114 protein-coding genes, 8 pseudogenes and 1 other annotated feature (1 of these 123 running past the window's edge) are annotated in these 115,343 nt (G+C 39.4%); of the genes and pseudogenes, 16 read left to right on the top strand and 106 right to left on the bottom strand.

Annotated elements, in window-relative coordinates:
- From AWH02_RS01835 to AWH02_RS01795, 9 genes are all read right to left on the bottom strand, one after another.
- Window positions 1-66, bottom strand: partial view of a GNAT family N-acetyltransferase gene (locus AWH02_RS01835; RefSeq protein WP_060553631.1) — the start only. Its footprint begins 798 nt before the window's first position; the window shows 66 of its 864 coding nt (coding positions 1-66); the start codon lies at window positions 64-66; its stop codon lies beyond the left edge, outside the window.
- A gap of 94 nt (window positions 67-160) precedes the next feature.
- Window positions 161-1,117 (bottom strand): ABC transporter permease, encoded by a 957-nt coding sequence (locus AWH02_RS01830; RefSeq protein WP_060553632.1) that lies wholly within the window; start codon window positions 1,115-1,117, stop codon window positions 161-163.
- Window position 1,118: 1 nt separating this feature from the next.
- Window positions 1,119-2,177, bottom strand: a complete 1,059-nt coding sequence (locus AWH02_RS01825; RefSeq protein WP_008808718.1) for an ABC transporter permease — start codon at window positions 2,175-2,177, stop codon at window positions 1,119-1,121.
- A complete protein-coding gene (locus AWH02_RS01820) occupies window positions 2,170-3,705 on the bottom strand; it encodes an ABC transporter ATP-binding protein (protein WP_048775857.1) in 1,536 nt (511 codons plus the stop codon). Before AWH02_RS01820 ends, AWH02_RS01825 begins: the two co-directional genes overlap by 8 nt.
- 139 nt (window positions 3,706-3,844) lie before the next feature.
- Entirely contained in the window at window positions 3,845-4,903 is a 1,059-nt protein-coding gene (locus tag AWH02_RS01815) for a BMP family lipoprotein (protein ID WP_060553633.1), read from the bottom strand.
- Window positions 4,904-4,973: 70 nt separating this feature from the next.
- Window positions 4,974-5,363: a cytidine deaminase gene (locus tag AWH02_RS01810; RefSeq protein ID WP_060553634.1), complete on the bottom strand. Its 390-nt coding sequence runs from the start codon at window positions 5,361-5,363 to the stop codon at window positions 4,974-4,976.
- Window positions 5,350-6,012, bottom strand: coding sequence for a deoxyribose-phosphate aldolase (gene deoC, locus AWH02_RS01805; protein WP_060553635.1), 663 nt, complete (start codon window positions 6,010-6,012; stop codon window positions 5,350-5,352). Before deoC ends, AWH02_RS01810 begins: the two co-directional genes overlap by 14 nt.
- 17 nt (window positions 6,013-6,029) lie before the next feature.
- Window positions 6,030-7,307, bottom strand: a complete 1,278-nt coding sequence (locus tag AWH02_RS01800; protein ID WP_060553636.1) for a pyrimidine-nucleoside phosphorylase — start codon at window positions 7,305-7,307, stop codon at window positions 6,030-6,032.
- Window positions 7,304-7,897, bottom strand: a complete 594-nt coding sequence (locus AWH02_RS01795; RefSeq protein WP_060553637.1) for a class I SAM-dependent methyltransferase — start codon at window positions 7,895-7,897, stop codon at window positions 7,304-7,306. The genes AWH02_RS01800 and AWH02_RS01795 overlap by 4 nt, the downstream gene beginning before the upstream one ends.
- Before the next feature lie 105 nt (window positions 7,898-8,002).
- Here AWH02_RS01795 and coaA point away from each other — a divergent pair, with 105 nt between their 5' ends.
- The 3 genes from coaA (at window position 8,003) to AWH02_RS01780 (ending at window position 10,950) form a co-directional block, all read left to right on the top strand.
- The gene (gene coaA, locus AWH02_RS01790) at window positions 8,003-8,923 is read left to right on the top strand and encodes a type I pantothenate kinase (RefSeq protein WP_048779535.1); all 921 of its coding nucleotides are present in this window, start codon (window positions 8,003-8,005) and stop codon (window positions 8,921-8,923) included.
- Between the two features lie 96 nt (window positions 8,924-9,019).
- On the top strand, window positions 9,020-9,268 hold the full coding sequence (gene rpsT / locus AWH02_RS01785; protein ID WP_008808726.1) for a 30S ribosomal protein S20: 249 nt from the start codon (window positions 9,020-9,022) through the stop codon (window positions 9,266-9,268).
- Between the two features lie 230 nt (window positions 9,269-9,498).
- The gene (locus AWH02_RS01780; protein WP_060553638.1) at window positions 9,499-10,950 is read left to right on the top strand and encodes an alpha-amylase; all 1,452 of its coding nucleotides are present in this window, start codon (window positions 9,499-9,501) and stop codon (window positions 10,948-10,950) included.
- Between the two features lie 23 nt (window positions 10,951-10,973).
- Here AWH02_RS01780 and AWH02_RS01775 read toward each other — a convergent pair whose 3' ends face one another.
- The 4 genes from AWH02_RS01775 to AWH02_RS01760 all read right to left on the bottom strand — a co-directional run bounded on the left by AWH02_RS01775 (window position 10,974) and on the right by AWH02_RS01760 (window position 14,534).
- The gene (locus AWH02_RS01775; RefSeq protein ID WP_060553639.1) at window positions 10,974-11,900 is read right to left on the bottom strand and encodes a ketopantoate reductase family protein; all 927 of its coding nucleotides are present in this window, start codon (window positions 11,898-11,900) and stop codon (window positions 10,974-10,976) included.
- Window position 11,901: 1 nt separating this feature from the next.
- Complete coding sequence (locus AWH02_RS01770) at window positions 11,902-13,302, bottom strand: sensor histidine kinase (protein WP_060553640.1); 1,401 nt, start codon at window positions 13,300-13,302, stop codon at window positions 11,902-11,904.
- Window positions 13,292-13,966 (bottom strand): response regulator transcription factor, encoded by a 675-nt coding sequence (locus AWH02_RS01765; RefSeq protein ID WP_008808730.1) that lies wholly within the window; start codon window positions 13,964-13,966, stop codon window positions 13,292-13,294. The genes AWH02_RS01770 and AWH02_RS01765 overlap by 11 nt, the downstream gene beginning before the upstream one ends.
- A gap of 130 nt (window positions 13,967-14,096) precedes the next feature.
- On the bottom strand, window positions 14,097-14,534 hold the full coding sequence (locus tag AWH02_RS01760; protein ID WP_060553641.1) for a hypothetical protein: 438 nt from the start codon (window positions 14,532-14,534) through the stop codon (window positions 14,097-14,099).
- Window positions 14,535-14,753: 219 nt separating this feature from the next.
- Here AWH02_RS01760 and AWH02_RS01755 point away from each other — a divergent pair, with 219 nt between their 5' ends.
- Window positions 14,754-15,296: a biotin transporter BioY gene (locus AWH02_RS01755; RefSeq protein WP_060553642.1), complete on the top strand. Its 543-nt coding sequence runs from the start codon at window positions 14,754-14,756 to the stop codon at window positions 15,294-15,296.
- A 56-nt stretch (window positions 15,297-15,352) separates the two neighbouring features.
- Here AWH02_RS01755 and AWH02_RS01750 read toward each other — a convergent pair whose 3' ends face one another.
- The 22 genes and pseudogenes from AWH02_RS01750 to AWH02_RS01645 form a co-directional block, all read right to left on the bottom strand.
- Window positions 15,353-17,896: a M1 family metallopeptidase gene (locus AWH02_RS01750; protein ID WP_060553643.1), complete on the bottom strand. Its 2,544-nt coding sequence runs from the start codon at window positions 17,894-17,896 to the stop codon at window positions 15,353-15,355.
- A gap of 130 nt (window positions 17,897-18,026) precedes the next feature.
- Window positions 18,027-18,353 carry a hypothetical protein gene (locus AWH02_RS01745; RefSeq protein ID WP_060553644.1) on the bottom strand — a complete coding sequence of 109 codons (327 nt, stop codon included), beginning with the start codon at window positions 18,351-18,353 and terminating at the stop codon, window positions 18,027-18,029.
- 8 nt (window positions 18,354-18,361) lie between these two features.
- Window positions 18,362-18,658, bottom strand: coding sequence for a hypothetical protein (locus tag AWH02_RS01740; RefSeq protein WP_060553645.1), 297 nt, complete (start codon window positions 18,656-18,658; stop codon window positions 18,362-18,364).
- A gap of 10 nt (window positions 18,659-18,668) precedes the next feature.
- A pseudogene (locus tag AWH02_RS01735) lies at window positions 18,669-19,993 on the bottom strand (hypothetical protein).
- The gene (locus AWH02_RS01730) at window positions 19,984-20,547 is read right to left on the bottom strand and encodes a hypothetical protein (protein WP_223350146.1); all 564 of its coding nucleotides are present in this window, start codon (window positions 20,545-20,547) and stop codon (window positions 19,984-19,986) included. The pseudogene AWH02_RS01735 and the gene AWH02_RS01730 overlap by 10 nt, the downstream one beginning before the upstream one ends.
- Window positions 20,548-20,725: 178 nt before the next feature.
- Window positions 20,726-22,133 (bottom strand): annotated as a pseudogene (locus tag AWH02_RS01725) (hypothetical protein).
- Window position 22,134: 1 nt separating this feature from the next.
- Window positions 22,135-22,728, bottom strand: a complete 594-nt coding sequence (locus AWH02_RS01720; RefSeq protein ID WP_060553779.1) for a hypothetical protein — start codon at window positions 22,726-22,728, stop codon at window positions 22,135-22,137.
- Between the two features lie 36 nt (window positions 22,729-22,764).
- The gene (locus tag AWH02_RS01715) at window positions 22,765-23,385 is read right to left on the bottom strand and encodes a hypothetical protein (RefSeq protein ID WP_060553647.1); all 621 of its coding nucleotides are present in this window, start codon (window positions 23,383-23,385) and stop codon (window positions 22,765-22,767) included.
- Window positions 23,386-23,538: 153 nt separating this feature from the next.
- A complete protein-coding gene (gene phoU / locus AWH02_RS01710) occupies window positions 23,539-24,192 on the bottom strand; it encodes a phosphate signaling complex protein PhoU (protein ID WP_060553648.1) in 654 nt (217 codons plus the stop codon).
- Between the two features lie 21 nt (window positions 24,193-24,213).
- Complete coding sequence (gene pstB / locus AWH02_RS01705) at window positions 24,214-24,972, bottom strand: phosphate ABC transporter ATP-binding protein PstB (RefSeq protein ID WP_012000471.1); 759 nt, start codon at window positions 24,970-24,972, stop codon at window positions 24,214-24,216.
- Window positions 24,973-25,022: 50 nt separating this feature from the next.
- Window positions 25,023-25,826, bottom strand: coding sequence for a phosphate ABC transporter ATP-binding protein PstB (gene pstB, locus AWH02_RS01700; protein ID WP_060553649.1), 804 nt, complete (start codon window positions 25,824-25,826; stop codon window positions 25,023-25,025).
- Window positions 25,827-25,836: 10 nt separating this feature from the next.
- Entirely contained in the window at window positions 25,837-26,721 is an 885-nt protein-coding gene (pstA, locus tag AWH02_RS01695; RefSeq protein WP_008808748.1) for a phosphate ABC transporter permease PstA, read from the bottom strand.
- Window positions 26,711-27,628 (bottom strand): phosphate ABC transporter permease subunit PstC, encoded by a 918-nt coding sequence (gene pstC, locus AWH02_RS01690; RefSeq protein WP_045502786.1) that lies wholly within the window; start codon window positions 27,626-27,628, stop codon window positions 26,711-26,713. Before pstC ends, pstA begins: the two co-directional genes overlap by 11 nt.
- Window positions 27,625-28,506, bottom strand: a complete 882-nt coding sequence (locus tag AWH02_RS01685) for a phosphate ABC transporter substrate-binding protein PstS family protein (RefSeq protein WP_012000468.1) — start codon at window positions 28,504-28,506, stop codon at window positions 27,625-27,627. Before AWH02_RS01685 ends, pstC begins: the two co-directional genes overlap by 4 nt.
- Before the next feature lie 96 nt (window positions 28,507-28,602).
- Window positions 28,603-29,907, bottom strand: coding sequence for an RsmF rRNA methyltransferase first C-terminal domain-containing protein (locus tag AWH02_RS01680; RefSeq protein WP_060553650.1), 1,305 nt, complete (start codon window positions 29,905-29,907; stop codon window positions 28,603-28,605).
- Entirely contained in the window at window positions 29,908-30,681 is a 774-nt protein-coding gene (locus tag AWH02_RS01675; protein ID WP_060553651.1) for an inositol monophosphatase family protein, read from the bottom strand. It abuts the gene before it with no gap.
- Complete coding sequence (locus tag AWH02_RS01670; RefSeq protein WP_045773960.1) at window positions 30,671-30,949, bottom strand: UPF0223 family protein; 279 nt, start codon at window positions 30,947-30,949, stop codon at window positions 30,671-30,673. Before AWH02_RS01670 ends, AWH02_RS01675 begins: the two co-directional genes overlap by 11 nt.
- A gap of 3 nt (window positions 30,950-30,952) precedes the next feature.
- Window positions 30,953-31,354, bottom strand: a complete 402-nt coding sequence (locus AWH02_RS01665) for a Spx/MgsR family RNA polymerase-binding regulatory protein (protein ID WP_012000464.1) — start codon at window positions 31,352-31,354, stop codon at window positions 30,953-30,955.
- An 89-nt stretch (window positions 31,355-31,443) separates the two neighbouring features.
- A complete protein-coding gene (locus AWH02_RS01660) occupies window positions 31,444-32,361 on the bottom strand; it encodes a bifunctional riboflavin kinase/FAD synthetase (RefSeq protein ID WP_060553652.1) in 918 nt (305 codons plus the stop codon).
- 22 nt (window positions 32,362-32,383) lie between these two features.
- The gene (truB, locus tag AWH02_RS01655) at window positions 32,384-33,262 is read right to left on the bottom strand and encodes a tRNA pseudouridine(55) synthase TruB (RefSeq protein ID WP_060553653.1); all 879 of its coding nucleotides are present in this window, start codon (window positions 33,260-33,262) and stop codon (window positions 32,384-32,386) included.
- Window positions 33,263-33,265: 3 nt separating this feature from the next.
- Entirely contained in the window at window positions 33,266-34,072 is an 807-nt protein-coding gene (locus AWH02_RS01650; RefSeq protein ID WP_060553654.1) for an alpha/beta fold hydrolase, read from the bottom strand.
- An 11-nt stretch (window positions 34,073-34,083) separates the two neighbouring features.
- Window positions 34,084-35,358: a DUF2130 domain-containing protein gene (locus tag AWH02_RS01645; protein WP_060553655.1), complete on the bottom strand. Its 1,275-nt coding sequence runs from the start codon at window positions 35,356-35,358 to the stop codon at window positions 34,084-34,086.
- A gap of 160 nt (window positions 35,359-35,518) precedes the next feature.
- Between AWH02_RS01645 and AWH02_RS01640 the strand changes: the two genes are divergently transcribed.
- Together AWH02_RS01640 and AWH02_RS01635 are read left to right on the top strand one after the other, a co-directional pair.
- Complete coding sequence (locus tag AWH02_RS01640) at window positions 35,519-36,046, top strand: hypothetical protein (RefSeq protein WP_045634891.1); 528 nt, start codon at window positions 35,519-35,521, stop codon at window positions 36,044-36,046.
- A 38-nt stretch (window positions 36,047-36,084) separates the two neighbouring features.
- Entirely contained in the window at window positions 36,085-36,597 is a 513-nt protein-coding gene (locus AWH02_RS01635; protein WP_045634892.1) for a transcription repressor NadR, read from the top strand.
- Between the two features lie 41 nt (window positions 36,598-36,638).
- Here the strand turns inward: AWH02_RS01635 and AWH02_RS01630 are convergent, their stop codons facing one another.
- The 8 genes and pseudogenes from AWH02_RS01630 to AWH02_RS01595 all read right to left on the bottom strand — a co-directional run bounded on the left by AWH02_RS01630 (window position 36,639) and on the right by AWH02_RS01595 (window position 43,754).
- The gene (locus AWH02_RS01630) at window positions 36,639-37,106 is read right to left on the bottom strand and encodes an 8-oxo-dGTP diphosphatase (RefSeq protein ID WP_060553656.1); all 468 of its coding nucleotides are present in this window, start codon (window positions 37,104-37,106) and stop codon (window positions 36,639-36,641) included.
- Window positions 37,107-37,129: 23 nt separating this feature from the next.
- Complete coding sequence (locus AWH02_RS01625) at window positions 37,130-37,573, bottom strand: hypothetical protein (protein WP_060553657.1); 444 nt, start codon at window positions 37,571-37,573, stop codon at window positions 37,130-37,132.
- Window positions 37,536-38,093, bottom strand: a pseudogene (locus AWH02_RS01620) (hypothetical protein). Before AWH02_RS01620 ends, AWH02_RS01625 begins: the two are co-directional and overlap by 38 nt.
- The gene (locus AWH02_RS01615) at window positions 38,083-38,628 is read right to left on the bottom strand and encodes a DUF1697 domain-containing protein (protein ID WP_060553658.1); all 546 of its coding nucleotides are present in this window, start codon (window positions 38,626-38,628) and stop codon (window positions 38,083-38,085) included. The pseudogene AWH02_RS01620 and the gene AWH02_RS01615 overlap by 11 nt, the downstream one beginning before the upstream one ends.
- A gap of 122 nt (window positions 38,629-38,750) precedes the next feature.
- Window positions 38,751-39,527 carry a hypothetical protein gene (locus AWH02_RS01610; RefSeq protein WP_060553659.1) on the bottom strand — a complete coding sequence of 259 codons (777 nt, stop codon included), beginning with the start codon at window positions 39,525-39,527 and terminating at the stop codon, window positions 38,751-38,753.
- Between the two features lie 108 nt (window positions 39,528-39,635).
- Complete coding sequence (uvrB, locus tag AWH02_RS01605; protein WP_002904675.1) at window positions 39,636-41,624, bottom strand: excinuclease ABC subunit UvrB; 1,989 nt, start codon at window positions 41,622-41,624, stop codon at window positions 39,636-39,638.
- Between the two features lie 161 nt (window positions 41,625-41,785).
- A complete protein-coding gene (locus AWH02_RS01600; protein ID WP_060553780.1) occupies window positions 41,786-42,742 on the bottom strand; it encodes a CPBP family intramembrane glutamic endopeptidase in 957 nt (318 codons plus the stop codon).
- Between the two features lie 79 nt (window positions 42,743-42,821).
- On the bottom strand, window positions 42,822-43,754 hold the full coding sequence (locus AWH02_RS01595; protein ID WP_060553660.1) for a CPBP family intramembrane glutamic endopeptidase: 933 nt from the start codon (window positions 43,752-43,754) through the stop codon (window positions 42,822-42,824).
- A gap of 194 nt (window positions 43,755-43,948) precedes the next feature.
- On the opposite strand from AWH02_RS01595, the gene AWH02_RS01590 reads away from it, so the two are divergent.
- Window positions 43,949-46,117: an ABC transporter substrate-binding protein/permease gene (locus AWH02_RS01590; RefSeq protein ID WP_060553661.1), complete on the top strand. Its 2,169-nt coding sequence runs from the start codon at window positions 43,949-43,951 to the stop codon at window positions 46,115-46,117.
- Complete coding sequence (locus tag AWH02_RS01585; RefSeq protein ID WP_045502740.1) at window positions 46,117-46,857, top strand: amino acid ABC transporter ATP-binding protein; 741 nt, start codon at window positions 46,117-46,119, stop codon at window positions 46,855-46,857. Before AWH02_RS01590 ends, AWH02_RS01585 begins: the two co-directional genes overlap by 1 nt.
- A 69-nt stretch (window positions 46,858-46,926) precedes the next feature.
- Here the strand turns inward: AWH02_RS01585 and gloA are convergent, their stop codons facing one another.
- The 6 genes from gloA to AWH02_RS01555 all read right to left on the bottom strand — a co-directional run bounded on the left by gloA (window position 46,927) and on the right by AWH02_RS01555 (window position 50,025).
- Window positions 46,927-47,307 (bottom strand): lactoylglutathione lyase, encoded by a 381-nt coding sequence (gene gloA, locus AWH02_RS01580; RefSeq protein WP_000157141.1) that lies wholly within the window; start codon window positions 47,305-47,307, stop codon window positions 46,927-46,929.
- Between the two features lie 133 nt (window positions 47,308-47,440).
- Window positions 47,441-47,800, bottom strand: a complete 360-nt coding sequence (gene rplT / locus AWH02_RS01575) for a 50S ribosomal protein L20 (protein WP_000124830.1) — start codon at window positions 47,798-47,800, stop codon at window positions 47,441-47,443.
- A gap of 50 nt (window positions 47,801-47,850) precedes the next feature.
- Window positions 47,851-48,051 (bottom strand): 50S ribosomal protein L35, encoded by a 201-nt coding sequence (gene rpmI / locus AWH02_RS01570; protein WP_001125942.1) that lies wholly within the window; start codon window positions 48,049-48,051, stop codon window positions 47,851-47,853.
- 34 nt (window positions 48,052-48,085) lie between these two features.
- On the bottom strand, window positions 48,086-48,616 hold the full coding sequence (gene infC / locus AWH02_RS01565; RefSeq protein WP_060553662.1) for a translation initiation factor IF-3: 531 nt from the start codon (window positions 48,614-48,616) through the stop codon (window positions 48,086-48,088).
- Between the two features lie 116 nt (window positions 48,617-48,732).
- Window positions 48,733-48,862, bottom strand: a sequence feature (ribosomal protein L20 leader region).
- 26 nt (window positions 48,863-48,888) lie between these two features.
- Window positions 48,889-49,566 (bottom strand): (d)CMP kinase, encoded by a 678-nt coding sequence (cmk, locus tag AWH02_RS01560; RefSeq protein ID WP_060553663.1) that lies wholly within the window; start codon window positions 49,564-49,566, stop codon window positions 48,889-48,891.
- A gap of 9 nt (window positions 49,567-49,575) precedes the next feature.
- Complete coding sequence (locus AWH02_RS01555; RefSeq protein WP_012000446.1) at window positions 49,576-50,025, bottom strand: SAG1386/EF1546 family surface-associated protein; 450 nt, start codon at window positions 50,023-50,025, stop codon at window positions 49,576-49,578.
- A 45-nt stretch (window positions 50,026-50,070) separates the two neighbouring features.
- Here AWH02_RS01555 and AWH02_RS01550 point away from each other — a divergent pair, with 45 nt between their 5' ends.
- Window positions 50,071-50,268: a ferredoxin gene (locus tag AWH02_RS01550; protein WP_282187967.1), complete on the top strand. Its 198-nt coding sequence runs from the start codon at window positions 50,071-50,073 to the stop codon at window positions 50,266-50,268.
- Here AWH02_RS01550 and AWH02_RS01545 read toward each other — a convergent pair.
- From AWH02_RS01545 to miaA, 38 genes and pseudogenes are all read right to left on the bottom strand, one after another.
- Window positions 50,265-50,753 carry an EbsA family protein gene (locus tag AWH02_RS01545; RefSeq protein ID WP_060553665.1) on the bottom strand — a complete coding sequence of 163 codons (489 nt, stop codon included), beginning with the start codon at window positions 50,751-50,753 and terminating at the stop codon, window positions 50,265-50,267. The genes AWH02_RS01550 and AWH02_RS01545 overlap by 4 nt on opposite strands.
- A gap of 149 nt (window positions 50,754-50,902) precedes the next feature.
- Complete coding sequence (locus AWH02_RS01540) at window positions 50,903-53,371, bottom strand: LTA synthase family protein (protein WP_060553666.1); 2,469 nt, start codon at window positions 53,369-53,371, stop codon at window positions 50,903-50,905.
- Window positions 53,368-55,116: a rhamnan synthesis F family protein gene (locus AWH02_RS01535; protein WP_060553667.1), complete on the bottom strand. Its 1,749-nt coding sequence runs from the start codon at window positions 55,114-55,116 to the stop codon at window positions 53,368-53,370. The genes AWH02_RS01540 and AWH02_RS01535 overlap by 4 nt, the downstream gene beginning before the upstream one ends.
- 1 nt (window position 55,117) lies before the next feature.
- Window positions 55,118-56,467: a glycosyltransferase family 2 protein gene (locus AWH02_RS01530; protein ID WP_060553668.1), complete on the bottom strand. Its 1,350-nt coding sequence runs from the start codon at window positions 56,465-56,467 to the stop codon at window positions 55,118-55,120.
- Window positions 56,468-56,479: 12 nt separating this feature from the next.
- Complete coding sequence (locus AWH02_RS01525) at window positions 56,480-57,703, bottom strand: ABC transporter ATP-binding protein (RefSeq protein ID WP_060553669.1); 1,224 nt, start codon at window positions 57,701-57,703, stop codon at window positions 56,480-56,482.
- Window positions 57,703-58,509 (bottom strand): ABC transporter permease, encoded by an 807-nt coding sequence (locus AWH02_RS01520; protein WP_045502712.1) that lies wholly within the window; start codon window positions 58,507-58,509, stop codon window positions 57,703-57,705. The genes AWH02_RS01525 and AWH02_RS01520 overlap by 1 nt, the downstream gene beginning before the upstream one ends.
- On the bottom strand, window positions 58,509-59,450 hold the full coding sequence (locus AWH02_RS01515) for a glycosyltransferase family 2 protein (protein WP_045773942.1): 942 nt from the start codon (window positions 59,448-59,450) through the stop codon (window positions 58,509-58,511). The genes AWH02_RS01520 and AWH02_RS01515 overlap by 1 nt, the downstream gene beginning before the upstream one ends.
- A complete protein-coding gene (gene cps2T / locus AWH02_RS01510) occupies window positions 59,447-60,595 on the bottom strand; it encodes a beta 1-4 rhamnosyltransferase Cps2T (RefSeq protein ID WP_048779462.1) in 1,149 nt (382 codons plus the stop codon). Before cps2T ends, AWH02_RS01515 begins: the two co-directional genes overlap by 4 nt.
- Window positions 60,596-60,788: 193 nt before the next feature.
- The gene (gene rfbD / locus AWH02_RS01505) at window positions 60,789-61,640 is read right to left on the bottom strand and encodes a dTDP-4-dehydrorhamnose reductase (protein WP_060553670.1); all 852 of its coding nucleotides are present in this window, start codon (window positions 61,638-61,640) and stop codon (window positions 60,789-60,791) included.
- Window positions 61,641-61,708: 68 nt separating this feature from the next.
- A complete protein-coding gene (locus AWH02_RS01500; protein ID WP_060553671.1) occupies window positions 61,709-62,635 on the bottom strand; it encodes a glycosyltransferase family 2 protein in 927 nt (308 codons plus the stop codon).
- A 77-nt stretch (window positions 62,636-62,712) separates the two neighbouring features.
- Window positions 62,713-64,440, bottom strand: a complete 1,728-nt coding sequence (locus AWH02_RS01495) for a glycosyltransferase family protein (RefSeq protein ID WP_060553672.1) — start codon at window positions 64,438-64,440, stop codon at window positions 62,713-62,715.
- Window positions 64,441-64,606: 166 nt separating this feature from the next.
- Window positions 64,607-66,082: a DUF2142 domain-containing protein gene (locus AWH02_RS01490; protein ID WP_060553673.1), complete on the bottom strand. Its 1,476-nt coding sequence runs from the start codon at window positions 66,080-66,082 to the stop codon at window positions 64,607-64,609.
- A gap of 9 nt (window positions 66,083-66,091) precedes the next feature.
- Entirely contained in the window at window positions 66,092-66,874 is a 783-nt protein-coding gene (locus AWH02_RS01485) for a glycosyltransferase family 2 protein (RefSeq protein ID WP_060553674.1), read from the bottom strand.
- A complete protein-coding gene (locus AWH02_RS01480; protein ID WP_060553675.1) occupies window positions 66,874-68,142 on the bottom strand; it encodes a lipopolysaccharide biosynthesis protein in 1,269 nt (422 codons plus the stop codon). The genes AWH02_RS01485 and AWH02_RS01480 overlap by 1 nt, the downstream gene beginning before the upstream one ends.
- The gene (locus AWH02_RS01475; protein WP_045634910.1) at window positions 68,132-68,467 is read right to left on the bottom strand and encodes a DUF2304 domain-containing protein; all 336 of its coding nucleotides are present in this window, start codon (window positions 68,465-68,467) and stop codon (window positions 68,132-68,134) included. Before AWH02_RS01475 ends, AWH02_RS01480 begins: the two co-directional genes overlap by 11 nt.
- A 1-nt stretch (window position 68,468) precedes the next feature.
- The gene (locus tag AWH02_RS01470; RefSeq protein ID WP_012000430.1) at window positions 68,469-69,179 is read right to left on the bottom strand and encodes a glycosyltransferase family 2 protein; all 711 of its coding nucleotides are present in this window, start codon (window positions 69,177-69,179) and stop codon (window positions 68,469-68,471) included.
- 283 nt (window positions 69,180-69,462) lie between these two features.
- Window positions 69,463-70,482, bottom strand: a complete 1,020-nt coding sequence (gene galE, locus AWH02_RS01465; RefSeq protein WP_060553676.1) for a UDP-glucose 4-epimerase GalE — start codon at window positions 70,480-70,482, stop codon at window positions 69,463-69,465.
- Window positions 70,483-70,522: 40 nt separating this feature from the next.
- A complete protein-coding gene (gene rfbB / locus AWH02_RS01460; protein WP_012000428.1) occupies window positions 70,523-71,569 on the bottom strand; it encodes a dTDP-glucose 4,6-dehydratase in 1,047 nt (348 codons plus the stop codon).
- 169 nt (window positions 71,570-71,738) lie between these two features.
- Complete coding sequence (locus AWH02_RS01455) at window positions 71,739-72,332, bottom strand: dTDP-4-dehydrorhamnose 3,5-epimerase family protein (RefSeq protein WP_060553677.1); 594 nt, start codon at window positions 72,330-72,332, stop codon at window positions 71,739-71,741.
- Window positions 72,333-72,336: 4 nt separating this feature from the next.
- A complete protein-coding gene (gene rfbA / locus AWH02_RS01450; protein WP_060553678.1) occupies window positions 72,337-73,206 on the bottom strand; it encodes a glucose-1-phosphate thymidylyltransferase RfbA in 870 nt (289 codons plus the stop codon).
- Between the two features lie 129 nt (window positions 73,207-73,335).
- Complete coding sequence (locus AWH02_RS01445; protein WP_060553679.1) at window positions 73,336-74,130, bottom strand: ZIP family metal transporter; 795 nt, start codon at window positions 74,128-74,130, stop codon at window positions 73,336-73,338.
- A gap of 52 nt (window positions 74,131-74,182) precedes the next feature.
- Window positions 74,183-74,714 (bottom strand): annotated as a pseudogene (locus AWH02_RS01440) (NUDIX domain-containing protein).
- 1 nt (window position 74,715) lies between these two features.
- Window positions 74,716-75,810: an NAD(P)/FAD-dependent oxidoreductase gene (locus AWH02_RS01435; protein ID WP_060553680.1), complete on the bottom strand. Its 1,095-nt coding sequence runs from the start codon at window positions 75,808-75,810 to the stop codon at window positions 74,716-74,718.
- Window positions 75,811-75,821: 11 nt separating this feature from the next.
- Window positions 75,822-76,619 (bottom strand): Nif3-like dinuclear metal center hexameric protein, encoded by a 798-nt coding sequence (locus AWH02_RS01430; RefSeq protein ID WP_060553681.1) that lies wholly within the window; start codon window positions 76,617-76,619, stop codon window positions 75,822-75,824.
- Entirely contained in the window at window positions 76,606-77,295 is a 690-nt protein-coding gene (locus tag AWH02_RS01425; RefSeq protein WP_060553682.1) for a tRNA (adenine(22)-N(1))-methyltransferase, read from the bottom strand. Before AWH02_RS01425 ends, AWH02_RS01430 begins: the two co-directional genes overlap by 14 nt.
- A 136-nt stretch (window positions 77,296-77,431) precedes the next feature.
- A complete protein-coding gene (gene yghU / locus AWH02_RS01420) occupies window positions 77,432-78,220 on the bottom strand; it encodes a glutathione-dependent disulfide-bond oxidoreductase (RefSeq protein ID WP_060553683.1) in 789 nt (262 codons plus the stop codon).
- Window positions 78,221-78,287: 67 nt separating this feature from the next.
- Window positions 78,288-78,968 carry a DnaD domain-containing protein gene (locus tag AWH02_RS01415; protein ID WP_060553684.1) on the bottom strand — a complete coding sequence of 227 codons (681 nt, stop codon included), beginning with the start codon at window positions 78,966-78,968 and terminating at the stop codon, window positions 78,288-78,290.
- Between the two features lie 8 nt (window positions 78,969-78,976).
- On the bottom strand, window positions 78,977-79,918 hold the full coding sequence (metA, locus tag AWH02_RS01410) for a homoserine O-acetyltransferase MetA (protein ID WP_060553685.1): 942 nt from the start codon (window positions 79,916-79,918) through the stop codon (window positions 78,977-78,979).
- A 99-nt stretch (window positions 79,919-80,017) separates the two neighbouring features.
- Window positions 80,018-80,530 (bottom strand): adenine phosphoribosyltransferase, encoded by a 513-nt coding sequence (locus tag AWH02_RS01405; RefSeq protein WP_008808805.1) that lies wholly within the window; start codon window positions 80,528-80,530, stop codon window positions 80,018-80,020.
- An 84-nt stretch (window positions 80,531-80,614) separates the two neighbouring features.
- A complete protein-coding gene (gene recJ / locus AWH02_RS01400; protein WP_060553686.1) occupies window positions 80,615-82,834 on the bottom strand; it encodes a single-stranded-DNA-specific exonuclease RecJ in 2,220 nt (739 codons plus the stop codon).
- A gap of 105 nt (window positions 82,835-82,939) precedes the next feature.
- Window positions 82,940-83,530, bottom strand: a complete 591-nt coding sequence (locus AWH02_RS01395) for an HD domain-containing protein (RefSeq protein WP_060553687.1) — start codon at window positions 83,528-83,530, stop codon at window positions 82,940-82,942.
- Window positions 83,531-83,567: 37 nt separating this feature from the next.
- On the bottom strand, window positions 83,568-84,614 hold the full coding sequence (locus AWH02_RS01390) for an acyltransferase family protein (protein ID WP_060553688.1): 1,047 nt from the start codon (window positions 84,612-84,614) through the stop codon (window positions 83,568-83,570).
- Window positions 84,615-84,669: 55 nt separating this feature from the next.
- Window positions 84,670-85,374: a class I SAM-dependent methyltransferase gene (locus AWH02_RS01385; protein WP_060553689.1), complete on the bottom strand. Its 705-nt coding sequence runs from the start codon at window positions 85,372-85,374 to the stop codon at window positions 84,670-84,672.
- A 39-nt stretch (window positions 85,375-85,413) separates the two neighbouring features.
- On the bottom strand, window positions 85,414-86,169 hold the full coding sequence (locus tag AWH02_RS01380; RefSeq protein ID WP_060553690.1) for an SDR family NAD(P)-dependent oxidoreductase: 756 nt from the start codon (window positions 86,167-86,169) through the stop codon (window positions 85,414-85,416).
- Window positions 86,170-86,273: 104 nt separating this feature from the next.
- On the bottom strand, window positions 86,274-87,203 hold the full coding sequence (rnz, locus tag AWH02_RS01375; RefSeq protein ID WP_060553691.1) for a ribonuclease Z: 930 nt from the start codon (window positions 87,201-87,203) through the stop codon (window positions 86,274-86,276).
- A 10-nt stretch (window positions 87,204-87,213) separates the two neighbouring features.
- On the bottom strand, window positions 87,214-87,837 hold the full coding sequence (locus tag AWH02_RS01370; RefSeq protein ID WP_060553692.1) for a hypothetical protein: 624 nt from the start codon (window positions 87,835-87,837) through the stop codon (window positions 87,214-87,216).
- Window positions 87,830-89,068, bottom strand: a complete 1,239-nt coding sequence (gene hflX / locus AWH02_RS01365) for a GTPase HflX (protein ID WP_060553693.1) — start codon at window positions 89,066-89,068, stop codon at window positions 87,830-87,832. The genes AWH02_RS01370 and hflX overlap by 8 nt, the downstream gene beginning before the upstream one ends.
- A gap of 31 nt (window positions 89,069-89,099) precedes the next feature.
- The gene (miaA, locus tag AWH02_RS01360) at window positions 89,100-89,984 is read right to left on the bottom strand and encodes a tRNA (adenosine(37)-N6)-dimethylallyltransferase MiaA (RefSeq protein ID WP_060553694.1); all 885 of its coding nucleotides are present in this window, start codon (window positions 89,982-89,984) and stop codon (window positions 89,100-89,102) included.
- 81 nt (window positions 89,985-90,065) lie between these two features.
- Between miaA and AWH02_RS10595 the strand changes: the two genes are divergently transcribed.
- Window positions 90,066-90,236: a DUF3042 family protein gene (locus tag AWH02_RS10595; RefSeq protein ID WP_008808815.1), complete on the top strand. Its 171-nt coding sequence runs from the start codon at window positions 90,066-90,068 to the stop codon at window positions 90,234-90,236.
- 96 nt (window positions 90,237-90,332) lie between these two features.
- Here the strand turns inward: AWH02_RS10595 and AWH02_RS01355 are convergent.
- The 5 genes and pseudogenes from AWH02_RS01355 to AWH02_RS01335 all read right to left on the bottom strand — a co-directional run bounded on the left by AWH02_RS01355 (window position 90,333) and on the right by AWH02_RS01335 (window position 95,338).
- Window positions 90,333-91,580, bottom strand: a pseudogene (locus tag AWH02_RS01355) (MFS transporter).
- Between the two features lie 228 nt (window positions 91,581-91,808).
- The gene (locus AWH02_RS01350; RefSeq protein WP_060553695.1) at window positions 91,809-92,174 is read right to left on the bottom strand and encodes a nuclear transport factor 2 family protein; all 366 of its coding nucleotides are present in this window, start codon (window positions 92,172-92,174) and stop codon (window positions 91,809-91,811) included.
- Window positions 92,175-92,257: 83 nt separating this feature from the next.
- Window positions 92,258-93,184 (bottom strand): helix-turn-helix transcriptional regulator, encoded by a 927-nt coding sequence (locus AWH02_RS01345; RefSeq protein ID WP_060553696.1) that lies wholly within the window; start codon window positions 93,182-93,184, stop codon window positions 92,258-92,260.
- A gap of 59 nt (window positions 93,185-93,243) precedes the next feature.
- Window positions 93,244-94,434 (bottom strand): methionine adenosyltransferase, encoded by a 1,191-nt coding sequence (gene metK, locus AWH02_RS01340; protein WP_060553697.1) that lies wholly within the window; start codon window positions 94,432-94,434, stop codon window positions 93,244-93,246.
- 415 nt (window positions 94,435-94,849) lie between these two features.
- Entirely contained in the window at window positions 94,850-95,338 is a 489-nt protein-coding gene (locus AWH02_RS01335) for a hypothetical protein (protein WP_045634938.1), read from the bottom strand.
- A 336-nt stretch (window positions 95,339-95,674) separates the two neighbouring features.
- Between AWH02_RS01335 and AWH02_RS01330 the strand changes: the two genes are divergently transcribed.
- From AWH02_RS01330 to AWH02_RS01315, 4 genes are read left to right on the top strand one after another with little or no spacing between them, the layout of a single operon-like run.
- A complete protein-coding gene (locus AWH02_RS01330; protein WP_045773914.1) occupies window positions 95,675-96,355 on the top strand; it encodes an amino acid ABC transporter permease in 681 nt (226 codons plus the stop codon).
- Window positions 96,315-96,992: an amino acid ABC transporter permease gene (locus AWH02_RS01325; RefSeq protein WP_045773913.1), complete on the top strand. Its 678-nt coding sequence runs from the start codon at window positions 96,315-96,317 to the stop codon at window positions 96,990-96,992. Before AWH02_RS01330 ends, AWH02_RS01325 begins: the two co-directional genes overlap by 41 nt.
- A 1-nt stretch (window position 96,993) precedes the next feature.
- On the top strand, window positions 96,994-97,752 hold the full coding sequence (locus AWH02_RS01320) for an amino acid ABC transporter ATP-binding protein (RefSeq protein WP_045773912.1): 759 nt from the start codon (window positions 96,994-96,996) through the stop codon (window positions 97,750-97,752).
- 11 nt (window positions 97,753-97,763) lie between these two features.
- Window positions 97,764-98,618, top strand: a complete 855-nt coding sequence (locus tag AWH02_RS01315) for a cysteine ABC transporter substrate-binding protein (protein WP_008808824.1) — start codon at window positions 97,764-97,766, stop codon at window positions 98,616-98,618.
- Between the two features lie 75 nt (window positions 98,619-98,693).
- Here the strand turns inward: AWH02_RS01315 and AWH02_RS01310 are convergent, their stop codons facing one another.
- Window positions 98,694-99,161 (bottom strand): deoxycytidylate deaminase, encoded by a 468-nt coding sequence (locus AWH02_RS01310; RefSeq protein WP_060553698.1) that lies wholly within the window; start codon window positions 99,159-99,161, stop codon window positions 98,694-98,696.
- 18 nt (window positions 99,162-99,179) lie between these two features.
- Entirely contained in the window at window positions 99,180-99,746 is a 567-nt protein-coding gene (locus tag AWH02_RS01305; RefSeq protein WP_045773911.1) for a TetR/AcrR family transcriptional regulator, read from the bottom strand.
- 125 nt (window positions 99,747-99,871) lie between these two features.
- On the opposite strand from AWH02_RS01305, the gene AWH02_RS01300 reads away from it, so the two are divergent.
- On the top strand, window positions 99,872-100,717 hold the full coding sequence (locus AWH02_RS01300; RefSeq protein ID WP_060553699.1) for a DegV family protein: 846 nt from the start codon (window positions 99,872-99,874) through the stop codon (window positions 100,715-100,717).
- A 70-nt stretch (window positions 100,718-100,787) separates the two neighbouring features.
- On the opposite strand, the gene asp5 is transcribed toward AWH02_RS01300, so the two are convergent.
- The 12 genes and pseudogenes from asp5 to AWH02_RS11285 all read right to left on the bottom strand — a co-directional run bounded on the left by asp5 (window position 100,788) and on the right by AWH02_RS11285 (window position 114,903).
- Window positions 100,788-101,009: an accessory Sec system protein Asp5 gene (gene asp5 / locus AWH02_RS01295; protein WP_060553700.1), complete on the bottom strand. Its 222-nt coding sequence runs from the start codon at window positions 101,007-101,009 to the stop codon at window positions 100,788-100,790.
- Window position 101,010: 1 nt separating this feature from the next.
- Window positions 101,011-101,193, bottom strand: coding sequence for an accessory Sec system protein Asp4 (gene asp4 / locus AWH02_RS01290; RefSeq protein ID WP_060553701.1), 183 nt, complete (start codon window positions 101,191-101,193; stop codon window positions 101,011-101,013).
- A complete protein-coding gene (gene gtfB, locus AWH02_RS01285) occupies window positions 101,186-102,538 on the bottom strand; it encodes an accessory Sec system glycosylation chaperone GtfB (RefSeq protein WP_060553702.1) in 1,353 nt (450 codons plus the stop codon). The genes asp4 and gtfB overlap by 8 nt, the downstream gene beginning before the upstream one ends.
- Window positions 102,522-104,042 carry an accessory Sec system glycosyltransferase GtfA gene (gtfA, locus tag AWH02_RS01280; RefSeq protein WP_048774708.1) on the bottom strand — a complete coding sequence of 507 codons (1,521 nt, stop codon included), beginning with the start codon at window positions 104,040-104,042 and terminating at the stop codon, window positions 102,522-102,524. Before gtfA ends, gtfB begins: the two co-directional genes overlap by 17 nt.
- 12 nt (window positions 104,043-104,054) lie before the next feature.
- Complete coding sequence (gene secA2, locus AWH02_RS01275; RefSeq protein WP_060553703.1) at window positions 104,055-106,436, bottom strand: accessory Sec system translocase SecA2; 2,382 nt, start codon at window positions 106,434-106,436, stop codon at window positions 104,055-104,057.
- Window positions 106,429-106,908: an accessory Sec system protein Asp3 gene (gene asp3, locus AWH02_RS01270; protein ID WP_045634946.1), complete on the bottom strand. Its 480-nt coding sequence runs from the start codon at window positions 106,906-106,908 to the stop codon at window positions 106,429-106,431. Before asp3 ends, secA2 begins: the two co-directional genes overlap by 8 nt.
- Entirely contained in the window at window positions 106,905-108,434 is a 1,530-nt protein-coding gene (gene asp2 / locus AWH02_RS01265; RefSeq protein ID WP_060553704.1) for an accessory Sec system protein Asp2, read from the bottom strand. The genes asp3 and asp2 overlap by 4 nt, the downstream gene beginning before the upstream one ends.
- A pseudogene (asp1, locus tag AWH02_RS01260) lies at window positions 108,424-110,004 on the bottom strand (accessory Sec system protein Asp1). Before asp1 ends, asp2 begins: the two are co-directional and overlap by 11 nt.
- 8 nt (window positions 110,005-110,012) lie before the next feature.
- Window positions 110,013-111,236 carry an accessory Sec system protein translocase subunit SecY2 gene (secY2, locus tag AWH02_RS01255; protein ID WP_048779359.1) on the bottom strand — a complete coding sequence of 408 codons (1,224 nt, stop codon included), beginning with the start codon at window positions 111,234-111,236 and terminating at the stop codon, window positions 110,013-110,015.
- Between the two features lie 31 nt (window positions 111,237-111,267).
- A complete protein-coding gene (locus AWH02_RS01250) occupies window positions 111,268-112,272 on the bottom strand; it encodes a sugar transferase (RefSeq protein ID WP_048779355.1) in 1,005 nt (334 codons plus the stop codon).
- Window positions 112,273-112,288: 16 nt separating this feature from the next.
- Window positions 112,289-114,295 (bottom strand): annotated as a pseudogene (locus AWH02_RS01245) (SP_1767 family glycosyltransferase); the annotation flags it as partial.
- 380 nt (window positions 114,296-114,675) lie between these two features.
- A complete protein-coding gene (locus tag AWH02_RS11285) occupies window positions 114,676-114,903 on the bottom strand; it encodes an LPXTG cell wall anchor domain-containing protein (protein WP_282954019.1) in 228 nt (75 codons plus the stop codon).
- A 127-nt stretch (window positions 114,904-115,030) separates the two neighbouring features.
- On the opposite strand from AWH02_RS11285, the pseudogene AWH02_RS11280 reads away from it, so the two are divergent.
- Window positions 115,031-115,343 (top strand): annotated as a pseudogene (locus AWH02_RS11280) (cell wall protein); the annotation flags it as partial.

The raw sequence follows: 115,343 nt of genomic DNA, 5'->3' as shown, positions 1-115,343 counted from the left end.
TTTTACAATAGCCAAAGCAGCATTCTTTTCTTTATCAGACAATTGAACTCTTACTTGTATATTCATCTTACACTCCTAAATTGTTATGGACATTATACCACATAATACAATTTTCCTCTCCATAAAACAAAAAAGAAACAGGAAAAATTCCTGTTTCACTTTATTTAGATTTGATATAGTTAATACCATCCGCCTTAGGTGCAACAGCTTTTCCGAAGAAGAGTGCTAGGACAAGAATTGTCAAAACGTAAGGAGCAATCTGCAAGTAAACCGCTGGAACATGAGATAGAAATGGTAATTGACTTCCGATAACTGCTAAACTTTGAGATAATCCAAAGAAAAGACTTGAAAGCATTGCTCCAATTGGATCCCATTTACCAAAGATCATAGCTGCTAGAGCAATGAAACCTGGTCCAATGATTGTTGTTGCAGCAAAGTTAACTGAGATTGATTGTGCGTAGATCGCTCCACCGACACCACCGAGGAATCCAGAAATTATTACTCCCCAATAGCGCATCAGATAAACATTAATTCCCAGTGTATCTGCAGCTTGTGGATGTTCACCAACAGAGCGAAGACGAAGACCAAATTTCGTCTTAAACATGATGAACCAAGCGACAAAGGCAAAACCTACAGCCAAGTAACCCATCAGACTAGTGTGCTTGAAGAAGATATCTCCAATAACAGGGATATCAGACAGGATTGGGAAATTAAATTTACCAAAAGAAACTCGAATGTTATCAGTTTGACCTTTTCCGTAAAGAGCTTTTACTAAGAAAATTGCCAAGGCAGGGGCCATCAAGTTCAAAACTGTACCACTGACAACATGGTCTGCACGGAAGTTGATAGTAGCAACTGCATGGATAAGCGAGAAAATAAGACCGACTACTCCACCGACCAAAAGGGCCAACCAAGGTGTTAAACTACCGAAAGTACTTTCAAACGTAAGGTTGAAAACAACACCTGAGAAAGCACCCATTACCATGATACCTTCAAGTCCCACGTTAACAACACCTGAATGTTCAGAGAAGGCACCACCAATACTAGTGAAAACCAAAGGAGCTGCATAAATAAGCATTGACGACACTAACAAATTTAGCATTGAGACAAAATTCATCTTATTTACCTCCCTTTTCTTGTTTGCGTGGTTTGATAAAACGTTCAATAATGTAATGAACACTTACAAAGAAGATGATAGATGCTGTTACGATGCTGACCAATTCAGAAGGAATGGTTGCAACATTCATACCTGGAGCTCCAACTTGAAGTACTGCAAATAGGAAGGCTGCAAAAGGAATTCCCACTGGAGAATTACTTGCAAGAAGACTAACTGCCATACCATTGAAGCCAACGCTTAATGAGCTACCTTGAACATAAACGTTTTGGAATGTACCAAGTCCTTCTACTACACCTCCGACACCAGCAAGGGCACCAGAAATGATCATTGAAAGGATGATTGTACGTTTTGCTGACATACCGGCATACTCACTTGCATGTGGATTGATACCAACTGAACGAATTTCAAAACCAAGTGTAGTTTTCTTAAGAAGGAACCATACAAGAACAACTGCAATAATTGCAAAGAAGATTCCGATGTTCATCCGCGAATTATTGGTCAAGGCACGCAACCATTCTGTTTGATAGGTGGCATTAGGACCTACAGTGATACTAGAATCCACACTCTGCATGACAGATTTCGGGAAACTATGGATAAAGGCATTACCAACATATAGAACGATATAGTTCATCATGATCGTTACAATGACCTCTGATGTTCCAAGGTAAGCACGTAAAATACCAGGAATCGCACCAATAATACCACCTGCTACAATACCAAGGAATACAGTCATGATGAGCATAAGTGGGCGCGGTAAATTTGGAAATGATAGGGCAAACCAACCGGCAGTAATCCAGCCGGCCAAAGCTTGACCAGGCAAACCAACGTTGAAGAAGCCAGCTCTACTAGCCACTGCAAAACCAAGGGCGATCAAGATCAGTGGTCCCATTGCACGAGAGATTTCTCCCAAACTTCTTAGAGTACCAAAGGCTGTTTTGAAAAGTTCTTCATACCCCCAAATAGCATCGTAGCCAAAAATCCACATGATAATCGCACCGAGTAAAATCCCGAGAACGACAGAAATCAAAGGAACGGCAATCTGCTGTGTTTTCTTAGACATTAGAATCTCCCTTCTTTAGTTCTCCTCCGGCCATCAAAATACCAAGTTCTTGTTTATTGGTTTCAGCTGGCGTAACGATACCCTGAATTTTACCGTCATGAATAACAGCAATTCTATCAGATAAATTGAGAATTTCATCCAATTCAAAGCTGACAACAAGAACAGCTTTTCCTTTATCACGCTCACCAATCAAACGTTTATGGATGTATTCAATCGCACCAACGTCTAAGCCACGTGTAGGCTGACTAACAATTAGAAGGTCTGGATCACGGTCTACTTCACGAGCAATAATTGCCTTTTGCTGGTTTCCTCCAGATAGAGCTGATGCAGGAACATAATCATTTGCCGCACGAACATCGAACTCTTCCATCAGTTTACGAGCATAATTATGAATATTAGTATAATTCAAAATACCATTCTTGCTCAGTGGTTCTTTATAGTAAGTTTGTAAAGCGATATTTTCAGAAATAGTCAAATCAAGGACCAAACCATCACGGTGGCGGTCTTCAGGAACGTGACTGACCTTCATTTCCGTAATCTTACGAGGAGGCAAGCCAACTACGTCCTTACCTTTGATATTAATAGTTCCTGACTTAACTTTACGCAAACCAGTAATCGCTTGAATTAATTCACTTTGTCCATTTCCGTCAATTCCAGCAATACCAACAATTTCACCTGCACGAACATCAAGTGATAAATTCTTGACAGCTGGAATACCACGGTTTTCATTAACAACTAAATCTTTGATTGAAAGAATTACTTCTTTTGGTTGAGGAGGATTTTTTTCTGTTGTAAATGAAACAGAACGTCCTACCATCATTTCAGCTAGATCTTGGTTTGTAGCACCAGCAATCTCAACCGTTTCAATACTTTTACCACGACGAATAACTGTAACACGATCAGAAACTGCACGAATTTCATCCAACTTGTGCGTAATCAAAATAATCGATTTCCCCTCTTTGACAAGGTTCTTCATAATGATCATCAATTCGTCGATTTCAGCTGGTGTTAATACAGCTGTTGGTTCGTCAAAAATAAGGATGTCAGCACCACGATAAAGAGTTTTTAAGATTTCAACCCGTTGTTGAGCGCCGACTGAAATGTCTTCGATTTTTGCAGAAGGATCTACGGCAAGTCCATATTTTTCAGATAATTCTTTTATCTCTTGGATTGCTTTTTTGATGTCTAGAACACCATTCTTAGTAATTTCACTTCCTAAAATAATATTCTCGGCAACAGTAAATGCTTCGACCAGCATAAAGTGTTGGTGCACCATTCCAATACCTAAAGAGGCTGCTTTCGACGGTGAGTCTAGTTTAACAACTTGCCCATTTACTGCAATTTCACCACTAGTAGGCTCAAGCAATCCAGCCAACATATTCATCAAAGTAGATTTACCTGCTCCGTTTTCTCCTAAAAGAGCATGAATTTCACCACGACGAAGATGAAGGTTAATTTTGTCATTTGCAACAAATTGTCCAAAGATTTTGGTAATCTCCCGCATTTCGATGACATTTTCATGTGTCATTGTGATCCCATCCTTTCAAAACTTTTATTTCAATAGAACCTACTAAGAGTTAGTAAGCTCTATTGAGACAAAACCTTTTGTCTCAATCTCAAAGAAGCGATCTCTCTAAGATCGCTTCCTGAGAGTCAATGTTTGAATTTTATTCTGCAGGAACTTTGATGCTTCCGTCAAGAATTTTAGCTTTAGCATCTTCTACTGCTTTTTTAGCATCATCTGACAAAGCTTTAGTTGTCAAATCAACACCACCATCTTTCAAACCATAAACTGTTGTTTTACCACCAGGGAATTGGTTTTTAGATGCTTTGGTTGCGATGTCTTTAACTGTTCCACCAACTTTTTTCAAGGTAGAAGCAAGAACGAAGTTAGATTCTTTACCATCTTTAGATTTAAATTTTCCTTCGGCTTCTTGGTCACGGTCCACACCAATAACCCAAACTTTTTCGCTTTCGTTTCTTGTTTCATTGATTGACTTCGCTTCGTTGAAGACACCAGCACCTGTACCACCAGCTACTTGATAAATGATATCAGCACCTGCTGTATATTGTGCAGCGGCGATTGTTTTACCTTTAGCAGCATCACCAAATGATTCTGCATATTGAACATCAATCTTGATAGATGGGTCTACTGATTTAACACCAGCTTCGAAACCTTTTTCAAAACGAGTCAATACGGCACCTTTAATACCACCTACAAATCCAACAACTTTTGTTTTAGTTGTTTTCGCTGCAGCTACACCTGCAAGATAAGCTGCTTCGTTATCTGCAAACAAAGCAGAAGCGACATTGTCTTGACCTTTGATTTCATCATCAATGATGACATAGTTGATGTCTGAGTGGTCTTTGGCAGCAGCTTCTACAGCGTTACGAAGAGCAAATCCAATACCAAAAATTGCTTTATAACCACTTGATGCAGCTTGCTCAAGGTTATTAGCATACTCTGATTCGTTTGTTGATTGGAAGTAAGTGAAACCATGATCTTTTGAAAGACCGTTTTCTTTACCCCATTCTTGCAAACCTTCCAATGCTGATTGGTTGAATGACTTGTCATCAACACCACCAGTATCGGTTACGATAGCAGCTTTCAGATCTGTTTTAGCATCTGAATTGCTATTTGAGCGAGACGCACGGTTACCACATGCAGCAAGTCCTACTGCTGCGACAGCTACTAGACCAAGGCCTAGCCATTTTTTCTTGTTCATTTCTGAACCTCCTAAATAAGATATGCAACAATGTTGCAAAATTGTGTGGTCAGATGACCCAGACTACCAACTATTTTAAGTCGGTAAAAGAATATGGAAGTAATTCCCCGACCGTCATCACGACCGTCGATTTATCTTTAGCGACTAATGTCACTTTTAGATCTTTATTAAAAAATTCTGCCATCACTTGACGGCATGCTCCACATGGAGAAATTGGCTCTTCTGTCTGCCCATAGACAATCAGCTCTTCAAACTCAAGTGCTCCTTCAGAAACTGCTTTAAATATTGCTGTTCGTTCACCACAGTTTGTCAAACCAAAACTAGCATTCTCAACATTAACTCCAGTGAAGACACGGCCATCTTTAGCAACTAGTACAGCACCAATTGGAAAGTGAGAATATGGAACATACGCATTTTTGCTTGTCTCTACGGCCAAATCGATTAAATCAGTAGTTGCCACTAGCTGTTTCCCCTTTCATGATAGCAACACCTGATGAAGCACCAATCCGAGTAGCTCCAGCTTTAATGAAAGCTTGAGCATCATCATAAGAACGAGCGCCTCCAGATGCTTTAACTCCCATATCAGGACCAACTGTTTGTCTCATCAAAGCTACATCTTCTACAGTAGCACCACCAGTTGAAAAGCCAGTCGATGTTTTTACAAAGTCGGCTCCAGCTTTTTGGGAAATTTGACAGGCCAGAACTTTTTCTTGATCAGTCAAAAGGCAAGTTTCAATAATGACCTTCACAAGTTTCTCACCACTTGCTTCTACTACTGCTTGAATATCTTTTTCAAGCAAATCCAAGTTGCCAGACTTGAGAGCGCCAATATTGATTACCATATCGATTTCATCAGCCCCATTTTCAATCGCATTTTTTGTTTCAAATGCCTTTACTTCAGGAGTGGTTGCCCCCAAAGGGAAACCTATAACTGTACAAACTTTTACATCAGATCCTCTTAATTCTTCAGCTGCAATCTTTACCCAAGTTGGATTAACGCAGACGCTTGCAAAATCATATTCTTTGGCTTCTTCAATTATTTTTTCAATCTGCTCTTTTGTTGCTTCCGGCTTTAAAAGAGTATGGTCAATGTATTTGTTCAATTTCATTTTTTTCTCCTTTAAACTCAAGAAATGACCTCAATGATTTCGCTTACTTTTTTCCGTTCGACATCTATTCTAACATTTTTTTTGAATTCTGTAAGCATTTCCTCAGAGATTTTTTGGTTAGCATAGATTTTAGCAACTACTTCACCTGATTGAACAGCTTCGCCAACTTTTTTCTCAAAAACAATTCCGGTTTCATAATCCAAGTTGTCTGATTTAACTGCTCGACCAGCACCTAAACGCATAGCAAATAAACCGAATTCCATAGCTGGTAGTTCAGAAATGAAACCAGACTGATCTGCAGTGATGTCTACTATATACTGGGCTGAAGATGGCCTATAAAGGTCTTCTAAGTCACCCCCCTGTGCTTGAATCATAGCTTCAAACTTTCTGAGAGCAGAGCCGTTCATTAGTTGCTCGCGAACTTCCTCTACAGTTTTCTCTATATTTGCTAAACCAAGCATAATCTGAGCTAACTCACAGATAAAATGGGTCACATCTTCTCTGCCTTTTCCTTGAAGGATCTCTAAAGCCTCAAGAATCTCCAAACGATTACCAATGCTTGTTCCCACAGGTTGGCTCATATCTGTAATAACAGCTATTGTTCGTCTGCCTACAGCTTTACCTAACTCAACCATGGTCTGAGCAAGGCGACGTGCATCTTCAATATTCTTCATAAAGGCGCCTTCACCAACTGTCACATCTAGAAGTATACTATCTGCTCCGGCAGCAATCTTCTTACTCATAACAGAGCTCGCAATTAAGGGAATTGTATCCACTGTTGCAGTCACATCACGAAGAGCATAAAGTAACTTATCTGCTTTCACAAGTTGATCTGACTGACCAATTACAGAAAGCCCGATATCTTGGACTTGTTTGATAAATTCTTCCTGACTGCGCTCAACTTGAAATCCTTTTACAGATTCCAGTTTGTCGATCGTTCCTCCTGTATGACCTAGTCCTCGCCCACTCATCTTGGCAACTGGTACACCAAAGCTAGCAACCAGGGGAACAAGGATTAAGGTAACCTTGTCACCAACACCACCAGTAGAATGCTTATCTACTTTAATACCAGAGATTTCTGATAAATCAATTTGCTGACCTGTTCCTACCATTGTCATAGTCAAGTCTGAAATTTCTCTGGTTGTCATTCCCTTAAAGTAAATAGCCATTGCAAAAGCAGACATTTGATAATCGGGCACTGTACCAGCAACATAACCATCAATCAACCATTGAATTTCTTCTTTTGTTAATTCAAAACCATCACGTTTTTTTTGAATAATGTCGACAGCTCTCATTCTAGTTTCTCACTCCTTAAAATATAGTAGCCTTTATCTTTTTTGACAACTTCACAATTTCCAAAAACTTCTTCCATTTTGGCTTTAGCGCTTGGCGCCCCCTGCTTCTTCTGTATGACGATAGTTAGGTCACCACCTACCGTCAAATGCTCAAGGCTACCTGCAATAACTTGATGAACTACTTGCTTCCCAGCTCTAATAGGAGGATTACTAATTATATGGTCAAAAACTCCAGTTACTTGATCATAGATATTAGATTGAAAGATTTCCGCTGAAACCCCATTAAGTTCGGCATTTTTTCGGGCTAAATCCAAAGCACGCAGGTTAATATCCACTAAGGTAGCTTTCACAGCTTGCGACTTTACTAATGTTAAACCTAATGGACCATAACCACAGCCCAGATCCAAAATAGTATCCCCTATAGAAAAATCTATGGTAGACAGGAGGACCTGACTACCATAATCGATCATCTTCTTGCTAAAGACGCCAGCATCCGTAAGGAAGGTCATTGGTTGACCTAATAAATTCAGTTGTAATTTATGGATATCGTGCTTAGCATCCGGATTTTCTGCAAAATACATCTTCGACATAAATTAATTTTATCACAATTTTACCTAAAATGTAAACCGTTTACAATATTTTCTACAATTTTTTTAACAATATGGTATACTAATCAAGTTGATAGGAGAAAAAATATGACAAACGAATTCCTTCATTTTGATAGAATTAGCCGAGAAAGATGGCAACAATTACATAGAAAAACAACACCGCCATTAACTGAAGAAGAATTAAATTCAATAAAAAGTTTTAATGATGAAATTAGTTTGCAAGATGTTATGGATATCTACTTACCATTAACTAATCTGATTCAAATTTATAAGAGAGCCAAAGAAGATCTTGCTTTTTCAAAAGGAATTTTTCTGCAAAAAACCTTAAAAAAACAACCTTTTATCATCGGTGTTTCTGGAAGCGTAGCTGTTGGAAAGTCTACAACAAGCCGCCTTCTCCAAATTTTACTGTCTAGGACTTTTGAGAATGCAAAAGTTGAACTGGTAACTACAGACGGTTTTTTATATCCAAACTCTGTCTTGCAAGAACTCAATCTTTTAAATAGAAAAGGTTTCCCTGAAAGTTATAACATGGAACTTCTTCTAAACTTCTTAGATCACCTGAAAAACGGACAAAATTATCAGGTACCTGTCTATTCCCATGAAATCTATGATATTGTTCCAGATCAGACACAAACAATCCAAGTTGCTGATTTCGTCATTGTTGAAGGGATTAATGTTTTTCAAAATCCTCAAAATGAACGTCTCTATATAACAGATTTCTTTGATTTTTCTATTTATGTGGATGCTGAGGTTGAAAATATTGAGAAATGGTATCTTGATCGTTTCGGTAAATTACTAGACTTGGCTAGACGGGATTCAAAGAACTACTACCATCGCTTCACTAAAGAACCGGTTGAAGACGTTATGAAAATGGCTCGTAACATATGGAAATCTATTAATTTAGTTAACTTAAAAGATTATATTGAACCTACTCGCAATCGAGCTGAATTAATCCTTCATAAAGCTCATAACCATGAAATTGATGAGATTTACTTAAAGAAATAACTATAATTGATTGAAATCAAGTGATATTTTTTTAAAAGAATAATTAAGGCTTGTCAAATGCGAACTTTTCATATATAATTAGATAGTTAGTATACATTGGAGGTGAAAAACTTGGCAAACATTAAATCAGCTATCAAACGCGCTGAATTGAACGTTAAACACAACGAAAAAAACTCAGCTCAAAAATCAGCTATGCGTACTGCAATCAAAGCTTTTGAAGCAAACCCAACTGAAGAACTTTACCGCGCTGCTAGCTCAGCTATCGATAAAGCAGAAACTAAAGGTTTGATCCACAAGAACAAAGCTAGCCGTGATAAAGCACGTCTTGCAGCAAAACTTGGTTAATAAACTAACTGCATACAAAATGAGCTCTTCGGAGCTTTTTTTGCGCCTTAATTCATTAGGATGCGATTTTGCCAATTCTAAACGATCATAATTGTACAGTATTTGAGATAAGGTTCAAAAAACAGTGACGCAAACTTTTGCGTCCTCCTTCTATTTTTGATAAAATAGCGGTAAATCTGACATGAATACATTCTATGAGTCAGAAGAATTGATTAAATAAGGAACATAATATGAAAAACCAAACTTTAATGCAGTATTTTGAATGGTATCTTCCAGATGATGGCCAGCATTGGAATCGTTTAGCAATGGATGCGCCAAATTTGGCAGCCAAAGGAATTAAAAAAATATGGATGCCTCCGGCTTTTAAAGCAACTGCCTCAAATGATGTCGGCTATGGCATTTACGACTTATTTGATTTAGGAGAGTTTGATCAAAAAGGAACCGTTCGGACTAAGTATGGATTAAAAGAAGAATATCTTCAAGCGATCCAAACACTAAAAGACAATGGAATCGATCCAATTGCTGATGTCGTTTTAAATCATAAGGCTGCAGCCGACGGAACTGAAACATTTACGGTTATTGAAGTAGATCCAAATGACCGTACTACTGCTATTTCTGAGCCCTTTATGATTAAAGGATGGACTCACTTTACTTTTCCAGGAAGAAACAAGCAATATAATGACTTTGAATGGCATTGGTACCATTTTACTGGAACTGACTTTGATGCAAAAAGTCGTCGGTCTGGAATTTATTTAATTCAAGGTGACAATAAAGGTTGGGCGAATGACGAGCTGGTAGACAGCGAAAACGGAAACTATGACTATCTAATGTACGCCGATCTGGACTTCAAACACCCAGATGTTATTAAAAACCTATACGATTGGGCTAGATGGTTTATCGAAACTACAGGTATACAGGGTTTCCGCTTGGATGCAGTTAAGCATATAGATTCCTTCTTTATGGCCAACTTTATTCGAGATATTTTGCAAGAATATGGTGATGATTTCTACGTTTTCGGAGAGTTTTGGAATAATGATGAAGCTGCTAATAATGACTACTTAGAAAATATTGACTATCGCTTCGACCTTGTCGATGTTAAATTGCATACTAATCTTTTTGAAGCAAGTCAAAAGGGTGAAGAATATGACTTACGTACAATTTTTGATCATACTTTAGTAAAAAATCACCCAGAATCAGCTGTAACATTTGTAGAAAATCATGATACTCAGCGTGGCCAAGCTCTTGAATCCACTGTAGAAGAATGGTTTAAACCGGCATCTTATGCTCTTATTCTACTTCGAGAGTCTGGCCTCCCGTGTATTTTCTACGGAGACTACTATGGCATAAATGGTGAATTCGCTCAGCAAGATTTCCGAGAAGAGATTGACAAACTATTGGACCTTCGTCTAAACCTAGCATATGGTGAAGAGACTGACTATTTTGATGACCCTAATTGTATCGGATGGACAAGGGCTGGTCAAGAAGGTGGTCAGCCAATTGCTGTTTTAATTTCAAATGCTTCTGCTACTTCAAAACGAATGTATTTTGGCCAAGATTGGTCAGGGCACGAGTGTTCCGACTACCTTGGTAATTGCCAAACAATTGTCACTATAGATGAAGAAGGATGGGGAGAGTTCCCTGTTGAAGAACAATCAGTTAGCGTTTGGTCAATAAAAAATTAAAAATCAGCTCAAAGAGCTGATTTTTATTGTTTATAATTCTCTATAAAAGGCTGATAAGATTGCCAGATAGGCATGGGAAAATGAATCGTTTTTCCCGTTTCTAATATTTCTCTATATTGATCTGCCCACTCTTGATAACCAGAGGCAAGATGCCCTCTTATCATTTCTTGAGTGAGTGGCTGCTTCAAAAATAGTTTCACCACTGGAATTAATAAACAAAGTGGCAAAAACAAATACTTGGTTGGTTTATAAGCTTTCTTAGAAATACCATATTTTTCACACAAGAGAATTCCTTCTCGCCATGCAAGGATCATCTTTTTGATTACTTGCGAATCTTCCAAAACAGCGTTAAAACTCCCAGATTCTGCTATCGCACCCGCCATAACTGCTTCTTGAAGGCAGTGGATTTTCAACCAATTCGCTAAATCTGGCATACTTTTAATACTTAAGTGACATTTTTCAAATATTCCAAAATTCAAATCATGATACTCATCTTCATCAATTAGAGTAGGAGCCTGAAAAATTATTGCTTTAACTTTTCCATGTTTTCTACCACCTCCAACTGATGAAGGAAAAGCGAGCGAATAAGATTCTCTATCAAGATAAGGAAATATCTTTTCAGTGGTATCCCAATTATTCTGCATAATCAGGATACGAATCTTACCTTGAAATGTTGAAAGTTCTTTAGCAGCTTGTTTAATTTGGCTACTGTTTACCGTCAGCAAAATCAAATCATAATGATTAACTATACTAGTAACCAATTTTGGAGCAAAATGATGAAGCTGGTAGGATTTATCTTGTCTCCTCAAATCTTTGATTAAGAGAGAAATTCCTTTTTGATAGTGGGATAAATCTCTCTCTTTTACAAAAACTTCAACTTCATGTCCTTGACTAAGTAGCCAGCCATATGTCATTCCAATAGTACCAGCACCGTAAATCAATATTTTCATATCATTTATTTCCTATTAGCTTAGTTGATTTTTTCTTGCTTTCTGATTTAATGGAAATTTTGACTTCAAAAATGGTACCTTTCGGTCTATTATCTTTAACAGTAATTGTACCCTTTAGAGCATCGGCAATTTGTTTTGCAAGGGATAGACCTAGACCAAAACCACCCTTTTGTCTTGTTCTGGCTTTATCAACCCTATAAAAACGATCAAAAATTTTCTTTTTGTCTTCATTATTGATTCCAGGTCCGTTATCAGACACTCGTAAGTAAAGAGAACGGTCTTTTGACCATACTATAAACTTAATAACCCCATCTTCTTCCGTATATTTTACAGCATTATCAAAGAGAATGGTCATCAGCTGTTTTAGAAGTGTTCTGTCTGTCTTGATATTGTGGTTAATATGGTTTTCAAAGACAAATACTTTCTCGTTTTCATCCGCAATGATTTCATAGTTGGCAAATGTTGTAGTGAAAAATTCTGGTTCAACTTCAGCAATTTCAGCCTTAATGCCATCATCTCTTCTTGCAAGATTCAATAGATTAGTTGTTAGCATCCGCATATTCCGAACTTCTTCCAGACTGGAGGCAATATTTTCGCTTGATTCCATAATGGTAGCTTCGGGTTTTCGGAAAAGAGTTTCCAAGCGGTTTTGCAAAACGGCTAAAGGAGTACGCAACTCATGGCTTGCATTTTCAACAAAAGATTTTTGTTTCTGCATACTGTCCATCAGAGGCTTCACACTGACACGAGCCAAATAGATACTAGCAATAATTGAGATTAACCAAAAGCTAATCATAACAATGACAATAATCTGTTCATGATTCTGACTGGTTTGCTCCAACTGATTGACATTAATCAGGACTGCTGCATATTTAACTTTGTTCAAAAGATTCCCAGATAAGAATTCGCTTGGATTAATCTCAAAAACCAACATACGATAGAGTTCTTCTTGACCATAGTTGTTTTTCAAAGTAGTCTGAATAATTTTACCTACATCCTTTTTCTTGATTGAAATCTTTTTTAAACTAAGAAAATGATCTGCAGTAGTCAATGGTTTCAAGTCTTCATCAAACAAGACAGCTTCAGTGTTCGAATTCACCTTCAGATTATCCATTGGTCCAGGGTCTGGTGCGTCTTGTGGTCTAGATACATCATCAGATGACTGACCTTCATCAATCGTCGGTTGCATATTGGCTGCACGAGCCAAAGCAAGGTGGAGAACAGATCTGGGATTCTGACTTAAACTTTTTAAATTATCGTCAACGGTTGTATAGAGTCCTGAGCGCATAATCTGAATGATTAAAAGAGTCATGGCCGAGAAAATCAGTGTGAATACACCAAAATAGCGAATGAAATATGAAAAATCATCCGCATAAAAAGTTCGTCTAAGTTTATTCAGCATTCTTCAAAATGTAACCGACACTGCGAAGGGTTTGCATATTGTTCGCAAAAGTCGTTCCTTTCAATTTTTTCCGAATTTTTGAGACATAGACTTCAACGACAGAAATGGTAGTATCACTGTCAAAGCCCCAGAGTCGATCAAAAATCTGAGTTTTAGGTAGAATTACGTTTTGGTTCTGCAGGAAATAAACTAATAAATCAAATTCTTTTCCCAGTAATTCTACTTCTTTTCCATTCACCAAAGTGGTATTGGTAGAAAGATTTACTGTCACATCACCATATGATAAAGTATTTTCATTAAATTTTCCTGAACGCTTGAGTAAGGCCTGAATCCGCATCTTTAATTCTTCTAAATAAAACGGCTTGGTTAGATAGTCATCTGCACCCAATTCAAAACCATGCCCTTTATCATCCAAACTTTCTTTAGCAGTCATGATGAGAACAGGAGTTGAGACTCCTTTTTCACGCAAGTCTTTTAAAACTTGAAAGCCATCTTTCTCAGGGAGCATCAGATCCAGTAGAATCAAATCATAAACACCGCTTTCAGCTTCATAGAGACCTTCTTCACCATCAAAAACCTGCATGACATCTGCAAAGTCATCTAAGAAATCAAATACAGAGTTTGACAACCCTAAGTCGTCTTCTACTAGTAAAATCTTAATCATCTTGTTCTCCTCCTGCTATAAGATACTAATCGGCTTCATCTAAGATTATTATAAAATAAAGAATTTTTGTATCATTTTTTGGATCTTAGTATAATTCTTTAATCATTATATCATGACTTTAACAAATGGATTAAGATTTAGTAGCGTTTTCTTCATTATTTTGGTTAGAATTACTATCCTTATCCTTCGTACTTTCATCTGCATTGGCTGGTTTCTTCTTAGAATTGCTACCGCCTTCTTGATTACTATTTCCTTGCGGTGGCTGTCCTCCTGGCCCTCCAGGACCACCTTGTCCATCTTGACCATTCATTTGAGGTGGCATACCATTTCCATTATTTTGACCCTGTCCTTGAGGCGGTTGTCCACCGGGACCTTGCATATTATTGCCATCTTGATTATCCTGCTGGGTTTTCGATGTTTGAACGGTCGACTGCTGATTTGTTGCTTTTTGAGTCAAAGAACCGAATGTATAACCACCAAGCAAGCCGACCACTAAAGAACCACTTGCTACTACTGATAGCCACCACTTGGTGCTTTTTTCTACAACAATCATTTTCTCTTTATTCATTCTATATTTTTCCTTCTTTCTGCTTTAAGTTTCTGTGAATTCATGAAGAAGCTTTACTTCATGAATTCACCACATCCTTTCTTTAGGCTACATACATCTTAATTATTTTTTCTTAAAGAGGCCTAAATTTTTTCTTAAACTTTTCTAAACATAAAAATTGACAGCTCAAGTCTTTTTTTGTAAAATAGTTACCATATACAAACAAAGAGGTTTACTGTTGTGAAAAAAATAGAATCAATGACTTTGATTGCTTTAGGTGCAGCTCTAATCGCTGCTCTTTCTCCTTTCCAAATTCCCTTCGGACCTATTCCAATAACCTTGCAGACTTTAGCTATTGGTTTAGTTGCTAGTCTCTTCCGTCCTAAGGAAGCTACTTTAGCTGTCATCATTTACCTTTTATTAGGAGCAATTGGTCTTCCTGTATTTTCAGGAGGAAGTGGAGGATTTCAAGTATTTTACGGACCTACAGCAGGATTTCTTCTTTTCTTCCCTCTTAGAGCCTTGGTTACTTCTTTTTTAGCAGGGCAAAAAGGACAGCCTATTCATATTTTTATCGCTAATTTATTGGGTGAGGTCGTTCTCTTTTTTGGTGGATCGATTGGTTTTATGCTAGTTACTCACAAAAGCTTAGAAATTGCTTGGACAAGTGTCGTCTTGCCATTTATGATTCCGGATTTGATCAAAATCACTCTAACAACCATTTTAAGCGTCATCCTATATAAAAACCTTAAAAATCTTGCTTATTTCAATAAGCAAAAATAAAAAAACTCATAGAGAACACTACAAAATTGTAGTGACATCTCTATGGGTTTTCATTTTTATTTCGTAACAAGAAGAGCCTCTTCAACTGCTTTCTTTTCTCGCGTAATTAAGTCAACACGCGCAGCAATTTCTTTGATACCCATGCTGATATTACGACTGATAGCCATATCTGACAATTGAGGTTCGAAGAAAGCTTTGTATTCAGCGAGCCTTTCTGCTGTCTTAAAGGCATTAGCTGGATAGATGACAAACTTATCAAAGCTCATATCACCTCCCAAGGCCGCCTTAATCCAGTCCCAATTCTCACGAGCCCAAGTCCAAACAGTAGCTTGAGTAAAATCGTGGTTGAGTAAAGGGAAATACCAGCTCATAGCTAAATCTTGTGGCTTAACAATATCTTTATTCTTCAAAGCTTCTAAAATTTGGTCAAGCGTTTCCTTATCATTAGTATAGGCTAAAGCTGAAGCCAATTGTCTCTTGAAACTTCCATCAACTGTCGATACATAATTCTTCAGATATTGATCCGTCAGTTCCTTGCTCTCATGATGTTTGATTTGGTTAATCAGGATGTGCAAACGGATAGCTGCAGGAAGTTTTTCCAAATCATTTTGATGAGCCTCAAAGATGCGGTCAGCTTCTTGAGTCGCTTTTTCATCATTGGCAGCAATCAAGTTTCCAATAACGATTTGACGGACTAATTCGTCCTCATCACTTTCTCCATCTTTAGCTTCAAAGCCTAGGCGATCAAAGTTGAACCGGCTAAGCTTGATAACCAAGTCGTTGTAAGCTTCTTCAGTCTTGCCACCTTCTTCAACAAAGATTTTCAAGCCATTCAAAACAGCTTTAACTCCAGAAACAACCAAGTAGGAGCTTTCTTCTGTCAGTTTCTCGATTACTGGAACTAATTCAGCAAATGAAATGTGGCCAGCTTCTGCTAAGAGACGGCGTTCCTGCACTACTTGGAGCTTGCTGGTGCTGTCTAACTCCGTAATCGCATCTAGAACCTGGTCTAACAAGACACCTTGATAATCTGTGATATAGTGGGCTGTGTTTTCTGTATTGAACCGCAAAGCTCCTTGGTTCTGAGCTGCCAAAGCAGAATAGTTTGGAATTTCAAGTGTTTCAGTTTCCAGTGTATCAGGCAAACCATTCCAATTGCTATTTAACGGCAGAACCCAAGTCCGCTTCTTATCTTCATGTTCACCAATAAAGAATTGTTTCTGAGTTAACTTCAGTGTATCATTTTCTACACGAGCTGATAAAACAGGATAGCCAGGTTGCTCCAACCAAGAGTCCATAAAGGCTGCTACATCGCGACCAGAAGCATCTCCAAGTGCATTCCAAAGATCACGTCCAATTGTATTTCCATACTGGTGTTTAGCAAAGTAGGCGTTTAAACCTTTGGCAAAGGCCTCATCACCCAACCAGCGGCGAAGCATATGCATGAGACGGCTTCCTTTGGCGTATACGATTGCTGGGTCAAATAAGGTATTAATCTCATCAGGATGATTCACCTCTACATGGACAGATTGAACTCCGTCTGTAGCATCTCGTTTCAAAGCAAGTGGAACTCCTGTTGTTTGGAAATTCTCAAAGATATTCCAAGTCGGCTCAATGGCATTGACGCAGACATATTCCATCATATTAGCAAAGCTTTCATTAAGCCACAGGTCATCCCACCACTTCATAGTGACAAGATTTCCGAACCATTGGTGGGCCAACTCATGAGCAACAACAAGAGCTACATCTTGGCGACTGGATACCGTAGAGTTTTCATCAACCAAGAGGTAAATCTCGCGATAAGTAACCAGACCCCAATTTTCCATAGCACCAGATGAAAAGTCAGGCAAAGCTACATGAAGAGACTGTGAGATAGGATATTTAACACCATAATAGTCTTCATAAAACTCAATAGAACGAACAGCAATGTCTAATGCGAATTCTAAATTACTAGCTGGATGTGCCTTTGTCGCATAGACACCGACCAGGGTTCCATTTTTAGTCTTGGCAGTTACTCCTTGCATATCACCTGCAGCGAAAGCTAGTAGATAAGACGACATACGTGGAGTTCTTTCAAACTTCCAAATACCAGTTGCTTTACGATTTTCAATGTCAATTTCTGGCATATTAGATAGAGCCAACTCACCTTCTGCCTGGTCAAACTTCAAAGCCAAGTCAAAGGTTGCCTTAGCTTCTGGCTCATCCACGCTTGGAAAAGCTTCACGAGCAAAGTGACTCTCAAATTGTGTAGAAATGATTTCTTTTTTTACACCATCCACTGTGTAGTAAGATGGGTAAATACCAGTCATATTATCCGTGATCTTACCAGTATAAGTCACCGTTACTTCAACTTGACCTGTGGCATCTAACTCGATGTAAAGAGCTTCGTTCGCATTGTCGACTGTAAAAGGACGTGTTTGACCAGCTACTTCGACGATTTCGATTACTAGGTCCTTTTGGTGCAGGGAAATCTTACTTGACTTAGCTTCCCCAATAATAGTCACCTTGCCTGAAAAGGTCTTATCTGTACGATTGAGATCTAGAAATAGATCGTAGTGTTCAGGAACAAAAGTGTCAATAAAGTGTGCAACTGCTTGCATGTTTTTCTCCTCATCTAAGATACAGGAAATCCTGTTCATTAAATACTTTTTGAAACCATTTTACCACATTTTAAAGCAAAGAAAAAGACAAGGATGACCTGTCTTTGTAATTCACAAGAAACTCAAAACATTAGGTTTTTCTTTTTTCTTTTTCGAGTTCTGCTATGCTTTGATTGTAGATGCGGTTTTCTTTCTGGTAGGTCTCTTGCAGACGATCCTCAAATCGTCGAATTTGTCTTTCAAATTCATCCCTATTATCTTCTAGCTGATGCAGTTCATAAGTCGGGATAGAGTCGGGATTGTTACGACAGAAAGAAAATATCCATTCGCTCATTTCCTCTGAAACATTTTTAGCCTCTCGTCTCATATCTTGGTAATCCCATTCATACTCACTAACTTTCTTACGAAAGGCTATGTGATCATCATCGAGACGATTGATCGTTTTTTGAATATCCATAGAGCCTCCTATAAGATAGGGCTGGTCAAACTAGGCTTAGGAACAGCACCTAGTACCTCCTTGATTGAATCTGCTGCTGCACCTGTGAAAGCTCCAGATAAATCAGCAGGTACTTGAGTGGAGGCAAAAGTTTTCATAGCCTCAGCTTGACTATCTAGCCATCTCTGCAATGCTTGACTCTCTTCAAGAAGGACAGCTCTTTTAGCTGATATCAAAGCTCGAATGGCAGTACGTTCCTGAATCTTTAAATATTCTTTTTTTATACGTTCGGCTTCAGCTCGATCTTCTGTATTTGGTTCAATCATGCGTTTCCTCCTATTTATTTGTAAAAATCTGGGCACCCTTTTGATCAATCGCTACGATATTATCAGCTGCCTTGTTTAAATTACCAGCAATTTCTGTCATTTTAGTCGTAAATGCACTTGCTGAGGCGAGAGTAGAGGCTTCTGTTCCCCCATTCCAAGCAGTTGATAAGCTCAGTTCAGACAAGAGTTCTTCTACTTCACCAGCAGAAAGATTGTGCGCTAAGGTATAAGCTGCTTTACTCAGTTCAGATATATGTTCCTCTACTTTTGATTTTGCACTTGCTAACTTATCTTTAATCTCTTGCTCGTAGACCTCCGCTTGAAGCTGAGCAGTTTGAGCACTTGTACGAACGAGTTTCTCTCTTAAACTAATTGTTTTGTCGCCAGAGCTGGTTCTTAAAGAAGCGTGTAGCTCATCAATGTATCCTCTATTTATGGCGATTAAGTCCTGCTTAGAAGGCTCAGGAGCAAAAGGTCCGTATTCTAATTCATATCGTCTAATCAATTCTGGCCTAGCCATTGTTTTATAAGCATTATCAATACTAGATTTGCTTAATCTTTTGTCAACAATTTTTTCAACTTGGCTCTTCGTCATTCCTGAACAAAATAGACCATTTTTTTCATACCACTCAAAATCTGGACTATTACCTTTAATCTTGGGTAAACCAGCATTATGATGTTTACCTTCGACAGTAAACACTTTACCATATGGAATAACCCCCCCCCGTGACCATCCCAACTTGTTAAATCTTTCCCTTGATCACTGTATGAGTGTAAATGCTTATTAAGATATGCTAATTCTTCATTACTAATCCCCTTATAATCGGACGAATTCTTGTATAAAGAAGCCCATGCACCCCAGTCCATGAAATTTGTAATCTTCTGGACTTTCATTTCCGCAGCTACTTTAGCAACAGCTGGTCCTGATTGACTAAATCCCGACATATTACTAATATCAACTTCTTGTCCTGTTCCAGCCATTTTTTTAGCCTTAGATAATGATTGGTTATAAAACTCCCGAACATCCTTTGTCTGTTCTGTTAATTGAACTCTTGCTGTTGCTGCATTAAATCCAGACTCTATAACATGATTATTAATGTCTCCATCAGGATCTTGAGTTCCAGCAACGACAATAGTAGTTTGGCTGTAATCTGGCTTACCTTCCTTATCAAGAGGCGCAACAGCAATGGCTTGGGTTGTTTCGTTGACTTCGTTGATTAAGACATATTTTTGTCCTCCCCTTTTTAATGAAAAATCTTCACCAACATCATGGTTTTTAATTATTTTTAGAACTCTTGTTTGCAATTGCTGCACCTGTTCATCATTCAACGCCATTCCCACTCATTTCCTTTCCTAATTTCTGTATTATAGGCAACTTCTGCTTTTAGACTGCCTTTTTCACTTTTAACCACATCTTTTAGGTGACCAGCATTGACAAGCGCTACAATATTTTCATCCATTGAGGGGTTGGTTGTCAATTTAGCTTTTGGAGGCAAGCTTTTGTAATTTGTTATGTCAAGAAATTTACCATCTACATCAATTTCAATCACTTCCTCATCAAATCCATTAAAATCTAACCGTAGATCTCCCAAAAGACCGTAGCTTGCATATCCATGCTTACCAACCTTCCGCCCTAAATAAGCCTTATTCCCATGATTGTCATAAATTACGGGAACGATATTAGCATCGAACATAGTCTGTCCATCCCCACCTTGAACAAAAATTGGTGAGAACTCAATTTTACTGACCCCTGAATAGTGCTCTTTAATGTAAGTCGCCAGTTGTTCTTCTAACAAACGAAATCCTCGTTTGTAAAGTTTCACTCCTTTGTCGTCTAAAACATCACTAACATTATATGGAGAGTTTTGGTATTCAATCCACTTTGTCATACAATATACTCCTCCTGAAATTAAAACTATAAGAGCTACTCCGATTACAAAAATTTTTTTCTTCATTAGTCACCTCCATTAGGCTATACTATAAGCATATACAATACTAAGTATACGCTTATAGTATAACATAATCGAATGCCATTCTTCTGTAAGTAGTCCAAACATTTATTTCTTTCTATTTTTTTGTAAAAATCTGGGCGCCCTTTTGATCAATCGCTACGATATTATCAGCGGCCTTGTTTAAATTGCCAGCAATTTCCGTCATTTTAGTCGTATATGCACTTGCTGAGGCGAGAGTAGAGGCTTCTGTCCCCCCATTCCAAGCTTTAGATAAGCTCAGGTTCAGACAAGAGCTCCTCAACTTCGCCAGCAGAAAGATTGTGCGCTAAGGTATAAGCTGCTTTACTCAGTTCAGATATATGTTCCTCTACTTTTGATTTTGCACTTGCTAACTTATCTTTAATCTCTTGCTCGTAGACCTCCGCTTGAAGCTGTGCAGTTTGAGCACTTGTACGAACGAGTTCCTCTCTTAAACTAATTGTTTTGTCGCCAGAGCTAGTTCTTAATGAAGCATGCAACTTATCAATGCGTTGCCTATTTATGGCGATTAAATCCAGCTTAGAAGGCTCAGGAGCGAAGTCTCCATATTCCTTTAGATACTCACGAACATAGTATTCAGGAGTCACCTTGTCCATCTCTAAACCATAATTATAAATTGAATTTGTAAACTGAGGATTTCTCGCTTTATATTCTGCTATCTTTCTGACCTGTTTTTCAGTCATGCCAGTGGCAAATCGATTTCTTTTATAATACCATTCAACATCTAGTTTATTACCCTTCATTTTAGGAGTTCTTGGTGAATGTCCGTCTTCCCCTTCAACTACTTCAAATCTCATTGTTTTTCCATATGGAACATCACCATTATTTCCATCTAAGAAAACGACATCGCCTCGACTATCTCTATAGATAGTGGCGTTTTTATTGAGATAAGCAACTTGTTCTTTTGAAATACCGCCTGTATCAACAGCTTTTTTAGCCGCAAAATCCATAAAATTTGTCACTTTGATTGGACGGTTTTGTTTGAGGCCGTACTTTGAGGCTGTATAAGCTACTCCAGGTCCTGCCTGACTATGACCAGACATATTAGAAATAATACCATTATGGGATTTTATCTTTTCTTCAGTAATTTGATAAAACATATCAATATCTTCTGATTGGGGTGTCAACATTCCTGGAAATATGCCAAATCCTCCACTAGCAAAGAATGCTCTTTCAGATGAATCAACAATATTCCGATTCTTTTTCCAAAAATATGGTTGATTCCCAAATTCTTTTGAATTTTCAAAGGGCATCTGAGTACCAGCAACAACTATCGTTGTTTCTTGGTAGTTTGGATTTTCTCCTTTTTTGTTATCAACAGGTACAACTGCCATTGCTTGAGTTGTACTATCTTGTCGATAAACGATTTGATAATACTCAGGGTTATCATCTGTTCCGGCATTTATAACTGCTCCCTCACTTTTTTTAACATTTCCTTTAAGACCTAACTGTAATCTTCGAACCTCTTGATCAGACAAAGTCATATCATTCTTCTCCTTTGCTTAGCTTAACATTGTAAATGATTTCAGCTTCTGGGCTTCCTTTTTCATCCTTAACAACATCCTTTAACTGACCGTCTTGAACCAATAAAGAAATATTTTCATCTGTACTTCTAGCATTCGTGAGCTTTGCTTCGTCTGGCAAATGTTTTGCATTTGAAACATCAATCTCATTACCTTCTGAGTCCATTAACTCTATAACATCATTTCCTGAACCATCAAAATCAAGAAATATATGAGTAATTAATCCATAGCTATTAGGTGTGTAGTTGTCTATTGTTGTTCCTAATGTTGCTTTATTCCCATATTTATCATAAATCGTTGGACGTACATAGGCATTTAGCATAGAACCACCATTATCCCCTGTAATATAAATAGGAGAAAATTCAATCTTCTCAATACCTTTATAGTGTTCTTTGATATAGGTTCCAATTTGTTCTTCAAGAAGTTGAAATCCATGTTGATAGAGCTTGGTTGTTTTCGGGCCAAAGTTAGGTTTTGTTAGTTTGTTGTATACAAAGATACCTCCTGATACCAAGACTAAAATAAGAGCAAGTATCGTTAAAATTTTTTTCTTCATCATTAATATTCCTCATTCTTTAGAATATCGTTTAGATCATTGTTCCCATTCAGAATAGCTACCTCTTTTAATTTCAAGGTTATAATTTATTTTTGCTTTCGGACTTCCAACATCACTTTTGATAACATCTTTCAACTGACCATCGTTTATCAAAGCATCAATATTATCATCTGTTCCTTTAATTGGAGGTGTTAACTTCGCCTCCTCTGGTAAATGATTAGCGCTACTAACATCGATCTTTTCATCCAAAATTGAAGAACCTTTTAGAAAAATATTTTCATTGCCCATTTGGTCAAAGTCAAGAGTTAAGTCTCCAGTTGTTCCATACGTCGGATAACCTTTTTTACCTATTCGCTTCCCCATCACCGCCCGATTCCCTTCCTTATCATAAATTACTGGAAGAACGTCCGCTGTGAATGGAGGATTGTCCTTACCACCTTGGATGAAAATAGGAGAGAATTCTATTTTAGTGATTCCTGAGTAGTTTTCTTTGATATAAGTCCCAATCTGTTCTTCTAATAAACGAAAACCATGTTTAATGATTTTTTCTTCCTTTCGGTCTAAACCTGTTGTGCTGTAAAATTGAGTCATATAAACAAAGCCAGCTGAAAGCGAAATAAGCAAGATACTGATAATGACTAAAATTTTTTTCTTCATTCTTGACTCCTAAATTCTTGGCTATGAAAATATTGCCTTTCGTGTATATTCTACTAGTGTATCATAGTCAAGCTTAAGTTCCAATGAAAAACAGACCCCTTACATAGCCCCATATATAAAAAAGATGCGACATGAATCGCATCTTTTATAACATTACATTTCAACAATTTTACCTGTCTCGAAGTAGACAACCCATTCGCAAATGTTCTTTGCGTAGTCGCCAATACGTTCCAAATAATTGATTACTTGGAAATAATCACGACCAGTTACGATTGATTCAGGATTCTTGCGAATTTCTTCTGTAGCTAACTCCTGAATACTTTCAAAATAATGATTAATTTTTTCGTCCATTGCCGCTACTTCATATGCTTGATCTACACTTCCATTAAGGTAAAGATCCAAGGCTGATTCAACAAAGTTTTTCACATCACGACCCATCTTTTTAATTTCTTCTTCAACAGATTGGATGCGAACTTCACCTTTCATTCGAATAGTTGCCTGCGCAATAGAAACCGCGTGGTCACCCATTCTTTCTAAATCAGAACTTGCTTTCAAGACAGTAATAACCGTCCGTAAGTCTTGGGAAACTGGTTGCTGCAAAGCAATAATCTCCAAGGATTTCTTCTCCAATTTCACTTCGTATTCATTTACTTCTGCGTCTTCTTCAATGACCTCTTTCGCCATTTCACGATCATGCGTTACAAAGGCACGAACTGTCCGATTGATTTGCGAAAGCACTTCATTTCCCATTGCATAGAATTGGTTATGCAACTTCTCTAAATCTTCTTCAAATTGTACTCGAAGCATACCTGTCTTTATCCTTTCTTCTTATCCAAATTTACCAGTAATATAATCTTCTGTCTCTTTATGAGCAGGTTCTAGGAACATTTGCTTGGTCGAATTAAACTCTATCAAATCTCCACCTAGGAAAAAGGCTGTTTTGTCTGAAATCCGTGAAGCCTGTTGCATAGATCTTGTAACCAAGAGCATGGTATACTGATCTTTCAAACCGTAGAGGGTTTCTTCAATTTTCCCTGCTGAAATGGGGTCTAAGGCCGAAGTTGGCTCATCCAGAAGAATGATTTTAGGGCTTGTAGCAAGTACACGAGCTACGCAGACACGTTGCTGCTGTCCACCAGAGAGTCCGATAGCCGAATCATGGAGACGATCCTTCACTTCATCCCAGATAGAAGCGCCTTTTAAAGAGCTCTCAACAGCTTCATCCAAGATATGCTTATCTTTAACCCCATTAATTCTCAGTCCATAGACCACATTCTCATAGATAGTCATTGGGAAAGGATTTGGTTGCTGAAAGACCATACCGATTTCTTTTCGCAGCTCTACAGTATCAGTCCTAGGCCCATAAATGTTGTGTTCATTATAGAGAACCGTTCCTGTAGTCGTCACCTCTGGATTAAGATCACCCATACGATTAATAGCTTTTAAGAGAGTTGATTTCCCAGAACCAGATGGTCCAATCAAAGCCGTAATTTCATTGGGCAAAAAATCTAGAGTGACACTATTCAGAGCCTTCTTTTTATTGTAATAAACCGACAAGTCCTTGACTTGTAAAATAGGTTCTGTCATTTTTTCTATCCTTAATTTTTATACACTGTTATGATCAACATGGAATTCCCTTATCCAAAATGACCAGACACATAATCATTTGTTGATTGCAATTTAGCATTCTGGAAGATATTGGTCGTCTTGTCATATTCAATCAGATCTCCCAAATAGAAAAATCCAGTATAGTCACTTGCGCGTGCCGCCTGCTGCATATTGTGGGTCACAATGATGATGGTATAGTTATTTTTGAGTTCAAACATAGTTTCTTCCAGCTGCATGGTCGCGATAGGATCCAAGGCTGAAGCAGGCTCATCCATCAGTAAGATATCAGGCTTGACAGAGATAGCTCGAGCAATACACAAGCGCTGTTGTTGACCACCTGAGAGTGTCAGAGCCGACTTGTGTAAATCGTCCTTGACCTGATCCCAAAGGGCAGCCTGCTTGAGTGAAGTTTCTACAATCTCGTCCAAGATTTTCTTGTCCTTAACCCCTGCCCGCTCGTGAGCAAAGGTAATGTTCCGATAAATGGACTTAGCAAAAGGATTGGGTCTTTGAAAGACCATACCAATGTGCTTCCGCATTTCATAAACATTGATTTCGGGACGGTTGACATCGATTCCTTCATAGAGAATTTCTCCTGTCACACTTGCAATATCGATGGTGTCGTTCATTCGATTAAGGCTGCGTAGATAGGTTGATTTTCCGGAACCAGATGGACCGATTAAAGCGGTAATTTTATTTTTTTCAAACTGCATATCAATGCCCTTGATGGATTCTTTTTTACCATAGTAAACGTGTAAATCCTTGGTTTCTAAGGCTACTTTTTCTTGAGGAAAAGTAATGATATGTTTTTCATTCCAATTGTATTCTGTCATTTCTTCTCCTTTATGCAGAGGTTAGTTTCTTATGTAAGTAGCTACCGAGCTTGCGAGCACCAAAGTTGAAAATCAATATGAAAATCAAAAGGACAGCAGCTGATCCAGCAGATACAGCTGTTGCATCAGGAATAGTCCCCTCACTGTTGACTTTCCAGATATGAACCGCAAGAGTCTCTGCCTGACGGAAAATAGAGATTGGACTAGTGATACTGAAGATGTTCCAGTTGGACCAATCCAAAGCTGGAGCAGACTGACCAGCAGTGTAGATCAAGGCCGCTGCTTCACCAAAGATACGCCCTGAAGCCAGGACAATCCCTGTCACTATTCCAGGAAGAGCTTCTGGAATAACTACATGAATCACTGTCTCCCAGCGAGAAATCCCTAAAGCTAGCCCTGCTTCCCTCTGTGTATGGTGAACATGGCGCAAGCTATCTTCAACATTACGCGTCATCTGTGGTAAGTTGAACACGGTCAAAGCCAGGGCACCAGAAATGATTGAAAATCCATATTCAAACTGTACAACGAAGATTAAATAACCAAAAAGCCCGACAACGACAGATGGCAAAGAAGACAAAATCTCAATACAGGTTCTGATGAAGTTTGTCACAGGACCTTTTTTAGCATACTCAGAAAGATACACACCGGCCCCCATAGAAAGAGGAACAGAGATAATCAGAGTAATCACCAAAAGAAAGAAGGAATTGTATAACTGAATCCCAATACCACCACCAGCTTGATAAGAAGATGATTTGCCAGTCAAGAAAGACCATGAGATATGTGGCAATCCTCTTACCAAGATATAAAGAATCAAGGAGGCAAGAATGGTCACAATGATGCCTGCTATGGTATAGAGAATGCTCGTTGCTAATTTATCTAATTTCTTAGCGTGCATAGTTTTTCTTACCCCTTTCTTTCGTAATCAATTTAATCACACTGTTGAAAGCCAAGCTCATAATCAAGAGAACTAAAGCCAATGACCAAAGAACATTATTATCAACTGTACCCATTACGGTATTTCCGATTCCCATGGTCAAGACAGATGTCAGAGTTGCTGCTGGTGTTGTTAAAGAAGTTGGAACTACAGCAGAGTTTCCTACAACCATTTGAATAGCAAGTGCTTCACCAAATGCGCGCGCCATCCCAAAGACTACAGCTGTAAAAATACCTGGACGTGCTGCTTTCAAGGTTACTCGCCAAATGGTTTGCCAGCGGGTAGCACCCATGGCCAAACTAGCTTCACGATAGTGACGCGGTACAGCACGTAAGCTGTCTGTTGTCATAAAGGTAACGGTCGGCAGAATCATAACGAATAAAACGAAGATACCTGACAAGATACCAAAACCAGTTCCACCAAAAATAGAACGAACAAAGGGTACAACTACTTGCAAACCAATAAATCCATAGACAACAGAAGGAATACCAACTAAAAGTTCAATAGCAGGTTGTAATATTTTAGCTCCTTTTGGAGATACCTCAGTCATGAAGACTGCCGCTCCAATTGCAAAAGGCGTTGCAATCACAGCGGACAGGATGGTCACGATGAAAGATCCCAAAATCATTGGTAAGGCACCAAATTCCTTGCCAGAAGGATTCCATGTTGAGCCAAAGAGGAACTCAAAAACATTTACTCCGTTGACAAAGAAAGTAGAAAGACCTTTTTGAGCAACGAAGATCAAGATCATGGCAACGATAATGACAATCAAAGATAAACAAGCAAAAGTCAGATACTTACCAAACTTCTCTAAGCGAGAATTTTTAGAAGATGATAGCAATTTCTTAGCTAGTTCTTCACGTTTCATTTCTTATCTCCTTCTATCTTTGTGACATTTCCGTCAGCATCCTTACTAACTTTCATATCATTGATGGAAATATAGCCCATTCCCTTAACAACGCCTTCTTGGACTTCATCAGACAGCATATAATCCAGGAATTCTTTTGCTAGGCCTTTCGGCTTACCAAGTGTATACATATGCTCATAAGACCAAAGAGGCCAAGCATTTGTGGCTACATTTTTTGTAGTCGGTTTATTTCCATTCAAACTAATCGTTTTTACTGAATTATCCAAATAAGCAAAAGCTAGATAAGAAATTGCCCCTGGTGTTTGGGAAACAATAGACTTAACCATCCCATTTGAATCTTGCTCTTGACTTTGAACAGCTGAAGTACCATCCATAATTACACTATCAAAGGTTGCGCGTGAGCCTGAGCTGGCTGCCCGGTTGATAATGGAAATTTCTAAATCCTTTCCACCAACTTGCTTCCAGTTAGTGTATTCACCTGAAAAGATTTTTTTCAGTTGCTCTGTCGTAAGGTTATCAACGCTAACTTCTTTGTTGACAATTACGGCTAGCCCAGCGACAGCAACTTTATGATCAACAAGAGCTGAAGCATCAATTCCCTCTTTTTCTTCAGCAAAAACGTCAGAATTTCCGATTTCAACCGCCCCAGATTGAACCTGGGACAAGCCAGTACCAGAACCACCGCCCTGTACATTGACTGTCTTTCCGAGATTGTTGGAGCTAAATTCATCAGCTGCAGCCTCAACCAAGGGCTGTAATGCAGTTGAACCTACGGCTGTCATGGATTCTCCACGATCAATCCAAGAAGCACAGGCTGATAAAGTAAAACTACTAAAAATGGTTATCAGCCCTAAAGCTATTTTCTTACTCGTTCTCAAATTATATCTCCTTTTAGTTTGGACAGAAAAGCCTGCAATTCCGCATTTGCTCCTCATTTCCAACTATATCATATATATAGATTTTTGAAAAGATTTTTACCTAAAGCGAAGACCTTTAGGAAAATAGTTTTTTAATGTTTGATTAGCTAATTTTGCAAAACCTAATCCATTTCCATGAATAAGCAATTGATACCAACCATTAGGAAGAGATTCCTTAATTTGAAGAGTTTCTCCACCTACATAGACTTCAAAGTCTTGCTGACTTAATTCTAGTTTATTCTTGACTTCACTAGGTTGCAAGGCTAAACCTAAAGCAAAGCTTGGTTCAAAGCGCTTCTTCTTAAAAGTACCTAAATGAAGGCCGTTACGAGCTATTTTTATTTTTGACAAATCAGGAAGACCAAGTGGCAATAGATAAAGTTGATCGCCAAAAGTTTGTAAATCACCTTTAATCTCTACTTTTAAATGTTCATTTTGGAAAGTCTGCCAAAGGCTTCTCTGGTCAGCAGTTAAATTTGATCGAGCAGACTTCAACTTTGGCAATTTGTGTTCGCCAACAAACCGAAACTTAGCGACAAATTGCCCTTCCCCTTTGAAACGATGGGGATACATCCGAGCTGTTTCTGGATAGTCTATTCCAGGAGTCATCCCATTAATCTTTGGAAGGTCAACCAATTCCAAAGGGAATTCATTTAGTATCCAAGCTACGATTTCTTCATTTTCTTCTGGAGCCCAAGTACAAGTTGAATAAACTAGCTCTCCTCCATTCGCCAACATCTTAACTGCATCTTCTAAGATTTCTCTTTGTAGAGCAGCGCATTGAGCTGGATAGTCAAGTGACCAATAGTCCATGGCATCAGGTTGCTTGCGAAACATTCCCTCCCCAGAACATGGTGCATCTAAAACAATTAAGTCAAAAAATGATGAAAATACTTTTGCCAAGCGCTCCGCTGATTCATTGGTGACAAGGACATTTCTCGCACCAAATCGTTCGATATTTTCTACTAAAATCTTAGAGCGTTTATTGTTGATTTCATTTGAAACCAATAGGCCTGTATTATTTAGATAGGATAGCAAATGAGTGGATTTCCCACCTGGTGCTGCAGCTAGATCTAGAACCCTCATGCCCTCATGAGGATGAGCAACTTGAGCAACCATTTGAGCCGCAGGCTCTTGCGAATAAACTAGGCCTGTTACGTGTTCAGATGATTTTCCTGATACCTTACCATAATACCCCCACTTGGTTCCAGGAATAGGATTAGAAAATGTAATTTGCCCTTCTTTCAAAGGATTAGTCCGAAAAGCTGAAATAGGCTCTTGATTAAAAGTTGAGAAAAAAGAAGCGGCTTCTTTCCCTAAAAGTCGCTGGTATTTTTCTTCAAAACCTGTCGGAAACCGCATTTAATTCTCTCCTCTGCGATAGATATATTCTTGTAGTTCAGATATTTTTTCTTTAGGAAGCATCATAATCCCTTGTCTCGTCTTATAATCGGGTTTAGCTCCATCAAGAGTCATCACTTGATAGCCTAGTTTTTCCCCTAAAATTGACGCTGCAGCATAGTCCCAAGGATATAGATAGGTGATATAGGTTAGCAAACGCCCCTGTAGAATACGGCTGAAGCTAATAGCCGCACTTCCATAGGCACGCGCTCCAAGACAGTCCTTTGTAAGATCTGCAACTCCCCAGTCATTTCTTTCTAGCATTCCAGCATTAGAAGCAATCAAGAAACGTTTTAAAGGACGATTTCGAAAAGGTTTCAGGACTTTGTCATTACATTTGACATCAAACTGCCCACCACCGTGATACATTTCATCTCTCATAACGTCATAGATAATCCCAAATTGTCCAATACCGTTCTCATAGTATGCAACCATCACTGCAAAGTCATAGCCCTGTGCCACGAAATTAGCCGTGCCATCAATCGGATCAATCACCCAGACTGAGCCAACTTCTATATCTTCCTTGAGTTGACCTTCTTCAGCGAAAATAGCATCATTAGGGTAATGCTTCAAGATTTCAGATACCAATAAAGCCTGAACATTTTTATCCATCTGAGTTACTAAGTCAGTTGCACAAGTTTTTTCTTCGACTTCCAAGCCTTCTTCCATATGTTCCAATATATAGGCACCAGCTTTATAAACCAAATCTTTTGCAAAATCAAATTTATTTTCCAAGAGAAATCATTCCTTTCTCTGTATTCTTAGCAGCTTGAACTGCACGATAAAGAGAATAGCCACTAACTGCTTCAAACTCACGGCCAATTCTTTTCTCTTCAGCCTTGCTGGGAACAACTTCCTTAAAGACAGCATAAGAGCCTAGTAACTGCTGAGCAGAGACTTTTGACTCATAGGCCTTTTCAACATCATTCAAAAAAGAAAGCACTGAAGCAAGCTCTTCAGTGCTCCACGATAGATCTAGTGGGTAACTATAGTTCTTATTCATATCTTATTCAATTTCAGCTCGTAAAGTAGCTTCTCTAAGTTCCTGTTGACGATAACTGCGAGGTAAAAATGCTCGAATTTCATCTTCGTTAAAACCAATCTGCATCCGTTTGGCATCCAAAATAATTGGACGACGCAACAAAGAAGGGTTTTCCTCAATCAATTTTATTAATTCTGATATAGATAAACTCTCAACATCCAAGTTTAACTTTTGAAAAATTTTTGATCGAGTTGAGATAATATCGTCCGTTCCATTTTCTGTCAGTGATAGGATGTGTTGTAACTCCTGAGCTGATAGAGGACTGGTCATGATATTATGTTCCACGAAAGGAACTTCATGGTTTAACAGCCAAGCACGCGCCTTACGGCAAGACGTACAACTCGGTGATAAAAATAATGTAATCATGCGCTTCTCTTCTTATTTCTTAATAACTTCCTCTATGATACTAAAAATATAAGCGCTTGACTAGACCTTTTTATATCCAGATACTTCTTTTATGCTTTCCAAGCACGTGCAATGACTTCATCTGATTTTAACTGATTGAGTAAACTTTCAATTCCATCAAACTTCACCATATCCCGAATTTTATCAAGCCAGTATATTTTAATCGTATCACCATAAATATCTTTTGAAAAATCAAAAATGTTTGCTTCAAAACGAAGTTCATCGCCTTCAAAAGTGACATTCTTTCCAACGCTAGCCATACCTTTGTAACGTTCACCATTATGTTCAACTTCGACGACATAAACACCGTCTCCCGGCAAAAAGACTCGATCAAGTGGTGCTAAATTAGCTGTTGGATAACCAATGGTTCGACCACGAGCATTTCCATGGACTACAATTCCCCTAGTTGATAATGGGTAGCCTAGTAATTTTGAAGCGTCAGCAACACGACCTTCTTTAATGGCTTGACGTATCCTAGTAGAAGAGATTTTCTCATCATCTTCATTTACCGATGAAACGATAACAATTTGGCCATCAAAAAACTGACTAAGCTCCTTAGCTTCTTTTTTATCTGATCCAAAATGATAGTCAAAACCAGCTACAACTGCTCTAGCTTTCAGTCTCTTAACGTACTTTTCAAAAAAATCTTTTGCTTTATTTCCTGCAAAACAGCTGGTAAAGTCAATCAAATAAAGGTAGTCAACTCCTTGTGCTTCAAGCAGTTGCTCTCTTTCTTCAGGACTATTGAGATGAAGTAACAAATCAGGTTGATAGCGAACAAAGGCTAGCTTAGGCGATTCAGGAAAAGTAAGCACAGCAACCTTCAATTTTTTTTCTGCTGCAATCTGACGTGCCTCAGCAAAAAGGGCTTGGTGACCCCTATGTAGACCATCAAAATAACCTAAAACTAAGACAGTATCCTGAGTTTGTTGGATATCTTTTTCATTTGAAATGTGGATTGTTTTCATTCTTATATTCTATCATAAATTATCAGAGAAAGACCTTGCGAGGCTTGAACTGGTCTTTTCTTTTTTCTAAAATAGCTACCAGCTTTTCTCCATAAAAACCAGCTAGCTCAGCTTCATTTGACACTAAGCTGATAAAACGACCATTTCTCACATCTTCAACCTGCTCGTCTGATAGCTCGACTTTCAGTAAATCCCCGATCCCCAGTTCTAGCGGCTGGAGAAAAGAATAATCTTCTTCTGCTACTCGCTCTGCTATTTGTTCCAAGGTCAAAGCATCCTCAAGTCGCATACCTGCAGCACTAGTCCGTGACAAATGTGACATATGAGCCGCATAACCCAGCTTCTCTCCCAAGTCAACTGACAAGGTACGGATATAAGTCCCTTTACTGCATTTTACACGAAAAGTAAAACGTGCAAGTTCGCCCTCATAAGAAATCGGACTTGTCCGCTCAAATTGATAAATAGTTACCTGGCGTTCTGGACGTTTCACTTCCTGACCAGCACGCGCATACTCATAGAGCTTGCGACCATTGACCTTGACAGCCGAATACATAGGCGGAATCTGTGTGATAGGCCCAGTCAGACTAGCAATCGCTTCATCGACAATGGTTTCATCCAAGGGCGATAAAACTGGGGTCTCTGCGACCACTTCCCCACCGGCATCCTCTGTCGTCGTTGAATAGCCCAGAGTAATCTCCCCCTCATAGACCTTGCCCTCATCCTGCATAAACTCAACCATGCGTGTCGCCTTGCCAACTGCAATGGGCAAAACTCCCACCACATCCGGATCCAAGGTCCCACCGTGACCGATTTTCTTGGTTCCCAAAATCTTACGCAGTTTAAAAACCGCATCATGAGAGGTCATTCCTGCTTCTTTTTTTAAGTTGATAATACCGTTCATTGATTAACTTTCTAAAAATACTAAAACTCTCTTTTGGAAATTCTTATGCTGTTCATAGAGTGCATGGCCACACTCTGGCAAAATAGTGAGCTGGCTACCTTTAACATGCTGATGCAATTCGAGCGAAGCTTCTACACCTAGAACATCATCTTCTTCTGCTCCAATGATTAGCGTAGGACAGTTGATTTTTTCCAAAACAGTTAGGCTATCATGTTTCAAACAAGATACAGCCTGAATAGCAATACGTTGTTTATCTTTAATACGACCAAAGATTCCCATTATTCGATAAAGGAATTTAAACTTTCCAAAGGATTTAGTTGTGTAAGAGTGACTAGCAATATCAAACATTAGTTCTTTATAAGTCCCTGTTTGACTCAGGTTCAGCCAGCGAGTAATCCGCTCCCTACCAAGATTGTTCAGTTTCGCAGTAGTAACTGTCAAAATCAATCTGTCAACTTTTTCTGGAAAATCTACAGCTATCCATTGAGCAATCATACCGCCTTGGGAAATCCCCATAACAGCAGAACTTTTTAGTCCTAAGGCATCCATTGCATCCGCTACATCAGCTGCCATATTTCGTGTTGTATAATTTTCTGGCAACTTATTGATGCGACTAAAAACATAAACTTTATAAACTTTGGCAAATTCTCGGTAAGTTAAAGCTAACATCAGAGCCATGCCTTTAACCGTCTGTAATCCATCCCCCAACCCTGGTATGATAACGAGAGACTTCTTTCCCGTACCAAAAGTCAGATAATCCATATTTTTCTGATCCAGCTGAAGGACCTTATTTTTCGAAGAGAAAAACATTGTTTGCTTTCTCACTCTCCCTTCAATGCTTCAAACTTCGCTTTCATGGTTGGATTTTTTCTGGTCAACTTTTTAACTGAGACATCGTCTAATTTGTTGTTGGCAAGGCGAAGTTGATTTTCAGATGTGGTTAGGAACTTTTTGACCTCTTCCATACGCTTAATAGCCTTATCGATTTCATCTATTGCTTTACCAAAGTTGGTCGAAGCTGAGTTGTAGTTCTTGGCAAAGGCCACTTTGAAGGCATCCAAGTCTTCTTCAAAATGCGTAATATCGATATTCTGCTCTCGAACCAAGGCCAATTCTTGTTTGTATTTGAGAGAATTAAGAGCCGCATTTCGCAAAAGCCCAATCAACTGAATAAAGAATTGGGGACGAACCACATACATCTTTTCATACTCGTGGCTGACGTCAACAATCCCTGTGTTAAAGTAGTCGTTATCGGCCTCAAGCATGGTCACCAAAACAGCATATTCACAGTTTTTCTCGCGACGGTCCTTGTCTAATTCTTTGTAGAAATCTACATTCTTATGCTTCTTCTCAGTCCCGTCCGCTTCATTTTTCATCTCAAACATAATGGAAATGATTTCAATGCCATTTTCATCGCATTCACGGAAGATAAAATCTCCCTTAGAGCCTCGCGCAGAGACCTTGTTATCCTTCTCAAAGTAGGCATTTGGAAAGGCAAAACTACGAACCTTGTTAAACTCACTCTCTGCATACTGTTCCAAACTTTCCCCGATAGCTTTTGTAGATTGTTGGGCTTTGAAATTCTTATAAAATTCGACTTGTTCACTAGCTGCTTTGAGCTGGGCTTCGTAATTCTGCTTAATAGAAGCCAATGACAATTCATTTTCTTTCTCTTGCAAGAGAAGCTGATTTTTGACCTGGTCTCGTTCTTTTTCTAGGTCAGAGAGGGTCTTTTGCAGTTGATTTTCATGCTCCAATCGCAAGGTAGCCAGTTGGTTTTCCAAGACCTGTACTTCCTTGTCTTTAGCCAATAAAGCCTGATGGCTTGTCTGCTCTATTTCTTTCCTAGCGAGTTCTTTTTCTGTATCAAAGTTTTGGATTTGGCTCTGTAGCTGCGCGATTTCTTGGTCTTTTTGAGCTAGTTTAGTCTGTTGCTCATTCATGGCCTTTTGCTCAGCCAAAGCCAGTTCCTGCCTCATGCGATCGTGCAATTCCTTATCGAACTCAGCTGTCCTCACTTGGGACAAGAGTTCAGCATACTGACTCTCATTTACTGTAAAGACTTCGCCACAGTTGGGGCATTTTATTTCGTTCATGGATTATCCTCTTTCATGAAATTTCTTCATTATATTATACCATTCCTTGTTATAAATGAAAAACACGGGCTAATGATCTAAGACTTACTTCGAATTCCTCTTGACTTACTTGACAAAACAGTGTACTATACTACTGTATATACACCAAAAGGAGGTTGTAATGAAAATTAAATCTAAAAATCAATTTTTAACCATGACCGCTTTGCTCACTGCCTTAGCAATTGCCATTCCTATGGTTATGCCCTTGAAAATTGTCATCCCCCCTGCTTCTTATACGTTGGGGAGCCACGTCGCCATCTTTCTGGCTATGTTTATCTCGCCTCTAATGACTGTGATTGTCATTTTAGGATCTACTTATGGTTTTTTGATAGCTGGTTATCCATTTGTAATTGTCCTACGTGCTTTCTCTCATATTGTATTCGGTACCCTTGGGGCTATCTACTTGAAGAAAGCTCCCGAAACCTTAAATAATCCAATTAAGAAGTGGATTTTCAATATTGTAATGGCCATTATCCACGCATTAGGGGAAGTGGTGGTCTGCGTTATTTTTTACAGCTCCACTGCTTATCCAAGTGGTAATCTTTTCTATTTATTGTTTATCTTGGTTGGCTTTGGTACTATTATTCACAGTATCGTAGACTTTTTGATTTCTGATTTTATTTTCCAAGCTTTGAAAAAAATTAGATAAGCCTTGCAACTTATTCCTATTTGTCTTAAAATGAAGCTATGACAAAGCAAAGAAAAGAAAAATTATTAGAACTTTTAAAACAATCTAGTGTTGCTATCAATGGTCAAGCTTTGGCTGAGCATTTCCATGTTACCAGGCAGATTATTGTGCAAGATATTGCCTTACTTAGAGCCGATGGCGCTTCTATTCTCTCAACCAATCGTGGTTATCTATACAAAGGAGCTGATGACACCCCTACTTTTCATCGGCTATTCAAGATCAAACATGGCATAGATGACATTGAGGCTGAGCTGTTAGCCATTGTTGATAATGGTGGTCGTGTCCAGAATATTCTGATTGAGCATCCAGTTTATGGTGAAATACAGACTTACCTGAAGCTGACCTGTCGTCGCGATGTCCAACATTTTCTCCAACAGGTCAAAGAATCTCAATTCCGTCCTTTATCTGAGCTGACAGATGGAGTTCACTATCACCTGATTCAAGCTGACTCTCAGCAGGATCTGGATTATGTGGAGTCTGCTTTGAGGGATTTAGATTTTTTGTTGGAGTAAACAAGAAAAAGACTGATTAGGGTCTAACCTAGTCAGTCTTTTTAGTACATACTTTTATGCCAACCACCTTCTATCCGCTCGTGATAGTAATATTCCGACAACTCCTCATCTTCCATCATACGCAGGAGTTCCAGCATATCGTAGGCCAAGTCTAGCTTTGGCAGTGCATCCTTGTCTACCCAAGAAATCTCGCCCTCTTCTGTCGAATGAATCTGACCAGAGAATTCGGTCGCTTTGTAGCAAAAAACGATATAGCGAATCCCATCATCCGTATGCCAGTTCTTTACCCCGACCAATTTTGGATGGTGAATGGTCAAACCTGTTTCCTCTAAAATCTCACGAACAACTGCATCATGGAGAGACTCCCCCTTCTCGATATGGCCACCCGGAAAGGCATAGCCAGACCAATGATTACGCTCAGGAGAGCGGTATTGCATAACCACACGTTCGTTCTCGAGATCTTCTATAAGGCAAATATTAGTTAAAATCGTTTCTTGGGCACGTGACATGGATTCACTCACTTTCTAAGTTATTAAAACATATCTTCGTTATATTTTACTTCTGACTTCATGATAAAGGGATTGATCAATTCATGATGTTCATAGGTACTATGGACCACAAAACCTCTAACAATGATGATTTCTTTATCTTGTATATGATAGTCTATATTGATGGGAATGGCTGGATTCGGGATGATTGACAAAACAAAGAACGCTGCAAACCAAAGATAAAGTGCCACCAATGCACTGAATAATTGAAAAATAAGGTGATACCATTGAAGATCTCTTGTTCTAAAAAAGACTATCCAAGGATGGATGAAAAGGGTTAAACAAAGAATGAAAAACCAACTATTCCACAAAACCGGCGTAAAGGATAGCCCAAAAGCTAACAAAATCAAATGAAGAATGACAAAGGTTAGCAAGGCCAGATAGAGTGTTTTAAATGAAAACAATTTTATTAAATTTTCTTTGGTCATGTTTTTTCCCTCTTTTTTTCATTATATTTTAAAATCAATATCGTTAACGCTGAAATGAAGAAAAAGATTAGATAGGTAGCAATAGGAAACCAGACATAGCGAGAATCCAAAGTGATTAAAGGTGGTAAAAACCCTTTTTCGTGTTTCAATCTAATCCCTACAAAACAATGAAAAAGAAAAATTAGGCCATTTATATAGACAAAAAATTCGGAAACGTCTTTCAGCGAGTTAAGCTCCTCTCCTCTCAGGCTTCCAAACCAAGAATAGAATGGGAAAGTAATCAAAAGAAACAAATTTAGATACAAGGGGCTAATATAACTAAACTCACGAAGCGGAGCAGGGATACTCTCATTACCAAATGTTAAATATCCCACGCCAAGACCAACCATTATAAAGAATATATAACCTAAAAGAGCTTCTACTATCCAATGCTTTTCCAACCAAAGGATAAACTTGTTCACCTGAACTTTTTCTTTTCTTTTGTTTTGTTTTTATTTTTCTTTTTGGTTTTACTTCTCATTCACCAACTCCACAATCTTCTGGAAAGTCTTGCCGTTTCGGATGGTCAGTTGCTTGTAGAAACTAGACTTGAGCAGTTTCTTATGGTAGTTTGACTTGAGATAGTCCACTTGGTCAGCATTGCTATAAAAGAAAGCCGTCTGCCCAAAATGCAGTTGCTCCTTGTCATTTGCCCAGCCGCCTGCTAGCTCTTGAACCTTCTCTCTATCTGTCTCCGGCAAATAAAAGAGAACATCTCGCCGAAAGGCTGTTTCATCCTGCCACCAAGTAGGGAGATTAGTTATTTCTTTTTGAAGCATAGCAGAGCTGACAAGGACAAAAGGCAGAGGAAAATCGTAAGACTGAGTGAAATAAGCCGACAAAATCTCCCGAATCCTCCCCTCCCGTTCCTCGCTGTCAAAGAAAAGATTGCCACTATTGATGTAGGAAACTGGATTTTCAAAACCCAACCCAGCTAAATCCTTCTTCAAATCAGCCATAACGACCTTGTTTTTCCCGCCGACATTAATGCCGCGGAGTAAAAGTGCATAACGCATGTGTGCTCCTTGTTTATTTCTAAGTAGATATTCAAACTTTATTCGAATTGTCAATTTTTTTAGGAATGAATCTTTTTTATATTATTTTTAGTTTTATGCAAAAAATTATATCTATATCTAAACTATTCTGCCTGAAAACCATTGCTATCTAATTTCCCATTTTCTCCCCAAACAACTACATGAACATTTTTAGGTAAGCTAGCAAAATCAACATAGTCAGTTAGAGTCGCATTATCAGGAATTCGACCTTCCAGATTGAGATACAAATTCAATTGAGCCCCATACTTTTCTGATAATTGGATCATATCCTTTCTCAATTTCTTTATGTCCTCTGCCGATGCTTCATACTTCTCTGTCTTAGGATTATACTTTAGTTTCTTTTTTATTTGAACCAAATCTCGATAAAATTCCTTTTTGGCGTCTGTTACATCATAATCTAAATCTGTTCTCAGCTCCTTAAATTTCACTGGCTTTAGAACAGACTCTTTATCAAAATATAAGGTATTCAACATAGGATGGGAATTTGTATCTAAGACATAAGAAAAGATAAGATTTGTTAGTATCGAAGATGGTTTATCATCACTATTAGCATAATAGGAATAAGTCCTATCTTCTAACTTATCAGTTAAAATTTTGTCTGCACCTTCTGTCAATTGAACTTTTACATAATATTGATAAGTAACATGACTAACCCAAGTTGGAATCTCTATTTTCTTAACCTTCAATCCTAAATCATCTTCAAAAGCTGTATTCACAACATATTCAATATGCTGCTTCTCCTCTTTCGTAACAAGTTTTGTCGGCATAAATGCCCAAATTAATTGAACTATAGGTATCATGCCTATCACAAAAATGGAAATAAAGAAAATAAGTATTAGTTTAATTAGATCCTTTTTCACTTCAATTCCCCCACTTAAACTTCTCTAACTTATTTTTTTACATAGTGACTCATTGACTAGAGATGTAATTAAGAACTTAGTTGGCAACTTTGGCACTAACTATATTTTTTAATCCATCGCTTTAATTTCCAGAATCATATCGCGAATTTGTGCGGCTAGTTCGAAGTCGAGAAGTCCTGCAGCTTCTTGCATCTGTCCTTCTAGTTTCTTGATCATGTCCTTGCGTTCTTGCTTGTTGAGGCTTTCAATTTCGACGGTTTCTTCCTTGTCTGGCAGGGCAGCCTTGGTCACACTGATTAGGTCGCGGATTTCTTTCTTGATTGTCTGAGGTACAATGCCGTGCTCTTCGTTATATGCCATCTGGATCGCCCGACGGCGGGCAGTTTCATCAATAGCACGTTGCATAGACTGAGTCATGGTGTCCGCATACATGATGACATGCCCTTCGCTGTTACGTGCAGCACGTCCAATGGTCTGAATCAGACCACGCTCATTTCGGAGGAAACCTTCTTTGTCCGCATCAAGAATTGCCACCAGACTAACCTCAGGAACGTCAATTCCCTCACGCAGTAGGTTAATCCCAACCAGAACGTCAAAGACACCCAAGCGCAGGTCTCGAATAATCTCGGTCCGCTCCAAGGTCTTGATATCCGAGTGCATGTACTTGACCTTGACACCCATTTCCTTGAAGTAGTCGGTCAAGTCTTCAGCCATTTTCTTTGTCAGGGTTGTGATAAAGGTCCGCTCATTCTTTTCAACACGGGCATTAATTTCACCTAAGAGATCATCAATCTGTCCCATAGTTGGACGGACTTCCACCTCTGGATCCAGAAGCCCTGTCGGCCGGATAATCTGCTCAATAACAGTATCCGTCTGTTCATTTTCATAGTCGCCTGGCGTAGCCGATACATAGACAATCTGGTGAACATGGCTCTCAAACTCCTCCCGGCGCAGCGGACGGTTGTCCAAGGCAGACGGCAGACGGAAACCATAATTAACCAGCATCTCCTTACGAGAGCGGTCGCCATTGTACATACCCCGAATCTGTCCCATAGTCATGTGACTCTCGTCAATCATAATCAAGAAATCATCAGGGAAAAAGTCCAGAAGAGTATAAGGCGGCTCTCCTTCGCTTCGACCATCCATGTGGCGAGAATAGTTCTCAACGCCGTTTGTATAGCCCATCTCGCGCAGCATTTCGATATCATACTCCGTACGCTGCTTCAAGCGCTGGGCTTCCAGAAGCTTGCCTTCCTTCTCAAAGATAGCAAGCTGCTCCTCAAGCTCGGCCTGAATCTTAGCAATAGCTACTTCCATGTGGTCTTCATTGGTCACGAAATGAGTGGCTGGGAAGATGGCCAAATGGTCCACCTCACCCAAGACTCGACCTGTCAAGGCTTCAACCTCACGAATTCGGTCAATCTCATCTCCGAAAAACTCTACCCGAAAGGCATGCTCATCCCGTGAAGCTGGGAAAATCTCTACCACATCACCACGAACCCGAAATTTCCCCCGCTGAAAGTCAATGTCATTGCGCTCAAACTGGATATCAACCAAATCATTAAGCAGCTTGTCACGGGAAATCTCTAATCCAGGACGCAGGCTAACCACACTATCAGAGTATTCCTTAGGCGATCCCAGACCATAGATACAAGAGACCGAAGCCACGACAATCACATCATTGCGCTCCAAGAGGGCCGATGTCGCTGAGTGACGGAGCTTGTCAATCTCGTCATTGACCGAGCTATCCTTTTCGATATAAGTATCGCTGGAAGGCACATAAGCTTCAGGCTGGTAGTAATCATAGTAGGAAACGAAGTATTCCACCGCGTTATTGGGGAAGAACTCCTTGAACTCACCATACAGCTGGCCGGCCAGCGTTTTATTATGGGCGATAACCAGAGTCGGCTTGTTGACCTGAGCGATAACCTGACTCATGGTATAGGTCTTACCAGTACCAGTCGCCCCCATGAGAATCTGAGCTTTCTCGCCACCCTCAATATTATCCACCAGTTGCTCGATAGCCTGGGGCTGATCTCCTGAAGGCTCATACTTAGAAACCAATTCAAATTTATTATCTGTTATTCTGTTAATCATCTTTTATTCCTCAAATTGTGCTTCTATCATTTTACCATATTTGCCCTATTTTCTCTGGATTTGGGTGTAGGTAGAATGTCCATGCTTCTACCATCGTCTGTCTCTTGTCATACCTCTATTTAAAAGACATAAAAAAGGCCCAGCTCAACTGGGCGAAATGGTTATTTCTTAAAGATCAGCGCTTGAGGCAGGCGATTTTCTTTCTTGAGTGACCAGTAAAGATAGACAATGCAACCAATCAGGACGATACTTGCAAAAATAGATCCTTTAGCACCAAAAGCTCCGCCGGATAGCAAATCCACAGAAGATTTTGAGCTATAGTTCAAGATTGAGGTAGATACTACTTGACCACTGACCTGAATACCATAGATATTTCCTTGCACAAAATTCCAAGCGCCGTGCAAGCCAGCCAGCACCCACATATTGTCATACTTGATCATGAGGAAACAAGCAAAGACGCCATAAAGCACGATATTGATAATCGGAAGGATGGTCACACCAGAGTTAAAGAGAGGCAGAGCCGCAAATAGAGCACTGGAAATCAAGATACCAATGAAGATATTTGACTTAGCGCTAACCATAGGAAAGAGCCATCCACGCGTCACTAGCTCTTCTGGCCAACCTTGGAGAATCCAGAAAGGAATGATAGCTACAACAAAACTCAAAGACTGCAAATTAATCTGACCAAATTTTAAGCTACCTGTCCCCGTTACCAAAAGCAAGGCCACAACCATTGAAAACTGAACTGCTCCAATAAGGAAGCCTTTGAGGAGATTTTTGAACCAGTCTTGTTTATAAAATCCCAGACTAGAAAAAGGACGCTTCTCAAGATACCGAACCCAGAGGAAAACAACAAGACCGGTAAAGAAAAAAACAAAAAGTTCAAAAGATAGACTAAACTGATTCCAAAAAACCAAAAAGTTACTATTAGATGATCCCTCAACAGTAGGATTTGAAGTACTAGTCAACATATACATAAGAATTCCAATCGGAAACATAGAAAATGCTCCGAGATATTGTCCTCCATAAACAAAACCAATAGCAATCAAGATAGCCAACCAAATGGGCGGAATAAAATAAGATTGCTTGATAGCATCTAACATACGAGATTTAAACATATACATGTTCCTTTCCTTATTTGAATTTATAATAGCATATTATTTGAGGATGAGCGAAAGAGAGCCGTTCGCATTGTTTCTAAATCTTTCCCACTAAACCAGTCAAACTACCGTCTTTTTTCATCTTGATAAGCAAGTAAAGCACGGCCAGCAAGAGAATGAGCGAGCTGAAAATAGAAGCTTCAGCGCCGAAAGCTCCACCAGTCAACCAGCTCCATTCTGACTTAGGGATAAAGTTCAGGACTGCAGCGTCAACATCAGTACCACTAACGCTGAAACCGTAGATATTGCCTTGGCTAAAGTTCCAAGCAGCATGAAGTCCTATAATCCCCCAGATATTGTCCGTCCGGAGCAGATAGAGACTTGCAAAGAGTCCAAATAAGGCAATGTTAAGAATGGGAAGAATACCAATATCTGGATTGCCTAGGTGCAAAAGTGCAAATAGTAGGCTCGAAGTCAGCAAACCGATGGGCAGGTTGGTCTTTTTGACAGCAACTGGCAGCAGCCAAGCCCGTGTCACTAGCTCTTCTGCTCCACCCTGAATCATCCAAAGCGGAAGCAAAATCAAGATATAGAGAAAAGGTTCCAGTGTCAGCTGTCCCCATTCGAAAGAGCCAGCTCCGCTCAACAGCATAAGCAGAGCGACTAGACTAAAGAGGAGAAAACCTACTGCCAAGCCTTTGACTAGCCCCACCAAGCTTCCTTTTTTGACAAAGCCTAGAGTCGCGAGCGGTCGTCCTTCAGCCCAGTGCACCCAAAGAAAGAGAGCCAGTATCATAAATACAAAGCCGAACAAGAGAAAAGGCAGGGCAAAATTGAAGAAGATTTCAAAGAATCCACCTTGGCCTAAAAAACCTAGCATAAAACTGAGGACAGCCGAAATTGGCTCCAAAGCCAGATAGGCCAACTGCTGTCCTCCTTGCACGAAAACAACTGCTAGTAAAAGAGACAAAATATAAGGAGGGACAAAGCGAGCTTGATTGACTCCGTCTAAGATACTCGATTTTTTCATAAGAACCTCATTCTATCCTTGCTTTCATTTATTTCCAGTATAGCAGACTTTGCTTTAAGTACAAAGAAAAGTTTCGGCTCAACTTACAAAAATAGAGAGTTTATATGTTAGAAAACCTAACATATAAACAGGAGAAATTTGCCTAATCAATGATTTTCTGCTATAATGCTAGAATGCTAAAAAGGAGGAAGAAAATGAAGAAAAAATTCTTAGCAGTCTTGCTAACATTATTTCCATTTTTTGCGTTAGGGGCGACAGCCCAGGCAGATACGGTCAAAATCGTATCCGATACTGCTTACGCACCATTTGAATTTAAAGATTCTGATCAGACTTACAAGGGGATTGACGTTGATATCATCAACAAGGTTGCAGAAATCAAAGGCTGGGACATTGACATGAGCTTCCCAGGCTTCGATGCAGCCGTCAATGCGGTCCAAGCTGGCCAGGCGGATGCCATTATGGCTGGTATGACCAAGACAAGCGAGCGCGAAAAAGTCTTTACCATGTCTGATACCTACTATGACACTAAGGTCGTTATCGCGACACGAAAAGAAAATACCATCAGCAAATATGAACAGCTGAAAGGGAAGAAAGTCGGTGTCAAAACAGGAACCGCTGCCCAACGTTTTCTTGAGAAGAACAAGGATAAGTATGGCTACACTCTCAAAACCTTTGACACGGGTGACTTGATGTATAACAGCCTTTCTGCTGGGGATGTCGATGCAGTGATGGATGATCAGCCTGTCATTGAGTACGCCATCAATCAAGGCCAAAATCTGAAAATTTCTATGAAGGGTGAGGCTGTTGGAAGCTTTGCTTTCGGTGTCAAAAAAGGTAGCAAACATGAGCACCTAGTTACCGAGTTTAACGAGGCTTTGGCACAGATGAAGGAAGACGGCAGTCTGGAAGAAATCATCAATAAATGGACGGCTTCTAAAGGCAGCTCTGACTCCGCTGTCCCAGAGACTTTTACTCCTGCAGGTCAAAAAGCTACTCCAACAAAAGACAAATACATCATTGCCAGCGACTCATCTTTTGCTCCTTTTGTCTTCCAAAATGACAGCAACCAATACACTGGTATTGACATGGAGCTGATTAAGGCTATTGCAAAAGACCAAGGCTTTACTGTGGAAGTAACCAACCCTGGCTTTGATGCAGCTATCAATAGCGTTCAGACCGGTCAGGCTGACGGAATTATCGCCGGCATGTCTGTCACCGATGCCCGCAAGAAAACTTTTGACTATTCTGACCCTTACTATACAGCCAACTCTATCTTGGCAGTCAAGGACAGCAGCAATATCAAGTCCTACGAGGAACTCAAGGGCAAGACCGTCGGTGTCAAAACCGGTACCGCTTCTCAGACGTTCCTTGAGGAAAACAAGAGCAAGTACGGCTACTCTATCAAAACATTCTCAGATGCAGCTTCCATGTATGACAGCCTTAACACTGGCTCTGTCGCAGCTGTGATGGATGATGAGCCCGTTGTCAAATACGCTATCAAACAAGGCAAGAACCTTAAAACACCTATTGAAGGTACACCAAGTGGCCAAGTCGCTTTCGCAGTTAAAAAAGGCAGCAATCCTGAGTTGATTGAGATGTTTAACAATGGACTGGCCAACCTCAAAGAAAGCGGCAAGTACCAAGAGATTTTAGACAAGTATCTGGCTAGCGAAGAAAAAGAATCCACTGTAGATGAGTCCACTATTTGGGGCTTGCTGCAAAACAACTACAAAGAACTTCTTAAAGGTCTGGGAGTGACGATTGCTTTGGCACTGATTTCATTTGCGATTGCTATGGTCATCGGGATTATCTTTGGTATGTTCAGCGTCAGCCCTTATAAACCGCTGCGCTGGATTGCAGAAATCTTTGTCGATGTCATTCGTGGTATTCCACTGATGATTGTGGCAGCCTTTATCTTCTGGGGTATTCCTAACTTAATCGAATCCATGACTGGCCAACAGAGCCCAATCAATGCTTTCGTTGCAGGAACCATCGCCCTCTCTCTCAATGCCGGAGCCTATATCGCAGAAATTGTCCGTGGAGGTATTCAGGCCGTTCCTGTTGGACAGATGGAAGCCAGCCGCAGCTTGGGGATTTCCTACTCCAAGACCATGCGCAAGATTATCCTTCCACAGGCAACCAAGATTATGCTGCCAAACTTTGTCAATCAGTTTGTCATCGCACTCAAGGATACAACGATTGTCTCAGCTATTGGACTGGCTGAGCTCTTCAAAACTGGTAAGGACATCATCGCCCGCAACTATCAGAGTTTCCGGATGTATGCTATCCTAGCCGTGCTCTATCTCATCATTATCACGCTCTTGACCCGCTTGGCAAAACGCTTAGAAAAGAGGATTAAGTAATGGCAAAATTAAAAATTGATGTAAATGACCTTCACAAATACTATGGAGAAAATGAAGTTCTTAAAGGTATAACTGCTAAGTTTTATGAGGGGGACGTCGTTTGTATTATCGGGCCTTCTGGATCAGGAAAGTCAACTTTTCTTCGCAGTCTTAACTTACTCGAAGAAGTTACTAGCGGTACCATCACTGTTGATGGATTTGACTTAACTGACAAAAAGACCAATGTCGACTTAGTTCGTGAAAATATCGGAATGGTTTTCCAACACTTCAACCTATTTCCACATATGACTGTTCTTGAAAACATCACCTTCGCTCCCGTTCAGCATAAGCGTATGAGCCAAGCTGAAGCGGATGCCCTGGGAATGGAATTGCTAGAAAAGGTTGGACTCGCTGACAAAGCCGATGCTAGCCCTAATAGCCTTTCTGGTGGCCAAAAACAACGTGTCGCTATCGCGCGTGGCTTAGCCATGAACCCTGATATTATGCTCTTTGACGAGCCTACTTCTGCTCTTGACCCAGAAATGGTCGGTGATGTTCTAAATGTAATGAAAGAATTAGCAGAACAAGGTATGACTATGATTATCGTAACTCACGAAATGGGCTTTGCGCGTCAAGTGGCTAATCGTGTTATCTTTACAGCTGATGGTGAATTCCTTGAAGATGGAAAACCTGACCAAATCTTCGATAATCCTCAGCATCCACGCTTGCAAGATTTCCTAGACAAGGTTCTAAATGTATAAAATAACTCCGGCAAAAAAACATTGCCGGAGTTATTTATTTATCTTTTGAAATAGTAAACTATAAACCAATTATTTCTCGCGAATCACTTCGACCTTGTAGCCATCAGGATCTTTAACAAAGTAATAGTTTGGTGGATTACCTGGTAGACCCTTTGGTTCGGTAACCTCATAACCTTTAGCACTATGTTCCTGATGGAGAGCCTCAAGATCAGGTGTACTAAGAGCGATGTGAGCGAATCCATCCCCTACGACATAAGGACCGTGATCATAATTATAAGTTAATTCTAATTCATAGTCGTCACCATCAAGTCCTAGATAGACAATGGTGAAGGCATAATCTGGAAAATCCTTGCGACGCAATTCTTTAAATCCGAAAGCATCTTGATAAAAAGCGATTGATTTTTCAAGGTTCTCCACTCTCAAGCAAGTATGTAGCATTTTTGAAGCCATAAGATATAATTCCTCCTTTTGTACATTATAACATTTTTAAAACCAAGTTCCCATTTATCGATTTTATAAATCGTTATATTTTTTTACAATCAGCATTTTAAAAACAAAAAAGGTCCCTGAGGACCAATTTTAATTATTTGCCAAGTTTTGCTTTAGCTGCATCAGCAAGAGCTGTGAAAGCTGCTGCATCGTTAACAGCCAAGTCAGCAAGCATTTTACGGTTAACTTCAATCTCAGCCAATTTCAAACCATGCATCAATTGTGAGTATGAAAGTCCATTCAAACGAGCAGCCGCATTGATACGAGTAATCCACAATTTACGGAAGTCACGTTTTTTCTGACGACGGTCACGGTATGCATAGTAGTAAGAGTTCATTACTTGCTCTTTTGCAGTACGGAACAAGATATGTTTTGCTCCATAGTAACCTTTTGCTAATTTAAGAATACGTTTACGACGTTTGCGCGATACAACGCCACCTTTAACACGTGCCATGTTTTATTTCCTCCAATATTTCCTAGAATAATTCAGTGATTAACTTGCTCTTATTTCAAGCGAGTAAGCATTGCTTTGATACGTTTGAAATCTCCTGAATGCACCATAGATGCTTTACGAAGATGACGACGTTGTTTCTTAGTTTTTCCGTGGAAACGGTGTGAAGTGTAAGCACGGAAACGTTTCAAGCCACCAGAACCTGTACGTTTGAAACGTTTAGCTGATGCGCGGTGTGTTTTTTGTTTTGGCATGATAAATTTCTCCTTTTTTTAACTTTTGACAAAATTATTTTTTGTCTGGAAGCGGTGCTAACTGCATAAACATTTGACGTCCATCCATCTTAGCTCTTTGCTCAATAATGGCAACATCTTGAGTTGCTTCAGCAAATTCCGCTAAAACTTTAGCCCCAATCTCTTTATGGGTAATCATCCGCCCTTTGAAGCGAATGGAAACTTTAACTTTATTTCCTTTTTCAAGGAACTTGTGTGCATTGCGAAGCTTAGTATCAAAGTCTCCCTTATCAATGGTCGGACTAAGACGAACTTCTTTTACAGTTACAACGCTTTGTTTTTTACGTTGTTCCTTTTGTTTTTTCTGATACTCAAATTTGAACTTCCCATAGTCCATAATTTTCGCAACAGGCGGCTTAGCTTGCGGTTGAATCAAAACTAAGTCCACATTAGCATCGTCAGCAAGTGCTTGCGCTTCACTAAGTGGCTTAATTCCTAATTGCTCACCTTCAAGACCAATTAAACGAACTTCACGTACACGGATTTCATCATTGATGAATAAGTCTTGCTTTGCTATAGTTTTCACCTCTTTTTAATTTTTCTACTCTTCCAAATCTGAATCAAAATTTTAGAACTCAATGCTTATGTCATAAATCGACCAGCATTTAATTAATTAATTTAGACCAAACTTAGTTGAGTATTCGAGAAAAACAAGAGCGGACTTGCTAACGCAAGCCCGCACTACATGATAGTATTTCATTACTGAAACTTAATCCGTAGAGCCAGACAACGTTAGTCGCAAGGCGAGAAGCTCTCACTTCTGCTTTTCTCAACTCTACTATCATACCAAGTTTCTTCTTACTTGTCAAGAATTTTTTTTGCTTTTTCCTCAATAAATGCAACTACATCAGAAATACTAACTCCAGTTGTATCAAATGTGATGGAGTCTTCGGCCGGGCGTAAAGGAGAAACACTACGGTGACTATCTTTATAATCTCGGTCAGCAATCTCCTTCTTCAAGACTTCAAGATCTGCCGAAATTCCTCTTTCTAGATTATCTTTATAGCGACGTTCAGCACGTTCATCAACTGAAGCCACTAAGAAAATCTTGAGCTCGGCATCTGGTAGCACGACCGTGCCAATATCACGACCATCCATAACAATGCCACCTTGACTGGCAATCTGTTGCTGAAGAGATACTAATTTTTCCCGAACTTCTGGAATAGCAGAAACCCAAGAAACATTATTGGTAACATCATTTTCGCGAATAGGATTGGTCACATCTACATCACCAACAAAAACTAACTGTTGACCAGACTCAGAACGACCGAAACTCACAGAATAGTCATCCAACAGTCTAATAATATCTTCTGTATCTGCAGCAGTCAGCTGATGTTGCAAAGCCAGGTAAGTTGCTGCACGATACATAGCCCCTGTATCAAGATAAGTATAACCCAAATCTTTAGCAATTATTTTTGCAACCGTGGACTTCCCACTGGAAGCTGGACCATCAATTGCGATTTGAATCTGTTTCATAGTGTCCTCCTAACGAGTTTTAACAACATCGCCTGGATTAGCATACCATGATCCAGTTGTCATATGAGAGGGGTTTAAGCGTTCTAATTCAGCAATAGAAATTCCAGCTCTAGCAGCAATGGCTGCTTCTCCTTCTCCAGCTTGAACAGTAATAGTTCCTTCAGATGAAGCTGTTGTGCTTTCAGAACTAGTTTCAGAGCTTGCAGCAGGTGCAGAACTAGCTACTTGACTACTAGCAGGTGCACTAGTATCAAGAAAACCTTCTTTAGCGGCTTTTTTCCCACCGCCACCAACAGAAAGATAAATCATTCCTGCAACAATCACAATGACCATGATGAAGAAAATAACCGCTAAAATAGTTAGTACTCTATTCGCTAAAACATCACTCGATTTTTTTGTTCTTTTCAAATCTTTTTCTCCATTATCGTAAATATCTTCTTCCCATGGTTCTTTTGCCATGACTTCCTCCTTGAATTTTTCTAAAAATCTTATTACAATATGACTATGAAAGTAACACTCATTCCAGAACGATGCATTGCTTGCGGGCTCTGCCAAACCTATTCTGAACTTTTTGATTACCATGACAATGGTATTGTCAAATTTTCTCACAATGACGAGCTCTTAGAAACTCATATTGAAAAATCAGATGATGTTCTTGAAGCAATCAAAAATTGTCCCACACGCGCTCTAAAAAAGGATTAAGAGTTTTTATCCTGATTAGCATAATAGGTTTCAAAGTAATCGATGTGTGTCAAGTTATCAACCAATTCGACTTCACCTTTAAAATGCTTATTTAAAGCTAAATCATTCACAAAATATTTTTTAGGCCACTTTCTCATACAAAAAGTTCGGCCTTTTTCTTTGCCATCAAAGTAAAGTGTGATCGATGTTTTTGTAACAGCCACTTTTCGAATGGTTGATATGTCGATTTTTGATGGCGTGAAGGGATTAGCTGTGATGATGCGTAAAATTCCATTATCATAAATGGTAAAATAACGATGAATTCCTACACCAAGTAAAACCATAAATAAAAACAGGAAAAACAAGACTAAAGTAGGAACATCTGAACTCTCATACATCAAAGACAGTCCAATAAAGATTGGAATGACAGATAAAGACCAATAAATAACTAAGATTGAAAGATCTGGCTGCCAATGATATCGAAGCTGTCCAAAAATCTTTATCATATCCTCACCCTCCTCTAACTAGTTTAGCATATTTTGAGAAAAAATGGGAGTATAAATCATCCTATAAAAAGATTATTTTATAAGAAATCTTCAAAATAAAAAGTGGAGAAATAACAACCTTTAGGATTGCTTTCAGCCACTTTTATGAACTATTGAGGGACTTTGAAAAATTCTTTAGATAAATATCCTTTACCAGCAACCATATCGTATTCAATCATTCGCATATCGTTGGCTATTTCTTGAGCCTCCGCATCCAGATTAGATTTATCTACACTCGCCTTATGTAATACTTCGGTTTGTAATGCGTAGTATGGCGAGACTTTAGAATTTGTTTGCTCCATGACTAAAGCTGAGAAATCACTGGAATTAACTAGTGGATAATTCAGTTTTGGTGTTTCATAGTTGCTCCAAACAAAATAATCTGTTAGGTATTGATTTTCTTCCTGGTTCTTAAAAATTGATGTTGGATACAATCCTGGTAAATGGTCACCGTAAAAGACAACTGTGATTTTCTTATTGATTTTTGACAGTTGATCAAGGAAATTTTTCGTTGCTATATCAGTTTGAAAAAGTAAACGGCTATAGAAGGTTAATTTTGAATTTTCTTCGTCAGTAAATCCCTCTCCTTTTCCTTCCATTGTTTCAGGATTCGCTTCAAGCCAAGGAGAATGGTTTTGCATCGTCATTACAGAAAAGAATTGATTATCGCCTTCTTTAATGTTATCCAAGACAATTTGGTAGGTTGAAGCATCACTAGGACTAACACCTTCTCTTTGATAACTAATTCCCTTTGTTTCTACGGTAATAAAACGATCGTAATTCAAATGATTATAGATATAGTTTCTTGAATAGTTTGCAGCACCTGCTAAGTGAAGAGCAATTCTATTTTTGCTTTCGTATAAGTCACTTATAACAGGAGTCTTATTCATCTTAGGAAAAACTTCTGTGTAAAGTATCGAAACACTTTGAGAAATATTATAAAATGGCAAACCAGTTAAAGTCTGGAATTCCATATTAGCTGTTCCGCCTCCATAACCATCCGATCTCATGAGACCACTAGTTGATTTAGTTTTTATTTCTTCAATATTTGGAATCGGATTTTCAGTCAGAGTGACCCCTTGTATGCGTCTTGGATCAGCAAAACTCTCACTCAATACATAAATAACTGTATGATCTTTTAAATTGTCAGTTCGAGCTTGATTGATCTCCTCTGCCTTTTTAGCATACTTCTCTTCTATTTCTTTTATCTTAGACGCCTTATAGCCTTCTGGTTTAGCCATTACTTCTGTCGTCAATTGATTTATCCAGACGTAAGCTAATGAGCGATAGCGAGCATTATTTGCATTACCAAGCCAGGTAATATCTTGTAAGTTATTCAGAACAGTAATGACAGGTATATTCCTTTTGACCTTTCCATTTTCCTTCTGAGCAAACACCTGAAAAATTCCAATCAAACACAAGAAAACACAAACCAGTCTTACAAACCTACGACTGAATTTTTGAATCATTTTTCCTTTGAAAAGGAAATAGTTAAGAATTAAAAATCCAATAATCAGTATAGTTAGCCATTTCAATGCTTCATTCATGTAAGAGGTATCCACAAAACTAAGCAAAGTACTTGGTGAAGAAAGCCAAATCATATCACTTGGTAAGACCGGCTCACCTCGCATGCTAAACTTGATTGAATTCGCAATTACAAATAAGCTCATTCCTCCAACCAAGATGACTGTTGTCAAAAAATACCGATTAATGAGCAGGTATAAGAACAAGAAGATCAAAAAGAGAATAATGATCTGAAGACTAGTCGCTCCAGGCAACTGGTAGTATTCTAAAAAAGGTGTTCCCTTACCAAGTCCCATTTGAATCAAATAGTTAAAGACAACTGCAGCTGTCATACTAGTTGCCACCGCTAAAGAATAGGAACTTCTATTTTTAAGTAAGTGACTTAAACCTCTTACAAAATGGTAGGAAATAAATGTTGCTAGCAGAGAGAATACTGCTACTATCACTGTTACAAGCCAGAAATGGTGTTCTGTAAACAATTCACTGCCATATTTGTGATTCAAAGTCATAAACCATTCAGTTTGGTAAAGTGCTTGAGGAAATTTACTATCTGTCAAAAGGAAAGATAGTAAAATTTGTGACAAAACAAGGAATTCAACATTGGATGACAATTGAATCTTGTTGAGACGAAAAGACACTATCTTTAAGGTCCTAAAGATCAGGGTTAAAATGGCAATAGCAGGTACTAACCACAATAAAACTGGAAAGAAATTCCTTTGAGAAAATATATGCTCAAACCAATTCCAACTTTTGTAGCTTTCATTATTAATATTTAAAGCATCCTCAACTAAATTTGACAAGAAGGAATACAAAAAATATATATAAGCTAAGCGAATCAGAGATACAAATTTAAAACGATAACAAGACAGTAAAATTGGAATGCTACCTAACCCAATGAGGTAAAAAATTCTTTCTTGCTTAATTAAAAGTCTTACTGCAGCAGTTGGATCAGTCTCCCTAACCAACTGGCTTTGAATTAAGAATAAATTGATAAAAAAGAATAAAATAGGCAGGATAAACAATAAAAAACGTTCTATTTTAACTGCTTTTTTCATGACTTGCCCTTCCCTAACAATCGTTTTAAGATATATTTGATAGCTCTTGCAGGTCCAATAAAGATGTATTTCATTGCCCCCTTGATTCCACCAATCTGGTTAAAATCGACAAAGGTATGAGGCTGTAAATCTTCTCGATTATTTAATTGCTTGTTATCGATAAAAGCTGTTAGTCCAAGTTGATTATAAGAAATCTTAAAGTCATACTGCTTGTCCCAAGCAATATAAACCAAAAGTCTTTCAATCGCATGTAGAATGGAATTTTGCGGAAGTGGCTCACTCGGAACATCATCCTCCGTCAAGTTCAAATCAAATAAAGGAGACAAGGCGTCATATTTAAACCAAACAAAGGTTCCATAACTCATGACAAAAGTGTTCATTTGCTTAAAGTCAACTTCTTTTTGACAATTCATGCGCTCCCACAGTTTATTCATCTCAGGAGAAATCAGGGCTTCATTCCAGGCCACTACAATTCTGTTAAATCGGAAGAAGCTAGGAATGTCAGCTATGACCAGCCCTAAGCGATCATCTTGTCCTAATTGACTAACTATCTGATCAGCCGGATGAACAAGCATGTTAATTAGCTCTTTACGCCAACTTTCTCCCGCCCAATAATCAGCCTCTTTAGATTTTTTTGTATGAAAATGTCCAATATAGTCATACTGAGATAGATGTTTCTTTAATTTGAGCATAGGAAGAACGTCTCTACCTACATTTCCTGTGACAAAAACTTCTGCTTTTCCTTGTTTTTCCTCTAAAATACCTAGTATCTCATTCTTTTTCTTTTCACTGTCTGTTGTAATGAATAAGTCATAAGAAAAGTGGAAAGATTCAAATGCATGAAGGAATTCAGCTAGTAAATCTACATAAAAAACATGAAGGTGGACAGCTATTTTCTTGTCAGGTATAGAAATTGGAAGAGACAAATCTAAAAGTTTCCTTCCAAGCAAGTACGGATAGTCAGGCAAATCAATGCGAGACATATGCTTGACAATCAAATCAACTGGATAGTTCGTTGTATTTTCAATGTCGTTTAAAATATAAGGCGTCAATCCTTCATTTGCAGCTATCGTTTTTACTTTGATAAATGGCACTCTGTTTTTTAGAATAGAGGTCGGATTATAGTAAGAAAAATCCGGATAGAGCATGCCTGAATCATCAGCCTGAATAGTATTAAAAACAGTCTGATAATGAAATCCTGCTTGGACTAAATTGGTTGTAACCTGAGTTTCATAATGGTCTATAACATCTTGAACTTCCGTATAGTCCTGAATGTTTTGCCAGAATAGTTGAAAGGATTCTGAATTGACTACATTTTTCTTAAAAGATAGATAATAACTTTGGATATGTTCATTAAAATCTTTGTCTTTACGATAATTCGTCATGCCCCAGAAATCAACGTTTCTATCATCTTCAAAATCTTGGTATATAGGCTCTAAATCCCACAAAGGTCCAAAGCATGTATCATTCATTAAAGTGACTGAATCATATTTTTTTAATTCTTCAAAGCCAACAGAATTCATTCCATCTCGCCAAGCAGCAAAATCAAAACCAATATTCTTTCTCAAAAGAACTTCATCAACTAGTTCTTTCTTCAATTCATCTTTCTGATCTTGGCTTATCTTGCTGTTTGAAATGAAAATCACCTTCCTAAAGAGGGGACGCATTTTTTCAAGCTGATAAAGTACATGTTCACTAATCTGATTGAATTTATTAAAGTGAACATATAAAAGTAATCGTTCCATTTTATTTCCTTATTCTTAAGAATTTCAAGATTTTTGTTGGGATTGTCCAACGTCTAGAATTGATAACAGTCTTGTAAGCTTTTTTCGTAGCCTCTAATTCAGCTTCAAGCTCTTCAATCTTATTGCTACTATCCAACATTTCCGCTGTAAACACTTTTCCGATATAATCGGGAGCAGACGCATCATCCACAGAAATCATCTTATAGCTCAATTGATAGATCGCTTCTTCTTCAACTTCATAAATCAACTGCGGATCAGGTTCGTTAAAGAGATACAAGTCATCAGTAATGACACCATTCGTATAGATAGGTAAGGAGACATTCCCATCAGGACCTCTCAATTCTACTTCAGAATAGTAACTTGGACGTTCCGAAAGATCTACACGAATAACAGAAGTTCCTTTAGGAATTTCAAAACTTATGCTATCTTCTTTTTGAAGTAGTTTAGTAAAGGTACGATCTTCTGAGTAAGCATTTTCACCATCCCCAAAATAAACTGTAACAGACTCCATCCCAATATGAGACAGAGAATCCATAGGCTTGGATAGACGAATTTCGTAAGTATTATTTCGTTCAAGAAGAATCTTAGTCATCTCTTTAAAATCTGCGTTGGGATATTTATCAAGATACTCTAGTTGTGTTTCTAACAACTTTTGAAAACGACGTTCTAATTTTCTAAAATCGCAAGGCCGCGAATCCGAACCTTGATTAATTGTATACGCAACCGTCGGTTCATCTAGAAAAGCTAAAGAGGTCCGTTGGAAGAGCTCCATTTGCAGATTAAAAGTATCATCTGATGTAGTTAAATCCAATTCTTGATTCACTTCTAGCATTAGGTCTCTATCGACCAACCAAGTAGATGCCATAGTAAATCCTCGGGTGGCCAACATTTTTTCATAGGTATCTGCAAGGTGGATTGTTTTGTTAGCAAAGCCCGCCTTAGAAACAAAGTCTCCCTTTTCATTATAGATATCAAAATCTGTATTAGACCACTTACAATCGGGCTCACTCTCCAATAAATCAACTTGCTTTTGAAGTTTTAGAGGATCCAGCCAGAAGTCATCACCATCGCAGCGAGCAATGTATTTCCCGCGCGCTTCTTTACAAATAGTAACCCATGTTTTAGCAATCCCTTGATTTTCATCATGATAAAAGGCACGAATTAAATCAGGAAAATTTGCTTGATAGTCTTGTATTATTTTGCGAGAGCCATCACTTGAGGCGTCATCCACCAAAATAATTTCAAAGGAAAAACTCGTTTTTTGAGTTAAAAAACTATCAATAGTTTTTTTCAACCACGGTTCTTTGTTAAAAACAGTACAAATAATCGAAACAAAAGGCGTCGTTTCCATATCTCCCTCAGTCTAGTCCGTTATTGACCATGTTCCATTGCGCTGGATTAAACCACTTGCTGAATCCATAGCAGACTTATCATCCAAATCTATATCATCTCGATTGATGAAAATCAGTGGAGTTTGAGTAGCATCTGAGAAGGCCAACATTTGCCCCTCAGCATCCCGCACCGTCACTTCTAATTTCATTTTCAAATCATTCACTGTTGGAAGTGAACAAGTGTAATGAACTCTTTTGTGACCAGCACCAGTCATTAATTGGTTCATCGAATTGTCGTTATAAATCCAAATATTCCGATCGATATCTGTTAAAGAAAGAGCAATATAAGTTTGAATATCCTCACGAACATCAAAATCAATCTGGAACTGAATTGGATCTTGCGGGCGTAACTTGTTCGAACTCAACAACTGTAGTTTAAAGTTTTCAACCAGAACTTGTTCATCCGAAGAAGCTTGTCCATCTCCAGTCGCTTCTCCTCCATGTTGCAAAGGTGCAGTATTATCAAAACTATATTGGTTGGCTACATTTTCTGGACTACCAATTGCCTTAACCAAACCATTTTCAATCAAAACAGCCTTATTGCAATACTTCTTAACTGCTCCCATATCGTGGGTAACAAGAATGGTCGTTTTCCCTGATTTCTTCCGTTCTTGGAAGTAATCATTACACTTACGCTGAAAAGCCTCATCTCCAACTGCAAGAACCTCATCCAAAATCAAAATATCACCTTGCGCTTTAATGGCAACTGAGAAAGCAAGACGAACCTGCATTCCAGAAGAGTAATTCTTGAGCTTTTGGTTCATAAAATCATGCAACTCAGCAAAGTCCACAATATCATCATACATGGCGTTAATTTCAGCTGTTGAGAAGCCCAGCATGGCACCATTCATATAAACATTTTCACGACCTGTTAGTTCAGGATTAAAACCGACTCCAAGCTCAATGAAAGAAACTAACTTTCCATCGATTGTGACGGAACCCTTTTCAGGTACGTAAATTTCAGAAATGATTTTTAAGAGGGTCGATTTCCCAGAACCATTTCGACCTAAGATTCCGAAAAAGTCTCCTTTTTCTACTTCAAAGGAAATATCATTAAGGACGTGCTGTTCTTTATAGCCTTTAATTCCTTTAAAGCGATTGACCATAGCAGTACGAAGGCTGTTAGTTGCTTCAGTAGGTAACTTAAAGTACTTGCTGACATGGTCTACTTTTACTGCAATTTGTTTATCTGTCATTAGAGAATCTCCGCAAATTTCTTAGCATGTTTGTTAAAGTAAGCAAAGCCAGCTAGGAAAATAAGAATTGGTAATACATAAGGAACTAGAACCAAAAACTTATTTTCGACCAAAAGCCAGACAGGTGTATTGGCCTTATCAATCAAGAAATAACGCATGTCTTGGATAATCTGAGCCAGAGGATTCATCATAACTAATTTGGCTGCCCATGGGTTGCGGTCCGCAATAAATGTAATAGGATAAATAATTGGTGTCGCATATAAGCCAGCTTGTAGCACTACTTCCCAGATTTGAGATAAATCACGGAAGCGGACAAAGAAAGTTGATAAAATCAGAGCACAACCAGTTGCCATCAAAAACAACTCAAGGAAGAGAGGGATCACCATCAAAGCCGACCAGCTGAAGGTCACTCCATTAAAGAGTGAGAAAATCAAGACAACGACTAAATTGATAGCGAAATTAATGGCTGCTCCTGAAATAGCTGACAAGACAATAATATGCTTTGAAAAGTTTAGCTTACGCAAAAGATCACCACGACTAACAACCGATACCATCCCCATAGAAGTCGCTTCTGAGAAAAATCCCCAAATAACGTTGGCTAATAACAAAGCAACCGGAAAATGAGGAACATCTCCACCTAAACGCAAGAAACGGATAAAGACGATATACATAATACTAAAGGTCATCAATGGCTTCAAAATAGACCAAAGATAGCCGATTGCTGATCCTTGATAGCGTAATTTAAAGTCCGTTTTAATTAACTCTCGTAATAAAATTCGATTTTTCTGACTAAAAACGTCAAACATTATTTTTTACCTCTATATGCAAACTTTGTCAATATCAAGGTTGTAAAAACACAAGTGTGAAAAGCACGATTCTTACGGTAGCCATATTTGCGTATACGTGCTAAGCGTTCCCTAAACGGCACGTCCATGATAGTCACAAAGTTTTCAATTAATTCTTTATTTTCAGGGCTCAAAGACAGATCTAATAAATTTTTTGCTTGCTCTTGACTAGCCTTGATAAGGTGCCAATACTTAGCAAAAAGCACATGGGGCCGAACCCAGTTTTTCACCCTTTTTCTAAGAGTACGTGCCCCCAAAACGTTACTACTATGCTGACGATAAAGCTCGGTTGGCTTATCAATATAGACAAGTTTTCCAAAAGCGGAAGCCAGCAAACCTAAGTACCAATCATGCATGAGAAGCTCATGGGCTTCTTGCCCCGTCCATAACTCAGCCAAGGCATGATTGATCATGGCTACTCCGCCTGTTACAGTATTTTCTGTCAACTCTTGTACTAGTTCTGTATTTGCATGATCAGACTGAGTACGAATCATACTTTCGTGCTGAACAGCCAGGTTTTCATCCACTACTTTTAAATCTGTATAAAGCAATAATGGCTTATCCTGAGGGTATTTCTCAGCTTCTGCCACTTGAAGCGCAATCTTATCAGGTAGCCAAACATCATCTTGATCACTAAAGCAATAAAAGTCTGCTTTCTCATATTTTAAGAGAGTATGGAAACTCTTTATGACTCCAAGATTTTCAATCTGATATTCATTGATAAAATGAATACGAGGATCCTGAGCTACCAATTCTTGAATAATCGCAACAGTTCCATCCGATGAGCCATCATCTCGAATAAAAAGCTGCCAATTTTGATAGGTCTGTTGCTGGATACTTTCAACCTGCTCTTTTAGGAATTGCTCACCATTGTAGGTGGACAACAAGATATTTACTTTCATGATAAGAATAACTCCTCATATTCACCGACAATCTTTTCCCAGGTATAATTATCCTTCATGTTTTGCTTAGCTGTTTGGCCAAAATCAGAAAAGTCATTTTGGCTGTCCACTTGGTTTAACAAATCAGCCAAGCTGTTCTTTTCCTTCTTCCAATAAAGAGCCGTTTCTTTGGCTACTTGCCGATTAAAATCTACACCTAAAACTAGGTTGAGATCTGTTTGAGCTAAAGCCTCAAGTAGGCCTGGGTTGGTTCCTCCAACTTCATGACCATGGAGATAAGCAAAAGCATGATTGCGAATATATTTCAATAATTCCTGGTCATAGACTGTCCCAACAAACTTAATTCTCTTGTCTTGATCAAAGGCAGTTTTCTGTCGCAATTCATCAAAATAGGAATTACCCTCATGATTGCAAATGATAACCAAATCTCGTTTGGTATTTGAAGCCATAAATTCTCGTATAATAGTTTCATAGTTATTCTCCGGAACAAAACGACCAACAATCAGATAGTAGTCATCTTCTTTGCTCTGCCATTTTCCGAAGAAATCCCGAACTTGCTCATCTTGATCAGTCAAGCTAGAAAGCTTAAGATCTGTACCATAAGCAATAAAAGTCGTCTTAGACCATGGATAGGCATTCTGGATGTAGGATTCAATACCTTGATTATCGCATATAACCAAATCTGCATGTTTGGTCATCAACTTCTCAGAATATTTAAGGTAGCTTTGAACAGGTTTAGGCCACTTAGCCCGTTTCCACTCAAGACCGTCTGGATTGATAAAAAATGTCCCACCTGCTTTATGAATCATTTTGGCAAAAGGTGCAATAAAGGCACCAATCGTATTTCCTAAGATGTAGAAAACAGGCGACTCAATTTTTTGTTCTTTGATCATTTTTAAAGCATATCGAATAGCCATCATGTCATAAGCAATCACTCTAGCTGGACCTAATTTAGGCGCTTTAATACTAAAACAATCAACACCTTTATACATGGTATGCTGTCCTGTCTCATGCTCTGACAAACAAGCAACGTGATATTGCAACTGAGAAGATACTTGATGTTCAACTAATTTTTCTACAAAGGTTTCAAAGCCTCCGTATTTTGCAGGGAGGCCTCGGCTTCCAATAATAAAGACATGTTGCATATTCTTCTCCGATTCAAATTTATTGCAATCTAATCTATTATACCATTTTATCGACTTTTATGTGAGCTTAGACCCGAAAAAATAGAAGAACCGTAAGAGATTCTATTGATTAGAGGATCATCATTTGATAAATTCCAGGCTTTCTTTAAGCATTATAAAAAAAGACTAAAACATTTGTTTCAGCCTCTTCTTTTTATTTCTTCTCTTGTTTATAGAATTCTTTCAGAGCATCTTGCCAGCTTGGAATAACAAAGCCAGTAGCTTTTGCCTTGGCCAAACTCATAGTTGAGTTGAGTGGACGTTTTGCTTTAGCAGGGAATTGACTAGAATCCACTGGTTTCACTTCTACGTCTGTATCCTTGAGAATCTCAACTGCAAAGTCATACCAAGTAGTGTCTTCTGTAGCATCATTAGACAGATGGTAATAACCAAATTCCTTTTGATTTTCAGCCAAGTAGGTCATAAATTCAGCTAAGGTACGAGTCCAAGTAGGACGGCCATGCTGGTCGTTAACAACTGTCAAAGTTGGGTGAGTCTTAGCTAAGTTTTGCATAGTAAAGACAAAGTTTTTACCATAATTACCAAAGACCCAAGCTGTACGGATAATGTAGAAACGACTAGAATACTTCTCTACCAACTCTTCACCCATGCGCTTGGTACGGCCGTATTCTGTTTTAGGATCTGGTTGATCATCTACTTCCCATTCTTCACCGACAGGCTTTTGTCCATCAAAGACATAGTCCGTAGAAATATAAACTAATGTCGCTCCGTGTGCTTCAGCCGCTTTTGCTACATTTTCAGTTCCAGTCACATTGATAGCATAGTTAAGCTCTTTTCCTTCATCCTCTGCTACATCAACAGCTGTATAAGCGGCACAGTGATAAACTAAAGTTGGTTTAACTTCTGCAAAGACCTTTTCAACCATTTCAGCATTCGTAATATCCATTTCGGCAACATCAACTGCAACATAGTCCTCATTACGCTCATCTAAAAGATGACGAAGTTCTGTTCCAAGCTGACCATTTGAACCTGTGATTAAAATCATGTGTTATTCTTCTCCTGTCGTAAACATTCAATGAAAATATTATAACAAAAAAAGCAGAAAAAATCTGCTTATTTACTCTTCTCTTTAATGATGTAGACAGGCCGTTTTTTAGTTTCTGTAAAGACTTTGCCAATATATTTCCCCAAAATTCCGATGGTCAGTAACTGAAAACCTCCAATAAAGAGTATAACTGTCATGAGTGACGGCCAACCTGACGTAGGATCACCGAATACCAGAGTCCTTACAATGATAAAGACAACTAAAAGAAAGGCAAGAATCCAGGAAAGCAAGCCTCCCAAGAAAGCAATGTGTAAGGGCGCTTCTGAAAAGTTGACAACCCCCTCTATGGAATAATTAAAGAGCTGCCAAAAATTCCAAGACGTCTTTCCAGCCACACGCTCAACGTTTTTATATTCTAAATACTCTGTTTTAAAACCTACCCAGGCAAAAATTCCTTTAGAGAAACGATTGTATTCAGAAACCTCCAAAATAGCATCTACCATAGGTCGACGCATAAGACGGAAATCACGCGCACCATCCACCATTTCTACCTGGCTAATTTTGTTAATCAGCTTATAAAAAAGATTGGCAAAGAAACTCCTAATAGGCGGTTCCCCTTCACGACTCGTTCGACGTGTACCCACGCAGTCCAAATCTTTTTGTTCATCCAACATGGTTTTCATTTCAACTAAAAGCTCTGGTGGGTCCTGTAAATCCACATCCATGACCGTTACAAGCTCTCCTTTTGCATGCTGAAGACCAGCATATAAAGCCGCCTCTTTCCCAAAGTTCCTAGAAAAAGAAATAAAGTGAGCATTGGGATCCATCATATTAAGTTCATGCAAAACTTCCAAGGTTCTGTCTTGAGAACCATCATTGACGAAAATATATTCTATGTTATCACGAAGTCTTGGCTTTATTTTTTCCATTTCCGCATAGAAAAGCGGAAGGCTTTCTTCCTCGTTATAACAAGGAACAATTACTGAAATGGTCATAGTTACTCCTTTAAGTGTTAATTGTATAATAAAATATTTCACCTGTAAAGTTTGATTTCATTTTTTAAATCAGCTTTTCAATTCTTTCTTCTTTTTATTTGATAAAAAACGAAAATAATAAATCCCCATAACAGTCCTTCAAACAAGAAAAAGAAATGCTGAAGGAAAGTCTTATGATGACTAATTTTAACATGGCCACTAGAAAAAACTCTTAAAAAAATCTTCCCATTATGTAACGCCATTTTCTGAGTCTTGGGTCTATGGAGTTTCTGATTCTTCTCTTGTTCTTCTTGACTCAACTGACGATACTTCAAAGCAGGTTGAGTACCTGAAGCACCATTAGTATAGTCAGCAATATATCCCTTATACCAAGGTTTAGGGACAAAGAAACTTGCATTTTTTGCAGTTAAGATAACATCAAATTCTAAAGAATTGTAAGAAGACTTTATATTTTTTATTTTTGCCCCTTCTACATCATCAAATTGAGTAATCGAACTGTCACGTATAGCAACTGGATCAACATCTAAATTATAATATTCATCACCAATAGTATTTGAAAACTGTTCTCTATCTCCTTTATAATAACTAAGCATTCTTTGATTTATCTCTGATATATAGTTCTTATGATCTGTCCTCAGGTTAATAACTGGAGAATAAGAAATTAAAACTGTCCCAAGATATACCAATGTTGATAGACTAGCAAAGCTGATAGACCAAATGTGACTAAAGTCGTTAACTAAAATCCAAATCAAAAGAAAAGGAACGAAAAAGAGCAGACGACCAGTATATTGGATAGCTCCCAAAAAACCAAATTTTAACAAACTATTCCAAGGTAAAACTGCTGTTGTAGAAATCGCCATAATGGCTATTAGTATTAATAGTTTCTGGCTGGCTTCACTTAAATATTTAAAACGATATACTAGATAAAAGAATAATATAATCGCTAGGATATCGATTCTTAAAAACAAAGATGTAAATGGTGCAAATAACCCGCTAAATTTGAACTGTAAAATATTTGGAACATTAAACATACTTGCGTTTTCAAAAGGAAAATCACGAGCCGTCCAATTGAAATAGAAAATTTGTGAACTGACCTGTTCCAGATATTGAGCTAAGTAACCAATCGAAAGTAAAATGCCAATAAAAATAGATACAAGAAAAGAGATTATTTTTTTTACTGTTAATTTACGAGCACATAGCAAAACAAAAATCAGTGAATAGATGGCCAAAATCAAAGTCGATAAAATATGTGTTTGAATAAGTAAGGCAATGGTAATTCCTAATAAAGCCGGGCTATATTTATTTAAAAACAGAACCTTGTATATGGTATAAAACAGAATAGGTACTAATGGCATGGACATTGTCATACCATAGCCAAATAAAGGAAAGTAGAGAGGAACTAACAAAGCTCCACACAAACTTTTAATAGAATCTTGACTGATCTTTTTGAAGCAATAGAAACTTGTCAAGGAAGTGGAAAGAACCAACAAGAATGCGAAGAAATCAAAAGCCAAATCAGCCCGCTGAACTAGCATAAATAAGAAAGCAGGTAAATAAAATTGCCAATTACCATAAAACATTGGAACCGCATATCCTGTACCAAAAGCAAATATATGATTTAAGTTAGGCAATAAATCAAAATGACTGATAGACTGTGATAAACCGACTATTCGAGTCAAATGAAAAACATAGTCAAACACACGGCTCTGAGTATTAATTGCCACATGTGAAACGAGAACAAACAATAATGAATAGAAAAATAGAATCAAAGGATATCTATACTTTTTTATTAAATCTAAAATCATATTTTCCCCCAAAACCAAGCAAAATAACTAATAATCATTCTATATTCAAGGATAAAAATTTTAGTTATACCAAGTATAGCAACATGTTTAAAGACCGTCAAGATGACTGATATTAAAACAGACAGGACATAGATTCCCATCTGTTTTTTAATTAAATATAAAAGTATTAAACTACTGCATAAATGACAGCTAAAGTATGGATCATGGATAAGCCAACAATAATAACACTACTTTGTACAATCCAGTGATCAGTTATAAAATCAAATTTCAATTGATTTTTAGGGTAACTAACAATTACTGGAAGCACTAGAGCTAAGACGCCCAAATAATATCTTCCTTGAACACCTAAGACAGTATATGATCCCACGGGAGTCCATGTCAGATATAAAGTCAAAGAGATTAAACCAATAATTGCTGACGAAACCAGCACTGCTCCAATTTTTGAAATAAAAGGAATTTTAAAACGTCCAACATTAGCTAAAGCAATTAAAGTGTAAAAGACGTAAATTGGAATAAGAACCTCATTCATTGATAGATCCAACCAACCAAAATTAAATAGTTGATCAAGATGACTAACGGACAAAAGCATTTCCTTAAAAACAACTGGTAGGTAATCTTGTGGACGATGGATCAGGTTCATTAATTGGCCACGTAAGTCAGCGCCTTCTAATTGAAAATTAGCTAATTTCACTTGTTGGCTGAGTAAAAACCAAAACACGGTTACTGCTCCTACACAAAGAACAGCAGAAATAACCTTGCCATAAAAGAATCTACCATTAAACTTAGATTTTGGAATAAAAAGCAATAATCCAATTAGCAGAACATAAGGGAGCTTCATCGTGGCTATAAGGCAACAAATGATGACATAAAGAATCAAATCTCTATTTCTTACCTTCTTCTCGCTATCACTAACCCAACTAATAAAGAGTGATACGATAATATAAGCCAATCCGAGTGATACACTGTCCTGATTATATGAGCCAGCTAGTACTAAATTCATTGGAATAAACGCAACCATCATTATAAGTTGCTTAGCTTTACCTGATAATCGAATGGCAATATAAGCCAAAACTGCATAAGCTAATGCGTTAAATATTCTCCCTAAATAATAGGAGATACCTACACTCAAATGTAATAATTTACCAATTCCAAAGCCAATTGCCTGAGGAATATAACCAATGAACCAATATGAATTAGTAGCCCGGTAATCAGTAGTACGACCGAAATCAACTTTCTTATCTGTCTGACCTTCATTGAAAAGATTTGTTTTAGTTAATGGAGACTTTATTTGATCATAAATATCAAAAAAATCTTCTGAAATAAGAGGTTTACTATTATCTAGATTCAAATCTCCCTCAACGATATGAATCGTTCTAGCTAAATGAACTGGTTCGTCAGGAGTATTCAAAACCGGAGTTATCAAAGAAGTCAAAACTCCCGAAAAGACAAGGGCATAAAATATTGCAATATTTTTTTTAGGTAAAAATAATAAAAATACTGCAATAAGAAGAACAACTGCCAATCCTATCTTTGGGACATCCAAAAGATGTTTTGTATAAATTACAAACATAAAAGCGGATAAGACCAAAAAAGTAAAAATATATTTTATGTTAGCCTGATAGGCATCTTTCATGAATTTCATATTAATCTCCTAGTGGTTAGTATCCTGACTCTTGATATAAAACTTCATAATCACTCTTGAAAACCACTTTGGCCAAAATAGATTATACATATACAAATCTTCTTTTGTGCGAGTATTATCTGAAATAGTCTTGGTTGTCTCAGATTCTTGATGAATCCGATGGTACATTAATGCTTCCGGAATATAAAGAAAGCTTCCTTTGTATTCATTAATTTTATACCAAGCATACCAATCAAGACTTACTCTCATCTCTTCATCAAACTGGAAATCTTTTAATTTTTCAAGATTGTATGAAACCGCAGGACAACAGATGGGATTTCCAAAAGCTAAGACACGCTTTCTCCAAAAACGTGAGGTTGGAAAAATTGATAAGGTACCAAGCATTAGGCGCTTAATTTTTAAATTCGTATTCGCATCAATTTTACTTCCATTTTTTTCTTCAAAATAATCAGTGAAAGTAATCAATCCATCTTGGTGAGCCTCAAAAGCTTCCAGAGTTTTTTCAAGAAATTTAGGCTCGTAATAATCATCCTGATGAGCAATGGTAGCATATTTTGTAGTTACAAACGATAACGCTTGATTCCAATCCCTTCCAATTCCACCACCAGTTTTATGATGAACTGGAATATCATACTTCCCACAAATTTCATAAATTGAGGTCAATGGTGTGGAGGTATAACAAATTATCTTTGAAGTAAGAGTTTGATTTTTTAAAGACTGAATACACGCTTCTAGATACTGGCTTTCACCATAGGCACAAATCACCCAGGTATGTTGAGAATTTAAGGGCATTAAAGCTTTCCTTTCCATTTTCTTACCTTGATATAAGTTAAGTAACTTCCGATTGAATAAATAAGCATTACAAACAGAAAGCTATACGAAGCTCCAAGTAGACCTTTTGACATTACAAAAGGATTTGTAATAGCAATTGAAACGATAAACATAAGTAGGTATACCAGTATGAGTTTTCGTTGCATTCTAAAAATAGTGAGGATATCTCCAAGAACAATTCCAACTGAATAAAGGATCCCAGAGAAAACTAGAATTGTCAAAGTCAGAGCGTCGCCAGCCAGATCCACACCAAAAACTATACTTAAAATAGGAGTTCCAATTAAAAAAGCTAACATCGTTAAAATAGCTCCACCTCCAAGCAAGTAGATACCGATCTGCTTCACTGTTCGATCAAACTTTGCAAACTCTTTTCTTTGCCATTGAATAGCTAAGCTTGTCGTTAATGGTCGAAGAATAAGAATAAATAAACTCATGAAGAACACTGGCATGAACAAAATATTGTAATTCCTTTGAAGCCCTTCTGCTAATTTTCCAAGTTGAATAGCTTTATCAATTGCTATCTTAGGTTCATTAAAGATATAAGCTAAAAGGAAACCGCTGATAAATAAAGGAATACAGCCTTTTAAAATCAAAAAGGCGTCTTTGACCTGCAACCTGATGGTACTCTTGTCAAAAGAAACTTTATCAAAGGATAGCGACTTGGGAAAATCATAAATCCAAACAAATACAAAATTAAAAAGAAACAAGATTAAAAGAGAAACTTCTAAAGATTTGAGAACAACTAGAGAGATAAGAAGAATAAAAATACTTGCTCCGTATCTGATTGTCATGGATTTACCAGCAATATCTAGCCTCTCATGTTGCTGAAAGAGCCCCTGAAATAAATCAGATATAGCCTCACACATCCGAAACAGAACATATAAAACTACTACTGCCAACTTTGAAGTATCTGAAAAATCAAAATGAACTAGAAATAGATATGGAAATAAGGTGATTAGCATAAGAGTAATAGAAAATACTCTTGCAATCATATAGCTGGTAAAACTATGTTTAAAAGTCACATCAGTTCCCTGATAGGTTCTAACTTGAAAAAGTCCAAGAACAACTAAAATACCAGCAATACCATATGCTAAACTGAATACATCAGCCATTCTTGCAGAAGAAAGTCTAGAAACAATCATCATAAAAATAGCTGAGGAACCAGCAAACATTAGATTCCCCAGTAAATTCCAAAAATATATTTCTTTTGCTGACACTTTATTCTTCATCTTGATCACTTTTTTCCTTTAAGGCAATTTTTTGCGCCAATTGACGAATCTGTACTGACTGTTTCGAAAGATGTCTGGTTAAAGAAAATGTTAAATAAAGCAGTAAACAGATAGCAACAAAGAAAATTAGGTTACTTGCTACTTGCACTCCCATTAGATTTGCAAAAAAAGTTAGGATGTCTGGAAACCAGACAAAAGGCAACGCAACGATCGACAAAATAATCCATGAAATAACATTTTTCATCTCTACTTGCTTTTTAGCAACTAAACGAAGAATATTAAACAAAAATGCCAAAATAAGAATAGAAATTAAAACAATAAGCATATTATTTCTTATATCCTCCACTAATCTTTGCAACCAGTATTGCTATGGATACTTTTATCATATAATACACAGACTTGGTCAAGGTAATCGAAGATGTACCGTGTTCTCTTTCATTCATTAGAACAGGCATCTCTTCAACTTTAAAGCCAGCTTCTAATAAGGAAACTATAGTTTCTGGTTCAGGATAATCACTTGGATAATGCTCAGCAAATAATTCAATGACTGATTTATTAACAACTCGTAATCCTGATGTTGGATCTGTGATCTTCTTTCCAGTCAATAATTTAATTAATTTTTCAAAAAAAGTGATTCCAATTCTTCTAGCAAAAGAAGACTGAAATCCTTGATTCTCAATAAATCGAGATCCTATTACCATGTCAACTTTATCTTTTTTTATACGTTCAAGCATCATCTTAATATATTGAGGATTATGTTGACCATCTCCATCTACTTGAACAGCATATTGATAATTATTTTGAACAGCATAGAGGTAGCCTGTTTGAACCGCACCGCCGATTCCTAAATTAATCGGCAAATCAATAACATTAAATTTATTTTCACGACAAATTTCCAAAGTATTATCTGTAGAACAATCATTGATAATTACGTAATCAAATTCTGGTGTATGTGTTTTTATCATCTTGATTGTTTTTTGAATATTACCACTTTCATTAAAGGCAGGGATAATAATCAATAATTCCGAAGACTTCACTAACTCACATTCTCCTTAAAAGTCATATAGACCCATTATACTATAACCAAGCCCTTATTTCTACTGTTTCCATACAAGAAGGAGAGAATTCATAGAATGATAAAGAAAACACCTCTTAGCTGATAGCATGTTCTTATGCTATAGCTAAGATAAGTTCAGTATAATGTTCGTGAAACAGATCATATTCATTATACTGAGTAAGTTCTGAATTGTTTCACTATTATAAAAAGCCTATCACATATTAGTGCTAGGCTTATCTAGAATTTCTAAATTCCAATAATATCTAATCGTCAAATCCATTTGGATGTTTGCTCTGCCAGCGCCAAGCATCTTGGCACATCCTTGAGATATCAAATTGAGCTACCCAACCAAGTTCTGCTTTGGCTTTAGCTGGATTAGCATACGAAGTTGCAATATCACCAGGTCTGCGTTCAACAATCTTATAAGGAATTGGTTTACCAACAGCTTTTTCGATACTATGAATGATTTCTAAAACAGAATAGCCTTTACCAGTCCCTAAGTTATATATATTCAAACCTTGCTTGCCTTCAAATTTTTTCAAAGCAGCAACATGACCTTTAGCTAGATCAACCACGTGAATATAATCTCGAACACCAGTACCGTCTACAGTTGGATAATCATTGCCAAACACCTGTACTTGTTCTAGTCTTCCAACAGCAACTTGAGTTACATATGGAAGTAAATTATTAGGAATTCCATTTGGGTTTTCTCCCAAATCACCACTTTCATGAGCACCAATTGGGTTGAAATAACGAAGTAATACAATATTCCAAGTAGAATCTGATTTGTATATGTCCGTCATAATCTCTTCAGCCATTAATTTCGTACGACCATATGGATTAGTAGCAGAAACAGGGAAGTCTTCCAAAATTGGAACAGTAAGTGGATCTCCATAAACTGTTGCAGATGAACTAAAGATAATGTTTTTACAATTTACTTCTTCCATCACTCTCAAAAGAGTTAAGGTACCTGCAACATTATTTTCGTAATAGGTTAGAGGAATTTGGCTTGATTCTCCTACTGCTTTTAAACCAGCAAAATGAATCACTCCAGTAGGTTTAAAGTCCTTAAAAACTTTTAATAAAGCTTCTTTATCACAAATGTCCACTTCATAGAAAGTAATGGACTGTCCAACGATTTTTTCGACAGCCTCTAGACTCTTTTTGCTGCTGTTACTAAAATTATCAACAACAACTATCTCATGGCCAGCTTTAATAAGTTCGACCACTGTGTGAGTACCAATATAACCAGCCCCACCTGTTACTAAAATTTTATGTTTCATGATATAACTGCTCCTTTAAGAATCATTAAATTGTTTAAAATTATTTAATGACCTCTTGTGTTTTAGCATAATTAGCTTCTACTGCTTCTTTTTCAGATTTCCACCAGTCTTGATTGTCTGTGTACCACTTGATTGTCTCTTTGAGACCTGCTTCAAAGTTAGTAAACTCTGGTTTCCATCCCAGCTCATTACGGAGCTTGCTAGCATCAATGGCATAGCGGAGGTCGTGGCCGGCACGGTCTGTCACATGGTCATAAGCATCAGCTGGCTGCCCCATTTCCTTAAGGATGAGCTCCAGTACTTCCTTGTTATTCTTCTCACCATCAGCACCGATCAAGTAAGTTTCGCCGATTTGTCCCTTGGTCAGAATCGTCCAAACGCCTGATGAATGGTCATTGGTATGGATCCAGTCACGGACGTTTTTTCCTTCACCATAGAGTTTTGGCTTGATACCGCTCAAGATATTGGTAATCTGACGCGGAATGAACTTCTCGATGTGCTGGTAAGGACCATAGTTGTTTGAACAGTTCGAAATAGTCGCTTTGACACCAAATGAACGCACCCAAGCTTTGACAATCAAGTCTGAAGCTGCTTTAGTTGATGAATAAGGCGAGCTTGGATTGTACTTGGTTTCAGCCGTAAATTTCTCACCTGGTCCTTCGCCATGACCTGGCAAATCTTCACGCAGAGGGAGATCTCCATAGACTTCGTCAGTCGATACATGGTGGAAACGAATATCGTATTTACGAGCTGCTTCCAAGAGTGTGTAAGTTCCGATGAAGTTGGTGTGGATAAATGGGCTCGGGTCATTGAGCGAGTTATCATTGTGGCTTTCTGCCGCATAGTGAACGATAGCATCCGCTTCAGCTGCCAGCTTATCAACCAAGGCTGCATCAGCAATATCTCCAACAACCAACTCAACGCGATCGCCTAAAATCTCTTCAATATTGGCACGATTACCTGCGTAGGTCAGCTTGTCCAGCACTGTCACATGGACATCTGGAAAGTTATTATAAACATAGTGGACAAAGTTAGAGCCGATAAATCCAGCTCCACCAGTCACGATAATTTTTTTGTATTCAGTCATTTTTATTCCTTAATATTTTTATGATTACCTTTCATGTAACAAGATAGACATTCTATTATATACTTTATATCACTTAGGCAATCAATTCTTCCACTCGCTTCGCTCGGATAGGAGCTGAGCAAAATCATATATTTTAGTATCAATTAATGAATCAGAAAAGAATTCTTTTTTACAAATCTTCTTTTCTCAAAGGTTTTACATCCTTAAGTAATGGATGGTTCTTGTCTGCTTCTGAGACTTCTGCAGCCTCTAGGTTTTCCCACTGGATTCCCAGAGCTGGGTCTGCATAGTTGACAAAGGCATACTTCGGTTTGAGTTCCAAAGCCCAATAGTCATTCACTAGATAGCTATAAGAAACCGTGTCAGAAAGGACTTGGAAGCCGTTGGCTACACCACGTGGCACAAAAATACCCTTACTGGCATCGATCACTGTCTGGTAAGTATTTCCAAAGGTCTCACCCTCACGCAGGTCTACCCAAGTTCCCAGCACCTTACCGTTATCTGCAACAGAGATGTACTTGTCCCATGGTTCAGCATGAAGACCACGCAGGACATTTTTACGAGAAAAGCTGACATTATTTTGCAGTTTTCCTTCTGCAAAAAAGCTTTCAGGAAAGCCTAGTGGCAGCATTTTTTCCTTCTGGAAATTCTCCTTAAACCAGCCTCGGTTGTCTCCACGAACAGGGATATCGAACTCAAGCATTCCTGGAATTCCAGGAACCTCACGTGCTGCTAATTCCTTATCAAAAAATTGTTCCGTCATCTTCTTATTCTTCTCCAATCAAGCGCAAGAGATAGTGACCGTATTCATTCTTTTTCAATGGTTGCGCCAATTCGTGCACTTGCTCTTTAGTGATATAGCCCATACGATAGGCAATTTCTTCTAGATTTGCCACCTGAACGTTCTGCATACGCTGAACTGTTTCGATATATTGAGCTGCCTCTAAGAGACTTTCGTGAGTTCCTGTATCCAACCAAGCAAAACCACGTCCCATAAGCTCTACAGACAAATCACCACGATCCAAGTAAGCCTTGTTAACATCTGTAATTTCCAATTCTCCGCGAGGACTTGGTTTGATGTTCTTGGCAATTTCTACAACATCGTTATCATAGAAGTACAGTCCTGTCACTGCATAGTTAGAGCGTGGCTGTTCTGGTTTTTCTTCGATGGAAATAGCATTCATATTCTCATCAAATTCTACTACACCAAAGCGCTCTGGATCCTTGACATGGTAGCCAAAAACAGTTGCTCCTTTTTCCTTAGCAGCAGCATTTTGGAGCATTTTACTCAGACCAGGTCCATGGTAAATATTATCCCCAAGAATCAGCGCCACACGGTCATCTCCAATAAAATCAGACCCAATGATAAAGGCTTGTGCTAATCCGTCCGGACTTGGCTGCTCTGCATAAGAGAGCTTAATACCAAATTCAGAGCCATCACCTAATAGATCCTCAAATCGAGGAAGATCAGTTGGAGTTGAGATAATCAAGATATCTTTAATTCCAGCCAACATCAGTGTCGATAATGGATAATAGATCATTGGCTTATCGTAAATTGGCATAAGTTGTTTAGATGCCGCACGTGTCAATGGGTATAAGCGAGTCCCAGATCCACCTGCAAGAATAATACCTTTCATATATGTTTCCTCTCTGTTATATATTGCTTTTATTCTACCATTTTTACAAGCGAATGTCACTTTTTAAGATATTAACTGTTTCCAAGCAAAAAGTCTCTGAATCTAACAACTCAGAAACTTTAAAGTCCTTTATCCTAAAGCAACATCTAAAATCATCATCAGAACAAAGCCCACCATGAGACCTAAAGTCGCTACATCGGTATTGCCATTGGTCTGCGAATCCGGTATCAGCTCCTCTACTACCACGAAAATCATAGCGCCTGCTGCAAAGGATAGGGCATAGGGTAGAATAGCCGTCATAGCCATGACAGCTACTGCACCTAATACTGCCCCGATTGGCTCTACAACAGCGGACATAGAACCCCAGTAAAAAGCTTTAAGACGAGACTTACCGTCCGTCCGAATTGGAATGGACAAAGCCGCTCCTTCTGGGACGTTTTGCAGGCCAATTCCCAAAGCTAGGCCAATCGCACCGACAAAGGCCTCTAGACTAGGGTTGGCAGATAAAGCACCAAAGGCTACTCCGACTGCCAAACCTTCTGGAAAATTATGAATGGTAATAGCTAAAAAGAGCAGAGCAGTCTTGGACAGCTTCTTCTGGCTATGTTCAGGAACACTTTCTGCCTCTGAAATATCCTTAGTCAGATGCAAATGAGGCACAACCGCATCAATCAGACGTAGAAAGAAACCACCTGCTAAAAAACCTATTGCAGCCGGGAACCAAGAAAGCTTACCATAAGAGCTTTGCGCATACTCGATAGATGGCGCCAGAAGTGACCAAAAGGAAGCCGCAATCATAACTCCTGCAGCAAAGCCTATCATAATATCCAGTAACTTCCTACTAATATGTTTAAAGAAAAACACGATAGCCGAGCCTACAATGGTACACCCCCATGTAAAAAGCCCAGCCAAAAACGCCTGCAAAACTACAGGTTGCGATCGTAATCAGTCCATAATTTCTCCTTATCCCCTAAAATCAATCATACAAAATCGTCTTGGTTTCCCCGATACAGTGCTTTTCCTCATTCCAGTAATGAATCCGCTAGAAAGAGCCTTTCCGCCAGTAGAGAGGCAGACGTTCACGTATGTCGTTCTGCATGTCTATTTGGCCAAGTTCAGAAATCTTCCACCATTTTGGCTCCCCTTCATGATCGTTTCCCCTGACTTGCCCCTCAAAGGCAGTACAAAGAAAATCATAATACACATACCGTTCTTTTGTACTCGGATTAGTGAAGCCTGAAATTCCCTTCAATTCCATGTTTAGAGCAGTCAGCCCCGTTTCTTCTTTTAATTCGCGCCTTGCAGCTTCGAAAAAAGATTCTGGAAACTCTTACGAAGCTAAAAAGCTAAGCTTTTTCTATCCCCAACCTTCACCAGTCTATCCCCAGACTGGTGAAGCCGCCTGGTTGTATCCACCCTTTAAAGTTATCATGCTGGCGATTAAGCAGTAGGATTACTTCATCTTTTTTTACACAAACATTGACCCAATTCAAAATAGTTTCTGTCATATCAAACCTTCTTCACATACCGCTCAATAGGATAGTCAGCTGAATTCAGCAGCCCCGCTTCTCCTAAAGTCATCTGGGCCAATTGGCGTCCGATAAGAGGGCCAGTTGTCAGACCAGAAGAACCTAGTCCACTAGCAGCGTAGACATGTTGCAATTCTGGCACAGCTCCAAAGAAAGGAGCAAAGTCGCTGGTATAAGCCCGTGTTCCCACACGCTCGCCTAAAATCTCTGCAGTAGCCAACCTCGGCAAGTAAGTTTCCGCTTCTTGCTGCAACTGATTCAATACCGTCTTATCAACTGTCAAATCAAAGCCCTGATCATTTTCATGACTGGCACCGACACTGACCTTACCGGCTAGAAAAGGAATGATATCCAGCTCTCCCTCAGGCATCACAACAGGATAGTCATCCGTCTGCTCAGCAAGTTTAAAATCACGTAGCTGTCCCTTTTGCGGTCGAACATCTGTCTCATAGCCCAGTGGCTGCAAGATTTCTCCCAGCCAAGCTCCTACAGCTAAGACTACACAGTCAAAGCTGCGTCCGTCCACAAGAAGTTGCTCTCTTTCTACTGTCAAGTTTACCTTTTTCTCAACCAACTCTGCCTTGCTGGCTTTCAGAAGCGGCTCCGTCAAGAGCGCTCCCTCCACACGAGCACCGCCGGAAGCATAGAGAAGTCGCTCAAAGCCTAGTAAGTCTGGAAATTTCTCATGGACTTCCTGACGATTGAGAAGACTCAAGTCCCCTATTAAGGGCGACTCTTCCCGACGATTAGCAGCCAAATCATAAAGTTCCTGCAGCTTGCTTTCATCCTTTTTCAGCAGATAAACACCTGTCTGTTGGTAAAAGTCTGTCTGGATTCCAGCTTCTTTCAAATCCGTAATCAAGTACTGATAAAAATCAGCGCCTAGACGCGCCATCCTGTACCAAGCCTTGTTACGACGTTTGGAAAACCATGGACTGATTATGCCAGCGGCTGCCTTGGTCGCCTGCCCCTTGCCGTCATCAAAGACAGTCACTTCCACATCTGGGGATTTGGACAGATAGTAAGCGGCTGTTGATCCGACAATTCCAGCACCAATTACTGCTACTCTTTTCATGTCGCTCCCTCTCAAATATGTCGGAAAGGATTGGTCCAAGCCTGACTAGCTAGAATCTCAATCTCCCATCCCTCTTCTGCCTTCCAAGCATCAAGCTTTTCTTTTATTTTTTTCGTAAACAGAACCTCGATATGGTGTCCAGGATCCAGTGCCAAAAGACCTTCTGTCAGCATTTCCTGAGCAGTGTGATAGTAAATATCACCTGTAATGTAGACCTGCGCTCCCTTGGCAATGGCCTCCGGATAAAAGGACTGACCACTGCCACCACAAATAGCCACACGCTCAATCACACGATTGAGTTCCTCTTCTTCATAAGCGACCAGACGCAAGCTATCTAATACAAAACTTGCCTTGACCTTAGCCGCAAAGTCCCCAAAAGTCTGAGGAGCAATCATACCCACGCGTCCAATACCGTGTTCTGGCCCTGTCTGACTGAGAAAACTTGTCTCCTCCATATCCAATAGCTGGCAGAACCAGTCATTAAGTCCGTCCTCCACAACATCAATATTGGTATGACTGACATAGACAGCAATATCATGCTTGATGAGGTCTAGAATCATCTGATTTTGCGCCTTATCCGCAACTAGGTCCTTAAGCGGGCGAAAGATAGGCGCATGCTTAACAATAATTAGTCCAGCACCAGCTTCGATAGCCTCCGCCACTGTCTGCTCGCGAATATCCAGCGCTACTAGAACCTTGTCCACTTCTTTGTCTAAAGTCCCGATTTGCAGTCCTGAAATGTCACCCTCCATGGACAGTTCTTGCGGACAGTAGGCTTCATAACGGGCGATAATTTCACTTGCTAGCATGGAGTACCTCCTTGATACTTTCGATTTTTTGGGACATAGCAGAGCGTTCTAGCTCATTTTTTTCTGGTATATGTTCTAGAGCTCCTTCTAGTTTCTTCAGTTCTTTCTGCCATCTTAGCTGAAAAGCAGGTGACTGTTGCTCTAGTAGGTAAGGCCCGAAGCGCTTTTCTCGCTCTGTCAAGGTTTGCTGGCCTGCTTCTGCCACTAGGATTTCATAAAACTTACCCGCTTCTTCTAAGACATCCTCAGCCAGCAAGCGAAAGCCGTTAGATACAAGCCAGCTGCGGAGCTCATCCTCTCGGTTATTGGGCTGCAAAATCAAGCGGGAAATAGATCCCAGTTTAGCTCTGCCATTTTCCAAAATCTCCGAAATCAAGCGACCACCCATGCCAGCGATAACGATGGTGTCAATCTGATCTTCCGCTTCAAAAGCCGCCAGACCATTGGCCAAGCGAACCTCAATTTGCTCCGTCAGCCCATGCTCTGCCACATTTTTCTTGGCAGACTGAAAAGGCCCTTCTACCACTTCACCGGCAAGAACCTTCTCAATCCGTCCCTGCTGAATCAGGTAAATAGGCAGATAGGCATGATCGCTTCCAACATCCAGCAACTTTGCCCCATCCGGAACAAAAGCAGCTACTCGCTCCAAGCGTTGGGAAATAGTCTTTTTTTGCATTGCATACTCTTTTCTAAACATTCTTTTATTTAGTATATCATTTTTAAGGGTATAAAAAAAGCAACGAAAAAAATCAGCTTTTGGAAAACTGATTTTGGTCCGCCACTTGATGAAGGGTGTTCTATCCATCACTTTTTTATTTAATTTCTTGATACTCAGCAGCTAAACCGCGCTGAACTGCTGGACGAGCTGCAATCTTCTCCGCCCAAGTAACTAGGTGTTTGTAGGAGGTGGCATCCAAGAACTCAGCAGCGCCTGGATAAAGCTTATCCTGTACCAACTGCCCATACCAAGACCAGATAGCAATATCAGCAATACTGTATTCATCCCCTGCAATATAAGCTTTCTTGGCCAATTCTTTATCCAACAGATCCAGCTGTCGCTTGGCTTCCATCGCAAAACGATTGATAGGATATTCTAGCTTCTCTGGAGCATAGTTAAAGAAATGACCAAATCCACCTCCCAAGAAGGGCGCAGCTCCTGTCTGCCAGAAGAGCCAGTTGAGCACCTCAGTTCGACCTGGCAAATCGGACGGAATCAGCTTTCCAAACTTCTCTGCCAGATAGAGCAGGATATTCGCAGACTCAAAGACAGGAATTGACTTATCAGCAGACTGATCCAACAAGGCCGGAATCTTGGAGTTGGGATTGATTTTCACAAAGTCTGATCCAAACTGATCTCCATCCATAATACTAATCTTATAGAGGTCATAGGCAGCCTCAATCACACCTGCTGCCAGCAGTTCCTCTAGCATAATCGTCACCTTAACCCCATTTGGAGTTCCGAGAGAATAAAGCTGAAAAGGCTCTTTACCGACAGGAAGCTTCTGTTCAAAGCGTGCACCTGCAGAAGGCTGATTGATACCTGAAAATTTTCCTTGGTCGCTGTCCGCAGCAGACCAGACTTTTGGCAATTGATACGTCATACTTTTCTCCTTTTTTATAAAACCAAGGGCCTGTCATATCTAACAGGCCACTGTATATCTAATAAAGTCAGTCCTTCCACAAATCCATTGCTCTAAGGAAATCATCTGAAACCGTAACATTCTGTGGATTAAATGCTTCACGTTCCTCTCTTTTAGCTTCAACTTGTGCTAAAGTCGTAATACCTTCTCGTCTCCAATTTCGTAAAATTGCTTGGATATACTTCCAGTTAGCCTTCCCATTGAAAACTGCTTCTCGAAGAGCAGCTTTTACTAAGTCAGGATTTGTTTTATCTTCCTGTATAGTTTTAGTCAAATCCTCAATCTCAAAAGGAGTCAAGAGGCGACCTAATTCCTGTTGAAAAGTTTCGACTAAATCTTTTAAAACATTTTGAGATGCTCTTGCAGTTGGCTGTTGACTAAGATTAGCTCCCAGCAGTTCATCTAACTTTTCCAAGGCTGGAGAGGCATCAAAAATCGCTTCAATCTCTCCATTTAATTCAATGGTTTTATACTGTAATAAGCCTTGTTCGGTCAAATGAGACATAATGCGATTGACCTCAGACACCGTTTTTCCAATGCTTTCAGCAATCTGACTCGGCTCTATCTCTTCCAATGCTGTTGTATTCTGCAAATAAAAGAATTGCCAAACAAGGAAATCTTCACTAGACGAGAAAATCTCTTGAAAATGAAAGTACAAGGCACTTGGTAATACTAAATTGCCTTGTTGAAAGGCTGATAAATAAGTCATAGTCCCTCTTATAAATAAGCAAAATAGGAAGCGTCATTTTCTGGATTCTCCCAATCAAATGGCGTTTCTTGATACACTGCATAGTTAATCCAATTATTGAAAAATAAAGCCGCGGCTGAACTCCAACGCAAGGCCGGTGTCGCATGGACATCATCGTTTTTGAAATAATTCTCTGGAATATGTGGATTCTTCCCTGCCTTCAAATCGCGGAAATACTCCTTGGATAGAGTATCGCGGTCGTATTCCATGTGACCGAAGCTATACACCTCTCGCAAGTCTCGGCTAGCCAGCACAGAGAGACCCGTATCTTCTCCATATGAGAGAATCTCCAGATTGGTTAGATTGACAATATCTTCCTTCAGAACCTCAGTATGGCGGGAATGAGGGGCATAAAACTCATCGTCAAAGCCCCGGAAAAGCAGATTGTTACTGTCAGCTGACTGGCTATAGACACCTGATAATTTGCGCGTCATCTGCTGTTTGTCAACGCCATAGCGGGCGTAAAGTCCAGCCTGAGCTCCCCAGCAAATATGCAGAGTCGAAAAAACATGGCTCTTGGACCATTCAATCACCTGCTGGAACTCTTCCCAGTAATCCACCGCTTCAAAAGGCAGATGCTCTACTGGTGCCCCAGTGATAATCAAGCCATCAAAATAGCGATTTTTAATCTCATCAAAAGTCTTATAGAAAGTCTCCATGTGCTCTGCACGAGTGGTTTTAGATTGGTGCGAGCTCATATAGAGGAAGTCAATAGTCAACTGCAGCGGAGTATTAGCTAAATGGCGCAGTATCTGAGTCTCCGTCACCATTTTCTGAGGCATGAGATTGAGTACCAGAATATTCAGAGGGCGGATATCCTGATGGTCCGCCCTATCGTCATCCATGACAAAGATATTCTCAGAACTTAAAATTTCAACAGCTGGTAGTTTTTTATCGATCTTAATTGGCATGAAAATATCTCCTATTCTCTAATATATTTATTATACTGAAAGGAGATATAGTTTTCAATTATATTTTATCTTTACCTAGGTATAGCCTGAAACTATGTATTAATAATGCATCAATACTTTATAGTCATATTCGCCAATAACTTCACGGCCTTTTAATTCATCCAATTCAATAAGGAAGGCACATCCTGCAACGATACCACCAAGACGTTCAATCATTTCAATAGTTGCCTTAACAGTTCCGCCTGTTGCCAATAAATCATCAACAATCAATACACGCTGACCTGGCTTGATAGCATCCGCATGCATGGTCAAAGTATCTACACCATACTCTTTTTCATAGTCAGCTGAGATAACTTCGCGAGGAAGTTTGCCAGGCTTGCGGACTGGAGCAAAGCCGATTCCTAACTCAAAAGCAACTGGACAGCCCACTATAAAGCCACGAGCTTCCGGTCCAACAATCATGTCAATCTTCTTGTCTGTCGCATATTGAACAATCTCACGAACAGCGTAACTGTATGCATTCCCGTCTGCCATCAAAGGGCTGATATCACGGAAGGTAACACCTTCTTTTGGATAATTCTCAATTGTTGCAATATAGTCTTTTAAATTCATAATGTTCTTTCTATATAAAAATTTTTTACTCTCTATTATACCATTTTTTTATTTAAATGTGCTTGAAATATTATTACTTAACCTTTATTTCTCCATCAAATAATCATAAATCTCCTGCACAGTGCCCAAAGCCATAAGTTCTTGTTCCTTGACTAGGCGCTTGAGGTCTTGGTAAATGTGACTGCTTTCGATTTCTTTCTTTTCAGCTTCCTTATTGACCTTCATGACGCCTTCTGTGATGCTGACAAAGCCCAACTCCTCAAAAATCTGAATCATTTTGACCAAGAGAATCGAGTCAATTTTCAGGTAAGCTGCCAGATCATTAAGCTTATAGCGAACGTCAAATTCGGGGAACTGATAGATTGTCTTGTAGAGTTTGGCAAACTGCTCACGGCTACCGTAACCTGTCAGATAGTATGGCTTGGCAATCTCATTCTTAAAGTAAATCGCTTCGAAATCTTGAGTCTGAAGAATCTTTTTCAAGTCCTGTAAATCATCAGGCAGGTCATAAACCACAACTGCTCTGCTATTTGCCAAATCCGGCAATTCCTCTGTGAAACGCAAAACTGGAACCTTGTCAGGTAGCGTCGCATTTTTTCCGCGGATATTGAAAAGCTGAACACCATCTACACGAGCATCTACCAGCATGAGCTGGAGACTGGTCTGTCCATTCCATTTATTGACAGAGAGGCTGACAGCTAGCTCCAGATTCTTGGTTTGTGCAAACTCTGTCGCCAGGCTTCCTTGGCCAAAAGCAACTACTTCAAAAGTAGCATCTTCCTGAGAAATCTTCAGCTTGAGATGGCTATTGCCAGCCCCCATAGTCCGAACATTGTCAACTTTAAAATCTTTGAGGTAAAAAAGCGGCTTCTTATTATCCATACCAAAAGGCGCCAATTTTTCAAAGCTTTTGAGTGTATCAAGGGTCAGTTCTGGCAAGTACAACTCCTCATCTAAATACAGAGCTGTTTTACCAGTCAAATCCAAATCATTGTCTAAGATGAATGCCGTCAGGATATCAGATAGCTCTGTTAATTTGTCTGCTTCAAGAGTCATTCCAGCCGCTCCAGCGTGCCCGCCAAAGGCTACAAAGAGATCACGGTGACTGTCCAAAGCCTCAAAAATATTGACTGCTTCAATACTGCGGGCGCTGCCCTTAGCGATGCCATCCTCAATATTAAGCACTATGACTGGCTGGTGCAGCTCTTCCAGCAAGCGCCCAGCGACAATTCCTAGCACACCAGGGTTCCAACCTTTCTTAGCAAGCACCTGCACTGGTCTCTTAGGATCCAGCATGGTTTGTGCCTCTTCATAAATCTGCTGGACGATTTCCTTGCGCTCGTCATTTTTCTGGTTGATCATGAGCGCGATATCACGAGCTTCTTCATCGTCAAAGCCTGTCAAAAGCTCAACTGCTGGATTTGGATCATCCAGCCTTCCCAAGGCATTGAGGCGGGGAGCAAGCTGGAAGCCAACTGTTTCTTCATCCAGTTCGTCAGGCTGAATGCCAGCGATTTTGAAGAGTTCCTGAAGTCCTACTCGCTGGGTGTTTTTGAGGACGGAGAGGCCGTATTTGACCAAGATCCGATTTTCCCCCGTCAGACTGACCATATCGGCAATGGTGCCAATAGCAACTAAGTCCAAAAGTTCGACTTGGACTTCTTCCAGCAAGGCTGTTGCCAGCTTAAAAGCCACCCCACAGCCAGCTAGATGCTTGAAAGGATAATCCGCACCGCTATGTTCCGGATGAACAATCGCATAGGCATTTGGCAACTCCTCTGGCATAGAGTGGTGATCCGTCACGATGACATCCACTCCTAGAGAATGGGCCAGCTCAATAGCTTCAAGTCCCGCCACTCCATTATCTACTGTAATAATGAGCGAGATACCTTGATTTTCAATAAAATACTTATAAACACTGCTATTAGGACCATAGCCATCTGTAAAACGATTGGGCAGGTAGACCTGACACTCAGCTCCCAGCTGCTCCAAGGCTTCCTTGACAATAGATGCCGAGGTCATCCCATCAGCATCATAATCACCATAGATCAAAATCTGCTCATAATTCTCAATCGCCGTGCGAATCCGCTCCACTGCCCGATCCATATCATGCAGATCATAAGGGTCGTGAAGCTGGTCTAAACTAGGCTCCAAAAATTCCTGCAGAGCTTCTTCAGTCTGCACACCTCTTTGGTAAAGGAGACCAGCAGCGGCAGGTTCTAATCCAGCTTTCTTAGCCTTTTTTAAAAAATTCTCGTCTGTAAAATTAGTGGCAAACTGCCAGTCGTATTTTGAGCTAATCATGATGAGTGAAACACTTTCTCCGTTCAATCTTGTCTGAATATTATAACATGAAAAGACTGGTTCAACCAGTCTCAAACTTTCTATCTACGAGCAAGGTCCTCAGCCTCACTCATCTAGGTAAAGCCCCTTAGCAACACTTTGGTCAATAACTTCTAAAGCCAATTCCCAAAGAGTTTCAGAGGTTTCTTGGATAAAGGATTTCTTAGCGATGACCTGCGTTTTGGTCAGGCCATGAGGATTATCATGGGGCTGAGCAACTTCCAAGTGATTGAGCAGAGGGACCAGAGCATCCAGCACTCGTGCATACTTAGCCTCCATGCTAATGCCAGTTTCAAATTCCTGCCAAAGCCCTAAAAAGGAATCCTGCTGATCTGATGGTAGCTTGTCTAAACTGATTTTCAAGGACTCAAGCTCTCTATGGTAAGAATCTCTCTTGCCAACATCGTCAAAGATAAAGGTATCGCCAGCATATATTTCGCCCAAATCATGAATCAGTAACATAGACATGACCTTTTCCAGATTGACCTCTTCGGGGATATATTCTCGAAAAACTAGCGCCATGAGCGCCCCCTGCCAACTATGCTCGGCAGAATTTTCAAAACGATAGGCGTCCAAGGTCCTATTGTTCCTATGAGTGGGTTTCAGTTTTTCCAGCTCATTGGTAAAAGCCAGCTGCTGTTGTAGACGTTCAAGCATGATAAGACCTCCAAAAAATCTTGTTACCTTAACACGTTTAGACTCTATTGATTTTTTTCTTTGAAAATACTGTCTTAGGGATTTTTAAAATAATTTCTGAAGTCAAATGAGTCAAAACTATAGTAAGTACAAATACAATTTGGCCCTTATGCCATTTAGAAAAATTTGTCTCTTTCAAAAGATAAAAGGAAATTTCTATAAAAATCGGATGTAAAAAGAAATAGAGCACACTTAATTCCTTAAGATGGTATAAATTCCTCTTCTTTCCAATCTCTGTCCTTAAAACACCATTGACCAGAAAAAGTGAGAAAGGAAGTAAGCCTAGAAAGAAATTCTTATCGATTCCCTGATTGACAAAAACTAACCAACCATCCAGAGCAAGTAAGATTGAAGCCAGCAGAATTTTTTTCCCTACATCTTTCTTAAAGAAATCACTATTCCAATAATCATAAAGCAAATAACCAAAGAGAATGAAGATTGGCGCGTAAAATAGACCATTACGGGTTGAGAAGAAAATACGTGCATAAACATCATATAAACGAGTCGGCCAAGTATTAGCAAAGTAAGTGTAGTAAGTCTCAATCGAGCCAAGTAAGTAGAGGAGCAAGGAAACAAGAATCGCCCATTTAGGTCCTAATTTTTTGTATAAATGATGGACAATCCAAAGTCCCAGCAAAAAAGCAGGAATATACCAAAGCTGGTAACAAAGTCCAATATATAAAAATCCAGCTATTAAAGCCAATGGGGCATAATACTTCTCAACTGGAAGAGACCAAAAATAGATAAGTGCGTACGGAAGATAAAAAATACTCCAAAAAATATACTGTTTTAAAATCCTACTTACGTAAGTTCTCATACTCTTCTTTTTAGCTAGACTAGATTTAAGCATAAAGGCAGATGATATGAGAAAAAAAGGTACAGCCATTCGCCCAAACATACTCTTTTGAGTGAAATGCAAAATTTCATTAGGAAAGAGACGTTGACAATGCACCAAAATAACTAAGATAGATGCAACATATTGAAAAAGGCTGAGCATGGCATAATTAACTGATTGCTCTTGCTCTTTAACTTCTTTTTCCACCATCTAGTTTTCTCCAAACAAGGTCAAAAATTCATTCATACACAAAAAATCTAAGCTATTATTTTTTCACGAGCCAGTAATGCTGAAAAGCTGCAATATCGCGATAGGGTGACTGGTTATTAACAGCAAGTTCCATTTCTAGCATATTTTCACGCCATCCTGGATCAGTTTTTACATCATTGGGCTGTAAGCCATAAAAAATTCGAATTCCCTGAAAATCTAAAATATCGAAAGGATAAGGCTTAATGACCTCTGGCATCTCATAATAATTAGCTTGGCCCATGCTATGCGTCAGATAATCTTTTCCAAGCAAGAGTTCCCGAGCTTTTTTAATATCATTTTCAAATATTACTGTATGCATAATGCGACCTATGTGATTATGTTTAACAATCGATAGCTTCCCTCCCTTTTTAAGTAAACGAGAGAAAGCCATGAGGTATGGATCAATATCCTCAACATACTCTAAAACATTATGGCAAATTATAAGGTCAAAGGATTCATCTTTAAAAATTTCTAGCACTTCTAGACTTCCCTGGAGTTGCTCATAAGAATTCGTTCTTTTCCTATGGATAATCATTTCCATATTAGGTTCCAGTGCAGTGACTTGATTTTTCTCAGCAAGCTGATTAGCTACAATTCCAAAACCACTGCCAAAATCTAGAACTTTCATTCCTTCAACATTTTTCAGCTGATCAAACAGAATGTCATAATAGATTTTTCCCCAAGGCTCTTCTAAATGATTTTTATAAGCTTGTAAATCCATTTTTTCATTTTCCTTTTCTAAAAAGTTGAAATTTAATTTTTATTTATAATTAAACACCTTAACCGCCAATTTATCAGCTATTCTTGGAAACAGGGTATAAAATTTATGAGCAAGATTGAGAATCCAAGGAAGATTTATTTCTCGCTTTTTTTTGCCAAAAACGTTGACGATTTTGCCAGCTACAAAGTCAGGCTCAAGAATATACTTATCAACTGCTTTAACATAGGATCCATCAGGATCGGCTAGATCGAAAAAGGCTGTTTTGATAGGCCCAGGATTAACCGTCGTAACATAAACACCAAAAGGTAGGAGTTCCAAGCGTAGGGCGTTGGAAAAACCAATGGCAGCAAACTTAGTCGCTGAGTAAAGACTGGATTTGCTGCTTGCGATAAGGCCAGCCATGCTGACGATATTGATGATATGTCCTTGTCCAGCCTTTTTCATACGACTACCAAAAAGTCTAGACAGGTTCATCAGAGCAAAAGTATTGACCTCAAACATAGCCTCGATGTCGCTTGAGCTGATTTTGTTAAATTCCTCAAAAATTCCATAGCCAGCGTTATTGACTAGAACATCAACGTGGCCGTACTGACTGTCAATCCACTCAGCAAATCTCTCCAAAGCTGAGCTATCTGTAATATCCAGTTCCACAAGGTCAATATTTTCACTTTCTCCATATAGTTTTTCAAGCTTTTCCTTGCTGCGTCCGACTAAAATCAGTTGGTCACACGGCAAGAGCTTAACCATTTCCTGCGCTAGCCCTCCACTAGCCCCTGTGATGATGATTGTTCTCATTCTTTCTCCTTTTTTTACATTATAACATAAATAAGGCAGGAAAATCTCCCGCCCCTTTGTCAATATTGTAATTTTTTCTTGTATTAAAAGTCCCTTTAATATACTTAAATTTCAACTTCTTCCAAGTCCTTAACCACATGAACATTTTCAAAAACTGTACTAGCATCTTGTCGCATAACGCTGATATCTTTCAACAAGAACCGAGCACTGACGTGATTGAGAAGAAGTCGTTTAACTCCAGCTTCTTTGGCTACTTCAGCTGCCTGCATATTGGTAGAATGCCCATGCTTACGGGCCATCTTTTCATCTCCCTTACCATAGGTTGCTTCATGAACCAGAACATCTGCCGCCACGGCTAAGCGTACACTAGAATCCGTTTTTCTTGTGTCTCCTAAAATTGTAATTGTTTTCCCGGGACGAGGGGCTGAGATATAGTCTGCTGCCATAATCTTTGTACCATCTTCTAGGACGATGTCTTGACCATTCTTGACTTTACCAAAGAGAGGGCCAAAGGGAACCCCCGCTGCTCGTAGCTTATCTGCATCCAGCGTGCCTTCCAAATCTTTCTGCATCACCCGATAACCAACACAAAAAATCGTATGATCCAGCTTATCTGCATAAACAGTGAACTTGTCCGTTTCTAAAATCTTTCCCAAACTATTTTCATCAAATTCATGAAAATCAATTCGATAAGGTAAACGAGAACCAGAAACTCGAAGACTGGACATAACAAAGTTTTTAATACCTTTAGGGCCATAAATCTCTATATCCGTCTGTTCTTCATTAGCTTGAAAAGAACGACTGGATAGAAATCCAGGTAAGCCAAAAATATGATCACCATGCAAGTGAGTAATGAAAATCTTGCTAATTTTGCGAGGTTTAATCGTTGTCTCCAAGATCTGGTGCTGGGTTCCTTCACCACAATCAAACATCCAGACTTCATTGATTTCTTCCAAAAGCTTGAGAACGAGGCTGGATACATTGCGGGCCTTTGACGGCTGACCAGCTCCAGTTCCTAAAAATTGTAATTGCATATTTTTCTTTCTAAATGATATAAATCATGGCAGACCGATTCTGCGAGTGATAGTATTTTCTGCCAGCATAGGACTGAGCCAGATCACTAACTTCATCTTGATTGTATCCCAAAAGTCTTTGACTACCATCTGCTAGCTGCTGCCATTCAGTCAAAGCAGTCAGCTCCTTACTGCCCACGACTTGAGATTCAGCTTTGAGAGGTGTCATTTTTATTCTCCCAGCTTCTTCGTAGACCAAGTACTGAGGAAAGACTTGTGCGATTTCAAAGAGCAAGTCAGCTGTTGCAGGCTCAGGCTTTTCAGGAAAGACCATGCCGACTTCCTTCTTCTCGTAGCAAAATCCATAGGACTTGCCAGAAAGGTTAAGTCTGACAAATGGTTTATTTTCTACAAAGCTAGGCTCCGCATTCCATAAGTCCAAAGCCTGACTGATTTCTAAGAAGTACTCTGTCGCGGCTTCCGGACTTTTCTTTTGATAAAGCTCAGCAAAGTAAGCATTGATAACGCTGGGCGGTGGCGTGATGAAGATACGCTTCTGCTCCTCTGTCAGCCCAGCCAATACTTGCTCTAAGTAGACCCTATCTAGGCTTGTAAAACCGCCGTATTTGAGGGCCAAGTCAATATAATCAGTCATAAAATTCTTCCAGTTTCCATTTGTTTTTCTCGGCAATCCAGCCTGAAATGACTTCGATATCGTCTATGTATTCTCGATTCCCCATAATCGCGACTTTCTCTAAATCATGAATCTTGTAAGCTTTAGCAGGAGCTACCTTGATGGTAAAAGGCAAAAATAACTCTTTCATCCGCTCCAACAGGACTTGCTGTAAAAGAGCTCTGCTATTATCCGCTTTAGCCGAAATCAAAGAATATGGAGTCAAGGTCGGAGTGAAATCCTCCGCCTTGTCTGCTTTGTTATAGAGGGTTAGCCGGGGAATATCCAGCATGTCCAGCTCTTTCATGATGTCAAGGACGGTCTTTTCGTGCTCCTCATGGTGTGGGTCACTAGCATCAATAACATGGACCAGCAAATCAACATTTTTACTCTCCTCTAGAGTAGACTTAAAGCTTGACACCAGCTCTGTTGGTAAATCCTGAATGAAACCAACCGTGTCCGTCAGAGTGACATTGAGCTGACCACTGAGGTTGATGTTCTTGGTCGTGGCGTCTAGCGTTGCAAAGAGTTCGTCGGCCTCATACTGACTCTTACTAGTCAAGCAGTTCATGATCGTAGACTTGCCCGCATTGGTGTAGCCGATGAGTCCGATTTTGAAAATACTGGATTCCAACCGTTTTTCACGAACGGTAGCTCTATTTTTCTCCACTGCCTTGAGCTGGCGCTCAATATCATGAATCTGATTGCGGACACTGCGTCGATTTAGCTCCAGCTGACTTTCGCCTGGACCGCGGGAGCCAATGCCACCTGCCTGACGGCTGAGCATAATGCCCTGACCAACCAAGCGAGGCAGGAGGTATTTGAGCTGGGCCAGATGCACCTGCAACTTGCCCTCGTGACTCCTAGCTCTCATGGCAAAAATATCCAAAATCAGCTGCATACGGTCAATGACCTTGACCCCCAAACTTTCCTCCAGATTGACATTTTGCCGAGGTGTCAGACGGTTATTTACAATAACTGTCGAAATTTCTTCGGCATCAACCATCTGCCGGATTTCTTCTAACTTGCCAGAGCCGACAAAGGTCTTGCTATCATACTTTTCTCGTTTTTGACTATAAGAGCCAACTACTTCCGCCCCTGCCGTCTTAGCCAGATTTTGAAGCTCCTCCATGGATAAGTCAAAATTCTCCGTGTCTGCTAGTTCCACACCAACCAGAAAGACACGCTCTGTTTTTTTCTCTGTTTCTATCATCTCATATCCTTACTAAAACTTGGTCAGCCAGCTACTTGTCCAGAAAATTCTTGATGTCCTCCATAACCTGATTTTTATAGTCTGGATTTCCCACCTGATAAAAGGTTACGGACATCCGATTGCGAAACCAAGTCAGCTGGCGCTTGGCGAAATGACGGGTATTTTGCTTGAGCTTGTCCACGGCCTCCTCAAGGCTCACCTGACCTGCAAAGTAGGGGAAAAGTTCCTTGTAGCCGATCCCCTTGCTGGCTTGACTGGTTGGAGCATGTTCATAAAGCCAACGGGCTTCTTCTAAGAGACCATCTTCTATCATCAGATCTACTCGCTGATTGATTCGCTCATAAAGTCGCTCACGCTCATCATCTAGGCAAATCAGCAGGGCTTCATAATCTGGCTGGCTGTTTTCTAATTGACCACCTAACTGAGCAATCTCCAGCGCCCTCATAGCCCTGCGACGATTTATCTGGGGGATCTCGATACCCAGCTCTGCTATTTTCCCAAACAAATCCTCATCTGACCAACTGTCCAGCTGCTCCCGATAGGTCAGAATCTCCTCATGAGGGACGGAGCCACCCAGATGATAGCCCTCAAGTAAGCTCTGGATATAGAGTCCTGTACCACCGCAAATGATGGGAAGCTGTCCTTGAGCCTCAATATCACGAATAGCCTGAGCTGCCTCGGTCACAAAATCATAGGCCGAGTAGCTTTCTCCAACGTCCCTCACATCCAACAGATAATGGGGAATGCCCTCCTGCTCTTCAGGACGAATCTTAGCCGTGCCAATATCTAAGCCACGATAGACTTGCTGGCTGTCACCACTGATAATCTGACCGTTAAAGGCTTTTGCAACCTCAATACTCAGAGCTGTTTTTCCAACTGCCGTAGGCCCTACAATTACAATTATCTTAGTTTTCATTTTTTTCCTTGAAAAAATTTTGATTTTCCGTTACTATTAATTATAACATAAATAATTAAAGTTCAAAAAAGGAGAAATCATATGGCTAAAGGATTTGGAAAAGGCGTACTTACAGGCGTTGCAGCTACTGTTGCTGCTGTAGCAGGTGCAGTTTATACTGTCAAGAAAAAAGTTATCGAACCTGAAGAGCAAAAAGCGGCTTTCATTGAAGAAAACCGTAAAAAAGCAGCTCGCAAACGCGTAGCACACTAAGAGTAACCTTAAAACTCTCTATTTAAAGTAGAGAGTTTTTTACATGATCATAAAAAAGACAAAGAATAATTCTCTTTGTCTTTTTTTATTTAATGGCTACGCTTTTTCTGCTTCAAGACCTTGACCTAGGTCTTGATAAATATCAGATTTCAAATTACCGATTGTCCAAAGAGCAGCTAGACTGATTAGATACAAAGAGGCAAGAAAAATCATAACTGTTGAAACACCTGAGATATCCAAAATCTTTCCAATAATAACAGATGAAAATCCGCCAATTGCTCGTCCAACATTTAAGATAACATTATTAGCGGTTGATCGAATTTGATGAGGGTATAGGCGAGTGATCATTGCACCGTAGCCAGCAAACATCCCATTCACAAAGAAACCAACAACAGCTCCGCCTATTACCATAGTGGCCATAGAATTCGCAAACTGGAAGAGATAGACACAGACAGATGATGCAAGAAGAAAGCCAGAGTAAACGACCCTAGGTCCCCATTTATCCAAAATTTGTCCAAAAGTCAACATTCCTAGGCACATTCCCAAAATGGTTGCCACCATCCAAAGAGAAGAATCTTTAACAGAAATATTCAAACTAGTTTGAATAATCGTTGGCAACCAGTTCATCATTCCAAAGTAACCTGCAATTTGTACGGTCGTCATAACCATTAGAGCTATGGTTTGTGATGTCAGAGCTGGTGTTTTGAATAGCTGACTTATTTTAACAGGTTGTGTTGTTTCTTCTTCTACCTTAGCTCCACCGTCGTCACGAATATTCTGATCGTCAATAGCTAAAACCATCCATAGTACTAGGGCAATAGGTGCAAGCCCAAAGAGGAAGAGACCACGCTATCCAAGAGCAGGAGCTAGCCAGCCTGCAAGTAAAGCCGATGTAATTGATCCTATTTGACCCGCAATACCGTTTAGGGATTAAATCCGCCCCATCTTTTCTGGTGGAACAATTCCCGCCATTATAGCAATAGCCACGCCATATTCGCCTCCAACACCCATGCCTGCAATAAAGCGCATGATATAAAGGTAATTGACGTCTTTCGAAAAGAAAATCAAACCGGTTGCCAGAGAGAAAATCAGAATGGTCCATTTAAAGACCTTAAATTTGTGATATCGGTCAGCTAACAGACCGAAAATTAAGCCCCCAATAAGCATTCCCAAATTAGTTATAGTGGCTATCCAACCACCCTGGGTACCACTAATCCCAAGTTATGAGATAATAGAGGACATTGAAAAGGCCAGAAACATGACATTTAAGTCATCCGTACCAGAAGCGACAATCGCAGCGACTAAAGCCCGTTGATTGTTTTTGTCTAAAGACAATTTTGACATATGATTCTCCTTAATCGCAGCTCACAGACTGCGTTTATTAAATTGAATACGCCTTAAAAAGAGGTTGGAAATCCTGTTCCCAACCTCGAAAAGTTTACAGAAAATTAGAGCATAGCAATTGCTAGTCTCATTTTAGAACTTTCATGTCTCACGGAACATGTTTAAAGTCATAATTAATTTTTAACAGTATAAAACAAGTTCTACTATTTGTCAAATGAAACTTGAGAATTATTTGCCCTGCATAAACTCTTGGAAACGATGAGTATCAAAGTAAATGTTGGATGCTATTAATTTGTCTGATTCGTCAAATTTTAAAAATTCTGCAACATCCAATTCTATTTGATTTCCTTGTGGCGACTGCAAGCGATAGCGATTTAAAGCCACTACTTCTCTTCCCTCCACCAGCAACTTCTTCACTTCAAGATGCTGACTTAAAGCATAGAATTGACCTGCACCTTTCAGATAAACATCACGACCTCGCCTGATTTCCTGACTGTCACACATACCATAATCAAAGTTTTCTGCTACGAAATCTTCCCATCCACCTTTATTGACTGCGGTAAAATATCTATCTGCTAATGTTTTTGTATCCATTTGGAACCTCCAAAAATTATTTAGGCTGTTTTCAAACCAATGAAAGTTTATGCCCACTTAAGAGTATACAAAAAGCAATATGACTACAGTCTGTCATATTGCTGAAGATTCTTTTGAAGAGTATCAATTAATTTATCCTGCAGTTTTTGGGGCGATCTGACTTTTACTTGCTGACCAAAACTTAAAATCAATTCAAAAAAAGCTGGAGTCAATGCTCTGAAAGCATGGACCTTTATTCTGGTTTGCTCAAGAGTGATTTCTTCTTCTGTGAAGTGGTCATAAATTTTTGGAAGTGCAGATTTCGTGAAAATCAACTCTACTGCCTCTTTACTACCCTCAACTTTATCTTTAGACGGATTTAGAAAAAAATCTAGCTTGTCTTGAGATAAAAGAGGGTAGTCATCAACTTCTATCCCCTCATCTACAAGCTGCAAATCACGAATTCTACTAAGTTTGAAAATACGAAAATCTAACTTTTCTAAACAGTAGCCGATAACATACCAAGCATTTAGTTTAAAAATCAGACGGTATGGAAAAATCGTTCGTTGGCTTCGTTCCTGTTTTTTTGAAAAATAAGAAAAGGAAATTTTCTTACCAGTTTCTATAGCCTGCTCCATTTCAAGTAAATAATTTGTATTGAGAGACCAAGAACTGAGATCAAAGTAAAATGGATTTACCTTATCAGTCGCTTCTTGAGAAGAAAGCTTATTCTCGATGCTGTCAAAATTTGGACGACCGACAATTTTGCCAACATTTTGACTCATATTGATGATAAACTGCTTTTCTTCTTCTGTGAAAAAACTGCTGTCCATCTTGTAGTCATCCGGTATATAAAAACCTCCCTTATCCCCACGTTCAGAGTAAATAGGGATTCCAGCTAAGCTGAGCGTATCCATATCTCGATATACGGTACGAGTAGATATTTCAAAACGTTCAGCAATTTCTTTAGCCGTTATCTGCTTCTTATTCAAAAGGGCTAATAAAATATAAATTAATCGTTCTAATTTCATAATCTTTATTTTTCTATAAAGTAGAAACCATCAAATAATCATCTTGCAACTCTTTATAATTAGGCTAGATACTCCTTCAACGCTTGAACTTTATCCGTTTTTTCCCAAGGCAGATCAATATCTGTCCTACCCATATGGCCATAAGCTGCTGTCTGACGATAGATTGGACGTTTCAGATCCAGCATTTGAATGATACCGGCTGGACGCAGATCAAAAATCTGACGAACCGCTTCCTGCAATTTGCTTTCTGCAACAGTTCCAGTACCAAAAGTATCAATCCGTACAGAAACTGGCTGCGCCACACCAATGGCATAGGCTAACTGCACTTCTGCTTTCTTGGCCAGTCCAGCAGCCACGATGTTTTTAGCGATGTAGCGAGCTGCGTATGAAGCTGAGCGGTCAACCTTGGTTGCATCCTTACCAGAGAAGGCACCGCCGCCGTGACGAGCATAACCGCCGTAAGTATCCACAATAATCTTACGTCCAGTCAAGCCAGAGTCACCTTGCGGGCCGCCAATTACAAAACGTCCGGTTGGATTGATGAAAAATTTTGTCTTATCATCCAGATACTGGGCAGGAATAACAGCTTTAATCACCTTTTCAATCACGTCACGATGAATCTCTTCATTGGTCACTTCTGGGTCATGCTGGGTCGAAATAACCACCGTATCCACGCGCACAGGCTGGCCATTTTCATCATACTCAACAGTCACTTGTGACTTAGCATCTGGACGCAGATAGCCAATCTCTCCTGATTTGCGCAACTCTGCCAATCGACGGACTAGCTTATGACTGAGTGAGATAGGCAATGGCATAAGCTCCGGTGTTTCATCCACTGCGAAGCCAAACATAAGCCCTTGGTCGCCAGCACCGATCAAGTCCAATGGATCTTGATCTGCATTCCCACGAACCTCTAAAGCTTCATTGACACCCTGAGCGATATCTGGCGACTGCTCCACCAAAGATGGATGCACACCGACGGTCTCTGCCGAAAAGCCATACTCTGTATTGGTGTAGCCAATCTCTGCAATGGTATCACGAACCACACGGTTAATATCTACATAAGCTGTAGTCGAAATCTCACCAAAAACATGAACAGAGCCTGTATAAACAGCTGTTTCAGCAGCCACATGGGCATCTGGATCCTGACTCAAGACAGCATCCAAAATAGCATCGGAAATTTGGTCTGCAATCTTATCAGGATGTCCCTCCGATACAGACTCAGACGTGAAAAGTTTACGTTCTGACATAGAAATGTCCCCCCTTAAATAAATTGTTATAGAGTTACAAAGTACTGATAGAAAAAACTACCACCTTATCGGGACTATATAACTTTTACATTATAACATAATTTACGCTAACACACCTTTGTTTAAAAAAAGAATAAGGTATAGACATAAACTATACCTTCTTGAAAATTATGAATCTGCTGTTTTTGACGCACCACCCCATATTAGGACCACGACTACAATTGCTACAATCAAAAAGAGGCTAAAAGATGAACCAAGTGCCCATACATAAAAAAGCATATACATAATCATTGATAGATAAAGAAAGCTCTTTTGATTGCTTAATTTTTGAGAGTGAAAATAGTTGTACTAGAATGGGGATCGCATCCTTTATGGTTTCAAAAATTTCCGTAAAAAGATATGGCTTCGCGCCATATTATCTCTTTTCTTCTTTAGCCATTAGCGTTCCAACCAAAACGAGAACTGCGAAAACAAAAGGTGCTATTTGAAAAAGATACCAATCAGGGTCTCCTGCACAAAAGGCTGAAATCAGGTAAATACCTGAACTTGCATATAGTAAACCTTTATTTCCGTTATTCATCCCAATTCTAGTTAAAATAGTTGCAATAAGAAAACAAATCAAGCTAGGACCTAGAAAAATCAATAAGACAAGTCCCCATGGTAAAGCTATACTAAAAAGTGACACGAAAAGAATCAGATAAATGATCGATGAGAAAAAGGAAAATGAAAGAAGAGCCGATGTATACTTGATCTCTTTTGAATCTTTTACCACTTGTTCTGACCCATTTGCTTCATCAATAGATTGATTTTCTTCAATCTTTTCCTTATTTTTTTCATTATCTATCTCCGGACTTACCTCATTACGCGTTTGACTTAACTCCTGGTTTTTCTCTTCATTTGCCATTTGATTTATCCTTCCTATTCTTATATTTCTTTTAAAGGGCAAGATCCCCTTTCATATTTTATATCCATTATACTCTATTTTTTTATTATTATCAGTATAAAATCAAGTATATCCATTTTCTCTTAAAACAATTCAACATCTAAACAAATATCTTTGTCTAGGCCGATTACTAAATTACAATCCTTTTGTCAGTCCTGATAAATTTTTTCTATCAGACCGATAAAATATACATATTATTCAAACAGTGTAATTGATGGTAAAATGACTCTATTATTATACCTGTAAGTTCAGGAAGAAAAATGCTTTCCTGACTTAAGGGAGGGGAGGAATTCATTTTTGGATTGGTCTATTATCGAACAGTACTATCCACTATACCAGCAGGCCTTCTTTTTGACCCTGCATATCGCTATTTGGGGGATAATTGGTTCATTTCTTTTAGGCTTGGTTGTTAGTATCATACGACATTACCGAGTTCCCATCTTGAGTCAGCTAGCTACTGCCTACATTGAGCTATCTCGAAACACGCCACTATTGATTCAGCTCTTCTTTCTGTATTTTGGGCTACCTAGGATTGGTCTTGTCTTGTCTTCAGAAGCTTGTGCGACAATCGGTCTCATTTTCTTAGGCGGATCTTACATGGCTGAATCCTTCCGTAGTGGCTTGGAAGCTGTTAGTCAAACCCAGCATGAAATCGGCCTCTCTATTGGTTTGACACCAAGACAAGTTTTTCGCTACGTTGTTCTTCCACAAGCGACTGCTGTAGCACTTCCTTCCTTTAGCGCCAATGTCATTTTCTTAATCAAGGAAACCTCGGTTTTCTCTGTAGTAGCTTTAGCAGATCTTATGTATGTGGCAAAGGACTTGATTGGACTCTACTACGAGACAGATATCGCCTTGGCCATGTTGGTTCTTGCCTATCTGCTCATGTTATTACCGATTTCACTTCTCTTTGGTTGGATAGAAAGGAGATTACGCCATGCAGGATTCGGGAATCCAGGTACTCTTTCAGGGAAATAATCTCCTTCGTATTTTACAGGGCTTGGGAGTCACAATTGGTATTTCAGTAGTTTCCGTTCTATTATCCATGATCCTTGGTACTTTTTTGGGAATCATCATGACTTCTCAATCTAAAATCGTTCGTCTACTAACTCGCTTTTATCTAGAATTCATCCGAATAATGCCCCAGCTCGTCTTACTCTTTATTGTTTACTTTGGGTTAGCACGTAACTTTAATATCAATATCTCAGGCGAGAGTTCAGCCATCATTGTCTTTACTCTTTGGGGAACTGCTGAAATGGGGGACTTGGTTCGAGGAGCTATCACTTCTCTACCCAAGCACCAGTTTGAAAGTGGTCAAGCTCTAGGTTTAACCAAGTTTCAGCTTTACTATTATGTCATCATTCCACAGGTTCTAAGACGTTTACTACCACAAGCCATTAACCTGATTACACGTATGATTAAAACAACTTCGCTAGTCGTTTTGATTGGTGTTGTTGAGGTTACGAAGGTCGGTCAACAAATTATCGATAGCAACCGATTGACCATTCCTACTGCTTCCTTTTGGATCTATGGAACTATTCTTGTTTTATACTTCCTTGTCTGCTTCCCTATTTCCAAATTAGCAGGTCATTTAGAAAAACACTGGAGGAATTAATATGCCTGAAACGATTTTAAAAATAAGGGACCTTCAAAAATCCTTTGGAGACAATCCTATCCTTCAAGGTCTTTCACTTGAAGTTAAAAAAGGTGAAGTTGTCGTGATTTTGGGTCCTTCTGGATGTGGTAAAAGTACACTTCTTCGTTGTATTAATGGCTTAGAAAATATTCAAGGAGGTGATATCCTCTTAGATGACCAATCCATCACAGGCAATCAAAAGAACTTTCACCTTGTCCGTCAGAAAATTGGTATGGTTTTTCAAAGTTATGAACTCTTTCCACACCTAGATGTTCTGCAAAATCTTATTTTAGGACCAACAAAAGCCCAGGGACGTAAGAAAGAGGAAGTCATTCAGGAAGCCGAACAACTACTGAAACGTGTTGGACTTCTAGATAAAAAGCATAGCTACGCAAGACAGCTCTCTGGAGGTCAAAAACAACGGGTGGCAATTGTTCGTTCCCTTCTCATGCATCCTGAAATCATCCTTTTCGATGAAGTAACCGCCTCTTTAGATCCTGAGATGGTACGAGAGGTGCTAGAATTAATTAATGATCTCGCCCAAGAAGGACGCACCATGATCCTAGTCACACATGAAATGCAATTTGCTCAAGCTATTGCTGATCGAATCATTTTCTTGGACCAAGGACAGATCGCTGAAGAGGGAGATGCTCACTCTTTCTTTACCAATCCTAAAACAAAAAGAGCGCAAGAATTTTTAAACGTATTTGACTTTAGCCAATTTGGCTCATATCTATAAAGGAGACGATTATGAAACTAATTAAATCAATTTTAACTGTAATGACACTTGCCCTTGCTCTAGTCTTTATCACAGCTTGTGGTGCTAGCAAAAACTCCAATGCATCAAGTTCTAAGGCTCGGACCATTGATGAAATTAAGAAAAGTGGCGAGCTTCGTATCGCAGTCTTTGGAGACAAAAAACCTTTCGGTTATGTTGATAATGATGGTTCTTACCAAGGATACGATATCGAACTTGGAAATCAACTTGCCAAAGATCTTGGAGTCAAGGTTAAATATGTCTCTGTTGACGCAGCCAACCGTGCAGAGTACTTGATCTCAAACAAGGTTGATATTACACTGGCAAACTTCACTGTGACAGATGAACGTAAAAAACAAGTCGACTTTGCGCTTCCTTATATGAAGGTTTCACTGGGAGTCGTTTCTCCTAAAGATGCCCTTATAAAAGACGTTAAGGAACTTAAGGGAAAAACTTTGATCGTGACCAAAGGTACAACAGCTGAAACCTACTTTGAAAAGAATCATCCAGAGGTTAAACTTCAAAAATATGATCAATACAGTGACGCCTACCAAGCTCTGCTTGATGGACGTGGTGATGCCTTCTCAACAGATAACACTGAAGTCCTAGCTTGGGCTCTTGAAAACAAGGGTTACGAAGTTGGTATAACTTCTTTAGGTGATCCTGATACTATTGCTCCAGCCGTTCAAAAAGGAAACAAAGAACTTCTTGACTTTATCAACAAGGATATTGAAAAGCTTGGTAAGGAAAACTTCTTCCATAAGGCTTATGAAAAGACTCTTCACCCTACCTACGGCGATGCAGCTAAGGCTGATGACCTTGTTGTAGAGGGTGGTCAAGTCAAATAATCAGTAAGATCGTAAAAAGACTCTATCAAATGATAGAGCCTTTTTAACTTAAACAATAACTAAGATAGCCACTTTTTAAATAAAATCTGTTTCAGCTATGGCTGCCTTCACTTCCTCTAAAGGCAGGTGCACTAGTTCTACTTCTTTCTCGCGATACAAGTACTCAGCATACTCATCAATCCGATATTGATTGATATAAACAACACGCTTGCACCCAACCTGAAGTAACTGCTTAGTACAGTTAAGACAAGGAAAATGAGTTACATAGGCAGTAAATCCTTTTGGAACACCTCGTTCAGCTCCTTGTAGAATAGCATTAACCTCAGCGTGTAGGGTTCTTACGCAGTGGCCATCAACTACCAAACATTCATGATCAATACAATGTTCTGTTCCTGATACAGAACCATTATATCCCGTAGAAATAACCTTGTTGTCCTTGACCAAAACCGCTCCTACTCTTGCACGCTTGCAAGTAGAACGATTGGCAATCAAAAGAGCTTGTGCAGCAAAATATTCATCCCAAGCTAATCGTTTTGTTTCCATTTTTTTCTCTTTTCTTTACTAAATATTCTCTTGTACCATTAAAGGCAAGCCGAGAGAAGCAATCTTTTCAGCAGGTACTTTCATGCCTTCTTTAATCCATTTTGACAAGACAGAAACCAAAGCTGAGCTCCAAAAAGAATTAACATAGGATGAAGCATCTTTTTTGGATTCTTGACCTTTCTCTAAAAAGTTAAAAACTGCTTGTGTCAGGTGTTTCTCTAAATTATACTCAACAGCTAGACGAATGAGATGCGCTTCCTTCTGTGCCTCTTTAAACAGAGCAAGCCATACTTGGTAAAGCTCCGTCTTAAAATCGAACTGAGCCATTTTTTCCATAATATTATGCACAGTTTGGCCGAAAAGCTCCTCTAGAATCTCTTCTTTTGAGTTGTAGTTTCGGTAAAAAGACGCTCTGGATACACCAGCACGGTTTACTAACTCAGAAATAGTTATTTTAGCCAATTCTTTTTTCTCTAATAACTGTAATAAGGAAATTTCCAAAGATTCGCGAGTTAAACGATTGGATTCCCGATTGGAAATCGTTAAGTTTTCAAGAGATTTTTTGGACATTTTACGTTCAGGCATAACAGTTTCTTCCTTCTTGTCTCATCGGATGTCAATAGCTTTCTGGAAAAAGTCTTTCATGATATAATTGTAAAAAAAGACACAATCTTTGTCAATGTATAATTATTGGAACAAGGGGATTAAAAATGACTTGGAAAATCGTTAGTGACTCTGGATGCGATTTTAGAGAATTAAAAGACTTGGCTTTGGACACAAATTTTGAAAATGTCCCACTAACCATTCAAGTAGGCCAGGAAATATTTATTGACAATGCAGAACTAAATATTGACTTAATGATGGAAAAAATGTACGCCACATCAACTGCTTCTAAATCTGCTTGCCCAAGTCCAGACGACTATCTAAATGCATTTTCAGGAGCTGATAATATCTTTGTTGTCACTATTACTGGAACCTTATCTGGTAGCCATAACAGCGCTCAAGTTGCTAAAAAACTTTACCTCGAAGAGCATCCTAATGTCAATATTCATGTGATTGATAGTTTATCAGCTGGAGGTGAAGTTGACTTGCTTGTTCAAAAACTCAATCAGCTAATTGGCAATGGCCTTTCTTTTGACGAAATTGTACAAGAAATTACAAACTACCAATCAAAAACGAAATTACTTTTTGTCCTTGCCAAAGTGGATAATCTGGTTAAAAACGGGCGATTAAATAAGCTAATTGGAACTGTCGTAGGCTTGCTCAATATTCGTATGGTTGGGGAAGCTGGGCCACAAGGGACCTTAGAACTATTGCAAAAGGCTCGTGGCTATAAGAAGTCGTTGTCTGCTACTTTTGACGAAATCATCAAAGCGGGTTATGCAGGAGGTGAAATAATTATCTCTCACCGCAATAATGATAAATTCTGTCAGCAATTTTCTGACCTAGTCAGAGAAAAATTTCCTAATGCACAAATTCAAGCTATTCCAACATCCGGCCTATGTAGTTTCTATGCAGAAGAAGGCGGATTATTAATGGGATATGAAGTCGGCTAATCATGAATCGACTCCTAATGTGTAAATCAAAAGAGACCCTAGTCTAAGGGTCTCTTTTTGGTCTAAAAAGCTAGGTTGTTTGAATCATATTGAATAGGAGGATTAAAAAGAGAAGAATGCTAAGTATCAAAAGAATAATCTTTTTATCAAAGTTTCTTTCCCAATAACCTGACTTACCAATTGTTGAACGAGTGTCGCTGAAAAACTGTTGGTTTTCTCTAGGCAAAGAAATAACCAATGCAATTAAAATAAGAGCAAGCAATATAGTCAGAATAATTAATATTTTTGGCATTTTATTTCCTCAAGACTCCAATTAATGTAAAAATCAAGCCAATCAAAATCATCAAGCCCAAGGCGATGACAAAAGCTTTGTTGAGTTTTTCACCCAAGCTGGCCTTTTCTTTCTTGGGCTTGCCATGCCTGAGCTCAGATAACCGTCCCTCAATATCCTTATAAAATAAATCTTTTTTAGCCATGTTGACCCCCTAATATAGCTTGGAGAGTCTCTTGATAAAGACTGACTGGTACATCATTGGCATGTCGGCCTTGAGCTTGCAAGGCTGACCGCATCTGCTCAACACCAGATAAGGCTTCTTCCAAAGTTGATGCCAATTGAGCTGGCTGGCTGCTGTCAAAAATATGCTCTCGGGCAATGTAGTGCCTGTCATGCAGGGTCTGCTCAAAGCCTAGAATCAAGAGATTGTTCTCAAAAGCCTTGCGCACTGCCTGCAGGACCTGACCGCCGTGATTGATATCCAGATAAATGTCTGATTCCAAGTAGAGCTGCTCAATCTGCTTGAGACTGGCATTTTGATAAAGGACGACATTCTTATAGGACAGCATAGATAAGAGCTTAGGCGACATTTCCGTAAGGGCAGCGATGCGAAATACTAGCTGCGGCAGGGACTGAACCAAGGTCTCTAAGCCTTCAATCTGATCCGAATGGGTCAGGATTAAGGCATCTTTTCGTAGGTAGTTGTCCCGCTTGAAGTCGTAATGATAGCCCAGATGCAGGAACTTCTGCTGCTGGTCAATCGCTGCCAGACTCATAGCCTTTTCATAAGTCGCCAAGTCTGGAATGACAATGGTCTGCGTCCGCAGCTGACTATTGTCCAGAATCAGCTGCATATTGCCCGGAAGCTCGTCATACAGAGGTTCCTGCCAGAATAGAATATCCTGGCCAGCTCGGCCTGTCAAGCTATGGGAAACCAAGAAAGAATAAGCCAGCGAATTGAAGAGAATGTGATCCAAGTCAAAGTCTAGCCGCTCTAAAAAGAAACGGATAAAATCCACACGACTTTTAAAAATCCGCAAGGGCTCTTGGTCCAGAGTCAGGATGACATCACCAGTAGCGTGATTTTCCACGATACGCTCCTGACCGTCTGTACCGTAGTAGGTCGTGTTGAAAGCCTCCTGGCCTGATTTATAGGCTGTTTTGGCAAAGCAACGGCCTTGCTTATTATAGCGCTCACTCAGTCGGAGCTGGCCTTTTTTATCCAGCCAATCCACCTGTTTGACCAAGCGACCCTTGGCCAGACTGGCATAGTGTATCCGTGCTCTTTCTTCTCCCATGTCACTGACACGCGCCGCCTGATGGTCGCCTGTGATTTCCCAGAAAGGGGGCACTGGCACTTGATTGAAAAAGAGCGGGTGATCTACTCCCTCTTCATCCCCCAGAAAGTAAGAATAGGGGGAGATCATGTCATCTGGCAGAAAGCCATTGGCCTCAATGACAATGGTCGGACAGGCATAGCCAGCTGCAAGGAGGGAATCATGCAGATCCTGAGTTTCCTGATTGTAATAATCAAAGAGCTGAATCATCTCTGACCTCCTTTAAAAGCTGGGACCAAGCCGCTTCAACCCGGCTGGTCAAATAATTCTCGGCCACTTGATAAGAGTGTTGGCTCATCTCCTGCTGGCGTCCTTGGCTAAAGAGAGCTACTATTTTCTCCACAAAAGCAGCAATAATCTGGTCCTCGACCTGATTGTAACTGACCGGCAGCAGATAACCATTTTTATCATCATCGATAAAAGTCTGATTGCCATAGCGGACATCAAATCCAATAAGGGGCAGACCTGATCCAACTGCTTCCATCAGAGTCAAACCAAAGCCTTCGCTGGTTGAAGCTGTCAGATAAAGCTCATAGCCTGAATAAATCTGACTCAAATCTGCATGCCCTTTGAGCCGAATATAGTCCTGAGCTCCTGCTTCCTCAATCCTGCGGCGCAGCTTCTCCTCTTCGCCCCCCTTACCGTAAATGTCAAGAGTCAGCTCAGGCAGCTGGACATGGGCTTGGACAGTCGCTGCCACTAGCCAATCAATATGCTTTTCTGTAGCAAGACGCGAAGCCGTAATCATAGAAAAAGGTTTGCGAGGCTCTTTGGGATAAGTCAACTGGTCAAGACTCCCCACCGGTATGGTAACAATCTTGGGCTGCTTGTCAGAGTAATGCTGGAACTGCTGTTCTAGAATCCTTTTCTGAGCTTCTGTTGCCACGATGAAAAAGTCTACCTTGTCTGCATTGGTAAACTGGTAGTCATAGAAATTGTTCCAGAGAATGTAGTCGTCGCTGCTGGCATTTTCACTAAAATGCTCCGCATGGACCACTACTCCCAGCTTAGCCTTCTGGCTCTCCTCAAAGACAACCTGACCAATCCCTGTCTCCCTATCCAAGATAACCACGTCATCTGCCTGCAACTGCAAACACTGGAGAAAATAACGAACCAGCTCAGCCTTGGAATAGAAAATCCGATCTGGAAAGCGATAGAGCTTTTCCTGACCATCCTCTATCAGCATGTCATAAGCCACACTGCTGTCTTCATGGTAGAAACGGCGCTGGTAGAGGGTTGCGGCGTCATTATGGGGCGCGAAGTATTCACTGGCATAGCGGACATAGGAGAAATAATCCTTGCGAATCAATCTCCCCCGCGAGACATACTCCACATGCTCCACAAAGTCCTGGTCTTCCTGTCTCAGATAGCAAGTGATAAACTGATCATCCTGCGGATAGAAATAACGGACAATCTTGCCCTCTTTCTCTGAGCGCTCTGGCTGACCTGCAACTTGAGCCAGTACCTGATCTAGCGTCACAGTCGTCGGTGCAATCTTGATATCAGTAAAATAGTTATAAAGCCAGATAATCTCCTCATCCAGAAAACCAATATTTTCCGTCAAATGCTGAATATTATCCGCTAAAATCATATCCATAAAGATAAACTTAGCCGGCTGCTGTATTCTTCTTAAAATCTGAGCTCGATAAGCTTGGGCATATTCTACACCACTACTTGCCCAGCCGATGCCTAAGTTGATGTTATATACTGTCATATTTTCCTCATCCTATGGGAAGTACATTACGACCTCTCCTTTGGGGTTGAGTGCCAATTCACTCATTAAAAGATTCTTAACAATTTGGTGTTTCATTCGTTCTTTCATATATTCAAAACCATCATAAGCTTCTTGGTAGTATTCTACCAAAGGATTTTTCATAGAGAAATGTTGACCGCTCAAGGCTGTCCTGAGTTGCTGCAGATAGTCTACCTGCTCGACCCAGTTCTCATCAATCGCTTTAAGAATAGCAAGACGCTGGAATTGACTATAAAGCTTGTCTGACTTTAGATAGCTTTTCTTTGCCAACAATTCCTGCTCAGCAATGGATTGAAGAAGATAAGAGACTTCTTTTGACGAGTGAATGTCAAACTCCTGCGGAATTCTTTCAGCCCGATTGCTAAAATGATGCAGAATAAATCGATAAAAATCTGCCCTATTTTCAAAGATTTGTTCATAGGCAACTTGTTGAATGACATACTCAAGAACTCGATTGATTTCCTCTTCCATCTCATTTGTATCTTCAAGTAAGCGATTACGCTCCGCATAGGTCAGTTCTCGCTGAATCTTCATACTTTGTGCATACTCCAAAGTCAGGCGTCGTGATAATTTAGCATTGCTTTCACTGGCTTTTTGTGCTTTTGAAACAAGTCTTTTAAAACGTCTTTGCTTAAGCAAGATAGGGTTGTTCTCAAAATCTTCTGAAGAATAATCCCTATAAAAATTTTTTATCCAATCTGGACCCCATTTCTTAAGTAAATCATCTTCCAATGAAATGAAAAACTTACTGATCCCCGGATCACCTTGCCTGCCTGAACGGCCACGAATTTGTAGGTCAATTCTATGGTTTTCCATTCTTTCAGTTCCAATAACAACCAAGCCACCTAGATCAGCTACTCCTGGACCTAATTTAATATCTGTTCCTCGACCAGCCATGGATGTAGCTACAGTCACCGCACCAAGCTGGCCAGATTCAGCAATCATCTGTGCTTCTCGAGCCGCATTGTTAGCATTTAGCAAGTTGTGAGCAATTCCTTCTCTCAGTAAGAGAGAAGAATAGATTTCAGACATCTCAACAGAACCAGTGAATATCAAAAGAGGATTTCCTTTTGCATGATAATGCTTTACTTCATCCAGTGAAGCAAATACTTTTTCAGGCAAGGTTTGGTAAATCTGATCAGGATAATCTCTTCGAATGACAGGGCAATTTGTTGGAATCTTAACGACAGACATAGAATAAGTTTCTAGAAATTCACTTTCTACAACTTTTCCAGTCCCAGTCATACCCGAGAGTTTTCGAAAGAGTTTAAAAAGATTCTGATAAGTTATGGAGGCCATGGCACGTGTTTCCTGAGTTAGTTTAACATGTTCCTTGGCTTCGATCGCCTGATGCTGCCCTCCTTGAAGACGAGTTAATTCCATAAGGCGACCGGTTGCACGGTCTAAAAGCACTACTTCTGCTTCATTTTCACTTTGTCGTACCACATAGTCTTGGTCTTTTTTATAAACCATATGAGCTCTCAAGGCTAGATTGAGATGTCGAACCAATTCCTGATTTTCTTTGGAAAAGAGATGGTTTAATCCTAAGAAAGACTCTGCTGCTCGAATTCCTTTCTGGGTCAGCCAAACTTCATTCTTCTCATCATCATAGCAATAATCCTCATCTTCATAGAGAGTTTGGACTAAAGTGTCCATCATGTCATAGAAATTTGACTGGACACGCGGAGCGCCAGATATAATCAAAGGAGTTTGCGCACTGTCTAAAAGAATAGAGTCAATCTCATCTATGATGACGTAGTTAAATTCTCTTAGAAATTGATTCTTTTTATTCTCGGCTAAATTTTCAATCAAGTAGTCAAATCCTAAAGCGCTATTGGTTGTATATAGGATATCTGCCTGGTAGATCCTACGTTTCTCCTTGGTCTCCAAAGGCTTGGATTCATCCGCTCTCACGGCTGTCTCAATTGTCAGGCCTAAAAAACGGTAGACAGGTCCCATTTCTTCCGCATCTCGCAAAGCCAGATAGGAATTAGGAGTGACCAACATAGCTCCTTGACCAGACAAGGCATTTAGATAAAGTGGCATAGTCGCTGTCAAAGTTTTACCTTCACCTGTCGCCATTTCAGCAATATTTCCCTCGTGGAGGACAATTGCTCCCATGACTTGGACATCGTAAGGGAACAATCCTAAAATCCTTTTATCCGCTTCTCGAACAACAGCATAGGCTTCTGGCAAAAGTTGATCCAAATTTTCCCCATCAGCTAATCTCTTCTTGAATTCGACAGTTTTTTTCTGTAGGTCTAAATCTGACAGACTTGACATCTCTTTTTCAAAACTCTTAATTTTAGCTAGAATTTTCTTTAAGCGCCGAATATGAAAAAAATTTTTAACCATTTGACTCCTCTAAAATTTCTTCAATTCTTAAGTAACGAAACTCAAAAGACTCAACACCCGCACTAAGAAGCTGTACTTTATAGCTGTAAGCTTCTTTAGGGTAAGTAAAAGTCATTTTATTCGAACGCTCTACATGATTGCTAACCTCTCTATTATAACGATCGAAAAAAATAAGTTTTAAAAAAACACTTTCGGAAGGGTAGGAAGTCATATCTCTAGTCAAAGAATAAGATCTTCCCCTTTTTAGCAAAGGAAGGGAAGGAATCTGTCTATCTCCTTGATAGTTCCAACTGGAGGACCATTCATGAATCGTTTGACCAGAAGCCATTAATTTGTTTTCAAAATAGACCTGGTCAGGAGAATGAAATATGATGGTTGAACCATACAAGTAGGTGAAATCTTTTCTAGTTTTTGAGATAGACGCACCTCTCAATTCTCCCCAGTAAATTTCCTTATGTTTTTGAATCTTCATTTCTTTCTTCCAAATTCTTTTTCCAGTATGATGCGATGATAATTCATAAACCAATTGATCACCATAGTAGAATCGTCATTATGGCGACCTGAAATCCCATTGCTCATTAACTGGGTTTCAGTTGGATAGAGGTATTGTACTAAATCTTCGTAAGCTGTTGGATCATAGTCTTCTTCCTTCATGTAGGCCAGGCCAAAAATAGTGTGGCTTAAATCCGCCCTTTTAATTTTTTCCCAATAACGATTATCTAGCTCCATAACATTTTCTAGGTCTTTTCCTCCTGTATGATGATGAAGTATATCAAGAGCCATCGGAAAAACTTCTGGTAACTGAAGACGGCCTCGTTTAGCAATCGTTCCAAGATTAGCAAGTGGTTTACATAAAATAATTGCTCTAGGGCTAAAATCTGCCCCGTAATAAGCGGCGCCATAGGTTCCCATGGATATACCGGATAGGATTAATTCTCGTTCAGAAAAACCTAGTAATTCCATATGTTCTTGGATTATGCGTCTAATACCTTCTTCTAATTCATCGCTACCTAGATAAAAGACACCACCATCTAATCGCTGATCAGAAATCAAAAGAAAAGGGCAACCTAGACCTCTCATCATACCAAATCCTTCGAAGCCTTCTGCTCTACGATAGCCAGAAAAATAAACAGCCAAAGGCGGCTTAAAATCACCAGGATAAAAGAAATAATTGATTTCCTGCCGATGTCTATCCTTTAAAATTTTACCTCCCAATACAAACTTTCCAAATTGATAGCGAGTCAAACGCTGATGGAAGGCACCGATTTTTAAAGAACCAAAGCCTTTAGCTTCTAAAGTGATTCCTAAAAAAGAAGTAAAATCATTATCTAAAACAATAGCTTCCTGCATATCAGTTTCTGAAAAAAATGATTCTCTAACAAGATCAGCAGCCGAACCTTCCTGAATATTATAAATTCTTAAGCGAAGTTCGCAACTAAAGTCTTTTTCATATTCAAGCCAGATTTCCACAGGATTTTTCTTGCTTGCTACAATATTATATTTCCAAGACACAATTGGCCTAAAGTCTGACCCAAAATTCCCTTCCAATTCCAAATTTTCATAGCCATTGTGACAAATCCTGCCCTTAAAACCTGGACTAACGACCATATCAAGAGGTGTCATCTTATCTCCATATTGGCCACGAAAAAGTGCCTTAGAAAGTTTTCTCAGCAAGTCTGGTCTATCACTTAGATCTATCTGCTGAGCGCAGTATCTCTTTAGGAAAAAGGTAATAGACTCTTGACTGGCTTGCTGCTCCTTACTGTAAAAAATAGTATAAGGAATGATTTTTGATTCAATCAAAAATAAATCTGGAATCAAATCTAAATCGTCTACAATAATGGCGCTGAAATGACTGATTTTCTCCATTTCCATAACTTTTTTGATGGCTAGCTGAGAGTGAGGAAAGAAATAATACCAATCCATATTATCCGGAATCATTACTTCCTTGCTCCAATCAATAGAACCAATCTGTAAGATTTTCAGCTTATTTTGCATCTACAGCCTCCTTGAGCCACTTCTCCCACTGGGCAATTACTTGATGTCCAGTATTCAGTTTGATCTTTTCGATTGAATAAATCAAAGCCTGATTCCAATTTTTCAGCCCCTGTAAATAATAATCTGCAGCAACTGCAAGTTGAGAGATAGAGTCAAGAATATAGCCATTTTGTAAATGAGTCACATAGTCAGAAGCAACCAGATTGATCTGTGGAATACCAGCTGAGATACCGGCAATTTGTGTATAAAGATTAGGTTGCTAGCTTAAATCAATAATAAGACGAGTATCATCCAACTCTTGAATCAGGCTAAGCTCATCTGTAATGTTCCTAATCCTAAATCGGTATTCCAACTCTTGGTTTTCTGGTAAAGGGTTTTCTGCTTGGTTATTTTTATAAGATTTTTTGATAAAATCTTTTAAATCCAAGTAATCAGAAATAAGTTCCTCTACTTTATCTTCCACCTGTTTAATACCTTCTTGCCATGCATTGTATACACCGATAACCAGTTCAGTGTCTGGATGCTGGGCTACATAAAACAGAACCTTAAAAATAGCATAGTCATTCAAAAGTTCACTAAGATCAATTTGATAAAAAATCTTTGACTCGTGACGTTGTTGACTCTTTCCTAGCTGCAAACGTGTATCAAAAGGAGATAAGTAATGAACCTTCTCTGCCTGAAGTGGAAAATGATTCTGAAGAGTCTCTTTGAAATCCATTCGATCTGTCAATACCAAGTCCGCATACTCCAAATCAGCTTTAAGATTCTCTATATTGCTTGCTTGATTACGTTCGTGGAAAAAACTGAGAATACTATGAGAATGTTGAGGTAACAGATCTAGCATTCCTTGATTAGTAAAAGGCTGTGTAGCGACTACAAATCGGCTGTCTTCTTCAACATTATGAGAAATATAATATCCCAACTTCTCAAGAATCAAATCTGGCATACATTCATACTCCAGCTTATCAAAGTCTCGAGAAAAAACTGGATTGACTACTATATGACTATTTTCAAATTTTAGATATTCTCGTATACGCCAATCTCCATTTGGATTTAAGTAGTCCTGGTATACTTCCTGACCATCTTCATAATAGACGATACTAGAAACAAAACCTCTATCATCAAAAATATTTAGCTTTTCCAGCTGATCATCCTTGAAAAATTTGATAAAACTGATAAAGCCTTCTACTCCAAACTCGACATGAGCATAAAGCTGTCCTTGCCTGCGTACGATAATCAAAAATGGAGTATAAATAAATTCACAATCATCTTCCCATTCAAGATCTTTGATTTGTAAAACCTGTATATCATTAGATTCTACAGCCTGAATCTCATCAAAAACTGAATAGTATTCCGTCTCAAAGATATCTTGGCGATGTAAAAAATAACGGGCATGTGGCATATAAGCTTGTAAGAGGAGTTTGACTGGCAGATTCTCACTTTGAAAAATCCGAATCTGATGAATAGTGTCATCGAACTCAAGTCTCTGCATAGAGCGGTACCAGGGAATAATATCTCGATGCCAAACCCTCTTTCCACTTCCACTCCATGAAGGAATAAAATAATACATAGTTCCTCCTAGAACAATGAATGATAACGGTCATTAAGTGTTAAAGTATCTACCTCATCCTTAATAGAAAAGACCATGCCAATAAAAATCATAAACATACCAGGAATCATACCAAGCCTCATATAACGAATATCCAAGAGGATCAGAAGCATTGGAAGACCAGCCACCAAAACTAGGTAAAGCGCTCCGACAAAGGCAAAATAACCTACAATTTTGTGAATATAACGACGGGTTGCTTCACCAGGATACAAATCTTCAATATATTCCCCACTCCTTTGCATCCGCTCTGCAATTTGATCACTGTTAACATTAATAAAAGCAAAAGCCCAAGCCAGAATAAAAATAGTCAGCAGATAGAGAATCAACCAAGGTATTTCCCCCATCGCTAAGCTTAGAATCCATTCTTTCACCAGCCTATTATTTGGTTGAAAAAACAGAACTAGCATGAGGAAATACTGGGGAATGCTGACCAAAGTCATGGCATACATAATAGGAAGACCCCCAGCAGCATTCACTCGGATATCTAAGTAGGAATACTTTTTAAAACGATTGTGGATGTTAATCTTATTGATAGGTATTCTGTACTTGGCTCTCTCAACTAGAACAGCAAGATATAGAAAACAAAGACTAAAGAAGCCTATTAGAGCTAAAATAAGAGGAGAAATTTTGAGTTCTTGGATAGAGAGCCATATGTCCTGAGGAATATAGGAAATCATACTGACCATGACAATCATAATAGAACCCCCAAGTCCCATTGATGAATTAAGGTCAGTCAGCCAAATAAGAAAATATGTTCCCGCTATTAAGATCAAGGTATTCAAGAAGACAATCGTTCCTTGTCCAACTCCTACCACTGTCTTCAAAGGCAAATTAAGAACTAAAGCTAAAGATTGGATTAGAGCAATAGCTAGAGTCAACAACATTCGTCTCTTTTCTTGACTCTCCATAGAAAGTTTATTAAGCCCCAATCGTTTCGAAACGGTGAACATTTGCCAAATGAGGATGGAGGACATCCAAGGGGCTAGCCCAATCGAAAAGAAAGACATACTCCTTAAATTTCCACCCATCAAAGCAGCTGCATAATTTAGGGTTACTGAATCTCCATTTAGTTTAGCTATATTCGAGACATCAACAAATGGAAGAGTCAACTTACTTCCCAAAACATAGATAAATACGAAAAGTAATGTCCAAAGAAACTTTTTGAGAATAAGCGGTTTAAAAAATGACTTCACTCTGACTCCTTATGATGATGGCTTGAGAATTTTAGGACAAGACTTCCATCACCGCATCTATTAACACTTTTTTACTGAAATAGCCATCCTTGAGCAGGTAAGAGAACTTTCTAACCCGCTCGACCATAGTCTGGTACTCCTCGACAGTCAGATTTTCAACGATCCGACTGGCCTCTTCCAGACTGTCTACGACAAAGCCCAGACCGCGCTCGCGAATCAGCTCTGCATTGGACAGGTAAGAAGGGACGATGATCGGAATCCCAGCTGCCAGATAGGTAGCAGACTTATGAGAGATATTGAGACCATAGTATTCCGGCTCGTCTGCTGGATTCTCCTCAACACCCCAGACTAGGCCTAGACCGCCCTTGGACAGCTCCAAGAGCAACTCTGGCCGGCTGACCCAGCCGCGATAGCTGACATTAGCATCTGGACTTGTCTCCTCCTCAGGTGAAAAAATCTCCAGTGGCGTTGCATAAGACCAGTTGCTCAAATGCGGAAAACGCTCCACACTTCCTGCAAAATACAGCTTAGGTGCAAACTGAGCCTGGTGCATGGGCAAATCAAAGGGATGATCCCACATGCGCTGGACCAAAAGCTTGTCCACCGTCAGCCCCTCTGCCAGAAGCTTATCCCGCATCTGCTCAGAAGGCACGATGACCGCATCTGACTGATTGTACATATCGATATACTCCGGCATCAGATAGTAGTTTGACGGGAACATAAGTGGCGGCACATCATGGATAAAGGTAATCAGTTTAGCCTGCAAAATCTTGAGCTTGCTAATAAAGGCTTGATCAAACTCCCGGCCGTTCCAAGTCGGAGATTGATAGATAACCACATCACCATAGCCCACACTAGACATGATACCGTCCAGACGTCGACTGAGCTCCGACTGACTGTCGCTATAAATATCGTAAAAATAAAAACTCAGTTCATTGAAGCCCAGCTGCTTGGCTAGCTTGGTCACATCATTCTGGGCAATCAAGGCCGTACTCTGGCTAGACATACCGTATAGATTGGTAATATTAACTTTCATATTCTTTTTCTAATCTTCATTCCTGAGCCAGATTGGCAACAATCTGACTGTCATAAGCTTGGTCGTCTCTAAACTCAATATCCTGATCGAAATTGTGCTCAGCTGTATGCTTGTGCGATAGCTTGATCTTGTGACTAGCTCCCATCTGGAACCACTCATACTCTGAGTCAATATGTCCAATATCCAGCGCGCGATATCCTTCCTGAACCAGATCATAGACCAAGACCTTGGCCGTCGGACCAAGCATGATCAAAATCAGACGATTATCCACATGCTCTCGAACAGCCTGCTTGATGGCCTCCAGCTTGCTGTAGGCATTGCGCGAAGGACAGATAATCCGCTTGATGGACCTAGCCCCATCAAAGAGGTCATTGCCCACACCAGAGCGAGAAGTCAATCCCTCTACTATCAAGAGGTCCTTGTCCTGCCATAGATGCTTGAGCTTTGCAAAATAGCCCGCAGACGGCGTCTTATCTTCCAAGTCAATATAAGGACGGGAAATAAAGGTCGATCCGTACCAAGGTGCTCGGCAAATTTCTAGATAATCTGCCATATGTTGATGCAAATGAGTTTTCCAAAAGTTCTGTGCGTCGATGGAATAGCGTTCCAGCCCTCTAAATACATCGGACAGGCAGACCATCAAACGCTCATCGCTCTCCATAGCCATGATCTCTCTCAAGCGCGCTGAAAGCTCGGGGTCGTACTCCTGATAAGGGATACCACGACCTGCAATCAAATCCATCTCCCCATCTCCAAAGCGAACCACTGAAGCACCTTTCTCCAAAAGATAATCCAGCGATTGGTCGATAGAGAGTACAGAGATCTGCCGCTCCTCAGGCTTGGCCAATCTAAGTTTCTCAATAGCCTGCACCATGACTTCAGGGTTATCAGCTGGAAAGACTTCCTGCCCCTGCTGGCCATGGACTGTACTATCAAAGGCAAAGACTGGCTTGCCAGCAGACTTAAAGCGAGCAATAATATCTCCCACCTCATCACCGGCATTGATATCCAGCAGCAGCTGAGACTTGGCTTCCAGTGACTCCAAGAGAGCCGGGATGCCCGCAATATCTGAGCTGACACTGACATTAGGATACTGGAGCAGACGCGTGATTGGCTCTGCCACCACTACCGGTGCAGCAATGTAGAAATGACAGGCAGGCAGGGCTTGAATCAGATAATTGATATGCATCAGGTCACAAGAGTAGGTGTAGACTAGGCAGGACAGACTTGAGCCCTCTCCCCCTTCCACCATTTTTTGAGTCAGGGCTCCGACTGGCTCCTGCATATCCGACCAATCCAGCCCCTGATAGAACCACCAGACCTCACGATAAATGGACTGGGTATACTCTTTCCAAGGCTTGCGCTCAGTTAGATAGTGGATCACCGGCGGATAGAGACCTTTTTCTGGCTCATAATCCGAAAAGGTCGTGTGCAGCGTAATGCAGTTATAAGCTAAAGGCAGCTCCAGCCAGCGATTTTCAAAGAGCATATTAAGAATGATTTGATCATCCTGAGTAACTTTATCATGTAAGTTATCAGTCATCTCAATCAATTGACCCGCAATATCGTTTTCTCTCCAGTAGTTCACATTAATCAGTAAAACACCTGAATTAAAAATCTGCTCGCCAAAGTATACTTCTCCACCCAGATCCTTGACCGCAGCAAGTGGTGCATCCCAAAGTTCTGTTTCAAATAAGGAGCTTAAATCCCGCGTGACAACGATATCACAATCCAAATACAAAGCCTTGTCTTCCTCAACAAAATCCGCTACAAAATAGCGTAGGAAAACTGTATAACTACTATCCGTTTTACAATTTGATACCAGCGAGGCAGACAAACGAGCATTGATGATCTGGCAGTCCAGCTTGGCCAGCTTTTTCCGCATGCTAACAAACCACTCTGTTGGAAAGTCACTATTGATGACATAAAACTTGATAAAGCGATTGTGGCAGACAATGGACTTGATGGTTGTTAAAACTTGATTACAATCAGAAAAGTTGGCACAAAGAACAACTGATCGGTATTGATCATAGATTGCTTTATTTATATTATCTAACTTATCCACTTAGCAAACTTACTCCCTATACGATTACACCCTAATTAAATCTGAATCTCGAAAATTATTTGAAGCTCTTTCTCAACTGTAAAATCAAGAAATCATAAAGATTTTTGCAAAATTAGAAAGAGTTTTTCAAATCAAGATTTTTACCCCATTTTTATGTCTATAATACTTGTGATCGTCTTGATAACTCTTATCCTAATTTTAATTGTCTATATTAAGTACAAATTCATCAAGCTATACTTGATATTATATAAAATATTGCTAGAAAAAGCTAGAACATCAAGGACTTAAACAGCAAAATCAAAACAGGAAGTTTGGAAACTTCCTGCTTCAATTAATGATTAGTCCTCTGACTCCTTTTTCTTCCTTTTCTTAAATGCCAATCCCAAAGCTCCTAAGCCTAAAGCCAAAATGGATGCTTTACTTTCAGATTCACCTGTTCGAGGAAGTTGTCCTTTAGAAATTCTGTCATGCATTGATTGAGTTGCTGAAGTAGATTGACTATCAGATAGGCTTTGGCTAAGCGATTGAGACATAGATAAGCTTTCAGAAAGGCTTAATGAATTCAATTCGCTTTCATATATACCATTTAGCTGACTGTGTAGTGTTGATGTGCTAACACTCAATGATAGTGACTCACTAACAGACATAGATTGACTAACAGATGTGCTTATTGATATAGACTCACTCGCACTTATGGACGCACTCGTCGATGCGGACTCACTTGCAGATACTGAGGCACTCGTAGACGTGGACGCGCTTGCACTCACGGATGCGCTCGTGGAGGCTGATTCGTTCGCAGATACTGAGGCGCTCGTCGAAGCTGATTCACTCGCAGAGACTGAGGCACTTGTGGAAGCGGATTCGCTCGCAGATACCGAGGCGCTCGTGGAAGCCGACTCACTCGCACTTACAGACGCACTCGTCGACGCGGATTCACTGGCACTTACTGAGGCACTTGTGGATGCAGACTCACTCGCAGATACAGATGCGCTCGTGGAAGCCGATT

This window comes from Streptococcus gordonii (genome assembly GCF_001553855.1).
GTDB lineage: Bacteria > Bacillota > Bacilli > Lactobacillales > Streptococcaceae > Streptococcus > Streptococcus gordonii.
The sequence above is the reverse complement of the archived record's forward strand: the minus strand, read 5'-3'. Positions and strand labels throughout refer to the sequence as shown.

Bases quoted from the DNA above. Each gene is read 5' to 3' on its own strand.
- AWH02_RS01830 (WP_060553632.1), bottom strand. From the start codon at position 1,117: ATGAATTTTGTCTCAATGCTAAATTTGTTAGTGTCGTCAATGCTTATT.
- AWH02_RS01825 (WP_008808718.1), bottom strand. From the start codon at position 2,177: ATGTCTAAGAAAACACAGCAGATTGCCGTTCCTTTGATTTCTGTCGTT.
- AWH02_RS01820 (WP_048775857.1), bottom strand. From the start codon at position 3,705: ATGACACATGAAAATGTCATCGAAATGCGGGAGATTACCAAAATCTTT.
- AWH02_RS01815 (WP_060553633.1), bottom strand. From the start codon at position 4,903: ATGAACAAGAAAAAATGGCTAGGCCTTGGTCTAGTAGCTGTCGCAGCA.
- deoC (WP_060553635.1), bottom strand. From the start codon at position 6,012: ATGAAATTGAACAAATACATTGACCATACTCTTTTAAAGCCGGAAGCA.
- AWH02_RS01800 (WP_060553636.1), bottom strand. From the start codon at position 7,307: ATGAGAGCTGTCGACATTATTCAAAAAAAACGTGATGGTTTTGAATTA.
- AWH02_RS01795 (WP_060553637.1), bottom strand. From the start codon at position 7,897: ATGTCGAAGATGTATTTTGCAGAAAATCCGGATGCTAAGCACGATATC.
- coaA (WP_048779535.1), top strand. From the start codon at position 8,003: ATGACAAACGAATTCCTTCATTTTGATAGAATTAGCCGAGAAAGATGG.
- AWH02_RS01780 (WP_060553638.1), top strand. From the start codon at position 9,499: ATGAAAAACCAAACTTTAATGCAGTATTTTGAATGGTATCTTCCAGAT.
- AWH02_RS01775 (WP_060553639.1), bottom strand. From the start codon at position 11,900: ATGAAAATATTGATTTACGGTGCTGGTACTATTGGAATGACATATGGC.
- AWH02_RS01770 (WP_060553640.1), bottom strand. From the start codon at position 13,302: ATGCTGAATAAACTTAGACGAACTTTTTATGCGGATGATTTTTCATAT.
- AWH02_RS01765 (WP_008808730.1), bottom strand. From the start codon at position 13,966: ATGATTAAGATTTTACTAGTAGAAGACGACTTAGGGTTGTCAAACTCT.
- AWH02_RS01760 (WP_060553641.1), bottom strand. From the start codon at position 14,534: ATGAATAAAGAGAAAATGATTGTTGTAGAAAAAAGCACCAAGTGGTGG.
- AWH02_RS01750 (WP_060553643.1), bottom strand. From the start codon at position 17,896: ATGCAAGCAGTTGCACACTTTATTGACACTTTTGTTCCTGAACACTAC.
- AWH02_RS01745 (WP_060553644.1), bottom strand. From the start codon at position 18,353: ATGGATATTCAAAAAACGATCAATCGTCTCGATGATGATCACATAGCC.
- AWH02_RS01740 (WP_060553645.1), bottom strand. From the start codon at position 18,658: ATGATTGAACCAAATACAGAAGATCGAGCTGAAGCCGAACGTATAAAA.
- AWH02_RS01730 (WP_223350146.1), bottom strand. From the start codon at position 20,547: ATGACAAAGTGGATTGAATACCAAAACTCTCCATATAATGTTAGTGAT.
- AWH02_RS01720 (WP_060553779.1), bottom strand. From the start codon at position 22,728: ATGAAGAAAAAAATTTTAACGATACTTGCTCTTATTTTAGTCTTGGTA.
- AWH02_RS01715 (WP_060553647.1), bottom strand. From the start codon at position 23,385: ATGAAGAAAAAAATTTTAGTCATTATCAGTATCTTGCTTATTTCGCTT.
- phoU (WP_060553648.1), bottom strand. From the start codon at position 24,192: ATGCTTCGAGTACAATTTGAAGAAGATTTAGAGAAGTTGCATAACCAA.
- pstB (WP_012000471.1), bottom strand. From the start codon at position 24,972: ATGACAGAACCTATTTTACAAGTCAAGGACTTGTCGGTTTATTACAAT.
- pstB (WP_060553649.1), bottom strand. From the start codon at position 25,826: ATGACAGAATACAATTGGAATGAAAAACATATCATTACTTTTCCTCAA.
- pstA (WP_008808748.1), bottom strand. From the start codon at position 26,721: ATGCACGCTAAGAAATTAGATAAATTAGCAACGAGCATTCTCTATACC.
- pstC (WP_045502786.1), bottom strand. From the start codon at position 27,628: ATGAAACGTGAAGAACTAGCTAAGAAATTGCTATCATCTTCTAAAAAT.
- AWH02_RS01680 (WP_060553650.1), bottom strand. From the start codon at position 29,907: ATGCGGTTTCCGACAGGTTTTGAAGAAAAATACCAGCGACTTTTAGGG.
- AWH02_RS01670 (WP_045773960.1), bottom strand. From the start codon at position 30,949: ATGAATAAGAACTATAGTTACCCACTAGATCTATCGTGGAGCACTGAA.
- AWH02_RS01665 (WP_012000464.1), bottom strand. From the start codon at position 31,354: ATGATTACATTATTTTTATCACCGAGTTGTACGTCTTGCCGTAAGGCG.
- AWH02_RS01660 (WP_060553652.1), bottom strand. From the start codon at position 32,361: ATGAAAACAATCCACATTTCAAATGAAAAAGATATCCAACAAACTCAG.
- truB (WP_060553653.1), bottom strand. From the start codon at position 33,262: ATGAACGGTATTATCAACTTAAAAAAAGAAGCAGGAATGACCTCTCAT.
- AWH02_RS01650 (WP_060553654.1), bottom strand. From the start codon at position 34,072: ATGTTTTTCTCTTCGAAAAATAAGGTCCTTCAGCTGGATCAGAAAAAT.
- AWH02_RS01645 (WP_060553655.1), bottom strand. From the start codon at position 35,358: ATGAACGAAATAAAATGCCCCAACTGTGGCGAAGTCTTTACAGTAAAT.
- AWH02_RS01640 (WP_045634891.1), top strand. From the start codon at position 35,519: ATGAAAATTAAATCTAAAAATCAATTTTTAACCATGACCGCTTTGCTC.
- AWH02_RS01635 (WP_045634892.1), top strand. From the start codon at position 36,085: ATGACAAAGCAAAGAAAAGAAAAATTATTAGAACTTTTAAAACAATCT.
- AWH02_RS01630 (WP_060553656.1), bottom strand. From the start codon at position 37,106: ATGTCACGTGCCCAAGAAACGATTTTAACTAATATTTGCCTTATAGAA.
- AWH02_RS01625 (WP_060553657.1), bottom strand. From the start codon at position 37,573: ATGACCAAAGAAAATTTAATAAAATTGTTTTCATTTAAAACACTCTAT.
- AWH02_RS01615 (WP_060553658.1), bottom strand. From the start codon at position 38,628: ATGCGTTATGCACTTTTACTCCGCGGCATTAATGTCGGCGGGAAAAAC.
- uvrB (WP_002904675.1), bottom strand. From the start codon at position 41,624: ATGATTAACAGAATAACAGATAATAAATTTGAATTGGTTTCTAAGTAT.
- AWH02_RS01600 (WP_060553780.1), bottom strand. From the start codon at position 42,742: ATGTTTAAATCTCGTATGTTAGATGCTATCAAGCAATCTTATTTTATT.
- AWH02_RS01595 (WP_060553660.1), bottom strand. From the start codon at position 43,754: ATGAAAAAATCGAGTATCTTAGACGGAGTCAATCAAGCTCGCTTTGTC.
- AWH02_RS01590 (WP_060553661.1), top strand. From the start codon at position 43,949: ATGAAGAAAAAATTCTTAGCAGTCTTGCTAACATTATTTCCATTTTTT.
- AWH02_RS01585 (WP_045502740.1), top strand. From the start codon at position 46,117: ATGGCAAAATTAAAAATTGATGTAAATGACCTTCACAAATACTATGGA.
- gloA (WP_000157141.1), bottom strand. From the start codon at position 47,307: ATGGCTTCAAAAATGCTACATACTTGCTTGAGAGTGGAGAACCTTGAA.
- rplT (WP_000124830.1), bottom strand. From the start codon at position 47,800: ATGGCACGTGTTAAAGGTGGCGTTGTATCGCGCAAACGTCGTAAACGT.
- rpmI (WP_001125942.1), bottom strand. From the start codon at position 48,051: ATGCCAAAACAAAAAACACACCGCGCATCAGCTAAACGTTTCAAACGT.
- cmk (WP_060553663.1), bottom strand. From the start codon at position 49,566: ATGAAACAGATTCAAATCGCAATTGATGGTCCAGCTTCCAGTGGGAAG.
- AWH02_RS01555 (WP_012000446.1), bottom strand. From the start codon at position 50,025: ATGGCAAAAGAACCATGGGAAGAAGATATTTACGATAATGGAGAAAAA.
- AWH02_RS01550 (WP_282187967.1), top strand. From the start codon at position 50,071: ATGAAAGTAACACTCATTCCAGAACGATGCATTGCTTGCGGGCTCTGC.
- AWH02_RS01545 (WP_060553665.1), bottom strand. From the start codon at position 50,753: ATGATAAAGATTTTTGGACAGCTTCGATATCATTGGCAGCCAGATCTT.
- AWH02_RS01540 (WP_060553666.1), bottom strand. From the start codon at position 53,371: ATGAAAAAAGCAGTTAAAATAGAACGTTTTTTATTGTTTATCCTGCCT.
- AWH02_RS01535 (WP_060553667.1), bottom strand. From the start codon at position 55,116: ATGGAACGATTACTTTTATATGTTCACTTTAATAAATTCAATCAGATT.
- AWH02_RS01530 (WP_060553668.1), bottom strand. From the start codon at position 56,467: ATGGAAACGACGCCTTTTGTTTCGATTATTTGTACTGTTTTTAACAAA.
- AWH02_RS01525 (WP_060553669.1), bottom strand. From the start codon at position 57,703: ATGACAGATAAACAAATTGCAGTAAAAGTAGACCATGTCAGCAAGTAC.
- AWH02_RS01520 (WP_045502712.1), bottom strand. From the start codon at position 58,509: ATGTTTGACGTTTTTAGTCAGAAAAATCGAATTTTATTACGAGAGTTA.
- AWH02_RS01515 (WP_045773942.1), bottom strand. From the start codon at position 59,450: ATGAAAGTAAATATCTTGTTGTCCACCTACAATGGTGAGCAATTCCTA.
- cps2T (WP_048779462.1), bottom strand. From the start codon at position 60,595: ATGCAACATGTCTTTATTATTGGAAGCCGAGGCCTCCCTGCAAAATAC.
- rfbD (WP_060553670.1), bottom strand. From the start codon at position 61,640: ATGATTTTAATCACAGGTTCAAATGGTCAGCTTGGAACAGAACTTCGT.
- AWH02_RS01500 (WP_060553671.1), bottom strand. From the start codon at position 62,635: ATGACCATTTCAGTAATTGTTCCTTGTTATAACGAGGAAGAAAGCCTT.
- AWH02_RS01495 (WP_060553672.1), bottom strand. From the start codon at position 64,440: ATGATTTTAGATTTAATAAAAAAGTATAGATATCCTTTGATTCTATTT.
- AWH02_RS01490 (WP_060553673.1), bottom strand. From the start codon at position 66,082: ATGAAATTCATGAAAGATGCCTATCAGGCTAACATAAAATATATTTTT.
- AWH02_RS01485 (WP_060553674.1), bottom strand. From the start codon at position 66,874: ATGCCCTTAAATTCTCAACATACCTGGGTGATTTGTGCCTATGGTGAA.
- AWH02_RS01480 (WP_060553675.1), bottom strand. From the start codon at position 68,142: ATGAAGAATAAAGTGTCAGCAAAAGAAATATATTTTTGGAATTTACTG.
- AWH02_RS01475 (WP_045634910.1), bottom strand. From the start codon at position 68,467: ATGCTTATTGTTTTAATTTCTATTCTTATTTTGGCATTTTTGTTTAAT.
- galE (WP_060553676.1), bottom strand. From the start codon at position 70,482: ATGAAACATAAAATTTTAGTAACAGGTGGGGCTGGTTATATTGGTACT.
- rfbB (WP_012000428.1), bottom strand. From the start codon at position 71,569: ATGACTGAATACAAAAAAATTATCGTGACTGGTGGAGCTGGATTTATC.
- AWH02_RS01455 (WP_060553677.1), bottom strand. From the start codon at position 72,332: ATGACGGAACAATTTTTTGATAAGGAATTAGCAGCACGTGAGGTTCCT.
- rfbA (WP_060553678.1), bottom strand. From the start codon at position 73,206: ATGAAAGGTATTATTCTTGCAGGTGGATCTGGGACTCGCTTATACCCA.
- AWH02_RS01435 (WP_060553680.1), bottom strand. From the start codon at position 75,810: ATGAAAAGAGTAGCAGTAATTGGTGCTGGAATTGTCGGATCAACAGCC.
- AWH02_RS01430 (WP_060553681.1), bottom strand. From the start codon at position 76,619: ATGCTAGCAAGTGAAATTATCGCCCGTTATGAAGCCTACTGTCCGCAA.
- AWH02_RS01425 (WP_060553682.1), bottom strand. From the start codon at position 77,295: ATGCAAAAAAAGACTATTTCCCAACGCTTGGAGCGAGTAGCTGCTTTT.
- yghU (WP_060553683.1), bottom strand. From the start codon at position 78,220: ATGACGTATCAATTGCCAAAAGTCTGGTCTGCTGCGGACAGCGACCAA.
- AWH02_RS01415 (WP_060553684.1), bottom strand. From the start codon at position 78,968: ATGACTTATTTATCAGCCTTTCAACAAGGCAATTTAGTATTACCAAGT.
- metA (WP_060553685.1), bottom strand. From the start codon at position 79,918: ATGCCAATTAAGATCGATAAAAAACTACCAGCTGTTGAAATTTTAAGT.
- AWH02_RS01405 (WP_008808805.1), bottom strand. From the start codon at position 80,530: ATGAATTTAAAAGACTATATTGCAACAATTGAGAATTATCCAAAAGAA.
- recJ (WP_060553686.1), bottom strand. From the start codon at position 82,834: ATGATTAGCTCAAAATACGACTGGCAGTTTGCCACTAATTTTACAGAC.
- AWH02_RS01395 (WP_060553687.1), bottom strand. From the start codon at position 83,530: ATGCTTGAACGTCTACAACAGCAGCTGGCTTTTACCAATGAGCTGGAA.
- AWH02_RS01390 (WP_060553688.1), bottom strand. From the start codon at position 84,614: ATGGTGGAAAAAGAAGTTAAAGAGCAAGAGCAATCAGTTAATTATGCC.
- AWH02_RS01385 (WP_060553689.1), bottom strand. From the start codon at position 85,374: ATGGATTTACAAGCTTATAAAAATCATTTAGAAGAGCCTTGGGGAAAA.
- AWH02_RS01380 (WP_060553690.1), bottom strand. From the start codon at position 86,169: ATGAGAACAATCATCATCACAGGGGCTAGTGGAGGGCTAGCGCAGGAA.
- rnz (WP_060553691.1), bottom strand. From the start codon at position 87,203: ATGCAATTACAATTTTTAGGAACTGGAGCTGGTCAGCCGTCAAAGGCC.
- AWH02_RS01370 (WP_060553692.1), bottom strand. From the start codon at position 87,837: ATGACTGATTATATTGACTTGGCCCTCAAATACGGCGGTTTTACAAGC.
- hflX (WP_060553693.1), bottom strand. From the start codon at position 89,068: ATGATAGAAACAGAGAAAAAAACAGAGCGTGTCTTTCTGGTTGGTGTG.
- miaA (WP_060553694.1), bottom strand. From the start codon at position 89,984: ATGAAAACTAAGATAATTGTAATTGTAGGGCCTACGGCAGTTGGAAAA.
- AWH02_RS10595 (WP_008808815.1), top strand. From the start codon at position 90,066: ATGGCTAAAGGATTTGGAAAAGGCGTACTTACAGGCGTTGCAGCTACT.
- AWH02_RS01350 (WP_060553695.1), bottom strand. From the start codon at position 92,174: ATGGATACAAAAACATTAGCAGATAGATATTTTACCGCAGTCAATAAA.
- AWH02_RS01345 (WP_060553696.1), bottom strand. From the start codon at position 93,184: ATGAAATTAGAACGATTAATTTATATTTTATTAGCCCTTTTGAATAAG.
- metK (WP_060553697.1), bottom strand. From the start codon at position 94,434: ATGTCAGAACGTAAACTTTTCACGTCTGAGTCTGTATCGGAGGGACAT.
- AWH02_RS01335 (WP_045634938.1), bottom strand. From the start codon at position 95,338: ATGGCAAATGAAGAGAAAAACCAGGAGTTAAGTCAAACGCGTAATGAG.
- AWH02_RS01325 (WP_045773913.1), top strand. From the start codon at position 96,315: ATGCAGGATTCGGGAATCCAGGTACTCTTTCAGGGAAATAATCTCCTT.
- AWH02_RS01320 (WP_045773912.1), top strand. From the start codon at position 96,994: ATGCCTGAAACGATTTTAAAAATAAGGGACCTTCAAAAATCCTTTGGA.
- AWH02_RS01315 (WP_008808824.1), top strand. From the start codon at position 97,764: ATGAAACTAATTAAATCAATTTTAACTGTAATGACACTTGCCCTTGCT.
- AWH02_RS01310 (WP_060553698.1), bottom strand. From the start codon at position 99,161: ATGGAAACAAAACGATTAGCTTGGGATGAATATTTTGCTGCACAAGCT.
- AWH02_RS01305 (WP_045773911.1), bottom strand. From the start codon at position 99,746: ATGCCTGAACGTAAAATGTCCAAAAAATCTCTTGAAAACTTAACGATT.
- AWH02_RS01300 (WP_060553699.1), top strand. From the start codon at position 99,872: ATGACTTGGAAAATCGTTAGTGACTCTGGATGCGATTTTAGAGAATTA.
- asp5 (WP_060553700.1), bottom strand. From the start codon at position 101,009: ATGCCAAAAATATTAATTATTCTGACTATATTGCTTGCTCTTATTTTA.
- asp4 (WP_060553701.1), bottom strand. From the start codon at position 101,193: ATGGCTAAAAAAGATTTATTTTATAAGGATATTGAGGGACGGTTATCT.
- gtfB (WP_060553702.1), bottom strand. From the start codon at position 102,538: ATGATTCAGCTCTTTGATTATTACAATCAGGAAACTCAGGATCTGCAT.
- gtfA (WP_048774708.1), bottom strand. From the start codon at position 104,042: ATGACAGTATATAACATCAACTTAGGCATCGGCTGGGCAAGTAGTGGT.
- secA2 (WP_060553703.1), bottom strand. From the start codon at position 106,436: ATGGTTAAAAATTTTTTTCATATTCGGCGCTTAAAGAAAATTCTAGCT.
- asp3 (WP_045634946.1), bottom strand. From the start codon at position 106,908: ATGAAGATTCAAAAACATAAGGAAATTTACTGGGGAGAATTGAGAGGT.
- asp2 (WP_060553704.1), bottom strand. From the start codon at position 108,434: ATGCAAAATAAGCTGAAAATCTTACAGATTGGTTCTATTGATTGGAGC.
- AWH02_RS01250 (WP_048779355.1), bottom strand. From the start codon at position 112,272: ATGAAAGTTAATATTACCAATCTATACGGTATGTCTAGCCAGAGTACG.